Raw genomic sequence first — 101,365 nt, 5'->3', positions numbered from 1 at the left:
ATTCGGGAGCAGTTAAAGTGCTCCCGAATGAAAAAACTGCTCCCGGAACTCCGCGGCTAAGGATCACATTCGTTCCGCACGCGCCTGACCCACCACATCCAAGGCGGCGTAGCGGGCGGAGAGCCACGTGCACATCATGAGCTGCACCTGGTGGAATACCATGAGTGGCAGCATCAGCAGCCCGAGCGAACCCGACCCGAAAATAATGATCGCCATCGGAAGGCCCGCCGCCAGCGACTTTTTCGACCCGCAGAACTGAATTGTGATGCGGTCCGCCCTGTTGAACTTCAGCCGCGCCGCCAGCCAGTCGGTCAGCCACAGCATCAGGGCCACCATCAAAATTGTCACCACGATCAGCAGCACGATCTGCCACCAGGCAACGCGAGTCCAAATCCCCTGCACTACGGAGGCCGAAAACGCCGAGTAGACAATCATCATGACCGAGAACTTATCAAGCCATTTCGTGGTGGGTTTCTTCGCAAACTCGCCCACCCAACGGCGCGTGATCTGCCCCAGCACGAACGGCAAAAACAACTGAATTGCGATGTCGAGAAAGACGCTCCCCGAAATTTCAATGTGGTCGCTGTGCATTAGGAACATCGCTAACAGCGGGGTAGCCACCACCCCCACAATGCTTGACAGCGATGCGCTCACAATAGCGCCCGCCACGTTGCCGCCCGCGATAGAGGTAAACGCAATGGACGCCTGCACGGTAGAGGGCACGAGCGTGAGGAAAAGAATCCCCAGGTACAGCCCGTCGCCGAGCACAAACCTCAGGGGGAAAAGCGCCATCCCAAAGAGCGGAAAAATCACGAAAGTACAGACCAGGATGAGGGCGTGCAGCCGCCAGTGTTTAAGCCCCGCAATCGCTTCGGATGTGGAAAGGCGCGCACCATAGAGGTAAAACAGAAGCGCAACCGCGAACTTGGTACCGATGCTGAACCAATCGGCGAAGGTACCGCGCGCCGGGATGAGGATTGCAAGAATGACCGCGCAGATAAGCATGACGATCAGCGCGTCGGGGCGTTTTTTCGTGAGTTTGGAGAGCACGTTCTTAATTAAAACGCGAGAAGCGGATTTTTGCCGAGAAGGTGAGAAAATCCAACCTTTTCGGTAAAAATCCGCTTCTCACGAGTTAAGACCAGGGGCTAGTCAGAGGTATCATTCCCCTGCTGGTCCTGCTGTTCAGACCGTTTTTGCTCGGGATGCTGGTCATCAGCGGGTTTTATCGGTTGGTTTAGTGCCACGCCAGGTTCCGTTGCGTCCTTAGGAGGCTCGGTATGCCCCTGCTGCTCAGGCTGCGGGGGTTGAGGCTGTCCCTGATTCGCTTGATCAGGTGCGGGCTGGTCAGCATCAAATTGCCCCGAACCGGGCTGCCACGGCGCCTGCTGGTTCGGCATCGGCTGCCCGTATCCCGGCTGACCGGGCGCTGGCTGCATCGGATAACCGTACCCCGGCGCATATCCCGGCACGCCCTGACTGGCGGCATACTGTTCCCAACGGGCGGCGTAGGCGGCACGGGCCGCGCGAGCCTGCGCATCCTCCCATCCGGCGAAGAGCGTTCCCTGAATCTTGGGTGCACCCTGCGGAGCCGGATATGTCTTAACGGTGTTAAGGTTGTAATCCTCCCACGCCGGCTTCTGCTCGTCCATGAACCCGGTTGCCTGAATCGGGTCAGGCCACTGAGCTGGCGGCTCTTGCGAAGGTATCAGGGAAGGAGGCGCACTCGGCGGGTTAAACTGCGGCCGCCAGAACAGACGCCCCGGCTCGTGTCGGTTGCGCAGCGCATGGGCGCGCCAAGTCAGTACCGGGTGGGTAGAGATAAGGTTGATAAGCCAAATCGCGAAGCCCTGGTCGTTCACGGCACGGTCGGCAAATTCATCGAAATTCACCTGCTGATTCAGGTATTTACCAGCTGTGAGAACCTTGATCGCGCCGGGTCCGCCTTCGGGGCAGTATCGGTACCCAAAGTTATCGGCGGTGTATTCCTGTGCACGTGAAAGGGCTTGCCCCACCACGGGAATCCGCATGAAGGTTTGCGTGAAGAGAAGGCGGAAATACCCCACGTGACCGGCAGCGATATGCCCGACCTCATGCCCAATAATAAAGCGAAGCGCCTGGGGGTCACGGCTCTGACCGCCGACCTCAAAAAGGTCAGAGTTGATGGCAATAAACCGGCGGAAACCATGCCCGGATGCGAAGGCGTTCAGCACACCATTACCGCTCACCACATAGGCATCGGGAACACGGCGCAAACCCGCCGCATAGGCGGCCTCGGCAACCATGGCATAAGCCTCAGGAAACTGCGTCGGCGAAATACGAATGCCGCGCACACGCTGCTGTGCATAGAAGAGGGCACGGGCGATCAGGATAACCAGGGGTGCCAGAATCAGTAGCGTAATCGCTTGTTCCGCATAGTCGTTAAAGACGCGCTCCGCGTAGCTCATCGTCGAGTATCGAGACGATGACGTCCATTCCAGGTTGTTGTATCGGTCGCGGCTTACGATCGTCTCAATAAAGAAAATGAGCAGCCCCAAGTACACGGCAAGGGTTACCGCATAGGCCGCCACCAGCCAGGGAATCTCGCCGGGGTGGCGCAGGGCGTTGAGCATCTTATGGGGTATTAACGATTGGTATCCCCAAAATTTCGGTTGGGGAAGCGGGCTCTGCGGGGTCTGCCGCTTATCCTCGGGCAGCCACCCCTGGCTCACGTCATTCGGCAGTGGAGGTTCAGCACCGGGCGTATGCTGACTCATGCAGTCTCCAAATCTCTCTAAGTACGTACTAGTTCAACTCTACCGCGTATGCCCTTTGATGCGGTGAATACACGCATACTAAATCCGGGAGCGGAGATTTGCAGCGGGAGCGTGTTCCCCGCTCCCGCTGCAAATCTCCGCTCCCGGAATCCTCTGTGGTGTTTCTCAAGGGAAATCCAAGCAACTATTTCGTGAGGGTTATTCATTTGGGTGGTTTTGTATCCAGAAAAACAGTGCCCGCACCACCGAGAACACTCTTTGGTACGAGGTGAGGGGTCTGCGGAAGATACTAGAGAGTACCCGCCAACACTTGAAGTGTGCGATCACGCGTTCGATGACGACCCGGTGGTGATTGATGTGCCGGTTCAGGTGTTTCTCGTCGTCGGTGAGTTCTCCGCCGGGTAGTTTCTTCACCGGGATGATCAGGTCTAGTCCTTGGTAGCCCTTATCGGCCAGAGTATCGTGCGGGTCTAAGAATCTGTCCAATCCGTGCCACCGGTACGCAAACGTGTCGTGATGTGCCCCGGGTACGGGGTCGGTTTTGGTATTTCACCATCATACGTGGACAAGAGGTGAGGGGCCGTTGTTTTTCTGTGTGGTGAAGAGTGGTTAGGCGGTTGGGGTGTTACACCCCTAATGAATAACCCTCCTTAATCCTCCTTTGACCTATCGGCGTTACGTATAGTCTCGTGCGCTCGTGAGCTATCGGAGTTTTTATTGAAGAGAGCCCAGATAAGCGAAATGAGGCCGATTACTGCGAATACGAGACCGACTTTCGCGGGGTCTACTACACCCCATGAAATATTCTGCATGGTTAGCCAGGCTACTCCGCCTACGAGAATTGAGATGATGCTCCAGAAAATTTCTTTCGATTTTTCGGTTTTCATGATGCCTACCTTCCTTATGAAAAAGCTTTCATTCTTAAATACAAATATAGGGGTAAGGAAAACATTTGTATATTGTCCGTTTGTAGGAACGTCTACATCCGAACGGAGGAGCTGACCATTCCTATCTCAGAGATAACCTCTTCAGCTAGGGGCTGAATTGGGTTTTGCCGTTCAACCACGTTTGCTGTAATGGGCAGGTCTCCCCGTAGTGGATGTGAACTAGCATGCCCAGCAACCCACCACTTTTTGAATCCGTTAGCTCGTTTGGTCTGGGGGTCGACTGGAATCTTTTGATCACTACCCTTAACACCGATTGGGCAGGTGAACGGAAGTCCTGGATTTCCGACGAAGGCTCCGTGTATGTCCCTCCCCTAGAATTTACACCTCGTATTCCTTACACAAAATCCTGATAATGTTTTCGCTATAAATAATTTACATACTTTAGGCGAATAAAATATATTTATTGCTGCACCTAGCAAGTATTTACCCGTCCACTATTTTTATTATAAAGAAAAAGGATGCCGCCATGAAAAAATCATGACGGCATCCAAACTATACACATAAAACACCCTATACACATGTGTACAGTTCTAGCACGGATTTAGAAGGCACCAATCCCTATAAGATACCTTCGTATGCAACGAGCACCTTCAGAGAACCTGAAGGCTTACAGAAAGCTCAAACCCCTGTTATTCCGCGGAATTATACTCATGAAACGTACAAGGTTTCATGGGAGGAACATACCGCGAGGGTTTTTCACACCGGAGGCCGCAAACATACATGCCCAAAGTCCTGCGACCCCAATTTTCTGCACCTCGTTGTATATGTCATCTAAGTGAGTGATAGATGTGATATACCTGTGCCAGTTTTGATACAAAGAATGCCAGCATTTCCCCACACAACCACGAATAGAGAATGCACACTATTCTTTGCATCTATTAGTTCATCTGCACAAAGCATTCTGAACCGAAACAACTATAGCAAATTTTATGCCGTTAAGTAATTTAAATAATGACTAAAATAATGTGTCAAATATTATTTAGATATAAAGTTCAACATTCCCTCGCCTTACGCTTATTCTTGATGCCCTGCCCCTAGAGTTTTTGTCGCCCAAAGCCGCGTCTGTGCCTTCGTGCCAGCCTTGTGCCCGGCGCCCTCCCGCCCATGCTAAAAAAGGCTCTTGAGCGTGAATAAAAGCATGAAAAATATCGCTTTACTCACGGTCAAGAGCCTTTAGTATCCCCGAAGGGAAAAGTAGAAAATACTACTATGCGACGAGCTCTTCGGTAGCCTCAGCGATCGCCTTCTCCTCATTGGTGGGGATGACGAACACGGCGATGCTCGAATCCTCGGTTGAGATCAGGCGCGGTTCGGGGGAACGCTTCATGTTCTCTTCCTCGTTGTAGCGAATACCCAACGGCGCCAGGCGGTCCAGCACCAGCTTGCGGAAGTCGCCGGAATTTTCGCCAATACCCGCAGTGAAAATAAGCGCCTGCGCGCCGCCAACCACCAGGTTGTAGCCGCCGATGTACTTCATCAGGCGGTATGCGGTCATGTCCAGAGCCAACTGTGCGCGTTCGTCGCCCGACTGCGCAGACTCCACCACCTTACGCATATCGTTGGAACCCGCCAGCGCCAGCAGACCGGACTCCTTGTTGAGAATGGTATCCAGGCGTTCCGCGTCGATCTCGGGGTCGCGGGTGAGAATCGTGGTCAGCGCGGAAGGGTCAATATCGCCCGAGCGGGTACCCATCACCAGACCAGCCAGCGGGGTGTAACCCATCGACGTATCCACGGACTTTCCGCCCTTCACAGCGGTCACGGATGCGCCATTGCCCAAGTGCGCCACCACACCGTTAAATTCGTCGCGGGCAATACCGAGCATATCTGCGGCAACATGAGAGACGTATTCGTGGCTGGTACCGTGGAAGCCGTAGCGGCGAATACTGTACTTATCAGCCAGGTCATAAGGAATAGCGTAACGCCAGGCGTGCTCGGGCATGGTCGAGTGGAACGCGGTATCGAACACGGCAACCTGCGGCAGGTCTGGCCACGTGTGGAAGGCAGCACGCATACCCTTTACGTGCGCGGGGTTATGCAGAGGCGCGAGCGGTGAGAGCGCATCGATCTCGTCGATAACCTGCTCGTTGAGCAGAACGGGGTGGGTAAACTTCTCGGCACCCTGCACCACGCGGTGGCCGATAGCCTGCAGCTGACGACCGTGCAGAACGCCTTCGAGCTTCTCAGCCATCATGTGCAGAGCGACTTCGTGGTCGGGAACGTCAGTGCCGATATTTTCGATGAGCCCTGAGGTAATCATTTGCTCGGATTCAGGCGCGGAGGTGTCGCGCACCTGGTATTTGAGGGATGAGGAACCCGCGTTCACAACGAGGATAAGCATGAACTTCTCTTCTTTCTTGAAACAAACTTTCATCTCATTCTCGCACTAAAAAGGTGTTTAAAGCGAGATAACCGGTGAAGACACCACATCAAAGAAGGTTAAGCCACATAAACACAGGCACTCGGGCGGGCCGAGGTTCTAGGCTGTGAGTGCATCCGGGTGCACGTTCACGCTGAGGGCACTCGGCACGATGCGCGCCTGCAGCCTGATCGCCGAGGGCGCTAAATCGCCGTCAACTTCAATAGGCTGTGCACCCGAAAGCATGTCCAGTGAGGCCTGATGTCCCACATAATGGCGCATGACCGGCAGAGAGACGCGCGATGAACCGGGCAGGGCGCGGCGAACCACTTTGGCAGCCAGCTGCCCCCATTCCAGGACGGTGCGCGGCGATATGATGATCACTTCGAGGTTGCCGTCATTAACCTCGGTAATATCGGTCAGCTGCAGTCCTCCCTGCAGCCGTCCGCAATTGGCGATGAGTACCGAACGCGCACGTGCTTCGAAAGGGTCATCATCGTCGAGCTGTATTCTGACCTTGTGGGAGTGCCCGAAGATATGGTTCAGCCCGCTGTGCACATAGGCTAACCAGCCGATACGCGCTTTAAGGTCTTCGTTGGCGTCGTTCATGACGAGCGCATCAAACCCCGCGCCGCTCATCACGTAGAACATGTGGTTGGTAACGTCGCCTTCCGCTGATTCGGCGCTCATGTCGATAGCATCGACCATCTGGTGCGTTCCGTTGAGCGCAATGTTAATGCAGGCGGCTATATCGGTGATGGGCAGGCGCAGGTTGCGTGCCAGCAGGTTGCCTGTCCCCAGTGGAATAATACCGAGCGTGACGTCTTTGCCTCGGCTCCTGGCTTCTTGAATGGCGGCGGCGACCGCGCGCACAGTTCCGTCCCCGCCGACCGCAAGCAGGGTATCGACGCCCCGGTCGATCAGATCACGAGCAGCCTGGGTGCCAGGTTCGTCGATACGGGTGGTACTCGCGAGGGCCGGTTTCCAGCCGTTGGCGACCACGGTACGTTCCAGAATATTAACTACCGCGTGGGTGCTCAACTTGCTGGGGTTATACACAATACCGACGTGCCGCTCTTGAGCGACGGGCAGGGTACTCCAGATTCCGAGGGGCGTAACGATGCGCTGCGCGTGCTTGCGAACACGCCGAGCAACCGCCGTGAGGGTCGCTGCCGCGGCGGATGCACCAACAAGGTTCCGAAAAAGGGACATATCTTTAGAGTACCGGGTGCAGCGGTATTGGGTTCGCCAACACTGACGAAAAGCTCAGGTTTTAGAGAATCACCCAAATATTTGTCGGGTAAAGGTAATACTGCCCTCTTCGCAGGGTGAGTCCGCAGTACGCAATAGTAGATACATCCCTGCGTTGACTCCTGGAGCAGGAAGGCGGTGGGAAGGTCATGACGTTCTTCGAACTCATGGAAACAGCCCAAGCAATCCTGGTAAGTCTTATCCTTACCGATGGATCAGCTCAGGCTGTTTCATACACTGTTGATGCGCTTAAGGTTATCGTTCGTAACCTGAAGTAACATCACCCCACGGAGGGGACCTAGTCGTGACTGCGTCTAGGTTCCCTCACTTTCGCGAGGATCCTCAACTGTGTTTACCATAATGCAGTTACTGATATGCTAGCACACCGTATTTTCGTCATTGGTGGGTTCCCCTGCACGCTTGTGAGAGCAGAAGCTAGACCCTGTGCGTATCCTTACTCAAGCACCAGGCTGCACCCGCCACAAAAATCACCAGCCACGCCACCAGGTTCACCAAAGCCCAAGTATCCCATTCCACCCCCACAGGCAAACGAGCCAAAACACCTAACCCGTACGACGGCAACCAATGCGCAATATCCTGAAGCGCCTGAGGAAAATAGGACAGCGGAAGAAACAACCCACCAAGCATAGAGAACAAAGAAATAATAAGATTAATAAGCGTTTGCGCACTATCAGCGGACATAAAATAGCCCACAAAAATACCAAACGCAGCAAAAGCAGAACTGCCAGCAATAATAATGAGCGATGACTGCACCGCCTGCCACGCATTCAGAGGCATACCCATCACAAGCCCCAGAACCATCATCACCACAACAGCGATAGCCCCCAGCAACATAGACGAGATCACCTTCGTAATAACGTACCCCAAAGGCCGGAACGGTGTCAGCGCAAGGGCACGCGACCACCCCTGAGCACGCTCAATCGGAATAGAAGCACCGGCAGCCGAACTAGAAACAATAGCAGCATAGGCACTGAACCCGATCATATAGTAAGTCCCAGTATTCACCGACCCTTCCAGGCTGTCCCGCTGCGGATAGGCGATCGTAAAGAAGAACATAACAGGAAGCAAAATGGACAGTAAAAAGATCCGCAAATTACGGAACTTCCTGCGCAACTCTAACAGAACAACAGTGCTATTAATCCACACAGGACGCACTTGAGGAAGACTCGCCGCCTGGGCACTAGTGTTATTTGGCATTCTTGCGCTCTCCTTCGGAATCGATCTCGGTCAGTAACACAAACGCATCATCTAAGGAAGACGATGTGATCTCCAGGTTCTTAGCGAACCCATCAGCAAGCAGATGCGAAGCAACAACATCGGCATCAGCAGCAGAGATTTCCAGGCGAATACCGTGCAACGATACTGCAATCACACCGTCAAGAGCACGAAGCTCCGCAAGACGCTCCTCAACCTGCTCAGACGTCCACGCATCATTGACCGTCGCACGCAAAGTAGAACCCCGCGCATACGACCTGATCTCGGCAGGAGTCCCATCAGCTACCACATGCCCCTGATTAATGACCACCACACGATCAGCAAACTCATCAACCTCAGCCAAATAATGAGTCGCAAACAAAACAGCACGCTGATGATCCCCCGACTGAGTCACCGACACCCAAAAATCACGGCGACCCTGCACATCCATACCAGCCGTGGGCTCATCAAGAATCAAAAAATCCGGATCAGTCAACAACGCAATAGCAAAACGAAGACGCTGCTTCTGCCCACCAGAACATTTCTGCACAAGCGTCTTAGCATTACCCTCAAGCCCGGCCTGAGCCAGAACAGCAGAAACATTCTTAAGCTTGCCATACAAAGACGCCATATATTGCACAGTCTCTTTAACCGTCAAATCAGGAAGTAAACCACCATCCTGCTGCACAGCAGCAACATGCCCCGCCTTAACAGCACGTTGCGGAGTCGTCCCAAAAACCTCAACCGACCCAGCATACGGTTTAGTCAGACCCAAAATAATATCAACCGCAGTACTTTTCCCCGCACCATTCGGCCCTAAAAGAGCAACAATCTCACCAGGATTAACCGTCAGATCAAGACCATGCAAAACAGTAGTACTACCAAACTTCTGAACAACATCACGCATCACCACCGGAGGCGAAGAAGGCATCATCAGCAGTTCCTTTCAAGAGCTATAAAGGCTGAATACATCTGTGTCATCACATATGAATACACACAAAGGTAGTTACACCCATAAAAGAATAGTTTTATTACTTTTACTGCTGAAGAGGTGAATGAATAGAAATATAGTGTGTAAAAGTCTCAGGTGCGTACTTAAACACATACCAACAATACACCCAATTCATTTCTATATGAACCCTGTTAAGTGAATGTGTAGACCGTATTTTCGAGCTTCTGCTTATATTTGTTGGGTAAAGGTAATACTGCCCTCTTCCCGGGGCACGCCGCAGCACGTCCATTTCAGTAAACCCCTGCGGGCGACTCTTTGGGCAGAGGGGAGGTGAGTAGAACCATGATGTTCTTTGAACTCATGGAAACAGCCCAAGCGTTCCTGATAAGTTTCATCCTTACCGATGGATCAGCTCAGGCTGTTTTTGCATGCTCTTGATGCTCTCAAGGTTGTTATCCGCAACCTGCTACTCAAACCTACGACACGACCGGAATAACCTCAGCACCGTCCATATACGGGCGCAGTGCTTCAGGGATACGCACCGAACCGTCGGGCTGCTGGTGTGTCTCCAGAATCGCCACAACCCAACGGGTAGTCGCCAAGGTGCCGTTGAGGGTTGCGACCGCGCGGGTACGACCTTTGCGTACATTGCCCGCATCGTCCACGGTGTCTGCGGTACGTTCGCGTATGTTCAGGCGGCGTGCCTGGTAGGTGGTACAGTTCGAGGTCGAGGTCAGCTCGCGGTAGGTGCCCTGGGTGGGAACCCATGCCTCACAGTCGAATTTGCGTGCGGCAGAGGTGCCCAGGTCCCCTGCGGCGGTATCAATCACGCGATACGCAAGGCCGCATTTTTGCAGCATTTCTTCTTCGAGGGCGCGCATCTGCTCGTGTATTTCTTCCGCCTGCTCCACCTGGCAGTAGACGAACATTTCGGCCTTGTTGAACTGGTGCACGCGAATGATACCGCGGGTGTCTTTACCTGCGGCACCGGCTTCGCGGCGATAGCAGGATGACCATCCCAGGTATTTTTTGGGTCCGTCGCTAAGGTCGAGTATTTCGTCCATATGGTAGCCCGCAAGCGCCACCTCTGAGGTGCCGACCAGGTACAGGTCGTCACGTTCGAGGCGGTATATTTCGTCGTCGTGCTTGACGTTGAACCCGGTTCCGTTCATAATTTCGGGGCGCACGAGGGTGGGGGTTGTCATCATGGTGAAGCCGTTGGCTGTTGCCAGATCGAGCGCCATCCACATGAGCGCCTGTTCCAGACGGGCAACCTGCCCTTTGAGGAAGTAAAAGCGCGAGCCGGAGACCTTGGCGCCACGTGCCATATCGATGCCGCCGATGAGTTCGCCTATTTCCAGGTGGTCGCGCGGTTCAAAACCTTCTGTGCTGAAATCGCGGGGGGTGCCGACTTCTTTGAGCACCACAAAGTCGTCTTCGCCGCCGGTGGGTACGCCGTCGATAATCAGGTTTTCGATGGAGCTTAGCAGCTCTTCATATTCGGCGGTTTTCGCCTCAGATGCCGCTTTCGCATTTGCCACGTGGGCGGCGAGTTCTTTCGCCTGCGCTACGAGAGCGGGTTTCTCTTCCTTGGGCGCCTTCGCCACCTGTTTACCGAAGGCATTCTGTTCGGCGCGCAGGTTCTCGTAGGTGCCGATCGAGGCGCGGCGTGCGGCATCCGCCTCAAGAATACGGTCTACGTGGGCTTCGTCTTTGCCGCGTGCTCGCTGGGAGGCGCGGAAAATCTCGGGGTTTTCGCGGAGGAGGTTAATATCAATCACATATCAATAGTACCCAGTCGCCCCCAGCCGTAAAAAGAGCCTTGATATGAATAAAGTGTTGAAAACCCTCTGTATTCACATCACGAACGTTTTTATACGATCGCAGGGGGTTAGCGTTTCAGATGCGCCGGTCGCCCACCCGGGAAGAGCGATTCCACCCAGGCGTGGGCAGCATCGAACGAATTCTCGGAGTGGATGCGCGGCGCAACGGTGGGCTGCCGGTCGGCACGCGGGTACGATCCCAGGTATTTAATGCCGGGTGCTATGCGGTGCAGGCCGCGCAGGGCGTCGCGCATTCGAGCCTCATAAATATGCCCGTCTGCGTCCACGCTGAACATATAGGACCCCATCTGCCTGCCGGTGGGGCGCGATTCGATGCGTGAGAGGTTCACGCCGCGCGATGCAAACTGTTCGAGCAGTTCCAGGAGCGCACCCGAACGGTTTTCGGGAGTACCCTCTCGATTTTCGGGCAGAGGGATCGTGAGCGTTGTCTTATCGGCACCGGTAGGCTCTGGAATACCCGCGGTGCTGCTGATAAGCACAAACCGGGTGACGGCATTTTTGTTATCACCAATGTCCTCGGCAAGCACATGCAGGTCGGGGTGGGTTGCCAAAAGTGCGGGCGAACAAATTGCGGCATCATATGCGCAGGAAGGGTCGAGCAAACCCACAGCGGCGGCTGCGGTGGAGGAACCGGGTAGGTACTCGGCGGTGGGGATAGTCTCATCTGCCCATTGCCGCACCTGGGCCCAGGCGTGCGAGTGGGTTGAAACGGTTTTGATGTCTTCCAGAGCGAGTGGACGCGCCGCGACCAGCACGAACCTGATAGGTACCAGAACCTCGCGGATAATGCGCATTCCCTCAGAAGCCGCGATCGCATCAAGAGTAGCGCTCACCCCGCCCTCGACCGAGTTCTCAATGGGCACCATAGCGGCATCCACATCGCCGCTGCGAAGACGTTCGAGCGCATTAGGCACGCTGGTGGCGGGAATGCGTTCGGCACCGACCACGCCGGGCACAGAAAGCAGGGCGGATTCGGTGAAGGTGCCTGAGGGTCCAAGGTAGGTGTATCGCATGGGTTCAATCTTAGCGCGAGGTGGGTTCGGCACCGCCACAAGCTCGCAGTATGAAACGTTTATTTAACACAAGGTTGAGCTCTATGACGCATATCGTCTTCGTGCACTGAGTGGTGTTCATGTCGTGCCATACTTGAGGATATGTCACCCAACTTCACGCTTCTTGATCAGCTTTATACCCAGGAAAGGCTGCTTAATTCCGGGTATACCCGCACCACGATGCGACGTAAACTACGCACAAAAGAGCTGGTCAGCGTGCTTCAAGGGGTGTATATTGCCGCATCGGTCTGGGATTCTTTTACTCCTTCTCTTCAGGTTTTGGCGCGCCACACCGCGCTGGCGCTGCGTGATTCTACATGCGTGTTTTGCCTGTCTTCGGCGGCGTTTCTATACGGTCTGCCGCTTCTGCATATGCCGCAGAATTTGCATGTGCTCGCCGGATATTCGGTGCGAGGGGCGGCGTCGGACGGCGTTCTGGAGCATACCAACAACGAAACCTCGGTGCAGGTGACGGTTTTACGCCCGAATTTTCGGGTTACCGAGCTCTCGCAGACCCTCCTGGATTGTGCCCGCACACTTCCCGTTCTCGAAGGATGCGCCCTTGTCGATGCCGCGCTGCACCGTCGAATGCTTGCCCCCGAAGAGATTTTGCCGCGTTTGCAGGCGAGCCAAAATTCAGCGGCCACCCATATTGCCATACATGCGGATGCGCGCAGCGGCTCGCTTCTGGAAAGCGTGGCGCGTCTGCAGCTGGTTGAGATGGGTCTTCCCGCGCCCGTGCATCGGCTGGATTTTGAAGCATATCTGTTGGGGACTTCGGATGCGCATACCCCGAACCGTGCCTCGGACTATGCGGGTGTGTACCGCATGTTACGCACCCAGCAAGCGAGTTTCGTGTGGCTCGAACAGCGGGTGGGTCTTGCAATGGTGGCTTCCGATGCCGTGCTTCCTCACGCGGATGCGCCCACCCCCGAAGGTTGGCATATGGTTCAGGTTCGGTGGGAAGATTTTTATCCTTCGTCGCGCGTGCTTCGCGAGAAACTGCATCCTTATTTTCCGCAGCTTGGGTAAGTGCTTTACCTATTTTCGGGATGCATAAAATATATTCCAACATAGGAATATAAGGTATTTGACTAGTATAAATAAAAATTTATCGCCGGTATATGCCATATTCCCGATCAGGCATATAGCGGGTGCTAGGGCTGGGTAAAAACGGTTTATGCGCCCTTCCTGGCAAAGACCCGAACCTTCTCAGTATCCCAATATTGGGCAGGTACTCCCCCACCCATGAGGACGCGAGAAATAGCTGCCGCCTCGGCGCTTCCGAGCTGTGGAAGCGGAACATGTGAACCCGCCAGAATAATATTTCCGCGCCGTCTTCCTTTGAGCATTGCGGAATCAGCCACAATACTCACGTATTCAAACACCTCAAGCAAGGCGGTGGCTTCGGCACGGGCGGCATTAAGCGCGCGGTCATCACCGCAGTTGAGAATATACAGCCCACCGGGCGCCAGAGAGTGATCAACCGTCCGCACGAAATCCACGCCCGTAAGTTCCGCCGGAGTTTTATCTACCGCGAACACATCGCGAATAACTACATCGCGCGATGCCGGTGCAAACGAGCGAGTGACGGTGCCTGCATCGCCCACCCGAATTTTTACGCGCGGCGACTTAGGAATATCGAACCAGTCACGCACATATTCGGCCAGCTTGGCATCAAGCTCCACAACGGTATTGCGTGAATTTGGATATACGTCCGCGCAATAGCGCGCTAGAGAACACGCCCCGCCGCCAAGATGGGTGATACGCAGTTTTTCGAGATTAAGATGAATCTGAATATGCGAGTCGAGAACCGCAGCAATCCAGCGCATGTACTCAAAATCGAGCATGCGTGGCTGCCCCACTATCACATGCGAAGACTGCACGCCGTTGATGAGCAGAAGCCAACCATCAGCGTGGTAACCATCGGGCACAAGCTCAGCCTCACCGGTCGAAATGGAGTACACACCGGCAACCGCACCTGTTTTGTTCGGATGCTCGGCGCGGCGTGAGGCAGCGCTACGGTTTTTCTTTTTCGCCATGCACATAAGCCTACGCTAGGTTCGGGCAACAGGCAGGAATTCGAGTCCTAAACCGCGAACCTGCCTGTCGCTGCCCGAGCTACCACTACCACGTCAGCCGTATATGCCGAATCTGGAATACAGTTGAGTTTTCCTGCGGCACACGCATTTCAACGGCTAGAAGTACCTTCACAAGGACTGTAAGCACCACCCGTTACGCACGCATAGAGCATCACCACGATAGCCGTTAATTCTATATGCCGCATACAACATATAGCCTTGTCAAGCCAGTATTCCGAGCTTATTTACCAGATTCCATCTGATCTATAGCCGCATTGAGACGCTGCACCTTACCCTCAATTTCGCCATGATCGTGACCGGGGCGAATATCGGCCTTGACCACCAGTGAGACGCGCGGGGCACGTTTCGTCACCGCCTCGGTAGCGCGTTTAATAACATCCATGCACTCATCCCAGTCGCCTTCAATCGTGGTGAACATGGGTCCGGTTTGATGCGGCAGACCGGAAGAACGAACGATAGATACGGCCTCGGCAACCGCATCGTGAACAGAACCGTCGGCGGAACCCCCGCCCGTGGGAGCTACAGAAAATGCAAACAACATATTTCAATCGTAGGTTCTCACACGAAAAATCTACAGAGGGTCGATACGCGCCCCGTGGACTTTCGCTGAAAGTACAAGAATTTTGCATAATTCTGCATGAAAGCGACGTTTGATAGGGCGAGATATTTGATTGTGTGTTTAGTGCACGACAGCATGCTTTTCACCACAAAATATTTCTCAAACCCCACCTAAAACCATATTGACCGCGAAAATACGCACTAAAAACACACCATAGTGCAGTCTTCAATCCCCCTCACACCGCGACAAAAGGTTTGCCCGACTCTCAACCCCGATAAGATAGAAAGGACAAGACAAACTCGACGAGAGTCGCCGCATCCGGCGCATCCAACGTACGTACCGGATTGTTAGCGCGCCCCCGCCGAACGTTCAACGCCAAAGGAGCACTATGACCACCGGCATTTATCTCTCGGCGATGACCCAGGACTCAGGCAAATCCCTGATCGCCCTGGGCCTCGCAGATTCCCTTGTGAAGCGCGCCGATCGAGTAGGCTTTTTCCGACCCATTTTCAAGGGTGAAACTGCCAGCGATGACCCCATGATTCGCCTGATGAAAGAGCACTTTAACCTCTCTGATGAGCAGGTGGGCGGCGCAGTATCGCTCACCGAGGCACTAGAGTTCATTGCGGAGGGCAACACCGAAGAAATTTCGGCCCGCGCGGTTTCCGCCTATGAAGAAATTGCCGCCCACAGCGATGTTGTGATCGTGGACGGCATATACCTGACCGCCCAGAACGCACTCGCCGTCGAGTTCGATCTCAACGCCCAGGTATCCCGCGATTTAGGTCTGCCCGTGATCGCTATCGTGGGTGCGAACGAGGCTTCCCTTGAAGAGGCAACTAACGCCGTAGAGGTTGCACGTTCCGAACTTAAGGCAGCCAAGGTTGATCTGTTCTCCATTATCGTCAACCGTGCCGACCCCGAGCTGCGTGAGAGCATTGAGAAGAACGTTAAGCTGGGCGAGCATAAGTTCCCCGTCTACGTTCTGCCTGAAATCGCAGACCTGGGTAAGCCCACCATCGCGGAGGTCGTCGCCGCCCTCAAACTCGACGGTTCACACCTGTCGCAGGAAGATCTTGGCCGTGACATTAACGAGATCAAGATTGCCGCTATGACCGTCTCAAACTTCCTCAACCAGTTTGCCGACGGCGACTTTGTGATCGTTCCCGGCGACCGCGCCGATGTTGTGGCCGCGACCCTCGCATCCGCGCTTTCGCCCACGTTCCCGGCGCCTTCGGGTATGCTGCTCACAGGCGGACTCAACAACCTGCCCGGCAATAACACCGCTGTGGGCAGCCTGCTTGAAAGCGCGCCTTTCCCAGTACTATCGACCGACCGTGACACCTTTAAGTCGGCGCGCGCTGTTTCCCGCGTGCACGGCAGCGTGATTAACGGCCAGGCCCGCAAGCTTGCGAGCGCATTCGGCGGCTGGGATGAATACGTGAACCAGGAAGAGCTGCTTTCACGCCTTGAGCTTGAGCGCCCGGCTTCGATGACCCCGCTGCGGTTCCTGCACAACCTGATTGAGACCGCTCGTGCGAACCGCCGTTCCGTGGTTCTGCCTGAGGGCTATGATGTGCGTATTCTGCGTGCAGCCGAGATGATTGCGCGCCGCGATTTCTGTGACCTGATTCTGCTGGGCAACCCGGATAAGATCTCGGAAATCTGCCAGGCTGAGGGTATTAACTTGCCTGCCTCGATTCGTATTATCGACATTGCGAATAACGAATACAGTGAGGATTTTGCGGCGACTTATGCTGAGCTGCGCGCCCACAAGGGCATGACTATTGAGGGTGCGCGTGAACGCATGAGCGATCCCTCATATTTCGGTACGATGCTGGTTTACAAGGGTCTTGCGGATGGCATGGTCTCGGGCGCTATCAATACGACCGCGAACACGATTCGCCCCTCGCTGGAGTTCATTAAGACCCGCCCGGGTACCAAGATTGTGTCTTCGGTGTTCCTGATGCTCATGGAAGACCGCGTGCTAGTGTACGGCGACTGTGCCGTGAACCCGAACCCGAATGCCGAGCAGCTGGCGGATATTGCGAAGGCTTCCGCCGAGACTGCGCGTCAGTTCGGGGTTGATCCGAAGGTGGCTATGCTCTCGTACTCGACCGGTACCTCCGGCTCTGGTGCGGATGTGGATGTGGTGCGCGAGGCAACCGAGATTGTGCGCGCCTCTAACCCGGATTTCGCGGTGGAGGGTCCGATTCAGTACGATGCGGCATCGAACATGTCGATTGCTTCGACCAAGATGCCCGACAGCCAGGTGGCGGGCCAGGCGACCGTGTTTATTTTCCCCGACCTGAACACCGGCAACAACACCTACAAGGCTGTGCAGCAGTCTTCGGGTGCCCCCGCCGTTGGCCCCGTGCTGCAGGGTCTGCGCAAGCCTGTGAACGACCTTTCACGCGGTACCACCGTTGAGGACATCATCAACACGGTGGCGATCACTGCCATCCAGGCGCAGGGTATGTAAGGGTGTAAAGCTCTCATGCTGGCTAGGGACGCTCGGTATCGACCGGGCGTCCCCTTGCTACTTTCTATGTAACGTACTGCACTAATCTTGCTCAACCCCAAAAAAGATGGAAAAATACAATAGGTCTTGAGCGAAGATTTATACAAAATTTTAAAAATACCGAAGGAGCTTCCGATGTCAAATACCTCTGCAGCAAATGGTAAAGCATTTGAATACGCATGTTTAGAAGCATTACATCAGGCAATATTAAAACGTGGTGGAAATTCTTCAATTAAAGAAAATAAAGCATATATTACAGCTAAGAAATTTTATGAAGACAAAGACAAAAACACTCAAGAAGAGTATCAAAAAAATGCGAATTTGGGAATAGATATAATACTCCCCCGGGAGCCTACAACATATAAATACAACCATAAGAACATCCTATACCTTCAAAGTGATGATAAAGCTAAAAATGGCACAGATGTTCGTGATGTGGTTGTAGAGTCCCAGGGAGACAGTACCACACATACCTGGGGAATATCTATCAAGCGTAATCACAAAGCAGCACGACACTCACGTTTATCTCCTAGAATCAACTTTGGTGAGAAATGGTATAGAGTACCAGTGTCAAAATCCTACTGGGATGAGGTAACCCCTATATTTTCTATTCTTAAATCCCAAGAAGGTATAAAATGGAAAGAATCAAATATAGACAAAGAGAACAATATTTATATGCCTCTACTTAAAGCTTTTCGAAATGAGATTATTCGAGCCTATGAAGCACAGGGCAGGATAATACTTGTACGGCTTTTGAAATATATCATTGGAGAACCGGAATTCTACAAATTTATATCAGAAAAAGGAAAAGCATGTGTGGAGCGCTACGATTTACGAGAAGGTTCTATAATTCATAAACTATTGCCCAATAAAATACTGAAATTTGACCAAAAAGTGGGAACAAAAACAACACTAATTATGGAAATGGATAATAGTTGGACGATTAGTTTTCGTATTCATAATGCCTCATCAAAAATACAAACCAGTATGAAATTCGATGTGACCCTCCTAAACAAGCCTGACGGACTCAAGGTTAACTAGTGTATACTGGTAGGGCCGAACATACGTATGGCCTACACGAAAGGGAAACTTCATGACCCCACGCACCATGCAGGCAGGGTTTCGCTCATCTTTGACCTATGCTCCAGAAGAAGTTCAGGATGTTCTAAACAAAAAAATCCAAGAAGAAGAACGGGAAACACTGAGGCACTCCACGCCAGTGACACGCCAACTTGAACGTGACATGCACGCAAATATTCGCTACCAAAAAAACGTTCTCAAAGTGGTATCCCTTTTTAGCGGTGCGGGTGGTCTCGATCTTGGGGTCAAACTCGCCACGCTTTCATACACTGGAGGAGCTGAAAATTCTCTCACAATTTTGGCAGATCGACAGAATTTTGAAAAAAATACTAAAAATATAGACTTCATATATTCGAACGATATTTTTCCAGCAGCCAATGAGAGCTACACAGCTAATTTTGGATTGGACGTCGTCAAAGACTCGCGTGACATTAGGCAAGTTATTGAATTTCCAGACAGTGATCTAATGCTAGGTGGTTTTCCTTGTCCAGGGTTCAGCGCTGCGGGTCCGCGGCTTTTAGATGATCCGCGTAATTTCCTATACATTCACTACATCCGAGCTTTAACCCAGTCGAAACCTGCATTCTTTATCGCTGAGAATGTCAAAGGGCTTATGACAATGGCACGAGGTCAAGTGCTGAAACAAATAACAGAAGATTTTTCGGCTGCAGGGTATCAAGTAGTTGCTCATCTTGTCAATGCCCGTGACTACGGAGTCCCTCAGATACGTGAACGTGTCTTCATCATTGGTGTCCGCAATGATATTGCCGAGAAGTACGGCTACAAGTATCATCTTCCCGAACCGACCCACGGTCCTGGACGTGCAAACCCCTATGTAACCCTACGTGATGCGATAGAAGATTTACCATTCCAACCAGAAGATGTTTTTGATAGCAACTATAGTTCTATGTATATGTCCCGAAACCGCAAAAAGTTATGGGACGAACAATCATTCACTATTCAAGCTTCGGGCAGGCAAGCACCACAGCACCCTGCAGGTAGTCCTATGCGCAAGTTAGGCAAAGATAAATGGATTTTCCAAGGTGATTATAACCGACGTCTTTCTGTGCGAGAATGTGCACGCATTCAAACATTCCCTGACTGGTATCATTTTTCTGCAGGGAGCTCAAAAGGGTCCAAGAATAGTCAGTTAAACGAGCAATACAAACAAATTGGAAATGCAGTCCCGGTGATCCTAGCTGAAAAAATTTCCCGTCCAATCTTGCAGTTTATGCTTGATCACAACCTATATTCTTAAGCTGTCATATCGCGCCCCATGATGATGTAAGGGTCTGGAACTTTCACAACGGCAGCTCCGTCAAGTCGGGTTCGATGTAGGGGCGAAAAACAGGCTTAATAGAGGTCAGCACGTCGACCGGGTACCCTGTAATCTGCTCAAGCTCCTCAGATAACCGCAGTAATACGCCGTAATCTGGGGAGTCTTTCATCTCTACTAAAAAATCAAGATCACTGGCGGGGTTAAGCTCGCCGCGTGCCGCGCTGCCGAATAGGTGCGCTTTAACCACCCCATACTTCCGCAGGGTATTGAGCACCGTTTGCTCGTGCGGAAGCGTATAGACCGATTGAGGGTGTGGTTCACGCATAAAGCCAATATATCAAATCACCTTCACCACCTCTTGAGATATACCCCCCTAGGGTATACACTGGATCTATGACAAAGCATGATTCCTCAGCACAACCGCACGGGTATACCCCAAACAAAGAGGCGCATTTGAAGCGCCTGCGCCGCATCGAAGGGCAAGTGCGCGGTATCGCCCGCATGGTCGAGGAAGACAAGTACTGTATTGATGTGCTTACTCAGGTCGCGGCGGTTTCCAAAGCACTCCATGCAGTCTCACTCAACCTGCTCGAAGAACATATGGGGCATTGCGTCACCAACGCCGCAATTGAATCCGAACGTACAGGTGATGCGACAATAGTTGATGAGAAAATAAAAGAGGCAACCGCCGCCATATCCCGCATGATGCGCAGCTGACACGCGGGCGGCGCATCCACAAGTTTTGTAATTCCAAAAATTCTGGAAGGAAACATCATGCCAATCACCACTGTCAAAGCAACCGGCCTCACCTGCAACCACTGCGCCATGAGCGTGAGTGAAGAAGTCGGCGAAGTTCCGGGCGTCACCGGCGTGAACGTAGACGTGGTCAAAGACGGCGTTTCGACCGTCACCATCGAGCACGAAGGCACCCTTAACACGCAAGCCGTAGCGGACGCCATCGTTGAAGCTGGCTTCACTCCCGCCGTCTAATCATGGCGTATTCTCCGCAGTACCAGGCAATGGCGGTCGGGGCAGTGCGCGCACTCGTAGGCACCGAGAACATTCACCTGACCGAGGCGATTTCCCGCGTGGCACGGCAGATGGGGCTCGACTCCGATCTGCTGGATGCGTGGGTGCGCGACTCCACCCCCTATACGGCGCGCGAGGATCAGCGCGGGCTGAAACGGCGGGGCGCATCGCGTATACATTCCTCACAGGATCATGCGGCGAATACCTCCGCAGACGGCACCGGCGATAATCTGCATCCCGGTGTGCACGGCACCGCATACGACGCCCTCGCTCAACGCCGCACATTCAGGCGTGCCGCCGTCACGCGGGTTCGCGGGGTGAACGATCGAGGCTCGAAACTAACCGGGCAGCGACCGCGCAGCAACCGTGCCGATGGACTGCCGGACGAAGGCGAAGTATAGATCAGGGCGGACTGCGGCAGGCGCATCCGCAGCAGGCAAAACCCGAAGACAGCACAGCATCGTGAGCATTGAGAACCGAGGCGAAGAACATGGGTAACTCAACTCAAACAGCATCCACCACAGCTGAGAACGACCATTCTCTTTTCGATTCCTCGGCTAACGGCGGGCAGACGCGCATTATCCACCTGGATGTTCAGGGCATGACGTGCGCATCCTGCGTGGGCCGCGTGGAACGTAAACTCCGCAAAATTCCGGGGGTTGATCCCGCCGTGAACCTGCCGCTGGAGTCTGCGCGCGTGATCGTTCCCGCCGATATTACCGATGAGCAGATCATTGAAACGGTCAATAACGCCGGGTATACGGCATCGCTCAAAACTGAGGTTCGCGATGCAGAGTCCGAAGAGACAACCAACGCGCGCAGCGGGGGCTTGGGGTGGCGCATCGTTGTGGCGTTGTTGCTGGGTGTGCCGATTTTCTTGATTTCAATGTTCCCCACGTTCCAGTTCCCGCACTGGGGCTGGGTGCTTGCGATTATCACGCTGCCGGTTGCGGTCTATAGCGCCGAGCCGTTTCACCGCGCCGCTCTCACGAACGCGCGCCACTTCAGCAGCACGATGGACACGCTGGTTTCTCTCGGCGTGATTGTCGCCTACCTGTATTCACTCGCGCAGCTGTTCATAAACCCCGGGCTGACCGAGCATGTTCACCCCATGCAGGGGGGCATTCTCGGCATGTTCTTGAGCGGGCACCATGCGCCGCTGTACTTCGATTCGGCGTCGATGGTGACTTTATTCCTGCTGATCGGTCGGGCAATTGAGCACCGCACACGAACCCGCTCTTCCGAGGCTCTGCGCACCCTGCTGAGCCTGGGAGCACGCACCGCGACCCTGCTTCGCACCGACAAGCGGGGAACCACGCGCGAGGTGCAGATTCCGGTCGAGGATCTCCTTCCGGGAGACGAATTTCTGGTGCGCCCGGGTGAAAAAATCGCCACTGACGGCACGGTTATTGCAGGGTCTTCCGCCGTGGATGCCTCCCTGCTGACCGGCGAATCGGTGCCCGTCGAGGTTTCGGTGGGCGATGCGGTCACCGGCGCAACCCTGAACACCTCCGGGTCGCTGACGGTGCGCGCCACCCGTGTGGGGTCTGAGACGACGCTCGCGAAAATGGGCGAGCTGGTTGCCGCCGCCCAGGAAACGAAGGCACCCATCGCGCGCCTTGCCGACCGTGTTTCTGCGATTTTCGTGCCAACAATTCTGGTGATTTCACTCCTGACTCTCATCGGGTGGCTGGCTGTATCGCACGATGTGCCGCGTGCGTTCAACGCGGCGGTTTCGGTGCTGGTGATCGCCTGTCCGTGCGCACTCGGTCTGGCTACCCCCACGGCGCTGCTGGCGGGCACCGGGCGCGGCTCGCAGCTGGGCATACTTATTCGCAACGCGCAGGTGCTGGAAACTACGTATGCGGTGAACCGAATCGTGCTGGATAAAACCGGGACCGTAACCGAGGGCACAATGCGCGTGGCACGCTTTGGAACCTTCGACGATTTCACCGAAGTTACGGACGACAACGCCTCTTCAAAGAGCGAACGTTCTGTATCTATTCTGAGCGATGCCGCAGCTGTGGAGGCACTGAGCGAGCATCCAATAGCCCATGCTATTGCGCGTTTTGCGACAGAAAATTATGGAGCATTTCTCGGTACCGTCGAGAACTTTGAGGGTGTGCCCGGAGGTGTGCGCGGCGAGCTCGTGCGCACTCGGGACGAGGGGAAGTCCCGCCGCCTGGTATTGGTGGGCACCCCCGAATACCTGCTGCAGGCGGGCGTTCCCCTCACCGAGAAGCAGCATCAGATGCTTGAGCAAACGCGTTCGGAAGGGCTGACCACCGTGGCTGTGGCTCGCGCGATCGGCACAAAGGACCCCCTTCCTGTCGGGCTCATCGCACTGGCAGACTCCCCCAAGCCCGAGTCGGCGCAGGCTATCGCCGAGCTTCACGAACTGGGCTTAGAACCCACGCTGCTGACTGGTGACGCCCCCGAAGTTGCCCAAGCTATCGCATCCAGCGTGGGGATTAATCCTGAGAACGTCTTTGCGGGGGTCACGCCCGAACGTAAATCTGAGGTTATCGCGCAGCTTCAAGATGAAGGCTACCGGGTGGCGATGGTTGGCGATGGCGTGAACGATGCGCCTGCCCTGGCCCGCGCAGACCTGGGCATGGCTATGGGCTCGGGTACGGATGTTGCGGTGCAGGCTTCAGATATTGTGCTGATGCGCTCGGATATGCGCGCGATCCCCACGTCGCTGCGGCTTTCGCGGGCGACTTTGCACACCATCAAGTCGAATCTGTTCTGGGCGTTCGCATACAACACTATCGCGGTGCCGGTCGCAGCGGCGGGGCTGCTGAACCCGATGATTGCGGGCGCGGCCATGGCGTTCAGTTCGGTGTTTGTGGTGCTCAATTCGATGCGCCTCACCCGATTTGAGCGTTAGCTAGGTCACGGCGGCGAGCTTCGGCTTTTGTGCGTCTTCGCGCAAATCCCTTGTACTCCCCTGCTGACGCTGGCATGATAAGAAGAATCACATGACCGCACTATTTTCAGGGGTATACCTCTGAATTTTGTGGTGCAGGTAATACGTGCCGAAGCATCCGGGAGATTCACATGCCCAAATTAACCCCGCAAATGTTCACATTCCTCAACGACCCACCGGTCGAAGACACACTCTATGACCTCTACGACGCCACGCTCAAGCAGGGCAAGCGCATGTTCATACATTTTCTGCCGAAAATCCACCAGATTTTAGGCAGGGGGATTGATTGGGAGACCGAGAACGAAGATTTTTATACCGATAAATACATCCCCATAACCCCGCAGCAGGGAGAGTTTCTGTATATGCAGGCGCTGGCGAGCGGCGCGCGGAATATCGTTGAGTTTGGTACGTCCTACGGCATCTCGACGCTGTATCTTGCCGCCGCCGCAAAACGCAATGGCGGGCGCGTAATCACCTGCGAATATGTGCCTCATAAGGCTGAGGCCGCGCGGAAAAATTTTGAGCGGGCGGGGCTTGCGGACTATGTCGAGCTGCGCGAAGGCGATGCGCTAAAGACCCTGCAAGACTTGGATTTCAGCCCCGATTTTGTACTTCTCGACGGGTGGCCTGACCTGGTGCTTCCCGTCTTTCAGCTTTTGGAGCCGCATCTTGCCGACCGCGCTGTGATTGCCGTAGACGATGTTGAGGGATTTGGTCCGTCTATGGAGGATTACCTCGACTATGTGCGCACCCCCGCCAACGGATACGTCTCAGTGACCATGCACCCGAGCAAGGCCCTGGAATACACCGTAAAAGTGGTGTAAACACTGGCGTGCCCACGCCCCATCTCATCACAACCAAATAGATTATAGTTTCAACAGGAAAGGTAGTCCCTGATGAAAACTTTACCTATTATCTGGCAGCACCTTGTCAATGCCGAAAAACAAACCTGCTCACGGTGCGGTACAACAGGTGAGGAGCTGCGCAAGGCTTTACAGGTATTGGAAGCTGAGCTCTTGCCTCAAGGTATTCAGCCTCATCTGGAAATCCGTACAATGAGTGAAGAAGAATTCTTGACTCATCCTGAGGAATCCAATCGTATCTGGATTATGGGTGTACCCTTGGAAGATCTAGTGGGTGGGATACAGGGAAGCAGCACCTGCGACGACGTGTGCCACGGTGAACAGTGCCGAACCGTCGAGTCCCAGGGGAAAACATATGATGCAGTTCCAGCATCTCTGATTGTGCAGGCCGCTCACCGGGCTCTTTCACCCGAAAAACCAGCTGAAGATCGGCGGCGGTTTGTCCAAACGATATGTTGTTAGCCGTAGGAGCATATCTAAAGCACGCTTTGGGCAACGCAGTCAATCACGCTGTGCGAAAAAACCGGCGGGAGGCGCATCCCTGCTCGATATACTAAATTCCGTCATAGAAACCCAGCACAGAAAAGGAAAACCATGATTCTCACTCGTGAACAAGCAATTGAAATTTTCAAGCGTCGCGTTTCTACCCGCTCCTACGACCCCGCCCGTACAATCAGCGACAAAGACTTTAACACAATCCTTGAGTTCGACCGCCTCTCCCCCAGCTCGGTTGGTTCCGAGCCGTGGAAATTTCTGGTGATACAGAATAAAGAGCTACGTGAGAAGCTCAAGCCTATCGCCTGGGGTATGGCAAACACGCTCGATGACGCCAGCCATGTGGTGATTATTGTGGCGAAGAAGAACGCCCGCTACGATTCCGATTTCCTGCTGCAGACGCTCGCGAAGCGCAACCTTCCCGAAGACCAGATGCAGATGGCAATGGGCATGTACAAAAAGTTCCAGATTCATGATATGAAGATCGCCGACGACGAGCGTGCCCTTTTCGAGTGGACTAGGAAGAATACCTATATTGCGCTGGCGAATATGCTCACGGGCGCAGCGATGCTCGGCATCGATTCCTGCCCCGTTGAAGGCATGGACTACGATGCGGTCACCCAGCTCCTCACCGAGGAAGGGCTTCTCGATCCTGAGGATTACGGCGTATCCGTTGCCGCGACCTTCGGCTACCGCTCGCGCGAGATCGACCCGAAGCCGCGCAAGCCGCTCGATGAGCTCGTTGTGTGGGCCAAGTAGTCTGCTCTCCCTGAGTTCCCGCGCGGGGATCTTATCTGGGGGCTGGGTATCAGGTACTTAGTAGCCTGCCCGGTCCCCTAATTTACCCGGTTTCTGCACTCACTGGGCGTACCTATGCGCTGGCGCTTCACTTGTGGAATGAGTCGGTACTGCGTTCCGTGCCGCTGGTGCGTGAACACGGAATTTCCCGCTAACCCCGCTCCTGGGACAGGTTTTCGATGCGCACACGGTCACCGAGAACTGGTTCACCGGGTAGCTTCCCGCCCGGGTCTCTTCGTAGCGGTCAGCTATTCTTCGCGGTGTTCCCGGTATTTATCGTGTGCCGTGCGACCAAGATTCTTTCCGGTTTTTGTGGCGATTTTGCGTTCCGCTTTATGGGCGGCGCGCTGGGAGGTATCACCCGAATCCCGCATAATACCCTTGAAAATAACGGCACCTATAGCCACGAACGCAATAACAACAACTGCAAGCACAACGGGGAATATCCAGCCGGGCGCATCAGCCTGTTCGTTGAGGGTATCGTGGGCAAGAATGTTCAGAAGTATCAAAGAGCCTCCTCGTTCTTATACTGAGCCTGCTTCTTTCCACTATAAAACCTGTGCTCACAAGGCGCTTTATACGGCATCGCGTTCGCTTAAATATCCAAAATTATGCGTGAATTCCGCGCCCGTGAACGCTAGTCTTAAAGGTGAGGGTAGTTTTATATGCCTTCGGAATGCCGCTGTGGAAAGGAGTCGCATAATGTCCCTGCTAGATTTGCTGAACCGCCGCCGTTCGGTGCGCCATTACGACGAGAACCAGCCCATTGATGCCGATGTTGTCAAAGAGTGTTTGCGGGCGGCTCAGCTGGCGCCCACAAGTTCGAATATGCAGCTGTACGAGCTCTACCACGTGACTGATCCCGCCACCCTGAATAAACTCGCCGCAGCGTGCATGCACCAGCAGGCCGCCAAGACCGCGCAGCAGATGGTGGTATTCGTAACCCGCCAGGATTTGTACCGCCGCCGCGCGAAAGCCGCGCTGGAATTTGAACGCGGCAATGTTGAGCGTAACAGCCCGGCTGAGAAGCAGAAAGACCGCATTAAGAATTGGGAAATGTACTACACCAAGGCTATGCCGCTCCTGTACGCGCGCTGCTTTGGTCTACTGGGCGCATCCCGCGCGGCAATGGCGAATTGTGCTGGCCTATTCGTTCCGATGATGCGTGAGGTTTCGGAGCACGATTATCGCGTGGTTGTGCACAAGAGCTGCGGCCTGGTGGCGCAGACGTTTATGCTCGCGATGACCGAGGCGGGGTACGACACCTGCCCGATGGAAGGCTTCGACAGCCGCCGCGTGAAGAAACTCCTCAACCTGCCGCGCAATGTTGAGATTAACATGGTGGTTGCCTGCGGTATCCGCAAACCCGGTCACGGCATCTGGGGAGAGCGCTTCCGCCTGCCCTTCGACGAGGTCTATCGCAGGGTTTAGTGACTAGTGCGCTGAGGTTACAAGGAGTTCCCGTGAAAACACTTGCTGTCGTCATTCTGGATAAATTCGCCGATTGGGAGCCTGCCCTGCTTGCCGCTGGGCTGCAGAGTATTATCGGTGGGTACACAGTGCGGTGGGCGTCCGTCGATCGAGAAGTGAAAACCTCTATGGGCGGGTTGCGTGTGGAACCCGATATGACAATTTCCGAGATTCCCTCAACTACAGATGCGGTCATCGTCGTCGGCGCGGAAGGCTCGTGGCGTACTCTGTCCGCCGAAGATTCCCAGCAGCTCGCCTCAATCCTCGGTGATTTCAAGGATGCGGGAAAACCGGTTGGTGGTATCTGCGACGGCACGTATTTCTTGGCTTCTGCTGGCCTGCTCGATGGACGCAGGCACACCGCCAATAGTTTTGAGGACATCAAGGATTTGCCTGCCTACACGAACCCGCATCAGTACGTGAACACCACGCGCGAGGCTGTGCGAGATAAGAACCTGGTGACCGCCAGCGGGGCAGGATTCGTTGATTTCACCTTCGAAATGCTGCATGCTCTCGGTGATATTCCTGACGCCACCATTGAGCAGTTTAACCAGATGCTGCGATAACTGCCGGGCTCATCTCAACTAGTATATTCACTCCATACAGAATACGGAGGGCGCATGAAACATTCACACGATTCCGCCCCTGACGACTGGTCTTGGCTTGATGAGTTGGGGGAGCTGGGCCCGAGTTTTATTGAGGCGATCCAGCAGCTACATGCCGCTCCGATCTACTATCAGAGCCCGGAACGAGCACACGGTGACATATAGCGGTTCCGATTATTTGCACGCCTTCATTCAGTAAATAATGCGCCTTTGGGTATATTACGTATGTTTCGAGGGTACTTTATAAGGATTTTCATGGCCCCTCAGGAAAGGTGAAGAATATGGATTTTCGGTTTGAGAACCCGCCCCAGCTGGAGCTCGGACAGCCTATCGGTTACTACCACGAACAATTTAATAAAGAACTTCATGATTCGTCATTCCCCGGGTGTGAGCGTTTCATGGGTCGCGTTACTCTGGGTGGCGCCGAACGCGTGGTGGATCTTGGATTGGCTGAGGGGAAGGTTGTTCTGTTCTCCCTGCAGATCCTGGATGGTGACACCCTCGACGGCGTGAGCTTGGGACTTTCACCGCGTGAATTTCACGAAAAAATGCGCATCGAGAGGCACGACAGTTCTATTTTCTCCGAGCGCCTGATTTTCTTCGAGGATTTCCTCACCCTCGGATGCGAAGGTAAAAACATTGAATTTATCGAGTGGTGGGATCGCAGATATTGGGATGACTATTCTTTCCTCGAAGAAGCATATCCGAACGAATAATTGACGGAAGTTTTAAGCTCGCTACGCTTTAATCCACACGTCCGAGGCAGCGCGGCGGTCGAAGATGAACGCCCGCAGAAGACTCCGAGCTGAAATACTTCTGTAAGAATATGGTAAATTCCGAGGCGTGTAACGACGTCAAAGATGACGGGATCGGGTACGCGCTTCCTTTTATCTTCGAGCCTCAAGAGCCGGGCATCAAAAACCATCAGCAAATATGTGATGTAAAACACTTATAGAACGCGTGAGGATCTGCGCATTCATGGCGTCTTCATATCAGCGCCGTAGGCTTGAGAGACGGCGGCAGGCGATAACAGCCCCGTCGAATCACGCAATATGTGACAGGAAAGGCAGCTGAAATCCCGGCTGCTGTTGAACTTTCAGGCGGAACCTCACCGATCTGCGCTTTTAAGACCCCATATCATCATCCGTTCAGGCGCGCCCGCGCTGTGACGGATACTCACAAAGGAAGAACCATTATGCTTGGACTCATCGGAATGATCATTGCCGGCGCTATCATCGGCGCTCTGGCCCGCCTCATCATGCGAGGTCACCAGAACATCTCGGCACTGTGGACCGTTATCTTGGGTGCTGTTGGCGCATTCGTTGGCGGAGGGATCGCGAGCTTCTTCGGTGTTGCAGATACCGCTGGTATCGACTGGATTCGCTGGATCCTCTCCATTATCGCCGCCATTGTCGCAATCTCCATATACCTAAGCGTAACCGGCAAAAAGAACTAATAGCCCATATTCTTGCGTCGCTTTAGCCTCGCAGAAACAAAGTTAAGCGGGTTATGCAGATGCTACTCCCAGCTTCCGCATAGCCCGCTTTGGCGCATATGAGGACTGCTCGCGCGATAGGCAACTGAGCCGAGCAAACATAGGCAACAGTCGTGTTTGTACACGCTCATCAAAACAAAGTGATATATACCACCATTTTGATTCGTGAGGAATTCAGTACCTCAAGCGTCTTTATAGTAGCGTCACCATCGACCGCAAGAACGGACAAAGGGCGTGGGTAGCGACCAAACTCCCCAGCCGTCGATGCGTGCCGCACATATCAAACATCATAATCCGCGCAGCGGAAAACACATGAAATGAGGCTCCCATGAGCGATAACTCCATTCCCCAAACCGGTCAGCAGCGCGAGCGCGAAAACAACAAGGAAACCCAGCAGGACAAGACTCCTCGCGGTCCCCTACAGACTTCGCACGGTGTAACCACCATTGAAGAGAATGTTGTTGCCAAAATCGCTGGCATGGCAACCCGCGAAGTTCCCGGTGTGTACGATATGGGCAATGCCGTACGCCGTGCCTTCAGCGCCGTGACCGACCGCATCCCCAACGCCCAGACCAATGTTGCTGGCGGTATTAGCGTCCAGAAGGGCGAGACCCAGGCAGCCGTAGATGTTACCGTCGTGGTCGAATATGGAGTCTCCATTGTGGAAGTAGCCAATGCTATCCGCCGCAACATTATCGAGCAGATTGAGGGGACCACAGGGTTGGAGGTAGTAGAGGTCAATATCGACGTCACCGACGTTCACCTGCCCGACGACGATTCCACTTCCGCTGACTCTGCCGATCTCAAGTAATCTACTCCGACGCCCCCGATCTGAGGATCTTTTATGAAGACAACACACCTGGCCCTTTTGGTGGGCCTATTCCTGGGAACAATTCTTGCTTTCGGTTCCTTCGCCGACTTCATCCTGGTGGCGCTATGCGGCCTGGTTGGAACGGTGGTGGGTCTTTACCTGGAGGGCCGGGTCGATGTCCAAAGCATCCTTAATCGATGGAGGAAGTAATGACGGAGACCAATACACAGCCCGCTGCTGTCAGTGTCGAGGACCCTCAGACAGAGAGCCCCCGGCAGGAGCAGCGCGGCGTCACCGTCATTCCCGCCCAGGTTGTTGCGCAGATCGCGGCTCAAGCTGCCTACGAGAGCGCAAATGTGGGCTCGAACGCCGGGGGACTGCTCGGGATCGGGGCACGTCGAAATTTCCATTCACGCCCCGAGGCAAAGTGTGATCTCTACGGTCAGGTTGCCGTCCTTCACCTAGATCTCGGCCTTACCTTCCCTACAGCACTGGTTTCAACTCTGCAACAGGTGCGTGAGCATGTGAGCCAGCGCGTCGAGCACCTCACCGGGCTGAGGGTTGAGAAGATCAACATTGAGATCTCCTGGCTCAATCCGAACAACCAGGTAAGGAGGGCTCTGCGATGAAAACCCCCGTACAAAATCTCATCCGGCGCCCGTCGCGGAGTTTGCCCGTCATTATCCTGGCGTTACTACTCCTCATCGTAGGAGGGCTGGGAATCTGGGCGTTGGGAAACCGGCTCCTGAACGGGGCGTGGCCGAATGGAACATCCTCAGCAGTCAACGGGCTTGGCTCCACGATCGTCGGGTCGCCAGCGGTACTCGCGGCAGCCTGCTTTGTGACCGTATGCAGCCTGTTCATGATTCTCCTGGCTCTGTGGCCGGGGGCACCTGAACGCACTGAAGTTCTTGCAGATAACATACCCGGTCAGACAGCTATTTCACGCCGTGACCTAGCAAAGCTGGTACAAGCCCATGTCGAGCGGGTCGATGGTGTTCACAGCGCTAAGGTTCGAGTCCGTCGAACGCGCGTGAATGTGACCGTGTTCAGCGTTCTGGATGACCTCGAACCTGTGCGTCAGGCCGCACAGAAGGCAGCTGAGCAGGCTATACAGACCTTGAAACCCGTCGGAACCGCACACAGCCGAGTGCGTATCCAGCACACGAGCTGAAAGAGAGAAAACCATGCGTTCGGTATCTGGAATTCTCAATAGGATAGTCCTTGCGGTAAGCGGTATGCTCATCGCGGCGATAGCCCTCTGGCTTATGGCTTCCGGCATGGGCGTGGGTCAGTCATGGCCCGCGCTTAGCTCGGTCCTCGCCAAAGCTGATACCCGAGTCGATACCTGGGTCGGACCCCAGGCACACTGGCTGTTGCCAGCCGCCATCCTTGGGTCGGTTCTTCTCATCGCGTTTGGCTTAGTCCTGCTCATTAAGCAGGTACCCCGTAAAGCTGCCGCATCCCCCTTGCGCTTGACAGGCTCCGACGGCACACTTCTGGCCACACTCAGCCCCGATGTCATAGCCCAAGCGCTGTCTGAGCGAGCCGAAGACGTTCCTGGGGTTCAGCGGTGCTCAGTATGGGTCACCGGTTCACCCAGCAACCTGTGGGTGCAGGCAACCGTCACCGTAGCAGAGAACAGCGAGGTTGCATGGACCGTGAGCGAGCTCAGGAACCGACTTGACCACGACGTTAGTTCCTCGCTGGGAAAGCATGCTCGTCAGATCGACGTACTGCTGCGCCTAGAACAAGCCAGCAAACCCCAGAGTGCAGCCCACACTGTGGCAGGACAACACTCATTAGAGAGCGGCGGTTCTGATAACCATGACCGATGAACAGCGCAGCAATGCAGGGCAGTCTACCGGTCCGCCCACCGAGCATGTTCCTCATCCAAACGCTGCGTCTCAGGGCAAAGACAGGTACCTGGTGCTGCGAGCCCAGGACGGTGACATTGACGCCTTCGGAAAGCTCGTCGAACGTTATCAGGGACGCCTGTTTCGCACTGCCTACATGATCGTGCGCAACCGCCACGATAGTGAGGACATCGTCCAAGAAACCCTTGTTCAGGCATGGCGGAGTCTTCATCTGCTTCGGGATCCTGATGCCTTCCGAGGCTGGCTCATGCGCATCTGCACTAATAAGGCCACCAGCACTATTCGTCAACTTCAGCGCCGAGCCACTGACCCTTACGATTCAGAGGGTCTTGAGAGCGCGAGCGCCCTCCCTAACACAACGTCGACAGCGACCGATGATCCGGCACAGTCCAGTGAGGTCAACGCCCAGATAGAAGCATTAGCCAAGCTGTTGGCATCCGCTCCTGAAGAGCTGCGTATCGTCTGGGTGCTTCGAGAGGTTGATGACATGTCCTACGAGGAGATATCCCAAACCCTAAACCTAACCGAATCCACAGTCCGGGGGAGGCTGGCACGAGCCCGTTCCCTCGTCATGCGCCACATGAAGGAGTGGGAATGAGTTCCACCACCCGCATCCCACACGCAGAACCACGGCACGCACAGTCGGCTCAGTCTTATGAGCTTGACGAAGCCTCCACACGGGAGTACCTGCGTCTAATCGCTTCACTCCACAAGACCTGGGACACATTAGAATCACAGTCGAGCGCATCGGTGATGCCTCAGCGTCATATGATGGATGCGGTAATCGCCGAAACCCGTCATGGCGCTCAGGTAGAGATGCCGCCGACCGACTTAGGTCCATATAGTATGTCCGAATTCTCCCTACGCGCCCTAGTGCGACGCAGTGTAGACTCCGTACCCGGAGCTCGCGCACTCAAGTCTTCCTTCAAACATGCCCCAGCCCCCGAAGGTCAGCGAGAGCTGGGGATACCGGACACGATCTTCTGCCGTATCTCTGCACACGTTACAACCAGTAGCCTCCCCCAGCTTGCTCAACAGGTTCGTGATGCGGTGCGTCAGGCGTGTTTTGAGAACCTAGAATTGTCCCCAACCGTCAATATCCACATTGAGGATCTGCACGATGACGATTAATCTCTCAGCAGCCGAATTGACTCATGTAGTCACGGCCGTTCCCGGAGTGCGCGGCATTGAACCGGGGATCGGCTCCACGCTGAAAGCCATCGGCAGCCGTATGAGCGGCGATCCTGCGACCGCCCGATTCGGAATCATCATCGAGTCGGGCGCGCAGAAAGTCATTATCGAGATTGGAATCGACGACTCTCGTACGGTCAAAGAAATTGTCCGTGATGTTCAAGAAGCGGTTCTGCGCTCACTGTCGCAAACAAATCTAGAGGGCGGCGTTTCGGGGGCAGATTCCAAGTCCCAGCCTCAGGTGAGGGTGCGAATACAGTCCCTTCTCTGAACGCTGCGTATCGCAGAACCGTCTCCGTTTCAGGGAGCACACATACCGCCAAGGGTATAGTCCGTTCGCACATAGATGCCGTGGGGGGTCACCAGTATATGCCTCAACGCTATGCGTAAGCTAGAAGACCGTGAAAACACTTGTCCTCAACGCCTGAAAACCCCGGAAAAATTACGCTTTAATCCACACGTCCGAGGCGGCGCGGCGGCCGAAGATGAACGCCCGCACGCCCTGGTACCACAAGATGTATGCTGCCCAGAGCCCCAGGTACCCCACCGTGGCGCTCAGCAGGCCGCCGGAAACCGCCCAGTGGATCCCGAAAATGACGGGTGCATAAACAACCAGCATCACAAATGAGCCAATTGCCAGGTATTTCACGTCCTGAGCACCCATGAGGATACCATCAAGAACGAATACATATGCGGCTATTGGCTGCCCCACGCCAATCACGAGGGTAGCCCACGCGAAAAGGGTGGCGACGGGCGCATCCTGCGTGAAAATCCAGTTCCCGAAGAAACCGATCACAGGTGCAACAACGCCGGTAACGACCCCGTACACCAGGCTCATACGCACCAGTCGATTCTTGAGCTCACGCACTTTCGCACGCCCGGATTCAGCCGTCAGATCGCGTTCCCCAAGCTCCTTGCCCAACAGCGCCTGCGCCGCAATTGCAAGGGAATCCAGGGCGAAGAGCAACAGGTTGAACACACTCATACCCAGCTGATACGCCGCCGTCTGCTCGTCGCCCAGGCGAGCCACCACAAATACGGTAGACAGCAGCGCCAGGCGCATCGAGAGGGTGCGCAGCATCAGCCAGGACCCGAGGGATAGCACGCCGCGCATCCCCGCAATATCGGGTCGCCAAGTCACGCCGTGCGGGCGCATCTTAAGATGAATAAATATACCAAGAGCAAGCGCCATGCCCCACTGCGTGAGCGATGTGCCCGTCGCCGAACCGGCCACGCCCCAACCGACCGGGTATATCAGCACCCAGTTCAGCGCCACATTCACCACGGTGCCCACGCCCGCAACTTTGAGCGGGGTCACGGTGTCTTGCAGCCCGCGCAGGGTGCCCATGAGTGCCAAAATCATCATCATGGGCGGAATGCCCCACAGCGAATGGTGCAGGTAGTCACGCGCATAACCGATGGTTGCGTCGTTCGCGCCCATGCCGCGCAGCGCAGGATCGGCAAAGATATAACCCACACCCATAATGAGCAGACCGAGTCCAAGCGCAACCCACACGCCGTCCACACCGATGCGGTAGGCGTGCGCCAACCGATGCGCCCCGAACGCGCGCGCAACCGCCGGGGTCACCGAGTACGCAAGGAAGTTCATGAGTCCCACCACGGTTGTGATGAGGGTTGCCGCAATGCTCATGCCCGCCAGGGTTTCGGTGCCCAGCTGCCCCACGAGTGCGGAATCGGCGAGCACGAACAGCGGCTCGGCAATCAGCGCGCCGAAGGCGGGTACGGCGAGCGCCAGAATACGCCTGTTGAGCGATTTTTCGGGTTGAGTTTTCCCAGAGTCCGCATCGCTTTCCCCCAGGTGAAGGGGGATGCTGCCGGTACGCGGGGTCGCATCCAGCAGGTTTTGGGGTTCGTGTGTGTTGGCGGTGCCGTCGGATGTGTTCGCGGCGCCTGATGTGTTGGGTTCTGAGGCCTTGTTGCTCATAGGTACAGCCTACTCCCGCAAAGATGGCACGTCAGCGATGCGTTTATCTGTCTCACGCTATGACCGCCTCTTATTCCGCGAGCAGGTGGTTTTTGGTTCGAGCAGGTAAGAAAATCTTACCTGTTCGGCAAAATCCTACCTGCTCACGGGTCTTAACGACGCCCGCGGAGTGAGAGAGGCGAACCGGGGGTTAGCCTTTTCGCCCCCGCAGTTCGTCTAGGGCACGGCGTTCTTTCTTGGTGGGTCGCCCGGTTCCGCGTTCGCGTTTGGCGACCGGCGGCATCGACAGGTGCGCGGGGCGCGGCCCCGAGAGGTCTTCGTAACAGGTGACGGCGATCGGCGCGCCCACCCGTTTGGTGATGAGTTTTTCGACCTTAAACACGCGCTCCCAGCCGGGGTAGCGCACCCGCACGATGTCGCCTCGTTTGAGTTTTTGCGAGGGTTTTGCGGATGCGTCGTTCACGCGCACGTGCCCGCCTTTACATTCGTCGGCTGCGAGCGCGCGGGTTTTGAAGATGCGCACCGACCACAGCCAGACGTCGATGCGGGCGCTGGTGATCTCTTCGCTCATACTTCCCATTCTAGGAATCTCCCCCATGCGGCGCGAGCAGATAGTATTTTCAAAATACTATCTGCTCGCGGGAGGGCGGTGTCGCTATGTGTTTGCCGTTTTCCAGGGAATCTCCACGTTGTCCGGCACGTCTGCGTTCTGCTCGGTCTTCGCCTCGGTTTTCACACCGACGCTCGCGGTATTATCCTCTGCGCTCATGCGAGTTGCGCGGCGTTCCTTCCACGCCCAGCCGATCGTCCCGGCGAGAAGGCCAAACCCTGCCCAGCCCAACAGCACAGCCCATTGCAGGGAGTTTGAGGCATCCGGGAAGTAGGCGATATTCCGCAACAACGTATTGGATGCGCCCGGCACCATCAGCTGCCCGAGGGCGCCCCAGGGTGCGGGGATAAACTGCCACGGCATGCTTGCCCCGGAGAGCGGGTTACCCACGAACATGGAGAGCACGGCGCCAAGGCCGATACCGGCGGCATCAACAAATAGCGCGGAAATTCCGATCATGAAGGAGGCCGTTGCGAAAACGGTCACGCCGAAGGTCGCCCAAAGCGCCCCGAAGTCACCGGGAACGAATCCGAACCAGGTGCCCAAAATAAGGGTCATGAAGAGCCCGCCGATAAACCCGTAAAGTCCTGCGGTCACGAAGCGGCGCACGGTTCCTTTGACAAGAGAGATACTGAGAACCCCGCCGATTATGCCGCCCATAACAAGCGGGAATGCGGCAACCGCCAGGCCCATACCGTTGGGATCACCCTCGCCGAGCGGCACGACTGCGGTGGTTTTAACCTGTGCCTGCTGCAGTTTTTCCTGCTCGGTTTTCAGTTGTTCGAGCTGCTGGGTGGCGATGGCTCCTTGTTCACCGCCCGCCTGTACGGCCTGCTGCAGCGCCTGAGTTTTGGCTGCGGTGGCTTTCTGCTGTACCTGAGCGTTCATCTGCTGGGCTACGCCGGTGAGCATCTGGTTTGCGGATGCGTTTGCGGCGGGCGCGGTCATGACTTCGGGCGCCGCGCCTTCGGTGAAGACGATCGCGCCGTAGGTTTCACGTTCTTTGATCTGCCGTTCGGCGTCTTCGCGGGAGGACGCCTGTTTGAACTCGAAGGTTTCGCTCCCTCGATCTTTGAGTCCTTGCTCGAATTGGCTTACGGCTGCTTCCGGTCCCGCGATGGAGACGGGCAGGTTTTTCGCCTCCATGGCTTTAGTGGGCCAGGTGAAGGCAAGAATCACGATGCTGACGATGACGGATGCCAGCGTGGCGATGGCGATAACCTTGCGCCAGGATGAGGGCGTGATCGCCTCGGTTGTGCGTGCCATGAAACTCTCCAAACAAAATATCTGTTTTGTTTATCAACACGTAAGACTCTACCCTGCATGAAGACCAGATGCAAACACAATAATCATTTTGTTTATAATGTCACAACAGAGAATATTCATTCTATTTTTATCTAGCGCAAACTCCTCGGAAAGGTATAGTCTTAAGGCATGCCACGTCTGACCGAAGCCACTAAACAGGCACGTCGACGCCAAATTATCGACGCCGCCTTCACGTGTTTTACCGCCAAGGGGTACACCCATACCTCCATGACGGACATCATCAGAGAATCCGGACTTTCTTCGGGTTCCATTTACTCGCACTTCAGCGGCAAAGGCGACATTCTTTACGCCACTGTTCAACAGCGTATCGATATGATCGCCGCAGCTTACGGGGAACTCAAAGACCCCTCCCCGCGCGACATTATGCGCATGATCTTCGCCACCTCAACCGTCGAAGCGAACTTCACCTCGATGCTGCGCATCCGTCTGGAATCGTTTACCGTTCCCGAGGTGCAAGAATCCACCAACACGCTTTTTACCACTCTGCACGACATCGTTGCCCAATCGCTCATACCCTGGGGCCAGCGGTATCTTGAGGCAGAGAATAAACGCAAACCTTCTGCCGACGAACTTCAAGCCTTCGTCAACGACACAGCGGATGCGCTCATCCTCACTTTCCAGGGGTTCATGGTGCGCTCAACCCTGTCACCCTCGACCAACCGTGAGCACCTCTTCCAGATTGCACTGAGCCTGCTGCCCGAATAGCTTCTCGCGAGCACGGGTAAGAGAATACAAAAAAGCTAGGGGCGCATCCCGTATAACATACAGGATGCGCCCCTCAACTCACGCGCGACTCCCCCGGCAGACCGCACGCACGGTTTTATAGCTTACGGAATCTCATAGACCTCAACGTTATCGAGGCGCGGGCGGGTATCGTAGCTGCCGTTCCAAGTCACCTTAACGCCGTAACGTTCCAGCGTGGGGATCACGGTGTCAAGCATCAGTGCGAGTGATAGCTCCTCATGTTTGCGGGTGACGGCCGCGCGCTGCTCATCGCTGAGTTTCTTCCATGCCTCTTCATCAGAGGGGTACGCCTCAAACGAACCGAAGCCAATGTAAGTGCTCCCGCTTTCCGCCAGATTCTCGGCATCCTGCTGGTGATAGTAGATATAGCCCTTCCATCGGTCAGAGCCCTCGCGCTCCTCCCAGATGTCGGCACTGGCGCAGGTTCCACAGCACGCAAACTTACCGCGCGCAAGCACACCGTGCGCCTCCAAATCAGCGAAAGCCGCAGCCAAGTTGCCAGAATCGCCCGTAACACCCAAACGCTCGGCGAGCGCACGACGTTCCTTCACGACTTTCTGCGCGTATTGTTCAATATCGTGGTAGAAGTCGCCTTTGACCTGCGATTCGCCTAGAAATTCTTCAAGGCAGTCGTTGAGGTAATCCGCATATTCGCTGGCATCCTCGCCGGTGAGGAGCAGGAGCATAATTGCATCTTCAAAGTCTTCTCGTGCTTCTTCGGGCAATTCCCAGGAGGTGGGAACGGGTGGAGTGAGTTGCCATTTAAACCATGCGTCCCGAACTTCGGGGCTCACAGGCGTTACAGCTTTTTTATCGGTGAATGAAGTTGTCATGCCCCTAGAGTAGCACCTAGATCAGCATCGCCTTAACCCCGCCCGAATTGCTACGGAAACCTGTACCTGACGTCGAACGGCTCTTGTGCACTGACCAGCTTCTTCTTGGCGAACCCGCGGCGGCTTATCCACACAATCTTCTCGGGTGGATAAGCCGCCCGGGCAGCCTGGTTCAAAGGCTTATGCCCAAGACTCACGGGCAAGTGCGCGGGTGAGCACGAGCGGACCACCGGTTGCGTTGCCGTGGTAGCGGCCGAAATGCACGTAGGGGCCGCGGTAGGCGGCATCGTGAATCTGCGCGGAATACTGGCCGTTGATCACAAAGTAGAAGTACTTACCCTTCACCACAATTTTGCCTTCGATGCTCTCGTTGGGCTTGATAGGCTTTTTCAAGTTCATGGTGTGCAGAACTTTGCCTTCGCGAGGCGCGCCCGGCCCGCCGTCAAGACGAATCAGCTGCGCAAGATCGCCCGTCCGGTATTTACCGTGCTCGTCCCGCACCTTCGCGCCGGGGCGAAGAGCGAGCACATAGCAGCCGTCTTCGGATGCACCCCGGAATTTCCCTGCAATACCGAGCGGACCGTCGTGGCTGCGACCGAACGCCATGTACCCGTAATTCCAAGTGGTGGTGGGCAGTTTCTTGTCCCAGTGCATGGCAAATTCGAGAGTGTACTGTTCCCTATCAGTGGCAGCAGCGAGCGGCCCCAGCAGCAAGGATTCGTCATGATTCTGCTGGTGCACGATTGCCCCGCGGGTGAAGTCGGGATAATCCTGGGCATTGGCGATGCTGGAGGGCAGCATTCCGTGCTCCCGACGGCCGCTTTCAACGTTGATCGTGGCCTGTTTTTTCCACCCGCACACCCATGACGGGTCGGAGCTCATAAACCCGCGCACGCCCAGGCTCTTGTAGTGTTCGTAGGTGCTTCGGCGGTGCACCTCCCAAACAATCACGGGCTTGCCGAAACCGACAATGGCACGCACCTTATCGTCCGCCATGGATCCGTACCCGGGGCCGCGCACGGATTCAAAGTAGGGCACGCCGAGCGCATCCACGTTGTTGGATCCCGCCAGCTGACGGATTCCTTCAAGGCTGTCGTTGGCGTCGAAGTAGCACCAAGTCTGGCAGCCTGCGGCTTTCGCTTGAGCCAGATACTTTGAGTTGGGGTTGAAACCGCCGTGGCCGTCGCGGTACATCTTGATCACTACACGATGCGCCAGCCCGCGTTCTTTGATAGCTTTCAGCAGATGACCCTGTGCGCGCCAGTCTTTTGCTTCGATGAAGAGGGGAAGGCGTTTGCCGGTGGGGGCGTTGTTGATTGCATCCACAGCCTCTTCAAATGTGGGAATCTGCTCCAGCGGTGTACCTTCACCGAGGGTCTTGCGCATATTGACGTAAACGCCGCGCAGTTTTTGCAGGGTAAGATCACGTACTTTGCGATTAAGTCCGGTAACGCGCATCAGCGATTCATCATGAATGCAGACGGGAATATTATCAGCCGTGGTGCGCAAAGAAATTTCGATAGCATCGGCATTTCTTGCAGTTTGAGTATATGCGTATGCGGTATGTTCGGGATTAATATCGCCCGAACCACGATGTGCTACAAAGAATTCTTTTTGTCTAAGAAAGGTCCAAGCCGCACGTTCCGGATCAAATTCAATATCTTCATCGAGGATAGGCTGCTGTTCATCATTGACAGGCTGTTCCTTCTCGCCGGGAAGACTTCCTTGAATTCTCACCTCTGCTGCGGATGCGCCCACCACGGGCATCATAGCGGCTGCAGCGCCAAGCGTGGTGGCGCCAAGAACGGTACGTCGGTTGAGTTTCTGCGAAGAAAGGCTCATGGGTATGAACTCCCAAATACTATATGTTGCTGAGTGAATGAATAGGCGGACGCATCAAAAACATTTTCTTGACGCGTCACATAAATAGCATAACTATTTTTTACCTGTAAATCACTTTTGCTTGAGCGAGAAAATTTATCTTTGTCAAATATTTTCCCACGCCTATTTCTTCGAGACAATGTCTTTTGCCCGTTAAAAAGTTTTTGTTAAAAAATATGGTTCCACCGAAAATCGGTGAAACCATATGAGAAAGCCTCTTTCGTGAGGTCTGCGCGTCGGCAGCTGCGGTATAAGACCTCACATAAAGCGAGGCTGCGTAAAGCCGGAGCATCGTGCCACAGAGCGAGAAAACCAGTACCTTCTGCCCTGTCGAAGCATCACAAGGCTCTACGCGCCTTCTACTTCTTGGTCGCTTCCGCCACGTGATCGCCCGCGTTGACGGTGCGGCGCTCTTCGGAGTCCTTCATAATATTGAATTTGGGGGTGTTGGTAACCATCACCATCGTCTCCTTGGAGGGAATACGATCCTTAATAGCCTCCCAATCAACCTCAATAATGGGGGCACCCGCCTCAACCTTATCGCCCACCTTAGCGTGCGAGGTAAAGCCTTCGCCATTGAGATCTACAGTATCGATACCGATATGCACCAGCACCTCGCCGCCGTTATCGGTGCGCAGCATAAAGGCATGCATGGTGTCTTGAATCAAGGCGATCGTACCTGCCGCAGGGGCAACAATCAGATTCGACGTAGGGTTAACGGCGTAGCCATCCCCCATGACACCCTGCGAAAATACGGGGTCAGAAACTTCAGACAACGGAAGGTACTCCCCCGTCACTGGTGCCACATAAATATCAGCGGTTGCGGTCGATTCCGTCGGTGCCGCTGCTTTTTTCTTCCCGAAGCCAAACATAAGATCTCCTTTGATGTAGTAAACACCCGAAAGCTGTCGTTTGTGTAACGACACAGGCAAATACATGTATTTGCCCTTTAGAATACCGTACTCGTCAGGTTTTTGTTACTGTGTACACCACAGGTCGAGGGATTTTGAAAAAATATTCCCAGCCTGCATAATATGCCGAATTTCCAGAGTATATTTCATGATGCAGCCGCTCAATCAGGCGGCAGACACAGCACCAGAGCTCCGGAGGATTTCGCCGATCGCTCAGTATTTTTGTAAGCCCTCCCTGCATCAGGTAAACACGAGTACACTTAGAGCATATTGAAGGCTTGAACCCTAACGACGAGAAAGTGTTCCCGCATGAGTGAGCAAACCGAAGAACTAACCGGCACCATCCTTGAGGTTTTCATTCCGGGTCTGGGCGAGAACCCTGAGGACCCTAACGATATGGAACGAACCCTCTTTTTGAGTGCCGCGCAGGAAGCACTCGATTCGGGGGTCGATATTGAGGTTTACTCAACCGATAGTTACCCGTCAGCGTTTGAGGAATGTGAGCCCGTCGCCGAGCAAATTGCGATGAGCGGTACCGACGTTCTGCCGATTATGCTCGTCAATGGCGAGGTCAAGGTCTCGTTTATGTACCCGACCGCCGAGCAGATTACGCGCTTCTCGAAAGCCCACAAGGTCAAAAAGCCGAAGGTGAATGCGGCTGCGGCGGCATGCGGCCCGAGCGGTTCCTCAGGCTTCACTCCCATTCCCGATTTGGCACCCGGTGCTCTGCGCGAACCCGCCGGTTTCGCGGCAACCCTCGCCGGTAAAAAGCCCCAGGTGGTAGGTGGTCCCGATATTGGTAATCGCGTGAACCTCATGGGCGGCGATACCGGCGATGGCATTCCCTCTGAGGGTTCAGTCGCCACCAAATCCGGCGGATGCGGATGTGGTGGCTGCGGCTGCGGCGGCTAAAGCGCGCATTCCTGCACGAGTAGTTCCCACCCTGAATGTTTATATGCGAGTGCCCCGGACTCCTTGATAAAGAGTCTGGGGCACTCTCATATGTTTTCACAACTGGCTACCGGCTACATTAGAGGATCCGGCGGATTCTGAGTCTGTGCATACTGAGATTGTGCGGTTTGCGCTTGTGCTCCCTGAGTCCAAACCGTACTATTCGTCCGGCGGCGGGAATATTCTTGACTCACCATGACGATAAAGACGATGCAGAGAGCTACGTCTATGAAATATAGAACCCAGTAGAGGTACGCCAAGCCATTGGCGTACTGGAAGAAGTCATCCATATGGGTGATCACATCAATTAGCGTTGCTATTTCTAGAGCTTGAAGGATCAGACCAATAATATTGATGCTCAGAATAAATCCCAGCGCTTTAGACCTGAGATAGAAGATACCGGCGAGTATTTGAAGGCCATAATATGCCAGAAATGCACATGTCAACGCTAAGTGCAGAAAATCTTCTGCATCCCAATACTCGAATCCATACTTAGCCATAAACTCCACATAGTTATATAGACCCCACACGGAAATCCCCAGGCTCACCAGCATGAACGCGATACGTACCCCATACAGCCAACGGAACGGAAATTTGGGGTCTGCCGTCGTCACGGCTATGGGCGCTTCCGTTGGGTTCGCGGCACCCAGGTATGCATCCTGCCCCGGTACCGTCGAAGCCTGCTCGTCGGAAGACTGCGACGCCGCCCAGGGTTTTACCGCATCCTGCGGGTTCTGTTCGGCAGAGTTTTTTCTCGATGATTGCTCACGCATAAATTCAAAACTATCATGCATATCGTTCACATCCCACTATTTTTCTGCCTCTTCGTCACTGAGGCTGTTGTTTGAACTTTCCTTACTATCGAGGTTTGTGGTATTTAGGGGTCGGGCGGCAGGTTTAGTTTTTGCCCTCTCTGAACCCATCATTTTCACGAAAACAATGCTCACCCCAAGGTCAAAAAGAACCATAAGACACCCAAAGGGGTTATCGTATGCGACGGTAATCATGGTCATCACGAAAGAGAATACAAGACCATAGTTATTCACCTTTTCAACCCAGGGGTAATCTTTGTGCCGTATAAATTTTGCGCAGGCGCGGGTCTGTACGGCCGTAATATATACTGCATAAGGAATCATCAGAAACCCAAGAATTGCTATATGGGATAATGGCCGTTCAACCGATAACAGATTTACAGAAGTTTCTTCGCGATATGAAGTTGAATACCGCGCCATAGAGTTTATCCACGAATAAGCTATAACTACTATCGGAATATACGCCAGCGCTATACGAAGAACATAGAATATCTTGAGATTCTCAAGCCCTAGGGGTTTTGCCGCAGAGACTTCCACTGACTCGTGCGCCTTCTCCGGCGATTTTGCGGGACTTCCTGAACTTGTGGGTTTTTCCGACTTTTCGGCATCATTTTCCGGCTCTCCACTAGGGCGGATCACGAGTTCCTCATCCCCCAGCTGGCCGTAAAGTGCTGTATACGCAGGAAGTTCATGACCTGCCGAGGCACCATCGACCATACCCGACCAAGGAACCTTGCGGCTGCTTTGAGCGGCAGGTGCATCGCGAGCAGAATTATGGGGTGAAAAGTCATGGTCAGTACTCATATTTTCACCCTAGGGTTACACCCTGGATGTTCTATGAAAACCCCCTGAACATTCTCAATGAATATACTCCTTACATATTTCCTCATATTAAAAAGGCTCTTTATTCCAATAAAGTATTAGAAAATCTGCCCGACATAAGTAAGTGCGGATGCTAGAGCGCGCATTTCCACACGGGTAGCGTCCGTTCCCAAATGTTTATATGAGAGTGCCCCGGACTCCTTGAAGGCATCCGGGGCACTCATGTATTTCACAACTTGAAGAGTATAGAGACTACATTAAGGGCTGCTCCGGCGGGTTCTGAGGCTGTGCATACTGAGGCTGCGCGGTTTGCGCTTGTGTTCCCTGCGTTTGTGCTGGCACATCAGGGTTGTGCGACACAACGGTCTGCGGTACAGAAGCATGTGGAGCCGCCGCGTAAGCAGGCTGAGTCTGAGTCGTCTTCATCCTCTGGCGGCGAGAATATTCGCGAATCACAATGATGATAAAGAATATACACAGAACCAGATTAATAATGTACAGTCCCCAGTCTAAGTACGTTGAAGCTTTGGCATATTCAAAGAAAATATCCAAGCGCAGAAGATTCTCAATAAGTTTAGGTAGCGAGGGCAGCTGGACGATTAAACCTAGGATATTCACGCCCAGAATATAGCCAAGGCCTTTGGAGCGCAGGTATAGTATTGCCGCGATAATCTGCATGATTTCATAGACCGGATATCCAATAACCTGCGGTGCTTCGATAATTTCTGTGAGGGCGAGCGACACATAACCATCAAGAATCGTGGTAACAAGTTTGTAGAGAATCCGCACGCTGAGCCATAAACTCACCGCCGTGACTACGATGCGCACCCCATACAGCCAACGGAACGGGAATTTGGGGTATGCCGTCGTCACGGCTATGGGCGCTTCCGTTTGGTTCGCGGCTCCCGGGTGCGCATACTGTCTCGGTACCGTCGAAGCCTGCTCGTCGGAAGGCTGCGACACTGCCCAGGGTTTTACCGCATCCTGCGGATTCTGTTCGGCAGAGTTTTCTTTCGATGATTGCTCACTCATAAATATAAAACTATCATGCACACCGTTCACGACGGCGACTATTTTCGCCGGATTCGCCCGGCAGACCTCTCACACACATACTAAAAAGGCTCTTTGTTCCAATAAAGCGGCGAATAATACGCTTTATTGGAACAAAGAGCCTTCTGATGCCGGGACAAACCGGCTAAGAATTACCTACTTGTTCAGCGAGGTGCCTGCCGAGCCGAGCTGCTGGCAAGCCTCAACCACGCGAGCTGCCATGCCCTCTTCAGCCTTAGCGCCCCACACGCGGGGGTCGTATGCCTTCTTGTTGCCGACCTCGCCGTCAACCTTGAGCACGCCGTCATAGTTGGTGAACATGTGACCGGCGACCGGGCGGGTGAAGGCATACTGGGTATCGGTATCGATGTTCATCTTGATCACACCGTAGGAAACCGCATCCGCGATCTCCTGAGCGGTCGAACCGGAACCGCCGTGGAACACGAGCGAGAACGGCTTCTCCTTACCGTACTTAGCACCGATCTCGTCCTGAATCTGCTTGAGCAGTTCGGGGCGCAGGTGAACGTTACCGGGCTTATACACACCGTGCACGTTACCGAAGGTCAGCGCCGCAATGTAGCGACCTTTCTCGCCCAAGCCCAGAGCCTCAACGGTCTTCACCGCGTCATCAACAGTGGTGTACAGGGAGTCGTCAATAGCACCTTCAACGCCGTCTTCCTCGCCGCCGACGGCACCAATCTCAACCTCAAGCACAATCTTTGCTTTGTTGGTGCGCTCCAGAAGCTCAGCCGCAATCTTGAGGTTCTCATCAAGATCAATAGCGGAACCATCCCACATATGGGAGTTAAAGATGGGGTCTTCGCCGCGCGCCACAGCCTTTTCAGACTCTGCAAGCAGGGGAAGAACAAAACCATCCAGCTTGTCCTTGGGGCAGTGGTCAGTGTGCAGTGCGATGTTCACGTCGTACTGTTTGGCGATCTCACGAGCGTATGCCGCGAATGCCAGGGAACCAGCGACCATATCTTTCTTCGATGCTCCCGACCAGTACGCTGCGCCACCAGTGGATGCCTGAACAATACCGTCAGAACCAGCCTCAGCGAAACCGCGAAGAGCGGCGTTGAGGGTCTGCGAGGAGGTGACGTTTACTGCCGGGTAGGCGAAGCCTTTTGCTTTCGCATTCTCCAGCATCTCTGCGTAGACTTCGGGGGTTGCAATAGCCATGCTGACTCCTTGACTAGGGTTCGGGAAAACGTAAATTCCCGTGGTTTTGTTGGCGCGTCTGAACGCCATCTACAGAGACTATTTTACCAAGGGGGTTAGGGTTTTCTGTAGACTGAAAGCGTCGGTTTTTCGGCTTATTTCGGGCTTTGATGAGGCATTTTAGCCCGTATTTGAGAGTCATTGTCATCATAATGAGGGGAACGCCGAATGGGTGAAAATAACCCTAAGAACGCACGGCTGGCACGCCTGCAAGAACGCCGCGCGGCGATTCAAGCCCGCATGGATGCGCACATCATTGGAGGCGGACCCGTCGCCAAATCCCTCGCTCTCATTGAACGGATGCGCGCCGAAGGTGCCACCGATCTTGAGATAGATACCACCCTCGCCAAGAAGAAGCTCCCCTCCGTCATCGAGGTGGGGCGCAAATCTGCACTTCACGTACCCGGCTGGTGGCTGCTGACCCGCCGCAAGAAGCGCCTCGACCGAAAGATTCACGCACTGGGCGGCAGCTAAACCCACGAAAAGCGAGTGCCGTTTCCTCATATCCTGCACACCCTGCCTGTATAAATACACACATATTTTTCTGTGAGCCAGGGATAATTTTATGTTCCCTGCTATAGCAAGGAATAAACTGTGTTTATTAAATTTCAATAACAATTTTCGGAATATTCCCGGCATCACAGCAGTACGTGCATTATGCATTGACGCGCATATTATCGGGGTGTGCTCCCCGTAACATTCTTATACTTGGTCTGCTATAGTCTTAAAAAACTCCATGCGGCTTCCGGAATTTACTATATATCCGCGTGGAACAACACCGTATTGTGGCGCTCTGAGAAGGTACACCATCGTTCCCGCTGGGCGCTGCAGGTCATAAGGAAAAATATGAGTCTCGATTCACCTAAAAAACCTATGACGCGACCAGACCACGAAGATGCCTTCGCTCATGAGCAGGAAGGTCTGCACAAGGGGCTAGGCGCTCGACAACTTCAAATGATTGCGATCGGTTCCGCTATCGGTACCGGTCTATTCTTGGGGACAGGCGGGCGTCTCGAAAAGGCTGGTCCCATGCTTGCGATCATTTTCGCCGTCTGCGGGTTCTTCGGCTATCTGATCCTGCGCGCACTGGGCGAGCTGATCCTGCACCGCCCCTCCTCTGGCTCGTTCGTCTCATACACCCGCGAATTCTACGGCGAAAAAGCGGCGTTCGTCTCCGGCTGGCTGTACTGGCTCAACTGGGCCATGACGGCGGTAGCGGATGCGACCGCAATTGCTATCTATATCGCCTGGTTTGGGCGATATAACCAATTCTTTTCCGACCTGCCGCAATGGCTCACCGCCTTCATCGTGGTGATTGTGACCGTGTCCCTGAACCTGGTCTCGGTTAAGCTCTTCGGCGAGCTGGAGTTCTGGTTTGCACTCATCAAGATTCTGGCGCTGCTGACCTTCATGGCGGTTGGTATTTGGTACCTCATCTTCGGACAGCCCATCAACGGCGTGCAGCCCGGTATTCCGCTGATTATGTCGCATGAAGGGCTCTTCCCGCAGGGTATTCTCCCGGCGTTAATCGTCGTGCAGGGCGTGGTGTTCGCATATGCCGGTATCGAGCTGGTGGGCACCACCTCCGGCGAAACAAAGGACGTCAAGAAGATTATTCCGCGCGCTATCAACACCGTGGTGTGGCGCATTGCTATCTTCTACGTGGGCGCCGTAGTGCTGCTGTGCCTGCTCATGCCGTACACCGTCTACAGCGATGACGAGTCGCCCTTCGTGACCTTCTTCGACAATATTGGCGTGACCGCGAGCGCCCCGATCATGCAGCTGGTCGTGATTACCGCCGCCGCATCGTCGCTGAACGCGGGGCTGTATTCGACCGGTCGTATTCTGCATTCGATGGGTGTTGCCGGGTCTGCGCCGAAGTTCGCGACCAAAGTTTCTAAGTCGGGCGTTCCGGTGGCGGGTATTCTGCTGACCGGTGTGGTGGGGCTTTTCGGCGTGGTTCTGAATTTCGTCGTTCCCGAACAGGCGTTTGAGGTCGTGCTCAATATTGCGGCCTTCGGTACGATGGCGTCCTGGGTTGCTATTTCGCTCTCGCACCAGAAGTTCCTCAAGCTGGCTAAGGAAGGAAAGTACACACGCCCCGAGTACCGTGCTCCCGGCGGGCGCTTTGCCGACTGGTCGGTTCTGACCTTCATGGCTATTGTTATTGTGCTGATGGCGCTCGACTACCCCGTGGGCACATGGACTCTTATCTCGCTTCTTTTCGTGATTCCGCTGCTCATTATTGGTTGGTTTGTGGTGCGCGATCGCGTGAATGAGGTTGCGCGTGTTCGTGAGGGCTTCACGGGCGCTGTTCCGGTGATTGCGGCTCCTCCGATGGCGCGTAAGCTCTCGAATGAGGGCGTGTACAAGAATTACTTCACGGAACTTGCCGAACACGACGATGATTCGGATGAGGATCGGAAGTAGCTTTTTACACACATTATTTTCCGGATATTGCACACACTACGCTGAACATAATGTCGTGCATATTGTCAGCGTATTCCGGGGAATATTATATACATCACAGTAATAATCTATACATTTGACCGCTGATATACTGGTCCAGTATTTCATGTCAGCCTCTCACGACTAAGGAGATTTATCGTGACCGACCACAGGGTTGAATTTGTTGATGTTGCATCCATGGCACAGTGGATTCAGCGTGACGGCGTTGGGAATATTATTGCCGGTATGGTGAATTTCTTGGAAGAAGATTTCAAGAAATGGCAGAGCTTCGATAAGATTCCGCGCGTAGCATCCCACACCCCCTTCGGCGTGATTGAGTTAATGCCGACCTCAGATAACATCATCTATTCCTTCAAGTACGTGAACGGGCACCCCTCAAACCCTGCACGCGGGTACCAGACCGTAACCGCGTTCGGTCTACTGGCTGATGTGGATAACGGCTACCCCGTCTTCCTCGCGGAGATGACCCTGCTGACCGCCCTTCGTACCGCCGCTGTTTCTGCCATGGTGGCTAAGCATCTGGCACGCAAGGATTCGCGGAAGATAGCGATGATCGGCGCCGGTTCACAGTCCGAGTTCCAGGCCCTTGGGATGCGCGCCGTCCTCGGCATCGAAGACCTTGTGGTATACGATGTTGATCCCGCCGCTATCGAGAAGTTCCGCCGTAATCTAGAGCCTCTGGGGTTCAGGATTCATGCCGCATCCAGCGTGGACGAGGCCGTTGCAGACGCCGATATTATTACCCCCTGCCCCGCCGATAAACAGCAGGCAAAGGTGCTTCTAAATTCGCAGGTGAAACCCGGTGTGCATCTGAATGCTATTGGAGGTGATTGCCCCGGCAAGACCGAGCTGGAAAGCGAGATTTTGGATCGTTCGACCGTGTTCGTGGAGTTCCCGCCGCAGACCCGCATCGAGGGTGAGATTCAGCAGAAGGACCCGGACTTCCCCGTGGTGGAGTTCTGGAAGGTTCTGACCGGCGAGGAGCCCGGGCGCGTCTCGGATGAGCAGATTACTCTCTTCGATTCGGTGGGCTTTGCGATCGCCGACTTCTCGGCACTGCGCTATGCACGCGAGGCAACCCGGGGTACCGATCTGCAGCAGTTCATTGACTTGGTGGCGAACCCGGACGATCCGAAGGATCTTTTCTCGCTCGTGAACGTGAACGTTCCGGTGGGCTAGGGTCCACTCCCCCATAGACACCGCGAGCAGGTGGTTTTTGGTCCGAGCAGGTAGGATTTTCCTACCTTTTCAGCAAAATCCTACCTGCTCGCGGTGTATTTGCTTTAAGGTTTCTGTCCGAAAACATGGCGGCGTACCCAGGCGTGCATCGCGATCCCGGCGGCGGTTGCCGCGTTCATCGACCGGGTTGAACCGAATTGTTCGATCGAGAGTGTATCGCGCGCGGCGGCGTGAATTTCCTCCGACAACCCTGGGCCTTCCTGCCCAAAGACCAGCACGCAATTCTTCGGCAGATCATAGGTTTCAAGCGGCACTGAATCCGGAAAAATATCGATGCCGATAATGTCCAGCCCCTCGCCCTGCGCCCACGCCACAAAGTCCTCAATCGTGGGGTGATGCCGCACATGCTGGTACCGGTCGGTCACCATCGCACCACGACGGTTCCAGCGTTTCTTACCAATAATATGCACTTCCTTCGCCAAAAAGGCGTTCGCGGTGCGCACCACGGTACCGATATTCAGATCGTGCTGCCAGTTCTCGATCGCGACGTGAAAATCGTGGCGGCGCGTATCAAGGTCGGCGATAATCGCCTCCATGCTCCAGTAACGGTATTTATCCACCACATTGCGGCGGTCGCCCTCACGCAGAAGCTGTTCATCCCAATGCTCGCCCTCGGGCCACTCGCCCTCCCAAGGACCGACGCCAACCTCAAACCGGGGCGTTCCGAAAGCCTCGCTTTCGGGGTACTCCTGCGGTGTATTCTGCGGTTCTGCAGGCTCGTTCACGCGGGAATCCTGCCCGGAATCTGAGGGGTCAAGGGGGGTCTGATGGCTTGGGGAACTCATGGTTTCTTTCTGATGGCGCGTACATATAGTGCCGGATGCGCGGCGAAGGATTCGGGGGGGGGCATGCGGTGCGGCAATGCCCGCACGCCGCTAACTACCGGCACGCGCGGGCACCTATAAAGCCCCTAGTCGAGCCCTAAATCATCCTTGGAGTAGGCGTAGAAGCAGGGAACCCCGGCAACCTCCTCGATATGTTCTTTCGCCCCGGTTGCACGGTCTACGATGACGGCGACGGCGACGACCTCGGCGCCCGCTGTGCGCAGCGCATCCACGGCGGTTAACGCAGACCCTCCGGTGGTGGAAGTATCTTCAACGGCGACCACGCGGCGACCCTCAACGCTAGGCCCCTCAACCTGGCGACCCATGCCGTAGGACTTTTGCGCCTTACGCACCACAAACGAATCGATAGCGCGGTCCTGATCGCCCGCCGCGCGCATAATTGCGGAGCCAACGGGGTCGGCGCCCATCGTTAGACCACCGGCGGCCTCAAACTCGATGCCGTTGCGATCGAGCAGATCGAGCATCACCTGACCGACCAGGCGCGACGCTTCGTGATGCAGGGTGATACGGCGCAAGTCGACGTAGTAGTCGGCTTCTTTCCCGGAGGCGAGAGTCACTTTACCGCGCACCACGGCAAGCTCGGAGATGAGCTGGCGCAGACGTTCGCGGGCTTCTTCAATAGGCAGGGTTTCGGAAAGTTTAGTCATGTTTCAAGTTTAGCGGGTTACCCCGGGCACGGGCTGGCGGTGGGCGTCCAGGGCTATGCTTTAGGGGTGCGTCCCGGCTCTCTGCCGTGTAAAAAAGGCTCTTTATTCACATAAAGAGCCTTTTTAGCACCTACTACCCTAAATATGCAGGTTAGTTCTGGTACGGCTGAACGGGCTGCGCCTGTACGACTGTGGGCTGAGCCATCGGATTCTGTGCCAGACGGTACGCCTTGGAATCACGCATAAACCTGTTGGTCCCGGGCAGCCACAAGAAAACAATCAGGGCAACGTTAGCAATAAACAATACCACGTAGATCACAATGAGTGTGGAAAGGGAAGACGTAAAACCGGGCGCGAGCGATGACCTCTCTTCATTCATACCGCTCAAAGCCGCCGATGTGATAAACGTGTGCAAAACAATACCGGCAAGGGCCAAAACAGCAATAACGGTCATGACGATACGCGACCAGTTGTATCCTCGGTAGATGAAAACACCGAACAGGATGTACAGAATAATGCTGAGGAACAGCGGAAGAGAAATAAAGGACACAAACGATTCTAGAGTATTGTAGTTTCTGAGTGACTGCCCGCCATTCATCGCAGCCACAGTCTGCAAAGAGCTCATGGCAGACCTCATGGTACCGAACTCAACGAGGCGTAAGAGCGCGCACGCCAGACTGACTATAAAAGCGGTCATAGCCAACGCCGTAATTTTGGGGCGAGTGGCTGGTATTGAAGCTGCAGCGGCGTAAGCTGTCGGTGCGGGCTGCATCATAGGCTGCTGAGAAGAAGTTTGCTGAACAGACGGGGAATTCTGCGGTTTTTCTTGACCGGACGTAATGTTTTCACTCATCGGTGATGCTCCTTCAAATATTGTGTGCGGAAAGATGGTTTTGTGAAACCACCTCTAGAGCATAGCCGAAATTATATGAAATAGGGGTATTCTGCGATGATTCGTCGGATTTCAGACTGCACCGAACATGCCGCATCAAAAGAGCCTTGATAGTGAATAAAGCGTTAAAACCCGCTTTATATAAATAAAGAGCCTTTTTACAAGGCGGACGAGGAGGCGAGTGCGCGGATGGCGGCGGCGACCGCATCCGGGTGCGGATCCACCGTCAGATCTGCGAGCGGCAGCAGGGCCTCATGCGAGCCCACCGCAACCGCATACTGCGCGCCCTCAAGCAGCCCTACATCGTTCATATCATTGCCGAACGCGATATAAGGGGCGGGTTTCTCGCCCGGACGCACGCCAAGCGCCTGCGGGAGAGCCGAAACTTTATGCACGCCCCCGGGTGCCAGGTCAATACTCGTGGTGGCATCCTGATGCTTAGTCACATGCAGGTTTAGGCTCGCAATAGTCTCTTCAAGCTCGGCGTAAAGATGCGGATTATTGATGTCAAGCAGAATTATTTTGACCGGATTCTCCAGGTCTTTCAAGGAAACTAGGCGGTCCGTTCCCTCAGGGTTTAGCCGTTCCACAAGCACATGCGCATCGGGCAAATCAAAGGCGTAAGAATCCAGGGAGTCCACGATATAGTGCAGCCCGTGACGTTCGATAAGATCCCGAATTTTCGCATAACTATGCGCATCTAGGTGTTCCCACGCACGCAGCTGCCCGTCCCGGTACAGCAGCGAACCGTTCGCGCCGATCAGCGCCAGCCCGCTATGCGTGCGCACACCATCAGAGAGCATGGGCAGAATATCTCGCACCGGTCGGGCGGAGGCAAAAACCACGTGGTGTCCCGCCCGCAGCAGCGCATAAATTTCGCGCTCAATGGCGGGCTCGATCACCATGCCGTTAAAGCTGGTGGTGCCGTCGATATCGAAGACAAAATTCATGATACCCCTGAGTTTTCTTGGTCGGTCGCGGCGACGCTCTGCTTACTCACACCCTTTTCAACAATACGCCCCACACTCGGTGGAAGCGCCGCGCGTAGTTTCGTCAGCATCTCTTCGTACTCGGCGTTCGGGTCTGAATCGGCGACAATCGCGCCGCCGGCGGCGAGGGTTATAAGCCCGTTATCGTGCGCGACCAAGGTGCGTATGACAATAGAGAGATTGGCACCGCCATCCGCCGAGAAAAATCCGAGAGCACCCGAGTATACGCCGCGGGGGCGCGCCTCCAGATCCTCAATAATATTCATTGTTGAGGGCTTAGGCGCGCCGGTCATAGATCCGCCAGGGAAGCACGCCGCGCTGGCATGCACCGCGGAAATTTCGGGTTTAAGACGCGCGGTGACGGTCGAAACAAGCTGATGCACCGTTGCATAACTTTCCACACCCATGAGTACAGGAACCTGAACGCTCGCGGGGTCACTCACCGTCGAGAGGTCGTTGCGCAAAAGATCGACGATCATCAGGTTCTCGGCGCGGGTTTTCGCATCGTGCTGCAGCCAGTGAGCCGCAGCGGCGTCATCCTGAGGATTCGCACCGCGCGGGCACGTCCCTTTAATCGGCTTCGTTTCGGCGTTTCCGTGCGTATCGACCATCAGAAAACGCTCGGGAGACGATGAAAGTACCGAGAAATCGCCACACCGCAAATAGGCGGCATAGGGCGCGGGATTATGCCTGCGCTGAGTGCGGTACAGCTCAAAAAGCTGATCTGGCGTGAGAGGATGTTCTACCCGCGCGGTACTTTCGGCACTCAAGCAGACCTCATAACTATTCCCCTCATAAATATGCCATTGTGCACGTTCAATATCTGCGCAATAGCTTTCACAATCCGGGGCGTCAAAAAGCAGATGCTCCACGTGCTGGGTTAACGGTTTATCACAGCTAAGCGCCTTATCGATTGGCGCCTCGTCGCACAAAGAATCTTCCCGCGCCAATTCGCGCAAAAGCGGCTCAATGTTCTCAAGCCAGGGTTTATCGCCCAGCAGCCACGCGCGGCGGGTTTCATGTTCATAGGTCAGGTACCGCACGGCGGGCATCCAGAGAGAATCCGGGGTTTGCGCCGTGTGCCGGGGTGTGTATCCGATGCGCCCGGGGTGCAGGGCGGCGCGCGCCTCGTACCCGAAATAGCCCACGTAACCACCGCGCAAGCCTTCGGGCAGCTCGGCGATATTATCGGGTTTAGGCACGCTGGCAAGCGCGGTATCGAGGGCATCCCAAGGTGTAGGGTTTGTTGCCTCGCGTGCGTTTTCGATGCGCAACACAGCCGCCCAATGCGGGACGACACCCACATACGAGACGCGAGACATAGGCGATTCTTCTCGTGCAGAATCAAGCCAATAGGCGTACCGAGCACCCGCAGCGATCACGGGGTATGCAGCCTCGGGCGTTATCTCAAAGTCGAGGGCACGCACATGCAGCGTTGGGTATTGATCGGGCTGAAGAATCACGTTTCCTATTGTAGAGTGCGTTGCCGTCGGTCTTGAGCGGCGTGGCTTCGACCCAAATACAAAGGATACGGCACCGGCAGCCATTTCGGGGGCTGGGGTGCCGCATCCTTATATACTATTTTGGCTATATATACTAGTCAAAATGTATATATTCCAAAATTTTAAGGTATAGATTCATTAGTGAACGACGGCAAGTTCCTGCCCGTTTTCGCTTTCCATGGGCAGCTTTGCGGTGAACCAAGCACTTGTTCCGCCAGCAATATTTTTCGCCTGGTATCCGTTCTGGCGCAGGTATTCAGCCGCACGGTTTGAACGCCCGCCACCGTGGCAGATCACATAGAATTCTTCATCTTTGCTGGGCAGCTCTGAAAGTCGTTCGGTTAGCGTTCCTAGGGTAATGTGCTGGGCACCAGCAACGTGACCGCCTTCCCATTCGTAGTCTTCGCGCACATCAATAATCTTGGCACCGGCAGGAACATCGGCAGGGGTTACCTGGGGTACGTTATTCATGGAATTCTCCTCTATAGTTTCGTGAGATACATCTTCAACTCTACAAATTTTGAGGTCATAAGGCACGCGCGCGTGCACGCAATACACCCCAGCCCCACCATTCGATATGAGATTTCATGCAGAGTAAATACGGAATTTATGCCTAATTTCTGCACGGGCTTCTGTATACATATACACTTCACAGGTATACACTGAGGAAATATAACCTAGAACACTTCCGGTCTGTGTATTCTTGGGAGGCTTTATGGTAGCCACACAACCAGCGGCGCAGAAGCCGCGAACATTCTTTGGGCACCCACCGATGCTCGCCAATCTTTTCACCGTGGAAATGTGGGAACGGTTCTCATTCTACGGCATGCAGGTTCTTGCCCTCTATTACCTGTACTACTCTATCGAAGACGGCGGATTAGGGATACCAAAAGAAGCAGCCACTGGCGCTATGGGAGCGTATGGTGCAACCGTTTACCTCATGGCGATCCTCGGCGGTATTTTGGGTGACCGCGTCCTAGGGCCCGAACGTACCCTCTTTTATTCCGCTATCGGCATTATGGCGGGGCACATTGTTCTTGCGGTCATGCCCGGTGCCGCTGGTGTGATCACCGGTCTTCTTCTGGTCGCGATCGGTTCGGGCTGTCTCAAAAGCAGCGCCTCGGTTCTGGTCGGTTCGCTCTACAGCAAAGACGATCCCAAACGCGAAGCGGGGTTCACGCTTTTCTATATTGGCATCAACATCGGCGCGCTTTTAGGCCCGGCGCTGACCGGCTGGGGATGGGGTTGGATAGGCTTCCACTTCGGCTTCGGAATCGCGGCTATAGGCATGGCGGCCGGACTCATTCAGTATGCGCTCACCCGCAAGAACCTGCCCGAATCGGTGCATGAAGTAACCGTTCCGTTCACCCCACGTCAGAACATCATTTTAGCCGGTGTTCTGGCGGGTGTAGCTCTCATAACATTCCTGCTGGTCATGATGGGCTGGATGACTACAGGCAACCTCGCCACGTGGGTGGTAAGCGCGGTCGGCATCGGGGCCATAGCTCTTTTCATACAGTTGCTCACCGCAAAGAACGTGACCAGCAACGAACGCTCGCGGGTATGGGCGTTCATTCCCCTTTGGATTGCCAATGCTATTTTCTGGGCACTTTACCAGCAGCAGTTCACGGTCATTCCCATCTATTCTGAGGAACGGCTCGATTGGCATATTTTGGGAATGGATCTTCCTCCGACCCTCGTCAATTCCCTTGCCCCTATTTTCGTGATTCTTCTGGGGTCGGGGTTCGCCGCCATGTGGACGAAATTGGGCGATCGGCAGCCGCGCACAACCACCAAATTCTCGCTCGCGCTCGTGATTATCGGCCCAGCATACTGGGTTTTCCTCACGCAGGTGGGTGTCTCTCGTGTGGCGGTCTACTGGATGGTTATCATCATGTTCATCTTCACTGTTGCCGAGCTTACGATTTCACCCACGGGCATGGCGCTGACCACTAGGCTCGCGCCCGAAGCCTATAAGGTGAACATGATGGCGCTTTACTGGACCTCGCTGGCGATGGGTACCGCATTCGCGGGCTGGTGCGCACAGTTCTACAGCCAAGACACTGAGGTTTCCTACTTTATGTGGGTGGGTGCCGTCTCGGTTATTGCTGGTATCGTCCTCTTCCTCTGCCGTGCGCCCATCCAGAAACTTATGCGCGATGTGAAGTAGCGGGTCTGCTCCGACCTCTTATAAACAAACACGTGCCTTGGTGTGAATAAAATTGTTGGTTTTATTTTTATTCACATCAAGGTACTTTTTATGTCGGCGACACACGCCCAGTGTGAGGGTTTTCCCACGATATTTCATACAGCATCTCTCACTATTTTTGTTTAACTCTGGAAAATTTTTTGTATACCTATACATTAATATGGGTATATACTAGGGAGAATATAATCCAGAACACTCAGATTACAGTTTGGTCCCTAGGAGAAATATATGTCAGCCATAACGCCCGCCCCGGAAGTGAAGCCTTCCACCGGCGGCTCTTTCTTTGGGCATCCAAAGATGCTTGCAAACCTCTTCACCGTAGAAATGTGGGAAAGATTTTCGTTCTACGGCATGCAGGTTCTCATGCTCTATTACCTGTACTACGGCATTACCGAAGGCGGTTTGGGTTTAGATAAATCGGCGGCAACCGGCGTTATTGGCGCATACGGCGCGATTGTGTACCTCATGGCGATTCTTGGCGGCATCTTTGGTGACCGCATTCTAGGCCCCGAGCGTGCTCTGTTCTACTCCGCCATCGGTATTATGGCGGGTCATATAGCTCTCGCATTCGTACCGGGAGTTCCCGGTGTGGTAATTGGTCTGCTCCTTGTTGCTATTGGTTCGGGCGGGCTCAAGAGTAACGCCTCGGTTCTGGTCGGTTCGCTCTACACCAAAGAAGACACCAAACGCGATGCCGGATTTACCATTTTCTACATCGGTGTAAATATTGGTGCGCTCTTGGGCCCAGCACTGACCGGATGGGGATGGGAAGCTTTCAAGGGCACAACGTTTGGGTTCCACATTGGCTTCGGACTTGCGGCGCTCGGCATGGCGGCAGGACTCATTCAGTATGCGCTCACCCGCAAGAACCTGCCCAAATCGGTGCACGAAGTCGCCCTGCCGTTTACCGCACGCCAGAAGGGTATTTTTGCCGGGATTCTCGCGATTTTCGCCGCGTTAGTAGCGATAATGGTGGTGCTGGGGATCATGACCCCAACCAACCTCAAAGACTGGGTTCTGGCTGCTATTACCGTTGGGGCCATCGGGCTTTTCATCCAACTGCTCACCGCCAAGAACGTAACCAGCGACGAACGCTCGCGGGTATGGGCCTTCATTCCCCTCTGGATTGCCAACGCCGTGTTTTGGGGCCTATACCAACAGCAATTCACCGTCATGGCCGTCTACTCGGATGAACGGTTGAACTGGAATATCTTAGGCATACAATTCCCGCCAACCCTGGTTAACTCCATTAACCCCATCTTCATTATTATTCTGGGCGTAGGATTTGCCACGATGTGGACGAAACTGGGCGAAAAACAGCCTTTCACAACCACTAAGTTCTCAATCGCTCTTGTGGTGATCGGCCTTGCGTTCTGGATCTTCCTCGCCCAGGCGGGTGTGCAGAGCGTAAATGTCGGCTGGATTGTACTGATCCTCTTCGTATGCACTATCGCCGAACTTACAATCTCGCCCGTGGGCACCTCGCTCACGACCAAGCTCGCGCCCGAAGCCTATAAGGTGAACATGATGGCACTCTACTGGACGTCCGTTGCGATGGGAACTGTGCTTTCCGGATGGTTTGCCCAGTTCTACAGTTTCGAGACCGAAGTTCCGTACTTCAGCTGGATGGGCGTGCTCTCCATCGTGACCGGCATCGCGCTGTTCCTGTGGCGCAGACCTGTGCAAAAACTCATGCGTGGGGTGAAGTAGTGAGGCCTATTTTCAAAATATATATCACATTCAACAACACGTCTACTTAATAGAATAGTTTTCTAAAGAAATTTCATACGTTGATATTTTAGAAAGGGTTGCTTTTGTCTCTCCGAATACCAGGAGACAAAAGCAACCCTAATTACATCCCTGTAAACCAGTAAAAACTCTACATATTTCAGAAAGCGATACACAACCCACATCAGATTATGTAAACAAGAATCGTCTTTCCGTTATACAACCGGTACTCTTACATAAACGATTTCAAAAATACCTAAACATTAAGAGTTGTATACTGTTGATTAGGAAATGTTCTACTTTAGAGAGAGCATGTGCGTGGACCATACAGCCAATTTGCAAGAGCACAACCAAGCTGTGCAGCCTTCGACCCATCCTTCAGGGGTTCTGCTGAATCGTACTTGGCATGTGCTGGCGCACCACCAAAAAGACTCAAAGCCATAGCCAGAGCCGTTGCGCCAGTCCCAACCTTGGCAAACTTACTCATTTCGAATCAGCTCCTTTGTGAATTTAATACACTAGAATTGCGCCACCTAGAAAATAAAGATGACACTACCACGCTAAATAATTCTAAAATCAATGTCAAGACTAAAGAATGTTTCCTACACTCATAGGTTTATATATTCACCAACACCATAGGCTAGACATCTGATATTTTTTAAAATTCATCGAACCACAAGCTGCTGCAATAATAAAATATATACACTGCAAACTCTAGACACCCATGCTCGAACTAAAGTATTTAAATAAACAGTTATAGAATATTTTCTATTTCTGATTATAATTAAAATTAGATAAAGGTACTCTGAACTAGATGCACCGCCCGGCACGCGCCGCGAATGCGTCGCCAAAATTTGGGGAAGTTACGGGCAATTAATGAGAATTTGGAGCTCTTATTTCTCGCTAGGGCAAGCTACTGCACGCTATTCAGCCAGCAGGGGCATAAGGGCAAAATAAGCCCCTCGTCAGCAGATCTGACAAAACACGTATTTTCACTAGTCAGATAGTAAATAGAGGCATTCTACGCTACTAAAAGTCAGGTGTTTACGCTACCAAAAGTCAGGTTTTGCTCGCTGCGCATCCTAACCGTCAGCAACTAAAACCCACCCCGAACATTAGACGCCGTATAAATATTCCCGTCACCGCTGTAACATGACGTTTTGTGTCTCCGCATTACTTCATGTGACGGGTGAAGGGTTCTTAAATCTTCGTTTTAGGACTCATAGCGAAAAACATTATGCGCCGCGCCCGCGACCGGTTTAGGGTATATGCCAGACCCGCCGCACAGGCAGGTAAAAGACAACGTTCTATCTAAGGAGAAAACAGACATGGCACTGTACCTGATCGAGTTGACCCCAGCAACCGCATCCAAGGACGAGGCAACCGCACTCATCGAAACCGTTTCCAACTCCCTGAGCGAGGGTGCGGAGCTCATCGAAACCCAGGTTTCCGCCGATCACAAGCTGATCTTCGCCATCATCGAATCTGAAAACACCGCGTTCGCACCCGCCCTCACTGCGGCTATTGGCGAGCGCGCATCCGTGGTTGGCCCCGACGAGGTTCGCTTGGTGGGCGCAGAACTCGACGACATTAAGAAGCTCAAGAAAGATGCAGACTACCTGGTCGAGTGGGATATTCCCGCCGAAATCACAATGGAGCAGTACCTGACTCGCAAGAAGGCGAACGCACCCAAGTATGCCGAGGTGCCCGAGGTTTCCTTCCTGCGCACCTACGTGCGCGAGGATACCGCCAAGTGCCTGTGCTTCTATGACGCGCCCGATGAGGATGCGGTACTTCGCGCCCGCAAAGCCGTGAGCACCCCCATCGACCGTCTCTTCAAGCTACACGCATAAGCACATCTGCACATTGCATCAAGGAGCTCTCTACCATGTCTGAATTCACTCTTGAACCTCTTGAGGATTATCCTCAGCGCGAGCGCGTGCTTGCGCTTGCCGCCGAACACGCAGATGCCGTTGATGCCGGTGAGCGTTCCCCGTTTGAGAATCTGCGCGAGATTGCGAAGAATGGTCTGCTGACTCTGGGGCGTACCGGGTCTTTGCTTCCGCAGGTTTCGGTTGCTTTTGACCTTGCCTCGCAGGATGCGACAACCGGGTTCTCGCTGTGGGCGCATCGTTCTACGATTGCGTTCTTTGATGCGGTGAACCGTGAGCTGCCCGAGGGTTTGGCTGAGGCCACGACGAGCGGTACGAGCGCGATGGCGGCGGCGTATAAGGAGGCTTCGGGGCTTGCGCCGATCAAGGTTTTGGGCACTTTGGTAGAGGGTGGTGTGAAGCTCAACGGCACGGTGTCGTGGGCTTCTAACCTGTACCCGGGCGGCGTGATTGTGCTGCCGGTAGCGGTGCAGAATGCGCAGGAGGGGCATCCGAACCGGTATATTGTGACGGTTCGCCAGGATGCTCCGGGGTTGAAGGTTGCGTATCACCGTAACCTGCTGGCGCTCAACGGAACCGAGTCTGGCACGATCATTTTTGAGGATGTTTTTGTGCCGACCGAGGATATTCTGACCGATAATTTTGAGGGCTTCCTCAATGATGTGACCGCGCCGTTCTTGCTGGTGCAGTCAGCATTCTGCTTGGGTCTTGCCGCCGGTGCGCTGGTGGAGGCTTCGAAGCATCTTGAGGCTTCGCAGGGTATTTTCAGTTCTGAGTTCCCTCTGATTGTGGGCGAGTACGAGAGTTTGCGCGATGAGCTGGTGCGTTTAGCGCGTGAGCCGCAGCGTGCCGAGCGTCGCGATTTGTTGAGCTTGCGCCTTGGTGTTTCGCATCTGGCGACGATTGCTACGCATTTTGAGCTGCAGGTTGTTGGAGGCGCCGGTTACGTTGCTTCCTCGCCGACTGCGCGGCGTTTGCGTGAGGCTTCGTTCCTGCCGGTGCAGTCGCCGACTGAGGGGCATCTGCGTTTCGAGCTCTCGAAGTACGACCACTTAGAGGATTTGCAGGCGGCGCTGTAGCGGCCCCTCCTCTGCTAAATAGGCTCTTGGTGTGAATAAAGCGGTGGAAAATCCGTTTTATTTCACATCAAGAGCCTTTTTACAATGCGCGTGCAGGAGCCAACAGGTGTAGAATTACTGGGAATTTTGTCCTCACTTTCACCTGGAGATCGCATCCCATGAGCACACAGAAATCCGGTTTCGGCTGGCGTCTGCACGGCGACGGCAGAAGTATTAAACCTGGCTCGGTCGTGGCGCCGAGCGAACGCCTCGCTTGGCCTATTACGATCGGCATCGGCGCCCAGCATGTGGTGGCAATGTTCGGCGCAACCTTCCTCGTGCCGCTGCTGACCGGGTTTCCGCCCGCAACCACGCTGTTCTTCTCGGGTCTGGGCACCGTCTTGTTCCTGCTGATCACACGCGGGCGTGTGCCTTCTTACCTGGGCTCTTCCTTCGCGTTTATCGCACCCCTGGCGGCGGCAACAAACCAGCACGGCCCGGCGGGTGCACTCGGCGGCATCGTCATGGCGGGTCTGTCGCTCTTCCTGGTGGGCGTTATTGTGCAGTTTGCAGGTACCGGCTGGCTGACGAAACTCATGCCACCCGTGGTAACCGGCGCGATCGTGGCGCTCATCGGCTTCAACCTGGCACCGAGTGCGAAAGCAAACTTCATGAAGGCGCCCATCACCGCGCTCGTAACCCTTATCTCGATTATCCTGATTTCGGTGCTGTTCAAGGGTATTATTGGTCGCCTCTCGATTCTGTTGGGCGTGATTATCGGGTATGTGACTGCGGTTGTGCGCGGCGAGGTAGATTTCTCGACTATCGAGAAGACCGTGCAGCAACAGGGCATTATCGGACTGCCGCATTTTCAGAACCCCGAGTTCCACTGGGAGCTTGCCGGGCTGTTTATTCCCGTGATTCTGGTGCTGGTTGCCGAGAACATTGGGCATGTGAAGTCGGTGGCGCTCATGACGGGCGAGAACTTAGATGAGTACTCGGGTCGCGCGCTCATGGCGGACGGTTTAGCGACCACCGTCGCCGGTTTTGGCGGCGGTTCCGGTACGACCACCTACGCCGAGAATATTGGTGTTATGGCGGCGACCAAGGTGTATTCGACGGCGGCGTACTGGGTGGCTGCGATTTTCGCGATCGCTCTCTCGCTTTTCCCGGCGTTTGGCGCGGCGATTGCGACCGTTCCGGCGGGTGTTCTTGGAGGTGCCGCAACCGTGCTGTACGGCATGATCGGGATGCTCGGCGTGCGCATTTGGAGCGAGAACCGCGTGGATTTCTCAAACCAGATTAACCTGACGACCGCCGCTGTTGCGCTAATTGTGGGCATCGCGGATTACACCTGGGAGTTCTCGGGCTTGTCGTTCGCGGGTATTGCGCTCGGCACGGCGGCAACTCTGATCGTGTTCCACCTGATGACGTTTATCGCCAAACGTACCAAGGCGGCGGGCGATCCGCTGGACCCCTTCACCGACAGGGACCACGACGAGCTGGGGCACTAACTGCTGGGCTTGCCCACAATCCCTTGAGTTCCGGGAGCATTTTCTTCATTCGGGAGCGGCTTAAGTGCTCCCGAATGAAGAAAACGCTCCCGCTTTTGTCCCATCAAGAAATATCAGTAGTTTGCCCTCCGGTTAGCAGCGTCCTCATGAGCATGAGCCACAACGAGCTTGAAGTTCTCTTCGGAGTCCTTCATGTACTCAACTGCGGGGCGATCATCGTAGAATTTCGACGGACGAGCGAGCCAAAAAAGCAACTTCCCACTCAGTCAGTTTTCCGTCTAATAGGGTTTTAATAACCTGCCGAACCTGCGGATCCACTGCCCCGTCTTTGAACTGAAAAACCGGATATCCGTTACGTCCCGCCTTGTTTTTGAGGCGCAGAATATTGTTCTTGCGCACCCTATCGTTGAGGGCCTACAGACTGATGCCGCCAAGGTATTCGCGGGTGCTGCGGCTATCCTTCACCTTGCCAATATACTTCCCAGACCCCCGCGCACCCTTGCGCACCTCAACCGTATGCGAGAGCGCGTTCGAGAGCTCCTGCATAGACTCGGCAGTGGGAGTGATTTCACCCCGATCGATCTGTTCACGGATGCGCCGCTCAGGATCGTGCAGAACACCTGTGATGAACTCTTCGGTCGCTAAACTCTTAGGCATGATGCACTCCTTCCCTTGTACACACCACCTATCAGCTTTATATGGCTTTATAAAGCTGATAGGTGCAAGAATTCTTGCACTCGGCAATGTTAGAGTGGGAAAGATGAAGACGAAATCGAACTACCTCATGGTCTTTCTGATTATCACCTTCGGCGTGGACGTGCTGGACCGGCACATGAAAATCGAATATATAACGGTTCCAATAATCCTCATCATCATGCTGATCGTTTTTGTTCAAATTATTTACTATTCCTTCTTTAAAAGGATCGACGCGGAAGATAATCAGCAGAACCGCTAATGCGACGAGTCAGTCTTGACTCTAGATAAATACGCAACAGCACCATAAATTCAGTTAATCAGCTGCTTCACTCATGGTTACCAGCCCATTTCGCTTTTGGGGATGCGCACCGACTTAGGTAGTTTTTCGCTGGCACGCAGGCGGCCGACGTCCGTGAGGTACGGGTCGGTGGCGGTGACGACCGCATCCAGCATGCCGAGCACCCGCAGCACACGAAAAAGCACGTCAGTACGCACCGATTCGCCCTGCTCAATGCGCCGCAGGGTCACGGTCGTAATGTCTGCACGTTCCGCAACCATCTGCGCGGTCAGACCCATCAGTTTGCGTTGGATGCGCAGCTGCTCGCCGATCGTCCGCGCGGCCCGGCGCACCTTGGTGGGAATATACGCCATAATCTTTATACCCTCATATAGAAAGAACTATTTCTAGTATAGGCGATAATAGAAAGAATTATTTCTATATAGACGACCGTTTTATGCCCAGTACGTACTTTCGACGGCTCCCTCATCCAAAAAATACGCCTCTCATCCAAAAATTTTTAGATGAGAGGCAAAAATTTAGATGAGGATTTGGATAAAGCTACACGGCACGCAGCCGCGCAGAGGCTACATCGCTCGGTACTGTGCCTCGCCGCGACCCTGAAGCATCGCCTCGATCACCTGCGCCACGCCGTCTTCCCCGAAGGGCGGGCAGGTGCGCCCCACCTTCTTAATCAGCGCAGGCTCACCGGATGCCATCGCATACCCGCGACCCGCCCAGCACAGCATTTCAGCATCGTTAGGCATATCACCGAAGGCCATTACCTCGTGCGCCTCAATACCGTGCCTTGAGGCAAATTGGGCGAGAGTGCGCCCCTTATTCACGGTCTTCGAGCCCATCTCGATCAGCGGCTCGCCCACAACCCCACGCGTGACCGACACCAGCTCACCCACGGTCTGCGCCACACGCACATGCAGGATATCGGGGTCCATACCGGGCACCCGGACCAGGTATTTAATGATCGGAGTATCGCCGAGCGCCACGAATGCCTCCGCCATAGAGGATTCAACCACGCGAGCGCCCTCAAGCACGTCTCCCCCGTCGTGCGGCCCCTGAATGTAGACGGTATCTACGGTTTCGAGAGTGTAGGTGACCTCGGGGAATATCGGCTCAAGCCGGGCGTGGGCACGCTCGATCACGGCGGGTTCGGCACCGTTAACCGCCTCTACTTCGTTGGCGCCCAGATGATACACCACGGCACCGTTCGAGCAAATGGCGTAGGAGTCAAAATCGGTTTGTTCCCGCAGCGGGGTAAGCCAACGGCTCGGGCGCCCGGTCACGAACACGATGTCAATGCCCGCCGCACGCGCCGCCTCTAGGGCGTGCAGGGTGCGTGGGCGAAAACGAAAATCAGGCCCGATGAGCGTGCCGTCCAGATCGCTGGCGATGAGCTTAATCATGCGAGAATAAGCGCCTAAGCCGCCGGTTCTGCATGGGTGACGGTCAGGAAAGCGCGTGCGATGCCGTGGAAGAAGAGGTTGAAGTTCACGACGGCGGGCGAGGTGTTTTCGTCTACCTCAAGTTCGGGTACGTCCACGGCGGTCACGCAGAATATGTACCGATGCGGCCCGTGCCCTGCTGGAGGCGCCGCACCCACGAATCCGGGGGTTCCGGCGTCGTTGCGATGCGCTATCGCCCCGGCCGGAAGCGCCGCGCCGCCCTGACCGCCAACGATAGCGCCCGCGTTGGTCTCAAGCGCGGTAACCGATGCGGGGATGTTTGATACGGTCCAGTGCCAGAACCCGCTGGGGGTGGGCGCATCCGGGTCGTAGCAGGTGACAACGAAGGATTTGGTCTCTTCGGGGAATCCCGACCAGCTCAGCTGTGGAGACTGATCCTGCCCGCCGGGCACGCCAAAGAGCGCCGAGAGCATGGCGGTGGGCGCGGCGGCGCCGTTTTCAAGGTCGGTGGAGGTCAGGTTGAAGAGCGGCAGGTCGGGCAGCCCAGCGTAGGGTTCACGCGGCAGGGGTGCGGTGCCGAGGTTGTTAGTCACGGTAGTCCTCCTCGTTTAGGTTAGGTGGCTGACTTAGCCGTTGAGTACGGCGTTAAGTTCTTCGCGGGTGGGCGGGTTCGCTCCGGAACGCGAGACGGTAATTCCCGCCGCCGTTGCGGAGAATCGTAGCAGATTTTGAATATCTTCGCGGGTGAGCGCGGCAAGTTTGGCGCGTGCTTGGGCACCGCTGATGCCTCTGTCGAGAAGCGCGGCGATCAGCGCCGCCATGAGCGAATCGCCCGCTCCTACAGTATCTGCAACCTCCACGCGATAGGCCGGTTCTTCAATCCCGTTGGGGTATGCACGGGTGTAGGCGATCGGCCCGCCTTCACCGCGGGTTATCACCATCAGCTCTACACCGAGGTCGAGCCAGGCATGCGCGGTTTCTGCAAGGGAACGGTCAGGATATAGCCATGTCAGATCTTCGTCACTTGCCTTCACCACCGACGCGAGCGCAGCAAATTTTTCTGCCCAGCTCTGGGCGAGGGCACGGTCGCTAATAATGGTGGGGCGGCAGTTTGGGTCGTAGCTGATGAGAGCGCTTTCTCGTGCCGCCGTGAGCGCTTGAGCAACCACGTGGGCGCCCGGTTCGAGCATCGCCCCGATAGAGCCGGTGTGCAGCGCTTCGCAGCTGGGGGCTAAGGCCAGAATATCGTCGGCGTAGCTGTCGAGGCTCCAGTCGATATCGAATTCGTAGCGTGCCGCGCCGTCTTCCCCGATATACGCCTGCGCGGTTGAGGTTCGTGCGGCACGCGGCTCGAAGGGTACCTGCACTTTGGATGCGCTCAGGTGCGCGGCGATGCTGGCGCCGTGTTCGTCGGTTCCGTAGTGGCCGATAAACCGGGTCTTGTGCCCTAGCCGTGCGGCGCCGACGGCGACGTTGAGGGGAGATCCGCCGGGGTAGGCGTGCATGGGGGCGTCGTTGCTGTGGACGACATCTACGAGTGCTTCACCGATGACAGTTAACATGTCTCAATTCTACTCAAGGTTGCCTCGCGGTGGAGTGTGTTTCTGTGTGTTATTCCCGTTGTTTTCGCTTCTTGTGTGAGGGCTTGTGTGGGCTTTATTGGCTTCGGGCGTAGCGCATCGTGCAAAGCGTGCTAGATTTCACAGATTCGGCGGCGTGAGGGAATAAAACCGTTCGCCGCAGCGGTTAGACTTAAAGCAGAGTCGGTTGCGTGCGGCCCGATAAGCTGGGCATGCGCATCGGCGCGAACAACAAATTCCGACGAAGACGTCCATTGAGGAAGAAGGTCAAGAGTGACGACTCCCGAAAACACTCACGAGCAGTGGATTGCCCGCGAAACCCAAGCTGAGGAGATGATTCCCCTCATCGGTAAGCTAAACCGCGAGAACGGTGTAGTTCTTAATATTCACGGTCGCAGCCTGGTTAATAAGTCCGTTATTCAGCTGTTGCGCCTGCATGATGGTGCCGCGAAGGTTGATGGAACCCCGCTGAACCCCGAGCATACGCTAGAGCTGGTTCAGGCGCTTTTTGACCTTAACCTTGGTCCCTGCTCGATCAACATTGCGGCTCTGCATCGCCAGCATGTTGATGCGGGCTCCCCCGACTTCTCCATGTGGCTGCCCGAGCAGGTTGGCGCATCGGTTGGTAAGAAGGGCGAGACCGTTAAGCAGCAGGATGTGGTGCTCTATGGTTTCGGGCGCATTGGCCGTCTGTTGGCGCGTATTCTGCTGGAGCGTTCCTCATCGCTGGGGGCAAACCTGCGTCTGCGTGCGGTGGTGGTGCGCAAGAATACCGAGAACGATCTTGAGAAGCGTGCTTCTTTGCTGGCGCGCGATTCGGTGCATGGCCCGTTCAAGGGCACGATTAAGGTAGATGCCGAGAACGACACCATTATTGCTAACGGTCTGCCGGTGCGTTTCATCTACTCGTCAGATCCGACCACTGTGGATTACACCGAGTACGGTATTGAGGATGCGCTTCTGGTCGATAACACCGGCCGCTGGCGCGATGTTCCGGGTCTGACCCAGCACCTTGAGCGCCCCGGTATTTCCCGCGTTCTGCTGACCGCTCCCGGTAAGGGCGATATGAAGAATATTGTCTTCGGCGTGAACGATAGCATCATTACCGACGACGATAAGATTCTTTCGGCGGCATCCTGCACGACCAACGCGATTACCCCCGCACTGAAGGTTCTTGATGACGTGTACGGTGTGGAACGCGGTCACGTGGAGACCGTGCACGCTTTCACGAATGATCAGAACCTGATCGATAACTTCCACAAGGGTGATCGTCGCGGCCGTTCGGCGGTGCTGAACATGGTGATTACCGAAACCGGCGCGGCACGTGCTGTTTCTAAGGCACTCCCCCAGTTGGAGGGCAAGCTGACCGGTAACGCTATTCGCGTTCCCACCCCGGACGTTTCGATGGCTATTCTGAACGTGAAGCTGGCTAAGCCCGCCGGGTCCAAGGATGAACTGAACGAGGTCTTCCGCCAGGTTGCCCTCAGCGGTGAACTTCGCCGCCAGATTGGTTACTCCGATTCGCATGAGGCCGTCTCCACCGACTTTGTGGGTTCCCGTAACGCAGGTGTGGTGGATGCGCTTGCCACCGTCGTCACCGACGACTCAGCCATCCTATACGTCTGGTACGACAACGAGTTCGGTTACTCCTGCCAGGTGGTACGCGTGCTCGAACGTATGGCTGGCGAAGAGGCACCGTCATACCCCACAAAATAAGGTTTGAGTAGTATATATAGCCGAATAGCTATATAACTTGATAAGAATATACGGGTGGCTCCCTGACATATTTTCAGGGAGCCACCCGTATATTTTTATGTACTGCCCCGCGAACAGAGCCACCTTTAAACCCCTGGTTTCACCACTTCGCGCGCATCGTCATTATGCATTATTCTCCGTTAATACTTTCCGCAAACTGGCGATAGCATTTAGGGCGGCGGGGAATCCTGCATAGACCGCTATCTGAATCATCAGTTCCACAAGTTCGTCTTGAGTGCCGCCTACATTCAAGAAGCCGTTGATATGAACATGCAGCTGAGGCACGCACGTTCCTAAAGCGCTGCACGCAGCCACAGAGACCAGTTCGCGTTCCCACAGGCTCAGCCCGGGTCGAGAATAAACATCGCCAAATGAGTACTCGACAATGTAGCGGCCTAAATCTGGTGCAATATCTTGAAGCGATTCAACCACAGCCTCGCCACCAGCTCCATCTACACGCTCAAGAAATGAAGAACCTACCTCGAAACGCTTGGCGGGCTCGGTGCTATGCGTATCTAAGTTCACGTCAATACCGCGTTCGGTGAAAACCTTACGGGCAACAGAGACGGCATTTAATGCAGCGGGGAAACCAGCGTATATAGTCACATGGATAAAAGTCTCGATAATCTGTTCAGGAGAACAGCCCACATTGAGGGCACCATTAATGTGGAATTCCAGCTGCGGAGCTGCATTCCCAAGTGCGGCCAGAGCAGATATGGTGATGAGCTGACGAGACTGATCGGATAAACCTTCCCGATCAAAAACATCCGCATACCCAAACTCCACGACAAACCGTTCTAAGTCAGGCGAAAAAGAAGCTAAGCTATCAAGAATAGATCCGTGAGGGTTCTGCTCTACCCGGGCAAGTACCTCTTTCCCACGCAGATAACGTTCATTGTTTTCAGCAGCCATAATCTTAACTACCTTCCTGGTGATGACATGAGGCGATAGAGAAATCTGCATCCGATTCTATGCGGTCAGCTTTCACGTGATGCCGTCTGCTCAGGCATGCTTATGAAGGCATGCAGGCTTAAACCCTTACGCCCGACCGAAGACCTCGTTGAGGTGGGCAGTATAGTCAGCGAGATACTGTTCGACCTGCGGATTTTTAATCACATCATTGCAAATAAAGGTGGGTAATTGGGTAGTCCCCAAGAACTCATTGGCTTTATGAAAGTGCATATAGAGGGCATCTACCCCGACTCCCTCGAAGAAGTCGCCCTCCCGGATAAAAGCTTCGCGAGGCGCGTTCCATGTCAGCGACAGCATATGCCGCCGCCCCTGAAGAAGACCGCCCGTGCCGTATCCTTCAGTGGGGTTGACGCTGCTGCGACCATCATTAGCGAACAGGGTACCCGCGCCGGTGGAAAACACCTCATCCATATATTTTTTCACGGTCCACGGCTCATGCATCCACCAACCGGGCATCTGCCAGATGACCGCATCCATCCACTGGAATTTTTCTACTTCCTGGTGAATATCGTACCCGTCGTCAATCACAGTTTCTCGCACATGATGACCGAGCGCCGATAACGTATCACGGGCTGTTTGATGCAGGGTGTGGTTCAGGCGACCCGCCGAGTGTCCAAATGCTTTACCGCCGTCGATCAAAAGAATATTCACTGTAATTCACTCCTTAAACTCAACACCACGAGAACGGTTGGCTGTATTCCAGCCGCTTGTTCCACAGTACAGGGCTGCTGCGCTGTGAATCAGCCCGTTTCTTGACATGAAACGGACTTTATTCCGGTCTGTTGTCAGTACATGTAACAGATAGGCGGTATTCCCACCCCGGGCAGGGTACAGAATACCGCCGTATTTAGGCTATAGCAAGAGACCTTAAAATTACCGCTTACGGTAAATAACCCCGCGGTGGCCTTCTAGGGTGAGGGTGGCTGGTGCCGCGTTGTTTTGCGCATCTACAAGCCCTTGATCCTGCGGCACGCGCACCATCGTAGTGCGGTCGCTCGTATTCAGAGCCGCCCAGCCGTGCGTGAAAGCACGGGTTTGCACACTGTCCTGAGCCTCAATCTCACCGGATGCAGCCCCCAAGTCAAAGGACAGCTCGGGCGCATTCGGAGTACCGTCATAGGCATCGTGCTGAGTTGCGTTGATGCCGGTGAAGCGACCGCCTCCAAAAACCCAGAACCCAGCCAGACCATACAGCAGATTCTCATCCGTGCCGCTAATCGGCGACGTCGAGTACCCGTGCGGGGTGCGCAAAATCGTGACCTTAGGAAGGGACTGCTGAGTATTCACAGCGCCGTAGGCATCGCCCGAGCGGTCCTGCACCGCATTCAGCGTTACCAGACCTTCGGCACCGCGCCCAATATGGTTTCCCTGCATGGTGGCGTAGGCGCCGCTGAGGAATTCTTGTGCGCCCCAGCCGAGCCACACTTCCTCAAATCCGCCGCCGTAGGCACTATGGCTCTCCCATTTGCCCCAGCGCAGGCGCGATTCGGCAATATTAGGTACCAGGATTTTGCCGATCTTATTCAGCTCAATACCGGCGAAGGAGATCAAGAAATCGAGATGCTGCCGAATCGTGGTGATGCTTTCAACGCCCTGAATCGGCAGGTTTAGTCCGTAATAATCATTCTCTACATCGTTATCAGCCATCACGCCGTCAAAGGGCGAGTTACGCAGTTCTTCCACCACGGAGTGCACCCACTGCCAGCGGTAGTCTGCACTCCACACCGCCATCTGGTAGTGCTGCCAGTACCCCGACCACTCGATCAGAGAGCCGTCTAGGCGGCGGGCGAACAAATCCTTACCGGTTGTGTTCAGAAGATCCTGCGCATATTTATAAGAGACACCCGAAGAGTAAATGGGGCCTGGTTCATAGGCGCGACTGGAAGAAAGGCACTTATAGGCGAGCACCACCATATTAGGTGACTGCTCTTTGAGGTAGCGTGCCGCATCCAGCTCCCAGGGCTGCAGAATAGCTACCGCGTAGTTCTGCGCCGCAAAGGCCAGCTGCTCTTCCGATATAGGGTCTCCGCCGTATCGAATCCAGGCACCAAATTTTCCCGGAGTGCCGGCTCGTAGAGAATTATCGCTCATTCTTCAATCTGCTCCGTAACTCGCTGAGGTATTTTACCTAGCTTACGGTATATCTGGTCATAACGGTCCATAACCAGGCGAAGTTGGAAGAACTTTACAACTCGGTTGTAAGCGTTAACACAGTACCGCTCATAGATGCTGGGTTCCTCCATCATGGTGCGAAGCGCCTGCGTGAAGCCTTCAACATCGCCCGGAATGGTTAGAATACCGCAGTTACCTATTTCACTGCCATCCGAGGTGACCAGCACATCATCGATCAGCTGCGACATACCGCCCACGTCGGTACTCACCAGCGGAATGGATGCTGCCATCGCTTCCAGCGCCACAATGGGCTGACCTTCGTTGTAGCTGGGCATGAGCAGAACGTCGAAGCGGTCCAGCATTTCGCGCACCTTCACGGTGCCGTGGAAGGTAATGAAGTCGCCCATATTGAGCTCTTCGATCGTGCGCACGCACAACTCATAGTATTCCGGCATGTGGTTCTTCGGTCCGAGCACATCCAGGTGGAAGTTGTCGAGCCCGGCATCACGCAGCAGCGCAAGCGACTTCACGAGGTCTGTGAGCCCCTTAATGGGCACCACACGCGCAATAAACACGAAACGCCACATATGCCCGCGTCCCTCCGCCAGGATGCGCGCCCGGGCAGTCTGACGCCCCACATACGCCGGATACACGCTCTCGATAAGCATACCGTTCGGCAGCACGACCGCGCGGTCTTCTTCACCCTCGTTGTACTGGTCGATGGGCGCACCGATACCGCGTGCCTCCTCAATCGCCTTGGGGTACAGATAGGTCACCATATCGGCGCTGGGATAGCAGAAACGTCCCATTTCCAGGAACCAGACGCACCACGCGGTCTCTTCGAGCGTGACGGGACCCAACTCGGGTTTATCGCGCGGCTCCTTCAGGAAGGCGTAATCCGTGGTGACGGGCTTGGCCATATTGCGTTCCAGCTTGGTGTTGATAGTATCGCGCACATACAGGTTGTGTTCGGTCAGCAGGAAGCTGGTGCCGTAATCGCGCGCACCCGCAGCGCCCAAAAGTGAGGCGTAGCCGGTGGTGTGGGCATGGTACACGCGGGCATAGGGCAGGCGCTCATGCAGCAGGGCGTACACGATAGAGACGAAGTTACGGACCTCCCAGAAGAGTTCGCCGAACGGAACCTGTGCGAGGAAGCCCCAGTTACCGACTGCCTCCATAAACTCGCGGGTGCCGGTGAGGGCGAAGAGTGAGTAGGTGCGGGTGCGGGGGTTAATTCCTTCATCGTAGAACGACCAGAGCGGGTTTACATCGCCGTGTATAAGAGCATCGAAAGCGCTCATAAGTCTCGCCACCAGTTTCTTGCGTTGGCGACGATTCATCTTGAGGTTTTTCGGGTTACATTCTTGGGCGAATTCTTCCTTATGCTCCTCTAGGCTCAGGTAGATCACCTTCACCCATTTGACGTTTTCGGGCATACCGTACAGGTCTTTAAGTTCCTGTTTACTATCCCAGGAAATATGAATAATTCCGAAGCTGATGCTCGGGTTTTCCACGATAATATCGTGAACCACTGCGGAAACCCCGCCCTTGAGGTAGGGGTAGGTCGATTCCATCACCAGCGCAACATCGACCTCAGGATAATCAGGGTCGGGTGTTCGGGGTCCCGGCGCGGGCAATTGCAGCGGGGCATAGTGGTTACGCATTGCGGTGTTTATCAATGTATATGACCTCTCATCTACCAGGCTAGGGCACGACGCCAGAAGAGTGAGTATTCGGGATTAGCCCAGGCACGACGGTAGAGTATCCATGTGACGAGGGCGAGAATTGCTTCGCCGATAATGATAGGCAGATAACCGCCATCGTTCGGGATGATTGAAAAGGCGACAGTGACGATCAGCAGGTGTACCGCACCGATAATGTGCACAGTCTTAAACATGGTCATGTATTCCAGCTGATAGATGAAGAGCGCCATCGCCAGGAACAACCATGCCACCGTCAGTCCCGCATAGGCGAGCGGGAAGGTGTTCGGTACGAAGATATACATCAGAATGCCCGTAATGACCGAGCAGATAACTGAGACAATCAACGTGTTGCGCACGGAGGCGTGAGAAATACGCACTACAGCGTGCGCCTCCGGCTCAATTTCATTGAAGGGAAGTTTATTGAAGAGGGTCCACAGACGCTGAATAGAGCCGTTCACGCGGTTAGATTCAACCACGAAGAAGTAGTTGTAGGCGATCACGCAGGGAACCAGGCTCATGTAGATGGCGATAACGTCGATCTTGCCGTTCGTCACCAAGAAGAGCACGTATTTATCAGCCCAGAGGATAGAACCGGTCAGCAGGCCGCGAATAACGTCGCGGTAGGCGGCACCTAGCGGAAGGCGGCTGAAGTGGAACAGCTGCTTAATTTCACGCCCAATACCGCTGAACAGAATGGCCGACCCTACCAGCGGAGGCAGGAACCACAAGGTCGGCAACGTCAGCAGAACAATCGTGTAGCCCAACCATGCGAAGAACCACAGCGGACGGTTTTTCGCCACGTTCGGCACAATAAGCAGCTGCGCATACGCAACGTTGAGCATACTCAAAAAGAGGAAGGATACCAGCGCCACCATATCCCAGTGCAGCACAAGCACCACGGGAATGGCGAAAAGGAACGCGATGGGCAGGCCCACCAGATAGAGGTAGCCCCAATGGCGGCTAAATGCCCTCAGCTCGCTAATATGCTGATATTTCGGGTCGGTATCGAGAGTAGCAAGAAGTTCTTGCGCCTCTTTGGATTTGTGATCCCGTTTGAGAATTGCCGCTTCTTCCTGAACTTCGCGGCGCGCATCCTCAACTTTCAGATGTTCGGATTCGAGGGCGCGGTAAATAGGCATGCATACCGCCTGGCTTAACCAGGGAACCACGATGGATGCCGCCAGAATAATCTGGATAAGCGGCACCGACCCCACATAGTTCTTGCTGAGAATGGGGGTTACGAACGGGAATGCGACTGTTAGGAGTGCAACGGGAGATACATAGAGAAGAAAATTGTAGAGGAGTCTCCAGCTCCAGCGGTTTTTCGGGATGTCTGCATGGTGGGAAGACAAGACGGGAACTTCTTTCAGCGCTATTCTCACCTAATGCCTATATGTATATTGCCCCTGTACCTGTGGTTTAAGGGCAGGGATGGGCTACGCGCAGGAAAAACTGCGCTGAACGACTAGGTGATCGGTTTTCGGGATTTCAACCCCTTGTATTGTATACGTGTAAACTATTTTTGACACGCAGCCCGCAACTGGGATTTATGCCACATATTCCCCGCTTTTAAGGCAGGGGAAGCCGCATACGTGCATCACAAGGTTTCACTACTACTTGAGTATAGCGGTACCGAACCAAGTTTGCGGGGTTTACCGTCAGATGTGCACAAAAATATCTCACGCGCCATGCGCTGAAATACTTAAAAATCCCTGATAAATAGCGGAATATCGGCTAAAAAATATTCTTCATTTTAATCAGCGTCACACCGCGACACGACAACAAAAAGCTGTTCCCTGCCCCACCCACACGCGGGCGGAGAGGGAACAGCTTTTGTTATATCTTAAGAAGAGATTTAGGACGCGCTCGACAGGGTTCGCAGCGCCACCGAGATCACGGCTAGGCGCGGGTGCGATGCGCTGTCGGGCTCGGCATTGCGAACCTCTTCAAAGATGCGGTCGATATTGCCCACACGAGTCGGGTGGTTCTTAATCCAGGAATCCAACGCCTGCAAAGCCCCCTCGGGGTTGCTTGGAGCGTGGCCTGCGTCTTCCTCAGCCACCGACGTTGCAAGCTCTGCGGCGGTCTCGTAGAGGCTGCCGCGCAGGGCCTGGCGAGAGAGGGTCTCCCAACGGTCGTTACGGGGCAGCTCGCTGATGAGACCGAGCAGCTCATCAACCTTGAAGCGGTCGTAGGTTGCGAAGTAAATCGGTGCCAGCTCAACCGCCTTGAAGTCGTTATCGCGTGCAGAGCGAATAACATCCAGGAGGGCGTAACCCTCGAAGCCGCGAATCCAGATGACGATGAGTTCTTCGGGAAGACCCCAAGCCTCGCCAGCATCGCGCTTGGAACGAACCCGTGCGCGGGAAACATCCGAGAGGTATGCGGGCAGGTTCTTGCGAAGCTCCACCACATCGCCAAAGCGTTCCAGCAGGGAGCTGAGCGGGTTGCCCGCAACCACGCCGCGCTCGGCGATAAACCAACGCACCACGCGGTCAAGAACACGCTGATCATCGTGCAGCACGGTGTTCCATGCATCCAGGGCGGTGTGTGCGGGCAATTCGCGGTGCAGCTTCGCGGCCTTACCCAGCTCGAAGAGCTCGCGGGCAACGATGAAGGCGCGGGCGACCGCATCCACCCCAACGCTGGTTTCTTCGACCGCGCGGTAAGCGAAGGTGATGCCGCCCAGGTTCACCATCTCGTTGGCAACGCGGGTGCAGATAATCTCCTTGCGCAGCGGGTGCGAATTCAGGTACTCGCCGAAACGCTCCACCAGAGGTGCCGGGAAGTATTCGCGCAGCAGGCCCTCCAGGTAGGGATCGTCTGCGAAGTCGGTCTCTTCCAGAGCGTGTGTGAGGTAAATCTTCACGTAGGCGGCCAGCACGGAAAGCTCAGGGCGGGTCAGCATCTCGCCGGTGGTGTCAAACCGTGCCTGCAGTTCCTTATCCGTGGGCAGGAACTCGACGGTACGGTTCAGACCGGCATGCTTTTCGAGGTCACGCATCAGACGCTTGTAGACATCAATACCCAAAGTTCCATAGTTGAACTCGCCCTGTAGCAGAACATTCTGCTCAACGTTGGTTTCAAGCACCTTGGCGCCGACTTCGTCCCGCAGGGATTCGATGAACGATGCGCGCTCATCCGGGGCAAGCTCGCCGCGTGCCACCAGGCGGTCCACCAGAATCTTGATATTCACCTCGCGGTCGCTGGTTTCCACACCTGCGGAGTTGTCGATGGCGTCGGTATTGATGATGACTCCGTTGCGTGCAGCCTCCACACGGCCCAGCTGGGTGAAGCCGAGGTTGCCGCCCTCGCCCACGATCTTGGCGCGCAGCTCGTTTCCGTTCACGCGCAGGGCGTCGTTTGCCTTATCGCCCACCTGCGCGTTCGTTTCGGTGGATGCCTTCACGTAAGTACCAATACCGCCGTTGTAGAGCAGATCAACCGGAGCCTTCAGGATCGCGGAAAGCAGTTCGGAGGGTGCCAGCTTGGTAACGTCGTCCTCAAGACCCAGCACCTCGCGCACCTGCGGGGTGATCTCAATGGACTTCAAGCCGCGCGAATACACGCCGCCGCCTTCAGAAATCAGCTCGCGGTTGTAGTCCTGCCACGAAGAACGCGGCAGCTTGTACAGGCGCACGCGCTCCTCGAAGGAGACGGCGGGATCCGGGTTTGGATCCAGGAAAATATCGCGGTGGTCGAAGGCGGCAACCAGGCGGGTTTTCTCGGAGCGCATCAGGCCGTTGCCGAAAACATCGCCGGACATATCGCCAATACCCACGGCGGTGAATTCTTCGCTCTGGCAGTCGTGACCGAGCTCGGCAAAGTGACGTTTGACGGACTCCCACGCGCCGCGGGCGGTAATACCCATCGCCTTGTGGTCGTAGCCAACCGAGCCGCCGGATGCGAACGCATCGCCCAGCCAGAACCCATACTCGGCGCTGATCGCGTTTGCAGTATCCGAGAATGCGGCAGTCCCCTTATCGGCGGCAACCACCAGGTAGTAGTCGTCACCGTCGCGGGCGATCACGCCCTCAGGGCGTACCACGGTTTCGGTGCCGTCGGTAGCAACGGAGAGGTTATCGGTCACATCCAGCAGGGAGCGGATAAAGACCTTGTAGGATTCGCGACCCTCGGTAATCCAGGCGTCGCGGTCCACGGCGGGATCGGGCAGCTGCTTGGGATAGAAACCACCCTTGGCACCGGTCGGAATAATAACGGCATTCTTGACCATCTGCGCCTTGACCAGGCCCAAAACCTCGGTGCGGAAGTCGTCGCGGCGGTCGGACCAGCGCAGACCGCCACGCGCCACATTGCCAAAGCGCAGGTGCACACCTTCCACACGCGGGGAGTATACGAAAATCTCGAACTTGGGGTGCGGAAGAGGCGCAAAATCGATCTGCTCGGGCGCAATCTTGAACGCAAGCGCTTCTCGACCCAAGTATGCGTTGGTGCGCAGAATAGCCTTGAGAATTTTCAGGAGCGAGCGCAGGTAGCGATCGGCGTCCAGGGTTGGAATCTTGTTGAGTTCTTCGCGAATCTGCTCCAGGATTTCTTCGCGTTGAGCTTCGCGCTGCTCATCGGTGAGCCCATTGTTCGGGTCGAAGCTAGTGTGGAAGAACTGGACGTAAAGCTTCGCGATCTGCGGGTACGCCATCAACGTATTTGACATGAACGAAGGCGTGTAGCCCAAGCCCAGCTGAATCAGGTAGTGGTTGAAGGCGCGGAATAAGCGAACTTCTTTCCAGGTGAGCCCATCGGCTAAGATAAGCCGGTCCAGGGTGTCGGAGTCGCGTTCTCCCAACAGATAAGCGTTGAGCGCATCCTCGTAGAGCGTTGCGACAGCGTGCGGGTCTACACCTTCGGGGAACTGCACACCAAAGTCGTACAGGTATCCGTAGTCCTGCCCATCTTCGGGTGCGAACTCGTAGGGCCTTTGGTCAACGACGACCAGTCCCATATTCTGCATCACCGGGAGCAGCTCGGTGAGGGTATGCGGTGCTGACAGGTAGGTCTTCAGACGGGTGGTAGCTAAGTCGCCGGTCTCGACTTTGATAGCGGCGGGCCTTTGGGTATCGCCCGAGAGAGATTCAAAAATCACAATATCCTCGATCGCGTTTTCTACTTCGTAGTCGGCGCGGTAGGTTGCTGGCGCGGCTTCCGCCCAGGCGGAGGCGAGCCGGCGTCCTTCTGCACCGGGTTTCCAGCCCTCAAGCGCGGCGGCGGTAGCCTCTCCCCAGGAGCGGGTAGCGGCTTGCAGGCGCTTCTCAAGGGCGCTTACATCAACATCCGGCACAACGTTCGGGTCGGCGAGCCGGATGCGGAAAAACACACGCGCCAGCGACGATGCCGAGAGGTAAATCTGGTAGTCGATGGCGGTTAAATCAAATTCTTCGCGGAATACCTGCTGGATACGGGTGCGCACAGAGGTGTTGTACCGATCGCGCGGCAGATACACCACCGCAGAGATGAACCGTGCGAACTGGTCGGGGCGCAGGAAAAGGCGGGTCTTGCGCCGTTCCTCCAGGCCCATAATGCCGCGGAAAGTTTCGGTGAGTGTATTCACCGTGGCGTGCATGAGTTCAAGGCGCGGGTAGTCTTCGATGAAGCCGATGAGCATCTTATCGGAGTAAGAGCCGGGGTGGAATCCCAGGCGACGGCGCACCATGGCGATACGTTCGCGAATGAGCGGGGTTTCTATGGCTGGTAGGGAGTATGCCTGGCGGGTGAACAGCCCCAGAATCACGTACTCACCGACCACGCGCCCGCTCGCGTTGAAGCGGCGCACCCCAATGTAGTCGAGGTAGTCGGTGCTCTGAATGGTGGAGCGGGTGTTCGCCTTCGTAATGTAGAGTGGGCGCGGCCTGAGCGCGCGAGCGAGGGTGTCGTTTTCCAACCGGATGCGGTGCTGTCCTTCGGTGGACCGCAGGATACCCAACGCCGAGTGGGGGCGGTCTGCCAGTTCGAGAACCCCTGAAGAGCCGTCGAGCAGGCGCTCTTTGATACCCATAAAGAGGAAGTTACCGCGGGCGAGCCAGCGCAAAAAGTCCTGTGCGATTTCGATGCGTGAGGAAGGTTCGTTACCGCCGGGATGCGCGGTGAAAGATTCTTCGCCTTCGCCGAGGGTTATGCCGCGCAGCGCATCCAGGGATTCGGCGATAGTGTTCACGCGCTCGGCCATGGCTTCAGCATCGGTTTCGCAGGCTTTAATATCGTCGAGGATTTTCAGCGCGGTAGCGCGCAGGCGGTCGCTGTTTTCGTCGTTGAGCTTGCGGGTGAGGCGAATCGCAATCCAAGACTCGATCATGGGATGCGCCGTGAGCTTGCCGTCCTTCGCTGAGAGCACAGGCAGCCCGTAGGTTGCCGTATCGCCACTGGCAAGGTTACTGGCGCGACCAGCGCCGCGTGCCGAGAGAAGTTTTCCGTTGGGGTCGCGATCCACGATGAAGATGGGGTGGAAGAGCGAGTAGACACCGCCGAAGTCTGAGGCGATTTCGGCGGTGAGGGAACTGACGAGGTATCCCATATCGTCGGTAACGACGAGCAGCGTGGTGGAGTATTCGTCATTGTGCACGGTAACCGCAGGGGTATTGGGTTCGCGCGTCTCAGCGAGCGCACGGTGCGCTCGCGCTAACTCTTCTAGTTCTTCCGTTGAGAAGACTTCTCGGTCTTCAACGGGGCTGTTCTGGTAATACTGTTCAATCCACGCATCATCGCCAGACCAGCGTTTCATAGCGTTGTCATTCACTGACAAGGTATGCCTCCGAAGTTTGTATCACTTCTCTGTGACGTTCTGTCTGTGTTTTATACGGCGTTGTGTGTAATCTCTTCCTAGCTTATACCCTGTACACCGGTGCAGGCTTCCATTTTAGGGAAATCCGGCAGGAAAATATTTTTATTGCGGAGATAAATCACATATGCTTCCGCTCTGAGCAATATTTGAAGCTTTTCGCGTTGTTTTTGAGGCATTAAACCCGTATTCATGGCATTTGTATGCATTCCGGTGCCTGTCGTGTTTTTAGCCGGAAAGCTGCATGCGTTGAGGGGCTTTATTCCGAGCGCGTGGCATGAACACAGTTCCGGGAGCGATGGTTTGCCTTGGGAACGCATCCTTCAAAGCCTTAACCATCGCCCCCGGAATTTTTATCTATCTTCCCGTTTGGGCTTATTCCTCGTATGGTTCATGCCTGAAGACGAACTTTCCGATGGTTTTACCGGCACGAAGCCGTTCTAAAGCCTGGGCGCCGTCGCGAATATCGACTTCCTCCTGAATTGGCACCGTCACCTCGCCGGATGCAACCAACGCCAAAGCGCGGCGCAGATAGGCAGTAAAAATATCGGGGTAGGCATTGGAGAGCAGCCCGATATTGAAGCCCATCATGCTGATGCCGTCGAACCAGAAGGTATTGGTGCCCACCGCCTGATCCCCGTCTTGAGCGGCGTTGCCCACCACGATCAGTCGCCCCTCGAAACGCAGAAGTTTAAGGAGTTCGGGGCGGTTGCGTCCAGAAACCGGGTCGATAATCACGTCGAATTGCCGCCCGCTCTTATCCGCAAGTTCATCGCGCAGCCATACCTCGTCGTAGCCGAGGTCGAGGGCGAGCTGGCGTTTTTCTTCGGTACTGACAATGCCGACCACCTTTCCGGCGCCCATGAGCTTGGCAACCTGCCCGAATTGCGTGCCCAGACCGCCCATAGCGGCCTGCACCAGCACGTGTTCGCCGGGCTGCAGACGCGCTGTGCGTTCGAGCGCCGCAAGGGCGGTAGGAGTATTAGCAGGGACGACCGCCGCCAACGCCGGGTTCATACCCGCAGGCAGGGGTGCCACAAGGTTTGCCTGCGCCAGGCAGATTTGGCCGAAGCCGCCTCCTGAACCCAACAGGGTCAGCGGAGCCGCAACCTTATCTCCCACGCGCAGGCCGGTTACTCCTTCACCGAGGGCATGGATGCGCCCCGCGGCTTCGATACCCGGTGCCCAGGGAAGCGGAAGCTCCGCCATGCCTTCGGCGAGAAGCGCATCAACATACCCGACTCCCGCGTATTCTGTGCGAATGGTAACCTGCCCGGGGTTTGGGGTGGGTTCGGGCACGTCCTGGTACTGCAACCCGTCGATGCCGGTGTACTGCGTGATGTTGAGGGCTTTCATGAAATTATCCTTTCTATAGCAGATGTCTTAATAGTAACAGCTATCTGTTATAGAAGATACAGAAACGCATTCCTCACACAAAGAATGGGTGCTGGCAGCAATATACTCGCCCGTAAAACGGGAGCATTTTCTTCATGCGGGAGCGGCTTAAGTGCTCCCAGATGAAGAAAATGCTCCCGAAATTTCTGCTCACCCAAATACCCGAAAAGCGCCGCTTCTAGCGGCAGCGAGCCCTCGCTAAAGCTACGCCTGCGCCACGGTAAGCGGATGCGCATCCAAGTAAATCACCAAAAGCTCTTCGGTCACGTCAAGCTCATAGGCAAGCGCGGGCAGGTTATCCGGATAGAAGGCGGCGGCGCGGCGCAGATCCTCCGGGTCGATCAGATTTTCTGCGGCCAGCAGGTCGCAGCTGCGCTCACGGCGGGCGCTGTAGGATGCATCCCAGGCGTCGTGCTCATCTCCGCGCACGGCGTGCACGAGTTCATGGGCGAGTACGGAGCGTTCTTGCCGGGTGCGCATTCCTTCGCGCAGGGTAATGGTGCGGCTGGCGTGGTCGTAGCGACCGAGCATCCCGTGCCCGGGCGTTCCCCAGACGATATCGACCCCGAGCGTATGTGCGTGAGTGTAGGGATCGTAGCTAGGCACCAAAGAATCCCTCCTCACTGTCATAGATTTCGCCGCGTTTTGCAGCTAGGGCGTAGTCCTCTGCCGTGTATTTGCGCTTCCCTTCGCTGAGTGAACCGCTCGCGGCACCCGCGACTGCTCGCCCAGCTTGCGCGGATGCAGCAGCAGGCGCCTCCACGGGAGTAGTGGGGGTTACCGCGGCACGCATCGGCTGTTCCCGGGTTTGCACCGCCGTCATGCGGCGCAGCACCTCGCCCATTAAGTCTTCGTTGGAAACATCGCGAATAGACCCGCCCACCCGCAAAGATTTAGCGCGAGCGGTGGTGATAAGCCCGCTTTCGACCATGAGGTCGAGCAGGTCAAGCCCGAAGCGGTCAGCTATCTTGACAAGGGTTTCTACATCCATCACTCCAGTACCCGAGAATCGCCGCTGAATAGCATTGGGGTTCATACCGAGTTCGGCGGCGAGCGCCCGCTGGGAGAGTCCTGTCTTGTATTTGATGTAGTCACCGATAGCCATGCCACCAGTCTAGCAGACTGATTTATTTTTCGGGTCATAAATATTACAAAGTAGTTCATCCTGCCCGAAATTTCAGGGTTTTAATCGTATTTTGCATTAATAATTCAATCAAAACGCATGACTTTCTCTTTCGTTTCGGGTATGCTGTCACAAGGTCCCACAGCATACCCCTCTAGATAGAACCTGACGCCCGCCGCCGCATCTCAACCAGCAGAAAGGACGATATGACACGCACACAAAAACCGCGCCAGCAAAAACACCGAGCAGTTCAGCGGTTCAACTGGTTTAAGCATCTCAACGCGATCATTCCTGCGGTAGCCACTCTTCTGCAGGTGTACGGCCTGCTCAGCCAAGAGCAGGCGAGCGCCTGGGCTGCACTGGCGCTAACCATCATCAGGTTGTGGTTAAACTGGCACACAGAACGAACCTCGCACGCAGCTGAGGGCACCTCACATTCCGCGTCACAACGCAGGTAATACGTGCATTCTCAAGGCGGCGGATAAAAACGCTCCGGCATTCTGCCTCTGCTAGAGAAGATTGCACACCAGGAAGGCATCTAAAATCTATCCGAGATTTTAGACCATGAGCTTTCTCAAGATATAAGTTCCCGCAGATTCCCCGCGCCTACAGGGGAGCCGGCGGGAGCTTTATCCGTCTTAAACATGCTTCCGATAGGTAAACTCTTATACTCGCGGTAGCATGAGTAGCAGACTACCCTACGAAGACGGAGATCCTATGCGTACCCCTCGTACCAGCATCATCATGCCGGTCTACAACACCGCCAACACCGTCATCAACGCCATACAATCCGTCCGAAACCAAACAGACCCCAACTTTGAACTGATCATCATGATCGACGGATCCCCCGATGACTCCGCCGACATCATCACCGACTACCACAAGAAAAACCCCGACACCCGCATCCACATCTTCAACAACCCCGAAAACAAAGGCGTCTCCGCCGTACGCAACCAAGGACTCGACACCGCCCGAGGCAACTGGATCACCTTCATCGACTCAGACGACGAATATCACCCCGAATTCCTCGAAAAACTTCACGAGGCGGCGCGCACTCACGATGCCGACATTGCCGTATGCGGGCATACCATCAGACACAGCGACGGTACCGAAGTGCACCGGGCAAAAGTTACCCCCGGAGTGCACGAAGGCGAAGATATTGCCATCGAATTTTTGGAAGACCGCTACACCGGGTTCATGTGCGATAAAATCTTCCGTGCCCAACTATTTGACGGGGTGCGGTTCGCCGAAGACATTCATCGCGCCGAAGACGCCCTCGTCGTCTTCGCCTGCTGCATGAAGGCAAAGCGCCTAGTCGGCATCACCGATCACCTCTACACCTACAGGATGGAACAGGGCGGGCTAACCTGGGGGCGCATCACACCCGTTGAAGAGAGTATTCGCCACACCGACTATATGCGCCGCGTCGCCGGAGATTTACTGAAAACCCCGCGAGGTAAAAACGCTTTTGCCGCATCTACAAGCGTCACCTTTCTCAATAACGCGCAGCAGGCTCTTCTTGCCGGCGGTTCGGATGCACCCGGCGTTATCGCCGCATGCCGGAAACAGCTTTCGTGGGGTCAGGTTTTTGCGACTCTGCGTTCACGCCCGCTCATGGGTGCTGCGGGTGCTCTCTTGAAGCTCTCGCCAAAGCTATACCGCGTGCTCTACGGCGCTTATGTCAAACGTAACTACGGCCTTTAACCCTATATCGATCCAGGAAAAATTTTATGCGTACCCCTCGTACCAGCATCATCATGCCGGTCTACAACACCGCCAACACCGTCATCAACGCCATACAATCCGTCCGAAACCAAACAGACCCCAACTTTGAACTGATCATCATGATCGACGGATCCCCCGATGACTCCGCCGACATCATCACCGACTACCACAAGAAAAACCCCGACACCCGCATCCACATCTTCAACAACCCCAAAAATAAAGGCCTCTCTGCCATGCGTAATCAGGGGCTCGAACATGCACGAGGTGACTGGGTAGTTTTCCCCGATTCCGATGATGCCCTCGAACCTACCTTTTTGGAACGGCTACATCAGCAGGCCGAGCTTACCGGGGCAGACGTGGTGAATTGTGCTCATAACATGGTAGATACGCGGGGGCACAAGACTAAACGCCTCAAGGGTACACCGGGTATACGCACCGGTGAACAAGCAGCTTACGAGCTTCTGCAAGATGAACTTTCCCCCTATGCTTGGGATAAAATCATTCGCCGTTCTCTTTTCAACGATGTTCGTTACCCCGATATTGAGCGCGCCGAAGATGAATGCGCTCTCCTCAAGTGCTACTTGGCGGCACAGAGCGTATCAGTGATAGAAGACCCTCTCTACAACTACTCCGTAACTCCAGACAGTCTGACGTGGAGTCGCATCACCCCGGTAGAAGAAACACACCGCCTTATCGCATATTTTGAGGATGCTCTCGGAGAGCACCACAGCAAACCCGATGCGCAAAAAGCCCTAACCGTCGCACGAGTTCTTGCGTTTCTTAACAACGCCCAGCAAGCGCTAGTGGTCGGCGGTGATAGTGCGCGAGAGACACTACGTGAATGCCGTAAAGGTTTCACCTATGCACAAGCGCTCACAGCGCTTCGCACCAATCGAGTCTTTGGAGCAGCGGGAGTACTTCTTAAAACTTCCCCAAAACTCTACCGTGTTTTATACGGAATATATATAAAACGTACTTATAAAATGTAGAATATGAATTTTGGTACTGTCACGTATCTATAAGCATAAACAACAGTCATAGAACACAAAGGGTTGGTATGGTAGGCTCCACACGCGATAATTCCCTTCACCTTAAGGGAACAAAATCGTCAAAGCAGCGCCGTGTGTACCTTGACCTCATCAATTCGGTGGCAATCATGTGGGTGGTACTCCTGCATGTGCGTTTTATTACCCCAGATAATCCGTCATCTTCGGCGTGGTGGGTTGAAAATATACTATCTGGCTTCGGGGTTGCGGCAGTTCCACTGTTCTTTATGGCGACCGGCATTAACCTCTTGGATTTTACTCGCCGCGAGTCTATAGGAACGTTCTATCGCAAGCGTTTTACCAAAATTCTGATTCCCATGATCTTATGGGCGCAAATCTATCTTTTCGTTCATATGTGGACGGGTTCTACTCCGTTTCCCGGAGCGCACGAAATTCTGCGAACATTAGTAGCTCCCAGCAGCGAGGCAGCCACTTTCTGGTATCTTGAGGCCTTAGTCGGCGTCTATTTAGTGCTTCCGATTTTCTCTTACGCCATACGTGGTGTTCAGACGGAACAAGCTACCACGGCACGCACCGGATTCTTCTGGCTTATGGCGGCACTCGGACTTGTTCTACCGATTATCACCCAGGCAATCCACCTGATCTACCCTCACGTCCTACCTGAGTTTGTTGCACCCATCACCGGGTATCTTGGGTTCTGTCTTCTTGGGTATGCGCTTGCCAATACCGAATTTTCTCGTGCGTGGCGCATCGTTATTTATCTGTTGGGCATCGTGGGATTAGGAGGATTTATCTTCGGCAGTGCTTATTTAATTGAGCATCGCCCAACGTTCGTGCCTCTGGTACACGGGTACCTTGCAGTTCCAGCAATTTTATGGGCAAGCGCGGTCTTGGTGTTCTGCAAGTATTCACGCATTGGTCAAGCATCGCCCACGGTGCAGAATATTCTAAAACGCCTTGCGGCTCTCACGTTCGGGGTTTATCTGGTACATCTTCTTATCATCCAAATTCTACAGGCGGTAAACTTCTCGCTGACTAAAGTGCAGTGGGAAGTTCCCTATGCGCTCTTCGTGTGGGCTTTATCCGCCGCGATTGTGTGGATGCTGCGGCTCATTCCTCCGGTACGCCGCTGGATTCTGCCCTAATAAGTTTTACTCCGAGAAATCGTCATGAGGGGTTTACCCACAGTATATTGACGCAACGCTGCGAAATTTGTGGAAGCGGAAACTCGCTCTCAATATATAAGTGAGCTCACCGAGAAAGAGTGTTAAATTTCTACCGTTAAATAAGATCATGTAAAGCACACTGTTCAGGTAGAATTTAGATAGTTTACGTCACTCAATGATGGTCACTGTAGATCATCTAATAACTCAGGAGCAACCGCGTGCTGCATAAAAACATACAGAGATACCCTACGCTTTATGAAGGGGTATTTGAGCGTGCCAATTCACTCAATTTTTTAAGACTTATTCTCGCTTCTTGCGTGATTTTCTCCCATACACCCTACCTCGTCATGGGTGCCAAAGTAGACGAGCATCCTCTTGTGCACAACTTTTATGTATTTGGTGACTACGCGGTTAATGCATTTTTCTGTATTTCAGGTTTTCTAATTGCGCATAGCGCCTACCGCAGCGGGGCAGGTTCTTATCTTGTTAAACGTGTGCTCCGTATTTTTCCCGGTTATTGGGTTTCTATTCTTTTTGTGGTTGCTCTTGGTGGTCCAATCTCGGTCATAACGGGGCACGCCGCAACGGGGTGGGACTGGGCAGATGCTTTTCACTACATTCGCAGCAATTACGATCTGATGGCGCTTCAGTATCCGCTCTTTGGCGGGCCCATTGACGTTCCTCTGGAATTTCCTTCATGGAATGGGTCTGTCTGGAGCCTAGAATATGAATTCTTCTGCTATCTCCTATTACTTCCGCTCTTTTACCTGCCCTTTATTCGCAAGAATCTGAAAATCTTTATTCCGCTGGCATACCTCATAAGCCTGAGCTACTACCTGTGTAACCAATATCTGGGGTACGACTTTATGAGCCAAGCATTCGGACTTCATCCGCGCGACCTCAACGCTTCGGCACGTATGTACCCGCTCTTCTTTGCGGGTTCCCTACTCTATCTGCTGAGCCGCAAAATCAGGGTTTACCCGGTGCTGTCGGTTCTGTGCGTTGCAGCCGGGGTGTACATCACCTGGCTGGTACCGCATGCGAATGTTTTGCAGTGGACCCAGCTTATTCTCGCCTACGGAATCATTGGTTTAGGATGTTCCATCAACGTTTCGTGGGCGCGCACCAATGACATTTCCTATGGCGTATATGTGTATGCGTGGCCAGTACAGCAAATTCTGGTGATGCTCGGGTCGGTATCCCTGGGCTTAGCGGCCAATATTTTCTTGGATCTAATCCTCACCTTCGGCATTGCCTGGCTTTCCTGGATGTTTATCGAAAAACCCGCGATGAACCTGGCACGGCATCCCATTGTGACGGGCAGCAAACGCAGGGAACCATCCCCGCCGACCACGCACAGTACATCAGATACGCCCGCATCACAGGCGGATGAGCCCGCAGCGGCTCAGATACCGCATCCTCTGGGGCATCCCATACAGTTCTCATAAAAGCGTCAAGGGGCGGCTTATCTTAGCCGCCCCTTTTCCATACGTATTAGTGGGTTTCGCCCCGTGCTGTATTCTCAACCAGCATCTCCCGTAAAGCCTCGCCCTCACTGAGCGCCTGCGCGGAACGGGCGTGAATCCTCATCGCTGCCAGATGCACCACGAACCCGCAGATAGGGCCCGCATAGAGCGCAACTAGGGCTCGCCCCACCACCGGAAGAGGAGTTAAAAACGCTACCGCGATAACTACCACAGCGGCGGTTGCCCACCCCGTTACATACGCACGATGGCGCCCAATAGCCAACACCATATTCCCCGACAGGGAAATTAACGCCAGCACGGCGGAGGCAAAAACCAACACCGCCATGACTGTACCGGTGATAACTTCGGCATAAGCATCATTCTGATTAGCTTCCGGCGGGTAAATCAGCCTAAAAAGCATAGGAGCTACCAGGTATGCGGCACCGGCGCCGAACGCCCCAAGCCCCAGCACCGCCACAGCAGGCTTTAGAAAAGCCGCCAACGGGCGATGCTGCTGCTTCAAGAACGCCGAAACAGCCACCCCCTGAAAGGCCTGCAAGGGAATCATAATCGGCGAGCGCGTAATAGAAATCGCCAAGAAGAGCGCACCCATAACGAGTTTGGTGTGTTCACTCTGGTTCGGCTCGCTGCCGTCCAAAATATTGGGAAAGCCCATCATAATCACAGCGGCGGATGCCGAGGACAGGAACGACCAGATCAGGTTCATACTGAGCTGTTTGACCTCAATATCGGCGCGTGCCGCCCAGGCTTTGCGCCCGCCGGGAAGAAAGAGGGCAAGAAGTATCCACAACGCCATAGGGGTTACGGTGGCGACCTCCAGACCCGTGAGCGTGGGAACCGCGAATGCTGCGGCGATCATCAGTACAAGACGACCCGCCGATTCTAGGGCGCCAATCCCGGCGAAGAGATACCAGCTGTCGCGCCCAGCACTGGCACCGCTCATGGTCGCCTGCAATGCGTAAAAGGCTACACCAGCGGCAATGGATCCTACCGCCCACGGGGTATTCGTAGGAATTTGATCGTGCGCCCACAACGGGGAGGTGAGCACCACGAGAAGCCCCGCTAACAGGCCGAAAGCACCGGCAACATATACCACGCGCACCCGGTATACGCCGTCACGCCGCGCTGCACCGACCGCACGCGTTACCTCCGGCTGAATGCCCGTAATAATACCGGTTACCGCGAAGAGCGCACCCCAGAACAGCAGAAACTCTTTCATCTGGATACCGCCGAGCGCATGATTGGCGATAACAGTAGTGCCTAAAGTCGCCAGCGCCGTCAACACCGAGGACGCTAAAAGCGCCATCGATTGATACCGGCTGATAGTCCCGCCGGCTGTGCCCTGCTGATCCGTATTCTCGGGGGTTATGTTCTCTGGGGCGGGGTCATCCTGGGGTGTGTTCTTCGCGCCAGCCATTGGACCTTACTTCACCACATGAACGGCAAGGTTCTTCACGCCCTGCCATTTCTTCGCCAGGGCCGCCTTCGGAAGCAGCGTCAGCGCGTGAGCACGGGATGAGAAGCGGATGCGCGCCACCCGTGCCGCCTTCTTCCACCCGAGCTCGTCCATCTCTGCGGCCATCGTCTTGTAGTAGCCGCGTTCCTCTTCAAAGCGGGTGCCTTCCAGGGCGCGCCATGACGAGTCGGAGCCTCCGTGACGACGGTACATGAAGGCTACTTGCGGATCGTAGTAGAGGGCGCCGCCGCGCATCGTAATGTCGAGGATAAGCGCCATATCTTGGATAACGTTAAGGCCTTCACGGAATCCGGTATCGACAATAGCCTCAGCACGCCAACCGAGCGAGGGGAAATAGAACCAGGCGCCGCGCAGCAGAGAAACCGCGAGATCCTCCCCCTGAAGGACCGCCTCTGCCGCAGGACGGTAGTGTTCTTTCGTGCGTTCCACAAGGGTATTAGACAGCGCATTATTCTCGTCAATAACCACCACACCGGGCTGGAAAATACTGGCTTCTGGGTGGGCGGCGGCGGAGTCTACCAGCCACTGCACATAGTTGGGGAGCATCACATCATCCGCGCCCATAACGGTTACGAGGTCGTTCTCTACAAAGGTCAGACACTTACGATAGTTGGCGTTTGCGCCCAGGTTCGTTTCATTGCGCATATAGGTGATGCGCTCATCGTTCAGCGAGGCAAACCAGCCGGGAATAGACTCGTCCGGGTAGCCGTCATCCACTACAATCAGGCGCCAGTCGGGGTTGGTCTGCCGCACAATAGAGAGCACAGCCTGTTTCATCATTGAAACATCGCCGTAGTAGGGGAAGAGGATATCAACGGTCATCGTGTTCAGCTCCAGAGGTTGAGTCTTGGGGGTCTTGATCGGGATCTTGCGGGGTGCGATGCGCTGGCGCACCACCGGGCTGCTCGTGAAGCGCCCGCAAGATAGCCACTTCTTCGGCAAGGATGCGCGTCTTCTCCGAAAGCCTGGAGACCTCTAAGGTGAGGTGCAGGCATACGGACATCAACAGCACGATAGAGAGCAGGAAAAGCAGGTTAACCGGCAGCGTTAAACCCACAAATTCGGTAATACCGTCCAGCAGACCGGGGAATATTCCCAGCACAATAATGGCGGCACCGACGCCCAGCCACAGGGCCGCGTATTTTTCTTTCATCTTCAGGTTGCGCACCTGAATAATAACGAGCGTACAAATACACAGCGCAACGATAAGGAAGAATATACTAGCGCTCATGCTGATCCTTCCTATCAGTCTTTTTACGGTTCATCGAAATCCAGTAGGCAAAAAGTGAACGAACAAGATAAACCGCCGATTTCACCGGACCTGAGGAAGGTGTTCCGCCTTGACGCTCGCGCATTCTCACGGGGGTCTGCTTCACACGCAGACCCTGTCGAATAGCCATAGCGGTAACGTCGATAGTATCGCCTAAATACTCGGCGGGCAGGAATTTACAGTAGAACTTGATACCTCTGCGGTTGGCGATTTTGAAGCCGCTCGTCACATCGGTGAAAGGGGTTTTCGCGGCGCGGGTGAAAAGGTATGAAAGCAGGCTCATCGCCCATTTTCGAGGGCCAGATACGTTGTAGTCGCCCGAGCCCGCAAATCGGGAACCAATAACAATATCGCAGTCCTGCGCGTGCGCAATCAAATCTGGAATGCACGCAGGATCATGCTGACCGTCGGAATCCACCTGCATCGCATAATCGTAGTCGGCTCGGCGAGCATATTTATACCCGGTGCGCATTGCCGCCCCTACCCCCATGTTGTAGGGCAGATCGATCACAAAAGCACCGGCTCTGCGCGCGATTTCTGAAGTATGATCCGTGGAACCGTCGTTCACCACAACCAGATCTACCTCGGGAACCCTCTGTAAGAGCTCAGTGATGGTGTTACCGATAACCTCTTCCTCATTCCACGCAGGCATAATGACGAGTGTGCGCGGCGTCGGCTGCGGACTCTCTGAACTCATGCGTAGGGGATTCCTCTCGGTGATACTGGAATACACGTGTTATGACTGTACTCAGTCTATCAGTCAAAGGCAGAGAGCATTGAAACACCCGTGACAGCCGCCGCTGCCACCGTGTATGTATGTTCTCAACAGGGAATACCGCTCATTACTGAGGGGTACCACAAGCCGTAATGCGGTAAAGAGTTGCCTCGCCTTTGGAGTACACAGGCTCCGCGACGCCTTTCTGCTGCAGATTTTCCAGACCGGGGTACTGGGAACGATGATCTCCACGAATCTCTTCGTTAATCTCCCGTCCCTTAAAGTCCAGGTAATAGTATGCCTTTGAATTTTGCACCGCAGAGCATACCGCGGGGTTATCGGCGGCCTCGTTGAGGTGCTGATAGATCTCACGGGCATCGGGGGTAGCCGTGTACAGAGGATGCGCAGCCGTCACCTTATATCCGGTGAGCGCATACGTCACCGCGCTGCCGGTCCAGGGCTGCACAATTACGGTTTCTCCAGTTGGCACGTAATCATGCAGATGCTCAATCACGTCACGTTCATCGGCCGAGAGGAGCAAGGCGTCTGACTTGGGAAGATACCGTTCCTGGGTGCCCTTAATATAACCCTGGATATTAGGATCTGTCTGCAGGTTGATACCCAGCGGAATCAAGAGAATAACTGCCAGCGCCAAGGATATAATTCCGCCGTGTTCTTTAAGCGGTGCGATGCGCTCGCCCAGAACCGCAATCGCCGCCTTAAGCCACTGATACGCGGCGTGCACACCAACAACGGCCATCGGCGCCGCCAGAATTGGCACATTCGCGGCCAGGCGGAACGGATCGTGGTACCACACGCCCAAAACCCAGTCGCGCCCGTCGTCCCAGACCATCCACCGGGCGGCGACATAGAAGTACATCACATACACCCAGCTGAGCAGCAGCCAAACGCCGATGCTTCGGGTACGCAGCAGATAGTACGCGCCCATCAAAGCAAGCACCGAAACGGTCCAGAGCAAACCATTACTCATTTGACCGTTCAGAAGAGCTTCACCCACGGCCGTGCTGTCCCATTGTGTGGGTTCCCAGCCGCCCGCCTCGCGAGGCGGACGAACGATACCCCACAGGATATTTAGAGTAATCGGGTATATCGCCAAGAGAACTAACTGTATAACGCAGATAAGCGGTTTGAGTTCGCCGCGCCACGCCGCACGAATCTGAAGCGCCGCACGCACCAAAATAATAGGCAGAGCGAGCGCGAGCATGGTCATCAAGACGTTAGGATGCGCCAGCGCAAGCCCTAGCGCCATGAAAAAGCCCATGTACAGCGCCGGAACCGTCTCGATGCGGCGCGCCTGTACCGTGCGCAGAAGCTGGGCGAACAAGCCCAGCACGGTGGGAAGAAGCGCAAGACCCAAGCTATTGGGGTAAAGCACACCGAAGTTGATGAGCAGCATGGGGAACGCCGTAAACGATGCCGAAATAACACCCACGCTGAGCAAGGCCGGAATGCTGGCGCGCATCGTGGAACGCACCAAATACATGACCGACAGCGGCCAGATTACCGCCCCCACCAACACGCTCATAAGGTTTGCGGTGGCGGGTACGCTTATGCCCGTTACCTGGTAAATAACCGTGGCGATACCGTGCCAAACGGCGGGATAGAAGGTCGGTGCTTCTCCGCCCGAGGTCATATTTGCGATAGTCAGCGAGGAAGCATCGCCCGTATCTGCCATATAGCGAATGGCATTGAGGTGAAAGTTTACGTCATAGGTCTGCGAAATATATTCGGGGCGTCCGATAGCGCGGGCAATGCTGATGTACAGCAAGATAAAGCCAACGAGAACGCTAAGCCCCGCCGCAAGAGTTTGCGGGGTAAACCAGCCAGAACGCACAATTGCGGTGTTTTCCTGTTGATCGCGCCGTTTCTGTGGGGCGGGAAAATCCAGCCAGCCTCGACTGCCAAGCAGACGGCAGATCAAATACCCCAGACCGGCGAGAATAACCGCGAAAGCGAGCGGAATCAGGAATGAAAAACGCACTCCCACTTTGGAGGCAAAAATTGCGCTCACCCCAAAAATACCCACGGAAATAGGGGCGGCAAGACCTAACGCTTCCACACCGCGCTGCCGCATAGCCAAAGCAACGATAAGACCCGGAATAAGGATTATCAGAGCACCCACTATCAACGGGATAGTGAGCGAAGCCCAGGTCGTTTCCATGCGGTTATCTCCTTGTGACTATGTTTTGCCGTGGCGGGCTCAAGTGTGCCGTATGCTGCTTGTGCTTGTGTACGTTTTATATGTGTTGCGATGTAAACCTTTAGTTTCCATAGTAGTGGCAATATGTCTGAGTACAATTTTTCACGCCTTTTTATGCATGTCTGTGTGGCGATTCATAGGTTTCCGCGAGGTACCAACGACATACGATTCGCTGAGAGAGCCTTTCCGAATGTTTTGCGCGGTTATCCCCGGAACTCGATGGTCTTTGTGCGTGTCAAATACCGGAACCTGGTGCATTACAAATTCCGGGGCAGGTTTGCTTTCGGTCATGGAGTCTTCCACCCGTTGTACTGTGGACGCATTCGACACAGGAACCTGCCAAAATCCCAGGTTTTATTACGTAATGTTGCTTGGTGCCCGTCATAAAAGCCCTGTCAGAGAAATATTGAGCAATAAACGTGTGCTGGGGGCGGCGGCGTTTTACTCTAAAGATAGTTTGCCCCACATTCACTGACGATGCAGCATGAGAAAGGTCTTAACTATGGCAGAGCCTCTAGAATCAGAAACATCAGAGCTTTTCAAGCAAGCATTCGGGCATCATCCTGCCGGAGTTGCCGTTATTACCGCCACCGATGATGCTGGCGAGCCCGCGGGTTTTACCGCATCCTCACTCACCTCGGTCGCCGCCGAGCCCGCGATTGTAGCGTTTTCCCTCAAGGCAGACAGCGGATCTGCCGGTAAGATCGCGGCCGCTCCCTCATTCCTCATCCATATGCTTGACGCCGAGAATGTGCAGCTCGCCAAGAATTTTGCCACCCACGGCTATCCCCGTTTTGCGGATAAGTCTTCATGGGAGTTCCTCTCCAGCGGCGAGCCGCTCGTGCATGGGGTGCGGCGCGTGCTGCGTGCCACCCCGCTCAGCCGTGTGGAGGCTGGCCCCGCTCTCGTGTTCACCGCCAGGGTCGAGGAATTTATTCGTCACGATTTGGGCGGCACTCCCCTGGTTTATCATTCGCGTTCTTTCCATGCGCTCGGCAAGCATTCCAACGTAGACTACGCCATCTAGACCGCTGCCGACCGCATCATATGGCTGCATCAAGGCTTTTGGGAGTTAATTAAAGCGCTAGAAAACCCGCTTTAATTCACTCCCAAGAGCCTTTTTACTATGCATGAAAGCCAATTCACAGGTCCATAGAGGCGGCAGACGCGCTAAGGTATTAAAGATAACGTAAGCCACATAACCCCACACAGAGCCACAGCATCGAAGGAGAATCCGTGAGCACCGAGGACCCCGCCCAGAGCGCAGCGCACGCCGGCGGCACAGCATCCGACATCCCTATAGAGCCTCAGTCCTTGGAGTGGATGCGCCGCCTAGTTGCCATTCCCAGCATCTCGGGCACCTCAAATCTGGGCGTTATCGAGCTTATCGAGGCGGAATTCGCGCGCTACGGGTACACCGGGCAGCGCACCTATAACGCAGATCAGACCCGCGCGAACCTGTGGGTTACCGTGCCCGCCGCTGATGGTTCAACCGAGGGCGGCATCGTGATTTCCGGTCACACCGATGTGGTTCCGGTCGAAGGGCAAACCTGGGATTCCGATCCGTTCACGCTGCGGGTTGAGGGTTCGCGCGCCTACGGGCGTGGCGTATGCGATATGAAAGGCTTCCTGGGTGTGGCACTGTGGCTTTTGCCGCAGGTCGCGCGAGCGCAGCTGAGGGTTCCGCTGCATTTCGCGTTCTCCTACGACGAGGAAATCGGGTGCGCGGGTGCCCCCACCATGCTTAAAGACGTTGTGAACCGCAATATCAGACCTCAGTTCGCAATCGTGGGTGAGCCATCGAGTATGCGCGTGATTTCTGCGCACAAGGGGGCGCATCGTGGGCGCGTGGAGATCACCGGCACAGCGAAGCATGCATCGTTGGCGCCGCACGGCGTGAGCGCGGTCAATGCCGCTGGCGAGTTCATTACTTTCTTCTCTCGCCTTGCCGACACGTGGCAGTCTGAGGGGCCTTTTGATGATGCATTCATGGTTCCCTATGCGACCGGCGGCGTGAATTTTGTGCGCGGCGGGCTGCAATACAATATTGTGGCCGAATACGCCGAGCTTGAGTATGATCTGCGTACGCTCCCCTCAATGACCACCGAGTCTGTGGTGGAGTTGATTGAGGATGAGCTTTTCAACAAGATCCTGCCGAATCTGAAGGCGCGCGCTCAGAAGGCGGAGGAGCTTTCCGGTGCGCATTCGGGGGTTTTGCAGGAGCGTGTTCAGATCAAACATGAGCTTCTTGCCGCCGTGCCCGGTCTGGGAACAGCCGACGACGCCCCCATCATAACCCTCATGAACGAGCTTTTGGGCACGAACGAGGCCCCCGAAAAAGTCACCTACGGTACGGAGGCGGGGCAGTTCCAGCGCGCGGGCGTTGAGAGCGTGGTATGCGGCCCCGGCGATATCGCCCAAGCGCACTCCGCCAATGAATGGATTGAGCTGGAACAGCTTCGCGAATGCGAGCGCTTCTTTGAGGCAATCCTGCGGTGGGCCTCGCAGTAGGTCCCCCTCCCCCCCCTTTATCCGGCGAATTATTGTGCATGCGGCGACTTCATAATCTGCGAAATGCACAATAACTCGCCGAATAGAAAGTCTGCGTGAGGCACACTCACCTGGGACATTTTCATAAAATGATTGTTATAATTCATGTTATGAAAACGTCTGCGCCCACATTGCTGCCCCTGCTGCGCAGTAACCTGCAAGGTGAGGTGACCGCGCTTCTTTTTCTGCATCCCGAACGGCAGTACACAGTCTCCGAAATTGCGGCTCTTACGAATGCATCGCAGGCTACCATCTCGCGGGAACTGAGCCGACTTGAGAACGCGGGGCTATTAGAGTCTCGTCAGGTTGGCAAGAGTCGCCTCGTCAATGCACTTGTGCATACCCCGGTGGGGCAAGCGTTGCAGCAGCTTATGTATGTTACCTACGGTCCCGTCCCGGCGCTTCGTGAGGCTTTAGCACAGGTTCCGCATCTTGAAGCTGCGGCAATTTACGGCTCATGGGCTAAGCGCCGCAGTGGAGAGCCCGGGCAAGTTCCCCACGACCTTGATGTGCTCGCTATCGGCACTCCATCACGGCACGCTCTTTACGAAGCTATTGATGATGTTGAGCAGCGTCTTGGATTAGAAATCAACGTCAAAAAACTCTCTCGTGAAGGCTGGAATTCAGATGATCCTTTCGTAAAAACCGTACGTTCGCGCCCCATAACCCCGCTTTTCGGCGATTTAGGAGATAACGATGCCTGAAAGGCCGAAACCGGCTAAGCCTATGAAAAACTCGTGGACAACTGGGCGCGAGAAAGTTACTGAGCTTCTAGCTAGGGGAGAGCTAGAGCATGTTGAGGTAAACCCCGAACACGCCAAAGCTTTGATAAACCGTGCAGATAAACACCTTGCGACGGCACACATACTCGTTGAGACTGATCCGGAAGGCGCATACACCCTACTCTATGACGCATCCCGATTGGCTTTGACCGCAGCGCTTGCAGTGCAGGGTTTACGCCCTACAACTCGTGGAGGACATGTGGTCGTAGGAGATGCATTGCGTGCCCAACGCGGTCCGCACGATATGGTGAGCAAAATTTTTTCCCGCCTGCGCCGCACTCGGCATGAGGTCGAATACCCAGATATAGATTATGAGCCCGTATCCTCGGATGAAGCCGAAGAAGCTCTGGAAGATGCGCGGTATATTGTGGCTCAGATGAAGAAGTTTATTCCGCAGCTGGGTGCTTTTGTAGGGTAGAGCTTCTATTGGTTTAACCAGACCCAGATATAGACAGGCTATTGTTTATCCGGCGAGTTATTGTGTATTTTGCGGGTTATTTCGCCGCATGCACAATAGCCTACGAAACGTGAGCTTCCGACGTGTCAGCATCCTCATCTGCCCCCAAGTAACGGTTAGCAATTGGAATCCAGGTGAGGGTTAGTGCCAGCAACACCCCGCCGATCGCCAGCACGGTGAGGCGCGTGCTCGTTTCTGCACCCAGACCTACGAGCGGGTTCACCACAATACCCACGAGGCTCCCGACAGAGCTTGCCACGTTCAGCACTGTGGCGCGGCGATGTGCAGGAATCAGTTTATTGGTTACAGCAGAGGTGATCGGCCCGCGCGCGTGAATACCCACCACCACAAGTAAGAACCCCGATACTACGGCAAGGACATGCGGCACCGCCATCAGGCAGAAGCCCGCGGCGCCATACCCCATGGCCAGCAGAAGCGCGGTTTTGCGCCCTACCCGCTTCTCGATACGCCCCGCCGCATAGTTATACCCTGCCGCAAGAAGCTGACCGGCACCAGCAATCACGCCCCATATTGCAATAGGCACATCTTGCGCGGCAAAAAGCGGCTGGTTCAGCGTGTACACCGCGTTGAAAAGCGCAAAGGATGCACTCGAACCTACCGCAACGTACAGCAGAAGCGGCGAGGTAAAAAGTAGTTTCACACCTATTTTTAGCGAAATCCACGAAGTTTCAGGGTGTTTATCGTGAGTTTTCGGATTCTGCTGCGGCAAAAACGCCACACAAACTGCCGCAACTACGGCCATTGCCGCCGATAACAGAGCGGGCAGTGAAATATCGACGGACCCCAACGCAGAACCCACCACGGAACCTGTTACCCCCGCGGTGAGCATCAGGGCACTAAGATGTCCCCACGCGCCAACCGCTTTCGCATCAGCATCATCACCAAGGGAATCATAAATATAGGCGTCTTGCACCCCCGTAAGCATGGCAATACTCAGCCCACTCATCACAAACGAAAGAGCATAAATGGAGAAATTTGTGCCAGCTGCAAAAAGGATCTCGGCAATCGCGTTGAACACAAAACCGGCACATACGAGTCTCCGGCGGTCGAAACGGTCGCCAATAATCCCGGCAGGAATTTCAGCCACCAAAATACTAGCGACCAAAACACTTTCCAGCATGAAAATATCGGTAAGCGATAACCCACGGCTTTCCAAGAAGAACGCGCTGACCGGCACATAGAAATCAAATCCGGCGGCAATCATGGCGAGCGCCATGGGTATTAGGGATTTGCTCGACCAGACGATCCGACGTGCGGTATATGTGGTGCTCACCTGTTTCTCCTGATTTTTATAGCTAGTCAGGACGCAAATATGGAAGAGGATCCCATGTGCCGTGCATCCTTATTTTCTATTCTCTAGCATCCCGCATAAAAAGTACCTTTATGTGAATAAAGCGTTAAAAACCCGCTTTATTCACACAAAGGCACCTTTTATCGGGTAAATCCAGGTGAGGGTTACCGCCAGTAATTGTTGGCTGCCGCGATGGTCTGGAACTCGATGGCTACCACCTGCGCCGCAGCTGTCAGCGAGTCCGGGTCTACCGCGTATTCCGGGCGCCCCGCTTTGAGAGCATCCGGGTTAGGTTGAATCTGGTGGATGGTATGCCGTGCGATGAGCATCGCCAGCTGCCGCCCTTCTTCGGGGGTTTCGGTGATGAGAGTACCACCGGGAATGCCCTGTAGTTCTTCTGCCGGAAGTCGCTGACTCATGGTAAATACTCCAATCTGCATATAGTCCGTCAACGCCACCGTAATGAACTGCCCCGGGCGCTCTCAAGCAAGTTTCCCCTGATGCTCGGGTTAAGCCACCCCTTATAGCCAGCGCCGCATCGGCAAGCAAAAACCGCATCAACATCCGTGCCGTTTAAACACGCGTGATTCGCCTCCAAACCCTGGACTGTCGCACGTGATGTACACCCCACTTTTCCACACAAACCCACGAATACCGCTTATGTCTTTGGGTTACTTTATCCCAAAGTATTGCTATTTCGAGCTTCATCACGTCTTATAGAAACACATATAAAACCAAATATTCCAACATAAACACAAGCGGAGGGTTCCGTGCACACCATCAGCCCCTACCTCGCCGAATTCCTAGGTACACTCATCATGTGCACTATCGGATGCGGCGCCATCGCCACCGTCGAGCTGCGACGCTCCAAAGGGCACGGCGATAACTTCTTCACTATCGCCTTCGGCTGGGGTTTTGCCGTAGCCTTCGGTGTCTACGCCTCACACCCGTATTCCGGCGGGCATCTGAACCCTGCGGTCTCTGTAGGGTTGGCGGCTTTTGGCGAATTTGATTGGGCTAAGGTCCCCGGGTATGTGATCGCCCAGCTTCTTGGAGCCATGGCCGGTGCGGGGCTGGTGTACCTGAACTACCTGCCGCATTGGAAGGCCACTGCCGATCAGAAGATCAAACTCGGCGTGTTTTCTACAGTTCCCGCCATTCACAACTACTTCACGAACGCGCTTTCCGAAATTATCGGTACTTTCATGCTCGTCTTCTCGGCGCTGTACACCGGCGTGAACTTCAAGCCCACGATTACCACCGGCGGCGTGGAACTCTCCCTGAACCTCAACGATGTGCTCAAACCCCTCGCCTTCGGCTTTATGGTGGCGGTGCTCGTGGTCGGGCTAGGCGGGCAGACCGGTTACGCCCTGAACCCTGCGCGCGATCTGGGGCCGCGCATTATGCACGCTCTGCTGCCCATTCACAATAAAGGAACCTCACGCTGGTTCTATTCGTGGGTTCCCGTCTTTGCCCCGCTTGTGGGCGGTTTTATGGGAGGGGCGTTCTTCAAACTCTATTACGAGAGTGAGTTCACTCTCTGGGTTGTCATCTCGTCGGCATGCGCCATCGCGCTTTTAGGGTTCGCGTATTGGGCAAATAGCCACCTGTACCGTGCACCCAGCGCCGAGGTGATTCCGCAGGGCGAAGACACCCAGGCGACGGCGGCGAGGGCTGCGGCAACCTACACCGCTACCGGTTCCATCCCGATTATCGAGAAGCGAACCTATCAGCAGTAGGCTCAGGTTAAGTTAAGTTCGGGAGCGAAAAGTTGCGGCGGGAACATAGTCTATGTTCCCGCC

At 54.9% G+C, this 101,365-nt stretch carries 98 protein-coding genes and 1 pseudogene; 47 read left to right on the top strand and 52 right to left on the bottom strand.

What is annotated here, in order from left to right; translation table 11 throughout:
- Positions 1–63: 63 nt before the first annotated feature.
- From HMPREF2625_RS02985 to HMPREF2625_RS02960, 6 genes and pseudogenes are all read right to left on the bottom strand, one after another.
- Positions 64–1,050, bottom strand: a complete 987-nt coding sequence (locus HMPREF2625_RS02985; RefSeq protein ID WP_070521637.1) for a bile acid:sodium symporter family protein — start codon at positions 1,048–1,050, stop codon at positions 64–66.
- Positions 1,051–1,148: 98 nt separating this feature from the next.
- Positions 1,149–2,756, bottom strand: coding sequence for a M48 family metallopeptidase (locus tag HMPREF2625_RS02980; RefSeq protein WP_070521633.1), 1,608 nt, complete (start codon positions 2,754–2,756; stop codon positions 1,149–1,151).
- Between the two features lie 198 nt (positions 2,757–2,954).
- A pseudogene (locus HMPREF2625_RS02975) lies at positions 2,955–3,278 on the bottom strand (transposase family protein); the annotation flags it as partial.
- A gap of 128 nt (positions 3,279–3,406) precedes the next feature.
- Positions 3,407–3,643, bottom strand: a complete 237-nt coding sequence (locus tag HMPREF2625_RS02970; RefSeq protein ID WP_070521627.1) for a transglycosylase — start codon at positions 3,641–3,643, stop codon at positions 3,407–3,409.
- Between the two features lie 1,267 nt (positions 3,644–4,910).
- Positions 4,911–6,044: an acetate/propionate family kinase gene (locus HMPREF2625_RS02965; protein WP_041321884.1), complete on the bottom strand. Its 1,134-nt coding sequence runs from the start codon at positions 6,042–6,044 to the stop codon at positions 4,911–4,913.
- A 138-nt stretch (positions 6,045–6,182) separates the two neighbouring features.
- Positions 6,183–7,274, bottom strand: a complete 1,092-nt coding sequence (locus tag HMPREF2625_RS02960) for a diacylglycerol/lipid kinase family protein (RefSeq protein ID WP_070521624.1) — start codon at positions 7,272–7,274, stop codon at positions 6,183–6,185.
- Between the two features lie 188 nt (positions 7,275–7,462).
- Here HMPREF2625_RS02960 and HMPREF2625_RS10675 point away from each other — a divergent pair, with 188 nt between their 5' ends.
- Complete coding sequence (locus tag HMPREF2625_RS10675; RefSeq protein WP_080972598.1) at positions 7,463–7,591, top strand: cell division protein FtsL; 129 nt, start codon at positions 7,463–7,465, stop codon at positions 7,589–7,591.
- A gap of 157 nt (positions 7,592–7,748) precedes the next feature.
- Here the strand turns inward: HMPREF2625_RS10675 and HMPREF2625_RS02955 are convergent, their stop codons facing one another.
- The 4 genes from HMPREF2625_RS02955 to pheA all read right to left on the bottom strand — a co-directional run bounded on the left by HMPREF2625_RS02955 (position 7,749) and on the right by pheA (position 12,337).
- Positions 7,749–8,531, bottom strand: coding sequence for an ABC transporter permease (locus HMPREF2625_RS02955; RefSeq protein WP_070521623.1), 783 nt, complete (start codon positions 8,529–8,531; stop codon positions 7,749–7,751).
- Positions 8,521–9,462 (bottom strand): ABC transporter ATP-binding protein, encoded by a 942-nt coding sequence (locus HMPREF2625_RS02950; protein WP_070521619.1) that lies wholly within the window; start codon positions 9,460–9,462, stop codon positions 8,521–8,523. The genes HMPREF2625_RS02955 and HMPREF2625_RS02950 overlap by 11 nt, the downstream gene beginning before the upstream one ends.
- Positions 9,463–9,956: 494 nt before the next feature.
- Entirely contained in the window at positions 9,957–11,261 is a 1,305-nt protein-coding gene (serS, locus tag HMPREF2625_RS02945; RefSeq protein ID WP_070521616.1) for a serine--tRNA ligase, read from the bottom strand.
- 110 nt (positions 11,262–11,371) lie between these two features.
- Complete coding sequence (pheA, locus tag HMPREF2625_RS02940; RefSeq protein WP_070521613.1) at positions 11,372–12,337, bottom strand: prephenate dehydratase; 966 nt, start codon at positions 12,335–12,337, stop codon at positions 11,372–11,374.
- Positions 12,338–12,478: 141 nt separating this feature from the next.
- Here pheA and HMPREF2625_RS02935 point away from each other — a divergent pair, with 141 nt between their 5' ends.
- Positions 12,479–13,408, top strand: a complete 930-nt coding sequence (locus HMPREF2625_RS02935) for a hypothetical protein (protein ID WP_070521610.1) — start codon at positions 12,479–12,481, stop codon at positions 13,406–13,408.
- Between the two features lie 146 nt (positions 13,409–13,554).
- Here HMPREF2625_RS02935 and HMPREF2625_RS02930 read toward each other — a convergent pair whose 3' ends face one another.
- Positions 13,555–14,418: a spermidine synthase gene (locus HMPREF2625_RS02930; protein WP_070521608.1), complete on the bottom strand. Its 864-nt coding sequence runs from the start codon at positions 14,416–14,418 to the stop codon at positions 13,555–13,557.
- Positions 14,419–14,698: 280 nt separating this feature from the next.
- Entirely contained in the window at positions 14,699–15,019 is a 321-nt protein-coding gene (locus HMPREF2625_RS02925) for a thiamine-binding protein (protein WP_013398021.1), read from the bottom strand.
- Positions 15,020–15,425: 406 nt separating this feature from the next.
- Here HMPREF2625_RS02925 and pta point away from each other — a divergent pair, with 406 nt between their 5' ends.
- The 3 genes from pta (at position 15,426) to HMPREF2625_RS02910 (ending at position 19,896) form a co-directional block, all read left to right on the top strand.
- Complete coding sequence (gene pta, locus HMPREF2625_RS02920) at positions 15,426–17,519, top strand: phosphate acetyltransferase (RefSeq protein ID WP_048755339.1); 2,094 nt, start codon at positions 15,426–15,428, stop codon at positions 17,517–17,519.
- Between the two features lie 174 nt (positions 17,520–17,693).
- Positions 17,694–18,599 carry a HaeIII family restriction endonuclease gene (locus HMPREF2625_RS02915; protein WP_070521605.1) on the top strand — a complete coding sequence of 302 codons (906 nt, stop codon included), beginning with the start codon at positions 17,694–17,696 and terminating at the stop codon, positions 18,597–18,599.
- A gap of 52 nt (positions 18,600–18,651) precedes the next feature.
- Positions 18,652–19,896, top strand: coding sequence for a DNA cytosine methyltransferase (locus tag HMPREF2625_RS02910; protein WP_070521602.1), 1,245 nt, complete (start codon positions 18,652–18,654; stop codon positions 19,894–19,896).
- Positions 19,897–19,939: 43 nt separating this feature from the next.
- Here the strand turns inward: HMPREF2625_RS02910 and HMPREF2625_RS02905 are convergent, their stop codons facing one another.
- Complete coding sequence (locus HMPREF2625_RS02905; RefSeq protein WP_070521599.1) at positions 19,940–20,242, bottom strand: nucleotidyltransferase family protein; 303 nt, start codon at positions 20,240–20,242, stop codon at positions 19,940–19,942.
- A 68-nt stretch (positions 20,243–20,310) separates the two neighbouring features.
- On the opposite strand from HMPREF2625_RS02905, the gene HMPREF2625_RS02900 reads away from it, so the two are divergent.
- The 7 genes from HMPREF2625_RS02900 (at position 20,311) to HMPREF2625_RS02870 (ending at position 25,992) form a co-directional block, all read left to right on the top strand.
- Positions 20,311–20,634 (top strand): metal-sensitive transcriptional regulator, encoded by a 324-nt coding sequence (locus tag HMPREF2625_RS02900; protein WP_070521596.1) that lies wholly within the window; start codon positions 20,311–20,313, stop codon positions 20,632–20,634.
- Positions 20,635–20,691: 57 nt separating this feature from the next.
- Positions 20,692–20,907: a heavy-metal-associated domain-containing protein gene (locus HMPREF2625_RS02895; protein ID WP_070521593.1), complete on the top strand. Its 216-nt coding sequence runs from the start codon at positions 20,692–20,694 to the stop codon at positions 20,905–20,907.
- Between the two features lie 2 nt (positions 20,908–20,909).
- The gene (locus HMPREF2625_RS02890) at positions 20,910–21,347 is read left to right on the top strand and encodes a hypothetical protein (RefSeq protein ID WP_070521591.1); all 438 of its coding nucleotides are present in this window, start codon (positions 20,910–20,912) and stop codon (positions 21,345–21,347) included.
- 89 nt (positions 21,348–21,436) lie between these two features.
- Entirely contained in the window at positions 21,437–23,836 is a 2,400-nt protein-coding gene (locus HMPREF2625_RS02885; RefSeq protein WP_070521588.1) for a heavy metal translocating P-type ATPase, read from the top strand.
- A gap of 170 nt (positions 23,837–24,006) precedes the next feature.
- Entirely contained in the window at positions 24,007–24,699 is a 693-nt protein-coding gene (locus HMPREF2625_RS02880) for an O-methyltransferase (RefSeq protein ID WP_070521585.1), read from the top strand.
- Positions 24,700–24,771: 72 nt separating this feature from the next.
- Entirely contained in the window at positions 24,772–25,200 is a 429-nt protein-coding gene (locus HMPREF2625_RS02875) for a DUF2703 domain-containing protein (RefSeq protein ID WP_006888341.1), read from the top strand.
- Positions 25,201–25,332: 132 nt separating this feature from the next.
- The gene (locus HMPREF2625_RS02870; protein WP_070521582.1) at positions 25,333–25,992 is read left to right on the top strand and encodes an NAD(P)H-dependent oxidoreductase; all 660 of its coding nucleotides are present in this window, start codon (positions 25,333–25,335) and stop codon (positions 25,990–25,992) included.
- Between the two features lie 287 nt (positions 25,993–26,279).
- On the opposite strand, the gene HMPREF2625_RS02865 is transcribed toward HMPREF2625_RS02870, so the two are convergent.
- Positions 26,280–26,540 (bottom strand): hypothetical protein, encoded by a 261-nt coding sequence (locus HMPREF2625_RS02865; RefSeq protein ID WP_070521579.1) that lies wholly within the window; start codon positions 26,538–26,540, stop codon positions 26,280–26,282.
- A 193-nt stretch (positions 26,541–26,733) separates the two neighbouring features.
- On the opposite strand from HMPREF2625_RS02865, the gene HMPREF2625_RS02860 reads away from it, so the two are divergent.
- From HMPREF2625_RS02860 to HMPREF2625_RS02805, 13 genes are all read left to right on the top strand, one after another.
- Positions 26,734–27,462 (top strand): nitroreductase family protein, encoded by a 729-nt coding sequence (locus HMPREF2625_RS02860; protein ID WP_070521576.1) that lies wholly within the window; start codon positions 26,734–26,736, stop codon positions 27,460–27,462.
- A gap of 32 nt (positions 27,463–27,494) precedes the next feature.
- The gene (locus HMPREF2625_RS02855) at positions 27,495–28,067 is read left to right on the top strand and encodes a DJ-1/PfpI family protein (RefSeq protein ID WP_070521573.1); all 573 of its coding nucleotides are present in this window, start codon (positions 27,495–27,497) and stop codon (positions 28,065–28,067) included.
- A gap of 54 nt (positions 28,068–28,121) precedes the next feature.
- The gene (locus tag HMPREF2625_RS02850; RefSeq protein WP_070521570.1) at positions 28,122–28,271 is read left to right on the top strand and encodes a cytochrome-c oxidase; all 150 of its coding nucleotides are present in this window, start codon (positions 28,122–28,124) and stop codon (positions 28,269–28,271) included.
- 116 nt (positions 28,272–28,387) lie between these two features.
- Entirely contained in the window at positions 28,388–28,822 is a 435-nt protein-coding gene (locus HMPREF2625_RS02845) for a hypothetical protein (RefSeq protein WP_070521566.1), read from the top strand.
- Positions 28,823–29,301: 479 nt separating this feature from the next.
- A complete protein-coding gene (locus HMPREF2625_RS02840) occupies positions 29,302–29,562 on the top strand; it encodes a GlsB/YeaQ/YmgE family stress response membrane protein (RefSeq protein ID WP_037231409.1) in 261 nt (86 codons plus the stop codon).
- A gap of 367 nt (positions 29,563–29,929) precedes the next feature.
- Positions 29,930–30,412, top strand: a complete 483-nt coding sequence (locus HMPREF2625_RS02835) for an Asp23/Gls24 family envelope stress response protein (protein ID WP_004005822.1) — start codon at positions 29,930–29,932, stop codon at positions 30,410–30,412.
- Between the two features lie 33 nt (positions 30,413–30,445).
- On the top strand, positions 30,446–30,622 hold the full coding sequence (locus HMPREF2625_RS10895; protein WP_004005823.1) for a hypothetical protein: 177 nt from the start codon (positions 30,446–30,448) through the stop codon (positions 30,620–30,622).
- Complete coding sequence (locus HMPREF2625_RS02830) at positions 30,622–31,041, top strand: Asp23/Gls24 family envelope stress response protein (protein ID WP_070521564.1); 420 nt, start codon at positions 30,622–30,624, stop codon at positions 31,039–31,041. Before HMPREF2625_RS10895 ends, HMPREF2625_RS02830 begins: the two co-directional genes overlap by 1 nt.
- Positions 31,038–31,586 (top strand): DUF6286 domain-containing protein, encoded by a 549-nt coding sequence (locus HMPREF2625_RS02825; protein ID WP_070521561.1) that lies wholly within the window; start codon positions 31,038–31,040, stop codon positions 31,584–31,586. The genes HMPREF2625_RS02830 and HMPREF2625_RS02825 overlap by 4 nt, the downstream gene beginning before the upstream one ends.
- Before the next feature lie 13 nt (positions 31,587–31,599).
- Positions 31,600–32,250 (top strand): Asp23/Gls24 family envelope stress response protein, encoded by a 651-nt coding sequence (locus HMPREF2625_RS02820; protein ID WP_070521558.1) that lies wholly within the window; start codon positions 31,600–31,602, stop codon positions 32,248–32,250.
- Positions 32,240–32,887, top strand: coding sequence for an RNA polymerase sigma factor (locus tag HMPREF2625_RS02815; RefSeq protein ID WP_070521555.1), 648 nt, complete (start codon positions 32,240–32,242; stop codon positions 32,885–32,887). The genes HMPREF2625_RS02820 and HMPREF2625_RS02815 overlap by 11 nt, the downstream gene beginning before the upstream one ends.
- Positions 32,884–33,420, top strand: coding sequence for an Asp23/Gls24 family envelope stress response protein (locus HMPREF2625_RS02810; protein ID WP_070521552.1), 537 nt, complete (start codon positions 32,884–32,886; stop codon positions 33,418–33,420). Before HMPREF2625_RS02815 ends, HMPREF2625_RS02810 begins: the two co-directional genes overlap by 4 nt.
- On the top strand, positions 33,410–33,751 hold the full coding sequence (locus HMPREF2625_RS02805) for a transcriptional regulator (protein ID WP_070521550.1): 342 nt from the start codon (positions 33,410–33,412) through the stop codon (positions 33,749–33,751). Before HMPREF2625_RS02810 ends, HMPREF2625_RS02805 begins: the two co-directional genes overlap by 11 nt.
- Before the next feature lie 171 nt (positions 33,752–33,922).
- On the opposite strand, the gene HMPREF2625_RS02800 is transcribed toward HMPREF2625_RS02805, so the two are convergent.
- From HMPREF2625_RS02800 to HMPREF2625_RS02790, 3 genes are all read right to left on the bottom strand, one after another.
- Positions 33,923–35,425, bottom strand: a complete 1,503-nt coding sequence (locus tag HMPREF2625_RS02800; RefSeq protein ID WP_070521547.1) for an MATE family efflux transporter — start codon at positions 35,423–35,425, stop codon at positions 33,923–33,925.
- Between the two features lie 190 nt (positions 35,426–35,615).
- A complete protein-coding gene (locus HMPREF2625_RS02795; protein WP_006888382.1) occupies positions 35,616–36,005 on the bottom strand; it encodes an RNA-binding S4 domain-containing protein in 390 nt (129 codons plus the stop codon).
- A gap of 75 nt (positions 36,006–36,080) precedes the next feature.
- Positions 36,081–37,301 carry an ABC transporter permease gene (locus HMPREF2625_RS02790; protein ID WP_070521543.1) on the bottom strand — a complete coding sequence of 407 codons (1,221 nt, stop codon included), beginning with the start codon at positions 37,299–37,301 and terminating at the stop codon, positions 36,081–36,083.
- Positions 37,302–37,469: 168 nt separating this feature from the next.
- Here HMPREF2625_RS02790 and HMPREF2625_RS02785 point away from each other — a divergent pair, with 168 nt between their 5' ends.
- Positions 37,470–38,066 carry a TetR/AcrR family transcriptional regulator gene (locus tag HMPREF2625_RS02785; protein ID WP_048755359.1) on the top strand — a complete coding sequence of 199 codons (597 nt, stop codon included), beginning with the start codon at positions 37,470–37,472 and terminating at the stop codon, positions 38,064–38,066.
- A gap of 122 nt (positions 38,067–38,188) precedes the next feature.
- On the opposite strand, the gene HMPREF2625_RS02780 is transcribed toward HMPREF2625_RS02785, so the two are convergent.
- The 3 genes from HMPREF2625_RS02780 to HMPREF2625_RS02770 form a co-directional block, all read right to left on the bottom strand.
- The gene (locus tag HMPREF2625_RS02780) at positions 38,189–38,938 is read right to left on the bottom strand and encodes a DUF6891 domain-containing protein (protein ID WP_070521540.1); all 750 of its coding nucleotides are present in this window, start codon (positions 38,936–38,938) and stop codon (positions 38,189–38,191) included.
- Between the two features lie 180 nt (positions 38,939–39,118).
- Positions 39,119–40,780, bottom strand: a complete 1,662-nt coding sequence (locus HMPREF2625_RS02775) for a glycerophosphodiester phosphodiesterase (RefSeq protein ID WP_070521537.1) — start codon at positions 40,778–40,780, stop codon at positions 39,119–39,121.
- Positions 40,781–41,178: 398 nt separating this feature from the next.
- Positions 41,179–41,691 (bottom strand): PTS sugar transporter subunit IIA, encoded by a 513-nt coding sequence (locus tag HMPREF2625_RS02770; protein WP_070521534.1) that lies wholly within the window; start codon positions 41,689–41,691, stop codon positions 41,179–41,181.
- Positions 41,692–42,039: 348 nt separating this feature from the next.
- Here HMPREF2625_RS02770 and HMPREF2625_RS02765 point away from each other — a divergent pair, with 348 nt between their 5' ends.
- On the top strand, positions 42,040–42,642 hold the full coding sequence (locus HMPREF2625_RS02765; RefSeq protein ID WP_070521528.1) for an arsenic metallochaperone ArsD family protein: 603 nt from the start codon (positions 42,040–42,042) through the stop codon (positions 42,640–42,642).
- 113 nt (positions 42,643–42,755) lie between these two features.
- Here the strand turns inward: HMPREF2625_RS02765 and HMPREF2625_RS02760 are convergent, their stop codons facing one another.
- From HMPREF2625_RS02760 to fbaA, 4 genes are all read right to left on the bottom strand, one after another.
- On the bottom strand, positions 42,756–43,475 hold the full coding sequence (locus tag HMPREF2625_RS02760) for an alkaline shock response membrane anchor protein AmaP (RefSeq protein WP_246826681.1): 720 nt from the start codon (positions 43,473–43,475) through the stop codon (positions 42,756–42,758).
- Positions 43,476–43,490: 15 nt separating this feature from the next.
- On the bottom strand, positions 43,491–44,297 hold the full coding sequence (locus HMPREF2625_RS02755) for a hypothetical protein (RefSeq protein ID WP_070521521.1): 807 nt from the start codon (positions 44,295–44,297) through the stop codon (positions 43,491–43,493).
- 270 nt (positions 44,298–44,567) lie between these two features.
- Positions 44,568–45,347, bottom strand: coding sequence for a hypothetical protein (locus HMPREF2625_RS02750; protein ID WP_070522561.1), 780 nt, complete (start codon positions 45,345–45,347; stop codon positions 44,568–44,570).
- A 174-nt stretch (positions 45,348–45,521) separates the two neighbouring features.
- On the bottom strand, positions 45,522–46,547 hold the full coding sequence (gene fbaA / locus HMPREF2625_RS02745) for a class II fructose-bisphosphate aldolase (protein WP_041321628.1): 1,026 nt from the start codon (positions 46,545–46,547) through the stop codon (positions 45,522–45,524).
- A gap of 207 nt (positions 46,548–46,754) precedes the next feature.
- Here fbaA and HMPREF2625_RS02740 point away from each other — a divergent pair, with 207 nt between their 5' ends.
- The 3 genes from HMPREF2625_RS02740 to HMPREF2625_RS02730 all read left to right on the top strand — a co-directional run bounded on the left by HMPREF2625_RS02740 (position 46,755) and on the right by HMPREF2625_RS02730 (position 50,234).
- The gene (locus HMPREF2625_RS02740) at positions 46,755–47,060 is read left to right on the top strand and encodes a hypothetical protein (protein WP_070521518.1); all 306 of its coding nucleotides are present in this window, start codon (positions 46,755–46,757) and stop codon (positions 47,058–47,060) included.
- A 372-nt stretch (positions 47,061–47,432) separates the two neighbouring features.
- Positions 47,433–49,016: an amino acid permease gene (locus HMPREF2625_RS02735; RefSeq protein ID WP_070521515.1), complete on the top strand. Its 1,584-nt coding sequence runs from the start codon at positions 47,433–47,435 to the stop codon at positions 49,014–49,016.
- Positions 49,017–49,193: 177 nt separating this feature from the next.
- Positions 49,194–50,234 carry an ornithine cyclodeaminase gene (locus HMPREF2625_RS02730; RefSeq protein ID WP_070521512.1) on the top strand — a complete coding sequence of 347 codons (1,041 nt, stop codon included), beginning with the start codon at positions 49,194–49,196 and terminating at the stop codon, positions 50,232–50,234.
- A 104-nt stretch (positions 50,235–50,338) separates the two neighbouring features.
- Here HMPREF2625_RS02730 and HMPREF2625_RS02725 read toward each other — a convergent pair whose 3' ends face one another.
- The 6 genes from HMPREF2625_RS02725 to HMPREF2625_RS02700 form a co-directional block, all read right to left on the bottom strand.
- Positions 50,339–51,079: a TrmH family RNA methyltransferase gene (locus HMPREF2625_RS02725; RefSeq protein WP_070521509.1), complete on the bottom strand. Its 741-nt coding sequence runs from the start codon at positions 51,077–51,079 to the stop codon at positions 50,339–50,341.
- A 125-nt stretch (positions 51,080–51,204) separates the two neighbouring features.
- The gene (gene pyrE / locus HMPREF2625_RS02720; RefSeq protein WP_013398063.1) at positions 51,205–51,786 is read right to left on the bottom strand and encodes an orotate phosphoribosyltransferase; all 582 of its coding nucleotides are present in this window, start codon (positions 51,784–51,786) and stop codon (positions 51,205–51,207) included.
- A 151-nt stretch (positions 51,787–51,937) separates the two neighbouring features.
- Entirely contained in the window at positions 51,938–52,639 is a 702-nt protein-coding gene (locus HMPREF2625_RS02715) for a C4-dicarboxylate ABC transporter permease (RefSeq protein ID WP_070521506.1), read from the bottom strand.
- Between the two features lie 197 nt (positions 52,640–52,836).
- On the bottom strand, positions 52,837–53,628 hold the full coding sequence (locus tag HMPREF2625_RS02710) for an HAD hydrolase family protein (protein WP_070521503.1): 792 nt from the start codon (positions 53,626–53,628) through the stop codon (positions 52,837–52,839).
- Complete coding sequence (locus HMPREF2625_RS02705; RefSeq protein WP_070521500.1) at positions 53,625–55,130, bottom strand: anthranilate synthase component I family protein; 1,506 nt, start codon at positions 55,128–55,130, stop codon at positions 53,625–53,627. Before HMPREF2625_RS02705 ends, HMPREF2625_RS02710 begins: the two co-directional genes overlap by 4 nt.
- A gap of 177 nt (positions 55,131–55,307) precedes the next feature.
- Positions 55,308–55,640: a rhodanese-like domain-containing protein gene (locus HMPREF2625_RS02700; protein WP_070521497.1), complete on the bottom strand. Its 333-nt coding sequence runs from the start codon at positions 55,638–55,640 to the stop codon at positions 55,308–55,310.
- Between the two features lie 244 nt (positions 55,641–55,884).
- Here HMPREF2625_RS02700 and HMPREF2625_RS02695 point away from each other — a divergent pair, with 244 nt between their 5' ends.
- Positions 55,885–57,339 carry a peptide MFS transporter gene (locus tag HMPREF2625_RS02695; protein WP_070521494.1) on the top strand — a complete coding sequence of 485 codons (1,455 nt, stop codon included), beginning with the start codon at positions 55,885–55,887 and terminating at the stop codon, positions 57,337–57,339.
- A 267-nt stretch (positions 57,340–57,606) separates the two neighbouring features.
- Positions 57,607–59,088 (top strand): peptide MFS transporter, encoded by a 1,482-nt coding sequence (locus tag HMPREF2625_RS02690; RefSeq protein WP_070521491.1) that lies wholly within the window; start codon positions 57,607–57,609, stop codon positions 59,086–59,088.
- A gap of 319 nt (positions 59,089–59,407) precedes the next feature.
- On the opposite strand, the gene HMPREF2625_RS02685 is transcribed toward HMPREF2625_RS02690, so the two are convergent.
- Positions 59,408–59,593 (bottom strand): hypothetical protein, encoded by a 186-nt coding sequence (locus HMPREF2625_RS02685; RefSeq protein WP_070521488.1) that lies wholly within the window; start codon positions 59,591–59,593, stop codon positions 59,408–59,410.
- A gap of 841 nt (positions 59,594–60,434) precedes the next feature.
- On the opposite strand from HMPREF2625_RS02685, the gene HMPREF2625_RS02680 reads away from it, so the two are divergent.
- The 3 genes from HMPREF2625_RS02680 to HMPREF2625_RS02670 all read left to right on the top strand — a co-directional run bounded on the left by HMPREF2625_RS02680 (position 60,435) and on the right by HMPREF2625_RS02670 (position 63,570).
- A complete protein-coding gene (locus HMPREF2625_RS02680; protein WP_004005853.1) occupies positions 60,435–60,959 on the top strand; it encodes a DUF4242 domain-containing protein in 525 nt (174 codons plus the stop codon).
- A gap of 35 nt (positions 60,960–60,994) precedes the next feature.
- Positions 60,995–62,077, top strand: a complete 1,083-nt coding sequence (locus HMPREF2625_RS02675) for an acyl-CoA dehydrogenase family protein (RefSeq protein ID WP_070521485.1) — start codon at positions 60,995–60,997, stop codon at positions 62,075–62,077.
- Positions 62,078–62,235: 158 nt separating this feature from the next.
- A complete protein-coding gene (locus tag HMPREF2625_RS02670; RefSeq protein WP_070521482.1) occupies positions 62,236–63,570 on the top strand; it encodes a uracil-xanthine permease family protein in 1,335 nt (444 codons plus the stop codon).
- A gap of 414 nt (positions 63,571–63,984) precedes the next feature.
- On the opposite strand, the gene HMPREF2625_RS11030 is transcribed toward HMPREF2625_RS02670, so the two are convergent.
- Entirely contained in the window at positions 63,985–64,227 is a 243-nt protein-coding gene (locus HMPREF2625_RS11030; protein WP_246826591.1) for a hypothetical protein, read from the bottom strand.
- Between the two features lie 103 nt (positions 64,228–64,330).
- Between HMPREF2625_RS11030 and HMPREF2625_RS02660 the strand changes: the two genes are divergently transcribed.
- A complete protein-coding gene (locus HMPREF2625_RS02660) occupies positions 64,331–64,525 on the top strand; it encodes a hypothetical protein (RefSeq protein ID WP_048778058.1) in 195 nt (64 codons plus the stop codon).
- 77 nt (positions 64,526–64,602) lie between these two features.
- Here the strand turns inward: HMPREF2625_RS02660 and HMPREF2625_RS02655 are convergent, their stop codons facing one another.
- From HMPREF2625_RS02655 to HMPREF2625_RS02640, 4 genes are all read right to left on the bottom strand, one after another.
- A complete protein-coding gene (locus tag HMPREF2625_RS02655; RefSeq protein WP_004005858.1) occupies positions 64,603–64,917 on the bottom strand; it encodes a helix-turn-helix domain-containing protein in 315 nt (104 codons plus the stop codon).
- 213 nt (positions 64,918–65,130) lie between these two features.
- A complete protein-coding gene (locus tag HMPREF2625_RS02650; RefSeq protein ID WP_070521479.1) occupies positions 65,131–65,964 on the bottom strand; it encodes an HAD-IIB family hydrolase in 834 nt (277 codons plus the stop codon).
- Positions 65,965–65,978: 14 nt separating this feature from the next.
- Positions 65,979–66,557, bottom strand: a complete 579-nt coding sequence (locus tag HMPREF2625_RS02645; RefSeq protein WP_070521477.1) for a YbhB/YbcL family Raf kinase inhibitor-like protein — start codon at positions 66,555–66,557, stop codon at positions 65,979–65,981.
- Positions 66,558–66,590: 33 nt separating this feature from the next.
- Positions 66,591–67,526, bottom strand: coding sequence for a carbohydrate kinase family protein (locus HMPREF2625_RS02640; protein ID WP_070521474.1), 936 nt, complete (start codon positions 67,524–67,526; stop codon positions 66,591–66,593).
- A gap of 291 nt (positions 67,527–67,817) precedes the next feature.
- Between HMPREF2625_RS02640 and HMPREF2625_RS02635 the strand changes: the two genes are divergently transcribed.
- Complete coding sequence (locus HMPREF2625_RS02635; protein WP_070521470.1) at positions 67,818–69,260, top strand: glyceraldehyde-3-phosphate dehydrogenase; 1,443 nt, start codon at positions 67,818–67,820, stop codon at positions 69,258–69,260.
- 162 nt (positions 69,261–69,422) lie between these two features.
- Here HMPREF2625_RS02635 and HMPREF2625_RS02630 read toward each other — a convergent pair whose 3' ends face one another.
- From HMPREF2625_RS02630 to HMPREF2625_RS02590, 9 genes are all read right to left on the bottom strand, one after another.
- On the bottom strand, positions 69,423–70,211 hold the full coding sequence (locus tag HMPREF2625_RS02630; RefSeq protein WP_070521468.1) for a carboxymuconolactone decarboxylase family protein: 789 nt from the start codon (positions 70,209–70,211) through the stop codon (positions 69,423–69,425).
- A gap of 126 nt (positions 70,212–70,337) precedes the next feature.
- Complete coding sequence (locus tag HMPREF2625_RS02625; protein WP_070521465.1) at positions 70,338–70,922, bottom strand: NAD(P)H-dependent oxidoreductase; 585 nt, start codon at positions 70,920–70,922, stop codon at positions 70,338–70,340.
- Positions 70,923–71,144: 222 nt separating this feature from the next.
- Positions 71,145–72,362, bottom strand: coding sequence for a putative glycoside hydrolase (locus HMPREF2625_RS02620; RefSeq protein WP_013398084.1), 1,218 nt, complete (start codon positions 72,360–72,362; stop codon positions 71,145–71,147).
- Complete coding sequence (gene pelF, locus HMPREF2625_RS02615) at positions 72,359–74,047, bottom strand: GT4 family glycosyltransferase PelF (protein ID WP_070521462.1); 1,689 nt, start codon at positions 74,045–74,047, stop codon at positions 72,359–72,361. The genes HMPREF2625_RS02620 and pelF overlap by 4 nt, the downstream gene beginning before the upstream one ends.
- Positions 74,048–74,079: 32 nt before the next feature.
- A complete protein-coding gene (locus tag HMPREF2625_RS02610; protein WP_246826590.1) occupies positions 74,080–75,438 on the bottom strand; it encodes a hypothetical protein in 1,359 nt (452 codons plus the stop codon).
- A 503-nt stretch (positions 75,439–75,941) separates the two neighbouring features.
- Positions 75,942–80,819, bottom strand: a complete 4,878-nt coding sequence (locus tag HMPREF2625_RS02605) for an NAD-glutamate dehydrogenase (RefSeq protein WP_246826589.1) — start codon at positions 80,817–80,819, stop codon at positions 75,942–75,944.
- 432 nt (positions 80,820–81,251) lie between these two features.
- The gene (locus HMPREF2625_RS02600; RefSeq protein WP_070521450.1) at positions 81,252–82,232 is read right to left on the bottom strand and encodes a quinone oxidoreductase family protein; all 981 of its coding nucleotides are present in this window, start codon (positions 82,230–82,232) and stop codon (positions 81,252–81,254) included.
- Positions 82,233–82,475: 243 nt separating this feature from the next.
- The gene (locus HMPREF2625_RS02595; protein WP_048755387.1) at positions 82,476–82,877 is read right to left on the bottom strand and encodes an ImmA/IrrE family metallo-endopeptidase; all 402 of its coding nucleotides are present in this window, start codon (positions 82,875–82,877) and stop codon (positions 82,476–82,478) included.
- The gene (locus HMPREF2625_RS02590; RefSeq protein WP_070521447.1) at positions 82,870–83,376 is read right to left on the bottom strand and encodes a helix-turn-helix domain-containing protein; all 507 of its coding nucleotides are present in this window, start codon (positions 83,374–83,376) and stop codon (positions 82,870–82,872) included. The genes HMPREF2625_RS02595 and HMPREF2625_RS02590 overlap by 8 nt, the downstream gene beginning before the upstream one ends.
- A 224-nt stretch (positions 83,377–83,600) precedes the next feature.
- Between HMPREF2625_RS02590 and HMPREF2625_RS02585 the strand changes: the two genes are divergently transcribed.
- The 5 genes from HMPREF2625_RS02585 to HMPREF2625_RS02565 all read left to right on the top strand — a co-directional run bounded on the left by HMPREF2625_RS02585 (position 83,601) and on the right by HMPREF2625_RS02565 (position 88,740).
- A complete protein-coding gene (locus HMPREF2625_RS02585; protein WP_070521443.1) occupies positions 83,601–83,852 on the top strand; it encodes a hypothetical protein in 252 nt (83 codons plus the stop codon).
- A 259-nt stretch (positions 83,853–84,111) separates the two neighbouring features.
- Positions 84,112–85,098, top strand: coding sequence for a glycosyltransferase family 2 protein (locus HMPREF2625_RS02580; RefSeq protein ID WP_070521441.1), 987 nt, complete (start codon positions 84,112–84,114; stop codon positions 85,096–85,098).
- 26 nt (positions 85,099–85,124) lie between these two features.
- The gene (locus HMPREF2625_RS02575; RefSeq protein WP_070521439.1) at positions 85,125–86,108 is read left to right on the top strand and encodes a glycosyltransferase family 2 protein; all 984 of its coding nucleotides are present in this window, start codon (positions 85,125–85,127) and stop codon (positions 86,106–86,108) included.
- A 68-nt stretch (positions 86,109–86,176) separates the two neighbouring features.
- A complete protein-coding gene (locus HMPREF2625_RS02570; protein WP_070521437.1) occupies positions 86,177–87,271 on the top strand; it encodes an acyltransferase in 1,095 nt (364 codons plus the stop codon).
- A gap of 239 nt (positions 87,272–87,510) precedes the next feature.
- A complete protein-coding gene (locus HMPREF2625_RS02565) occupies positions 87,511–88,740 on the top strand; it encodes an acyltransferase family protein (RefSeq protein WP_256387821.1) in 1,230 nt (409 codons plus the stop codon).
- A 46-nt stretch (positions 88,741–88,786) separates the two neighbouring features.
- Here the strand turns inward: HMPREF2625_RS02565 and HMPREF2625_RS02560 are convergent, their stop codons facing one another.
- The 5 genes from HMPREF2625_RS02560 to HMPREF2625_RS02540 form a co-directional block, all read right to left on the bottom strand.
- A complete protein-coding gene (locus HMPREF2625_RS02560; RefSeq protein WP_070521433.1) occupies positions 88,787–90,196 on the bottom strand; it encodes a hypothetical protein in 1,410 nt (469 codons plus the stop codon).
- Positions 90,197–90,202: 6 nt separating this feature from the next.
- Complete coding sequence (locus tag HMPREF2625_RS02555; protein ID WP_070521428.1) at positions 90,203–91,078, bottom strand: glycosyltransferase family 2 protein; 876 nt, start codon at positions 91,076–91,078, stop codon at positions 90,203–90,205.
- Positions 91,068–91,487: a DUF2304 domain-containing protein gene (locus tag HMPREF2625_RS02550; RefSeq protein WP_004005880.1), complete on the bottom strand. Its 420-nt coding sequence runs from the start codon at positions 91,485–91,487 to the stop codon at positions 91,068–91,070. The genes HMPREF2625_RS02555 and HMPREF2625_RS02550 overlap by 11 nt, the downstream gene beginning before the upstream one ends.
- Positions 91,477–92,223, bottom strand: a complete 747-nt coding sequence (locus HMPREF2625_RS02545) for a glycosyltransferase family 2 protein (RefSeq protein ID WP_070521425.1) — start codon at positions 92,221–92,223, stop codon at positions 91,477–91,479. The genes HMPREF2625_RS02550 and HMPREF2625_RS02545 overlap by 11 nt, the downstream gene beginning before the upstream one ends.
- Positions 92,224–92,368: 145 nt before the next feature.
- Positions 92,369–94,423, bottom strand: coding sequence for a DUF6541 family protein (locus HMPREF2625_RS02540; RefSeq protein WP_070521421.1), 2,055 nt, complete (start codon positions 94,421–94,423; stop codon positions 92,369–92,371).
- 541 nt (positions 94,424–94,964) lie between these two features.
- Here HMPREF2625_RS02540 and HMPREF2625_RS02535 point away from each other — a divergent pair.
- The 4 genes from HMPREF2625_RS02535 (at position 94,965) to HMPREF2625_RS02520 (ending at position 98,212) form a co-directional block, all read left to right on the top strand.
- Complete coding sequence (locus HMPREF2625_RS02535) at positions 94,965–95,489, top strand: flavin reductase family protein (protein WP_004005883.1); 525 nt, start codon at positions 94,965–94,967, stop codon at positions 95,487–95,489.
- A gap of 209 nt (positions 95,490–95,698) precedes the next feature.
- Positions 95,699–96,973 carry an acetylornithine deacetylase gene (gene argE / locus HMPREF2625_RS02530; protein WP_083295597.1) on the top strand — a complete coding sequence of 425 codons (1,275 nt, stop codon included), beginning with the start codon at positions 95,699–95,701 and terminating at the stop codon, positions 96,971–96,973.
- 149 nt (positions 96,974–97,122) lie between these two features.
- Positions 97,123–97,716, top strand: coding sequence for a helix-turn-helix domain-containing protein (locus HMPREF2625_RS02525; protein ID WP_070522553.1), 594 nt, complete (start codon positions 97,123–97,125; stop codon positions 97,714–97,716).
- Complete coding sequence (locus HMPREF2625_RS02520) at positions 97,709–98,212, top strand: HEPN domain-containing protein (protein ID WP_083295596.1); 504 nt, start codon at positions 97,709–97,711, stop codon at positions 98,210–98,212. Before HMPREF2625_RS02525 ends, HMPREF2625_RS02520 begins: the two co-directional genes overlap by 8 nt.
- A 100-nt stretch (positions 98,213–98,312) precedes the next feature.
- Here HMPREF2625_RS02520 and HMPREF2625_RS02515 read toward each other — a convergent pair whose 3' ends face one another.
- Positions 98,313–99,545, bottom strand: a complete 1,233-nt coding sequence (locus HMPREF2625_RS02515; protein WP_246826587.1) for an MFS transporter — start codon at positions 99,543–99,545, stop codon at positions 98,313–98,315.
- A gap of 182 nt (positions 99,546–99,727) precedes the next feature.
- Positions 99,728–99,982, bottom strand: a complete 255-nt coding sequence (locus HMPREF2625_RS02510) for a hexameric tyrosine-coordinated heme protein (protein WP_172884782.1) — start codon at positions 99,980–99,982, stop codon at positions 99,728–99,730.
- A 351-nt stretch (positions 99,983–100,333) separates the two neighbouring features.
- On the opposite strand from HMPREF2625_RS02510, the gene HMPREF2625_RS02505 reads away from it, so the two are divergent.
- Positions 100,334–101,302, top strand: a complete 969-nt coding sequence (locus HMPREF2625_RS02505) for an MIP/aquaporin family protein (protein ID WP_070449352.1) — start codon at positions 100,334–100,336, stop codon at positions 101,300–101,302.
- Positions 101,303–101,365: the final 63 nt, after the last annotated feature.

The sequence above is a fragment of the Rothia sp. HMSC064D08 genome (assembly GCF_001809525.1).
GTDB lineage: Bacteria > Actinomycetota > Actinomycetes > Actinomycetales > Micrococcaceae > Rothia > Rothia dentocariosa.
The sequence above is the reverse complement of the archived record's forward strand: the minus strand, read 5'-3'. Positions and strand labels throughout refer to the sequence as shown.

Bases quoted from the DNA above. Each gene is read 5' to 3' on its own strand.
- HMPREF2625_RS02525 (WP_070522553.1), top strand. From the start codon at position 97,123: ATGAAAACGTCTGCGCCCACATTGCTGCCCCTGCTGCGCAGTAACCTG.
- HMPREF2625_RS02905 (WP_070521599.1), bottom strand. From the start codon at position 20,242: ATGCGTGAACCACACCCTCAATCGGTCTATACGCTTCCGCACGAGCAA.
- HMPREF2625_RS02555 (WP_070521428.1), bottom strand. From the start codon at position 91,078: ATGACCGTTGATATCCTCTTCCCCTACTACGGCGATGTTTCAATGATG.
- pelF (WP_070521462.1), bottom strand. From the start codon at position 74,047: ATGCGTAACCACTATGCCCCGCTGCAATTGCCCGCGCCGGGACCCCGA.
- HMPREF2625_RS02845 (WP_070521566.1), top strand. From the start codon at position 28,388: ATGGATTTTCGGTTTGAGAACCCGCCCCAGCTGGAGCTCGGACAGCCT.
- HMPREF2625_RS02655 (WP_004005858.1), bottom strand. From the start codon at position 64,917: ATGGCGTATATTCCCACCAAGGTGCGCCGGGCCGCGCGGACGATCGGC.
- HMPREF2625_RS10895 (WP_004005823.1), top strand. From the start codon at position 30,446: ATGAAGACAACACACCTGGCCCTTTTGGTGGGCCTATTCCTGGGAACA.
- HMPREF2625_RS02780 (WP_070521540.1), bottom strand. From the start codon at position 38,938: ATGACAACTTCATTCACCGATAAAAAAGCTGTAACGCCTGTGAGCCCC.
- HMPREF2625_RS02805 (WP_070521550.1), top strand. From the start codon at position 33,410: ATGACGATTAATCTCTCAGCAGCCGAATTGACTCATGTAGTCACGGCC.
- HMPREF2625_RS02715 (WP_070521506.1), bottom strand. From the start codon at position 52,639: ATGAGTGAAAACATTACGTCCGGTCAAGAAAAACCGCAGAATTCCCCG.
- HMPREF2625_RS02670 (WP_070521482.1), top strand. From the start codon at position 62,236: ATGAGCACACAGAAATCCGGTTTCGGCTGGCGTCTGCACGGCGACGGC.
- HMPREF2625_RS02875 (WP_006888341.1), top strand. From the start codon at position 24,772: ATGAAAACTTTACCTATTATCTGGCAGCACCTTGTCAATGCCGAAAAA.
- HMPREF2625_RS02775 (WP_070521537.1), bottom strand. From the start codon at position 40,780: ATGAGCCTTTCTTCGCAGAAACTCAACCGACGTACCGTTCTTGGCGCC.
- HMPREF2625_RS02690 (WP_070521491.1), top strand. From the start codon at position 57,607: ATGTCAGCCATAACGCCCGCCCCGGAAGTGAAGCCTTCCACCGGCGGC.
- HMPREF2625_RS02550 (WP_004005880.1), bottom strand. From the start codon at position 91,487: ATGAGCGCTAGTATATTCTTCCTTATCGTTGCGCTGTGTATTTGTACG.
- HMPREF2625_RS02755 (WP_070521521.1), bottom strand. From the start codon at position 44,297: ATGAGTACTGACCATGACTTTTCACCCCATAATTCTGCTCGCGATGCA.
- HMPREF2625_RS02880 (WP_070521585.1), top strand. From the start codon at position 24,007: ATGCCCAAATTAACCCCGCAAATGTTCACATTCCTCAACGACCCACCG.
- HMPREF2625_RS02620 (WP_013398084.1), bottom strand. From the start codon at position 72,362: ATGAGCGATAATTCTCTACGAGCCGGCACTCCGGGAAAATTTGGTGCC.
- HMPREF2625_RS02980 (WP_070521633.1), bottom strand. From the start codon at position 2,756: ATGAGTCAGCATACGCCCGGTGCTGAACCTCCACTGCCGAATGACGTG.
- HMPREF2625_RS02725 (WP_070521509.1), bottom strand. From the start codon at position 51,079: ATGAGTTCCCCAAGCCATCAGACCCCCCTTGACCCCTCAGATTCCGGG.
- HMPREF2625_RS02735 (WP_070521515.1), top strand. From the start codon at position 47,433: ATGAGTCTCGATTCACCTAAAAAACCTATGACGCGACCAGACCACGAA.
- HMPREF2625_RS02750 (WP_070522561.1), bottom strand. From the start codon at position 45,347: ATGAGTGAGCAATCATCGAAAGAAAACTCTGCCGAACAGAATCCGCAG.
- pta (WP_048755339.1), top strand. From the start codon at position 15,426: ATGACCACCGGCATTTATCTCTCGGCGATGACCCAGGACTCAGGCAAA.
- HMPREF2625_RS02650 (WP_070521479.1), bottom strand. From the start codon at position 65,964: ATGATTAAGCTCATCGCCAGCGATCTGGACGGCACGCTCATCGGGCCT.
- HMPREF2625_RS02935 (WP_070521610.1), top strand. From the start codon at position 12,479: ATGTCACCCAACTTCACGCTTCTTGATCAGCTTTATACCCAGGAAAGG.
- HMPREF2625_RS11030 (WP_246826591.1), bottom strand. From the start codon at position 64,227: ATGCCTAAGAGTTTAGCGACCGAAGAGTTCATCACAGGTGTTCTGCAC.
- HMPREF2625_RS02870 (WP_070521582.1), top strand. From the start codon at position 25,333: ATGATTCTCACTCGTGAACAAGCAATTGAAATTTTCAAGCGTCGCGTT.
- HMPREF2625_RS02560 (WP_070521433.1), bottom strand. From the start codon at position 90,196: ATGGCTGGCGCGAAGAACACACCCCAGGATGACCCCGCCCCAGAGAAC.
- HMPREF2625_RS02820 (WP_070521558.1), top strand. From the start codon at position 31,600: ATGCGTTCGGTATCTGGAATTCTCAATAGGATAGTCCTTGCGGTAAGC.
- HMPREF2625_RS02700 (WP_070521497.1), bottom strand. From the start codon at position 55,640: ATGAATAACGTACCCCAGGTAACCCCTGCCGATGTTCCTGCCGGTGCC.
- fbaA (WP_041321628.1), bottom strand. From the start codon at position 46,547: ATGGCTATTGCAACCCCCGAAGTCTACGCAGAGATGCTGGAGAATGCG.
- HMPREF2625_RS02900 (WP_070521596.1), top strand. From the start codon at position 20,311: ATGACAAAGCATGATTCCTCAGCACAACCGCACGGGTATACCCCAAAC.
- HMPREF2625_RS02675 (WP_070521485.1), top strand. From the start codon at position 60,995: ATGTCTGAATTCACTCTTGAACCTCTTGAGGATTATCCTCAGCGCGAG.
- HMPREF2625_RS02590 (WP_070521447.1), bottom strand. From the start codon at position 83,376: ATGGCTATCGGTGACTACATCAAATACAAGACAGGACTCTCCCAGCGG.
- HMPREF2625_RS02955 (WP_070521623.1), bottom strand. From the start codon at position 8,531: ATGCCAAATAACACTAGTGCCCAGGCGGCGAGTCTTCCTCAAGTGCGT.
- HMPREF2625_RS02910 (WP_070521602.1), top strand. From the start codon at position 18,652: ATGACCCCACGCACCATGCAGGCAGGGTTTCGCTCATCTTTGACCTAT.
- HMPREF2625_RS02960 (WP_070521624.1), bottom strand. From the start codon at position 7,274: ATGTCCCTTTTTCGGAACCTTGTTGGTGCATCCGCCGCGGCAGCGACC.
- HMPREF2625_RS02795 (WP_006888382.1), bottom strand. From the start codon at position 36,005: ATGGGAAGTATGAGCGAAGAGATCACCAGCGCCCGCATCGACGTCTGG.
- HMPREF2625_RS02835 (WP_004005822.1), top strand. From the start codon at position 29,930: ATGAGCGATAACTCCATTCCCCAAACCGGTCAGCAGCGCGAGCGCGAA.
- HMPREF2625_RS02970 (WP_070521627.1), bottom strand. From the start codon at position 3,643: ATGAAAACCGAAAAATCGAAAGAAATTTTCTGGAGCATCATCTCAATT.
- HMPREF2625_RS02885 (WP_070521588.1), top strand. From the start codon at position 21,437: ATGGGTAACTCAACTCAAACAGCATCCACCACAGCTGAGAACGACCAT.
- pheA (WP_070521613.1), bottom strand. From the start codon at position 12,337: ATGCGATACACCTACCTTGGACCCTCAGGCACCTTCACCGAATCCGCC.
- HMPREF2625_RS02685 (WP_070521488.1), bottom strand. From the start codon at position 59,593: ATGAGTAAGTTTGCCAAGGTTGGGACTGGCGCAACGGCTCTGGCTATG.
- HMPREF2625_RS02950 (WP_070521619.1), bottom strand. From the start codon at position 9,462: ATGATGCCTTCTTCGCCTCCGGTGGTGATGCGTGATGTTGTTCAGAAG.
- HMPREF2625_RS02785 (WP_048755359.1), top strand. From the start codon at position 37,470: ATGCCACGTCTGACCGAAGCCACTAAACAGGCACGTCGACGCCAAATT.
- HMPREF2625_RS02765 (WP_070521528.1), top strand. From the start codon at position 42,040: ATGAGTGAGCAAACCGAAGAACTAACCGGCACCATCCTTGAGGTTTTC.
- HMPREF2625_RS02585 (WP_070521443.1), top strand. From the start codon at position 83,601: ATGACACGCACACAAAAACCGCGCCAGCAAAAACACCGAGCAGTTCAG.
- HMPREF2625_RS02770 (WP_070521534.1), bottom strand. From the start codon at position 41,691: ATGTTTGGCTTCGGGAAGAAAAAAGCAGCGGCACCGACGGAATCGACC.
- HMPREF2625_RS02760 (WP_246826681.1), bottom strand. From the start codon at position 43,475: ATGCATGATAGTTTTGAATTTATGCGTGAGCAATCATCGAGAAAAAAC.
- HMPREF2625_RS02740 (WP_070521518.1), top strand. From the start codon at position 46,755: ATGGGTGAAAATAACCCTAAGAACGCACGGCTGGCACGCCTGCAAGAA.
- HMPREF2625_RS02890 (WP_070521591.1), top strand. From the start codon at position 20,910: ATGGCGTATTCTCCGCAGTACCAGGCAATGGCGGTCGGGGCAGTGCGC.
- HMPREF2625_RS02545 (WP_070521425.1), bottom strand. From the start codon at position 92,223: ATGAGTTCAGAGAGTCCGCAGCCGACGCCGCGCACACTCGTCATTATG.
- pyrE (WP_013398063.1), bottom strand. From the start codon at position 51,786: ATGACTAAACTTTCCGAAACCCTGCCTATTGAAGAAGCCCGCGAACGT.
- HMPREF2625_RS02815 (WP_070521555.1), top strand. From the start codon at position 32,240: ATGACCGATGAACAGCGCAGCAATGCAGGGCAGTCTACCGGTCCGCCC.
- HMPREF2625_RS02710 (WP_070521503.1), bottom strand. From the start codon at position 53,628: ATGAATTTTGTCTTCGATATCGACGGCACCACCAGCTTTAACGGCATG.
- HMPREF2625_RS10675 (WP_080972598.1), top strand. From the start codon at position 7,463: ATGACGTTCTTCGAACTCATGGAAACAGCCCAAGCAATCCTGGTAAGT.
- HMPREF2625_RS02570 (WP_070521437.1), top strand. From the start codon at position 86,177: ATGGTAGGCTCCACACGCGATAATTCCCTTCACCTTAAGGGAACAAAA.
- HMPREF2625_RS02930 (WP_070521608.1), bottom strand. From the start codon at position 14,418: ATGGCGAAAAAGAAAAACCGTAGCGCTGCCTCACGCCGCGCCGAGCAT.
- HMPREF2625_RS02800 (WP_070521547.1), bottom strand. From the start codon at position 35,425: ATGAGCAACAAGGCCTCAGAACCCAACACATCAGGCGCCGCGAACACA.
- HMPREF2625_RS02895 (WP_070521593.1), top strand. From the start codon at position 20,692: ATGCCAATCACCACTGTCAAAGCAACCGGCCTCACCTGCAACCACTGC.
- HMPREF2625_RS02790 (WP_070521543.1), bottom strand. From the start codon at position 37,301: ATGGCACGCACAACCGAGGCGATCACGCCCTCATCCTGGCGCAAGGTT.
- HMPREF2625_RS02850 (WP_070521570.1), top strand. From the start codon at position 28,122: ATGAAACATTCACACGATTCCGCCCCTGACGACTGGTCTTGGCTTGAT.
- HMPREF2625_RS02860 (WP_070521576.1), top strand. From the start codon at position 26,734: ATGTCCCTGCTAGATTTGCTGAACCGCCGCCGTTCGGTGCGCCATTAC.
- HMPREF2625_RS02640 (WP_070521474.1), bottom strand. From the start codon at position 67,526: ATGTTAACTGTCATCGGTGAAGCACTCGTAGATGTCGTCCACAGCAAC.
- HMPREF2625_RS02630 (WP_070521468.1), bottom strand. From the start codon at position 70,211: ATGGCTGCTGAAAACAATGAACGTTATCTGCGTGGGAAAGAGGTACTT.
- HMPREF2625_RS02680 (WP_004005853.1), top strand. From the start codon at position 60,435: ATGGCACTGTACCTGATCGAGTTGACCCCAGCAACCGCATCCAAGGAC.
- HMPREF2625_RS02510 (WP_172884782.1), bottom strand. From the start codon at position 99,982: ATGAGTCAGCGACTTCCGGCAGAAGAACTACAGGGCATTCCCGGTGGT.
- HMPREF2625_RS02915 (WP_070521605.1), top strand. From the start codon at position 17,694: ATGTCAAATACCTCTGCAGCAAATGGTAAAGCATTTGAATACGCATGT.
- HMPREF2625_RS02575 (WP_070521439.1), top strand. From the start codon at position 85,125: ATGCGTACCCCTCGTACCAGCATCATCATGCCGGTCTACAACACCGCC.
- HMPREF2625_RS02830 (WP_070521564.1), top strand. From the start codon at position 30,622: ATGACGGAGACCAATACACAGCCCGCTGCTGTCAGTGTCGAGGACCCT.
- HMPREF2625_RS02535 (WP_004005883.1), top strand. From the start codon at position 94,965: ATGGCAGAGCCTCTAGAATCAGAAACATCAGAGCTTTTCAAGCAAGCA.
- HMPREF2625_RS02520 (WP_083295596.1), top strand. From the start codon at position 97,709: ATGCCTGAAAGGCCGAAACCGGCTAAGCCTATGAAAAACTCGTGGACA.
- HMPREF2625_RS02965 (WP_041321884.1), bottom strand. From the start codon at position 6,044: ATGCTTATCCTCGTTGTGAACGCGGGTTCCTCATCCCTCAAATACCAG.
- HMPREF2625_RS02925 (WP_013398021.1), bottom strand. From the start codon at position 15,019: ATGTTGTTTGCATTTTCTGTAGCTCCCACGGGCGGGGGTTCCGCCGAC.
- HMPREF2625_RS02605 (WP_246826589.1), bottom strand. From the start codon at position 80,819: ATGAAACGCTGGTCTGGCGATGATGCGTGGATTGAACAGTATTACCAG.
- HMPREF2625_RS02540 (WP_070521421.1), bottom strand. From the start codon at position 94,423: ATGGAAACGACCTGGGCTTCGCTCACTATCCCGTTGATAGTGGGTGCT.
- HMPREF2625_RS02840 (WP_037231409.1), top strand. From the start codon at position 29,302: ATGCTTGGACTCATCGGAATGATCATTGCCGGCGCTATCATCGGCGCT.
- HMPREF2625_RS02660 (WP_048778058.1), top strand. From the start codon at position 64,331: ATGAAGACGAAATCGAACTACCTCATGGTCTTTCTGATTATCACCTTC.
- HMPREF2625_RS02825 (WP_070521561.1), top strand. From the start codon at position 31,038: ATGAAAACCCCCGTACAAAATCTCATCCGGCGCCCGTCGCGGAGTTTG.
- HMPREF2625_RS02580 (WP_070521441.1), top strand. From the start codon at position 84,112: ATGCGTACCCCTCGTACCAGCATCATCATGCCGGTCTACAACACCGCC.
- HMPREF2625_RS02600 (WP_070521450.1), bottom strand. From the start codon at position 82,232: ATGAAAGCCCTCAACATCACGCAGTACACCGGCATCGACGGGTTGCAG.
- HMPREF2625_RS02810 (WP_070521552.1), top strand. From the start codon at position 32,884: ATGAGTTCCACCACCCGCATCCCACACGCAGAACCACGGCACGCACAG.
- HMPREF2625_RS02695 (WP_070521494.1), top strand. From the start codon at position 55,885: ATGGTAGCCACACAACCAGCGGCGCAGAAGCCGCGAACATTCTTTGGG.